At 67.2% G+C, this 93,761-nt stretch carries 87 protein-coding genes and 1 pseudogene (1 of these 88 only partly in view); 40 read left to right on the top strand and 48 right to left on the bottom strand.

Going from position 1 to position 93,761, the window contains the following annotated elements:
• Positions 1–1,554 precede the first annotated feature (1,554 nt).
• From ACFWPH_RS06585 to ACFWPH_RS06555, 7 genes are all read right to left on the bottom strand, one after another.
• Positions 1,555–2,391: an enoyl-CoA hydratase/isomerase family protein gene (locus ACFWPH_RS06585; protein WP_378748564.1), complete on the bottom strand. Its 837-nt coding sequence runs from the start codon at positions 2,389–2,391 to the stop codon at positions 1,555–1,557.
• Positions 2,392–2,417: 26 nt separating this feature from the next.
• Positions 2,418–3,188: an SDR family NAD(P)-dependent oxidoreductase gene (locus tag ACFWPH_RS06580; protein WP_378748563.1), complete on the bottom strand. Its 771-nt coding sequence runs from the start codon at positions 3,186–3,188 to the stop codon at positions 2,418–2,420.
• Positions 3,189–3,487: 299 nt separating this feature from the next.
• Positions 3,488–4,246: a hypothetical protein gene (locus ACFWPH_RS06575; protein ID WP_378748562.1), complete on the bottom strand. Its 759-nt coding sequence runs from the start codon at positions 4,244–4,246 to the stop codon at positions 3,488–3,490.
• A gap of 50 nt (positions 4,247–4,296) precedes the next feature.
• Positions 4,297–6,024 (bottom strand): asparagine synthetase B family protein, encoded by a 1,728-nt coding sequence (locus ACFWPH_RS06570; RefSeq protein WP_378748561.1) that lies wholly within the window; start codon positions 6,022–6,024, stop codon positions 4,297–4,299.
• A 9-nt stretch (positions 6,025–6,033) separates the two neighbouring features.
• The gene (locus tag ACFWPH_RS06565) at positions 6,034–6,516 is read right to left on the bottom strand and encodes a hypothetical protein (RefSeq protein ID WP_378748560.1); all 483 of its coding nucleotides are present in this window, start codon (positions 6,514–6,516) and stop codon (positions 6,034–6,036) included.
• 11 nt (positions 6,517–6,527) lie between these two features.
• Positions 6,528–7,295: a hypothetical protein gene (locus tag ACFWPH_RS06560; RefSeq protein WP_378748559.1), complete on the bottom strand. Its 768-nt coding sequence runs from the start codon at positions 7,293–7,295 to the stop codon at positions 6,528–6,530.
• Entirely contained in the window at positions 7,280–8,317 is a 1,038-nt protein-coding gene (locus tag ACFWPH_RS06555; RefSeq protein ID WP_378748558.1) for a hypothetical protein, read from the bottom strand. Before ACFWPH_RS06555 ends, ACFWPH_RS06560 begins: the two co-directional genes overlap by 16 nt.
• Positions 8,318–8,502: 185 nt before the next feature.
• Here ACFWPH_RS06555 and ACFWPH_RS06550 point away from each other — a divergent pair, with 185 nt between their 5' ends.
• The 4 genes from ACFWPH_RS06550 (at position 8,503) to ACFWPH_RS06535 (ending at position 13,045) form a co-directional block, all read left to right on the top strand.
• On the top strand, positions 8,503–9,384 hold the full coding sequence (locus ACFWPH_RS06550; protein WP_378749408.1) for an LLM class flavin-dependent oxidoreductase: 882 nt from the start codon (positions 8,503–8,505) through the stop codon (positions 9,382–9,384).
• A 236-nt stretch (positions 9,385–9,620) separates the two neighbouring features.
• Positions 9,621–10,568 carry a class A beta-lactamase gene (bla, locus tag ACFWPH_RS06545; protein WP_378749406.1) on the top strand — a complete coding sequence of 316 codons (948 nt, stop codon included), beginning with the start codon at positions 9,621–9,623 and terminating at the stop codon, positions 10,566–10,568.
• 216 nt (positions 10,569–10,784) lie between these two features.
• Complete coding sequence (locus tag ACFWPH_RS06540) at positions 10,785–11,702, top strand: phosphatidylinositol mannoside acyltransferase (RefSeq protein WP_378748557.1); 918 nt, start codon at positions 10,785–10,787, stop codon at positions 11,700–11,702.
• A gap of 266 nt (positions 11,703–11,968) precedes the next feature.
• Positions 11,969–13,045, top strand: coding sequence for a Gfo/Idh/MocA family protein (locus ACFWPH_RS06535; RefSeq protein ID WP_378748556.1), 1,077 nt, complete (start codon positions 11,969–11,971; stop codon positions 13,043–13,045).
• A 12-nt stretch (positions 13,046–13,057) separates the two neighbouring features.
• Here ACFWPH_RS06535 and ACFWPH_RS06530 read toward each other — a convergent pair whose 3' ends face one another.
• Positions 13,058–13,504 (bottom strand): Lrp/AsnC family transcriptional regulator, encoded by a 447-nt coding sequence (locus ACFWPH_RS06530; RefSeq protein ID WP_280418841.1) that lies wholly within the window; start codon positions 13,502–13,504, stop codon positions 13,058–13,060.
• A gap of 73 nt (positions 13,505–13,577) precedes the next feature.
• Between ACFWPH_RS06530 and ACFWPH_RS06525 the strand changes: the two genes are divergently transcribed.
• Both ACFWPH_RS06525 and ACFWPH_RS06520 read left to right on the top strand, forming a co-directional pair.
• Positions 13,578–14,315, top strand: coding sequence for an AzlC family ABC transporter permease (locus ACFWPH_RS06525; RefSeq protein ID WP_378748555.1), 738 nt, complete (start codon positions 13,578–13,580; stop codon positions 14,313–14,315).
• Complete coding sequence (locus tag ACFWPH_RS06520) at positions 14,308–14,631, top strand: branched-chain amino acid transporter permease (protein ID WP_378748554.1); 324 nt, start codon at positions 14,308–14,310, stop codon at positions 14,629–14,631. Before ACFWPH_RS06525 ends, ACFWPH_RS06520 begins: the two co-directional genes overlap by 8 nt.
• A gap of 132 nt (positions 14,632–14,763) precedes the next feature.
• Here ACFWPH_RS06520 and ACFWPH_RS06515 read toward each other — a convergent pair whose 3' ends face one another.
• The 3 genes from ACFWPH_RS06515 to ACFWPH_RS06505 all read right to left on the bottom strand — a co-directional run bounded on the left by ACFWPH_RS06515 (position 14,764) and on the right by ACFWPH_RS06505 (position 18,961).
• Positions 14,764–16,158 (bottom strand): DUF4153 domain-containing protein, encoded by a 1,395-nt coding sequence (locus tag ACFWPH_RS06515; protein ID WP_378748553.1) that lies wholly within the window; start codon positions 16,156–16,158, stop codon positions 14,764–14,766.
• A 1,016-nt stretch (positions 16,159–17,174) separates the two neighbouring features.
• A complete protein-coding gene (locus tag ACFWPH_RS06510) occupies positions 17,175–18,122 on the bottom strand; it encodes an ATP-binding protein (protein ID WP_378749404.1) in 948 nt (315 codons plus the stop codon).
• A 137-nt stretch (positions 18,123–18,259) separates the two neighbouring features.
• The gene (locus tag ACFWPH_RS06505; protein WP_378748552.1) at positions 18,260–18,961 is read right to left on the bottom strand and encodes a response regulator; all 702 of its coding nucleotides are present in this window, start codon (positions 18,959–18,961) and stop codon (positions 18,260–18,262) included.
• Between the two features lie 162 nt (positions 18,962–19,123).
• Here ACFWPH_RS06505 and ACFWPH_RS06500 point away from each other — a divergent pair, with 162 nt between their 5' ends.
• On the top strand, positions 19,124–20,062 hold the full coding sequence (locus ACFWPH_RS06500) for a hypothetical protein (RefSeq protein ID WP_378748551.1): 939 nt from the start codon (positions 19,124–19,126) through the stop codon (positions 20,060–20,062).
• A gap of 67 nt (positions 20,063–20,129) precedes the next feature.
• Here ACFWPH_RS06500 and ACFWPH_RS06495 read toward each other — a convergent pair whose 3' ends face one another.
• The 8 genes from ACFWPH_RS06495 to ACFWPH_RS06460 all read right to left on the bottom strand — a co-directional run bounded on the left by ACFWPH_RS06495 (position 20,130) and on the right by ACFWPH_RS06460 (position 28,594).
• A complete protein-coding gene (locus ACFWPH_RS06495) occupies positions 20,130–21,509 on the bottom strand; it encodes a tripartite tricarboxylate transporter permease (RefSeq protein ID WP_378748550.1) in 1,380 nt (459 codons plus the stop codon).
• Positions 21,506–22,000, bottom strand: a complete 495-nt coding sequence (locus ACFWPH_RS06490) for a hypothetical protein (protein ID WP_378748549.1) — start codon at positions 21,998–22,000, stop codon at positions 21,506–21,508. Before ACFWPH_RS06490 ends, ACFWPH_RS06495 begins: the two co-directional genes overlap by 4 nt.
• Before the next feature lie 34 nt (positions 22,001–22,034).
• Positions 22,035–22,997, bottom strand: a complete 963-nt coding sequence (locus tag ACFWPH_RS06485; RefSeq protein WP_378748548.1) for a hydroxymethylglutaryl-CoA lyase — start codon at positions 22,995–22,997, stop codon at positions 22,035–22,037.
• A gap of 1 nt (position 22,998) precedes the next feature.
• On the bottom strand, positions 22,999–24,273 hold the full coding sequence (locus ACFWPH_RS06480) for a hydroxymethylglutaryl-CoA reductase, degradative (RefSeq protein ID WP_378748547.1): 1,275 nt from the start codon (positions 24,271–24,273) through the stop codon (positions 22,999–23,001).
• 145 nt (positions 24,274–24,418) lie between these two features.
• Complete coding sequence (locus tag ACFWPH_RS06475; protein WP_378748546.1) at positions 24,419–26,335, bottom strand: helix-turn-helix domain-containing protein; 1,917 nt, start codon at positions 26,333–26,335, stop codon at positions 24,419–24,421.
• A 52-nt stretch (positions 26,336–26,387) separates the two neighbouring features.
• Positions 26,388–27,377: a calcium/sodium antiporter gene (locus ACFWPH_RS06470; protein WP_378748545.1), complete on the bottom strand. Its 990-nt coding sequence runs from the start codon at positions 27,375–27,377 to the stop codon at positions 26,388–26,390.
• A gap of 97 nt (positions 27,378–27,474) precedes the next feature.
• Entirely contained in the window at positions 27,475–27,933 is a 459-nt protein-coding gene (locus ACFWPH_RS06465; RefSeq protein WP_378748544.1) for a nitroreductase/quinone reductase family protein, read from the bottom strand.
• 193 nt (positions 27,934–28,126) lie between these two features.
• Positions 28,127–28,594 carry an SRPBCC domain-containing protein gene (locus ACFWPH_RS06460; RefSeq protein ID WP_378748543.1) on the bottom strand — a complete coding sequence of 156 codons (468 nt, stop codon included), beginning with the start codon at positions 28,592–28,594 and terminating at the stop codon, positions 28,127–28,129.
• Positions 28,595–28,610: 16 nt separating this feature from the next.
• Between ACFWPH_RS06460 and ACFWPH_RS06455 the strand changes: the two genes are divergently transcribed.
• Positions 28,611–28,934 carry an ArsR/SmtB family transcription factor gene (locus ACFWPH_RS06455; RefSeq protein WP_378748542.1) on the top strand — a complete coding sequence of 108 codons (324 nt, stop codon included), beginning with the start codon at positions 28,611–28,613 and terminating at the stop codon, positions 28,932–28,934.
• A 23-nt stretch (positions 28,935–28,957) separates the two neighbouring features.
• Here ACFWPH_RS06455 and ACFWPH_RS06450 read toward each other — a convergent pair whose 3' ends face one another.
• Positions 28,958–29,638 carry a TetR/AcrR family transcriptional regulator gene (locus tag ACFWPH_RS06450; RefSeq protein WP_378748541.1) on the bottom strand — a complete coding sequence of 227 codons (681 nt, stop codon included), beginning with the start codon at positions 29,636–29,638 and terminating at the stop codon, positions 28,958–28,960.
• Between the two features lie 112 nt (positions 29,639–29,750).
• On the opposite strand from ACFWPH_RS06450, the gene ACFWPH_RS06445 reads away from it, so the two are divergent.
• Positions 29,751–31,247 carry an MFS transporter gene (locus ACFWPH_RS06445; protein WP_378748540.1) on the top strand — a complete coding sequence of 499 codons (1,497 nt, stop codon included), beginning with the start codon at positions 29,751–29,753 and terminating at the stop codon, positions 31,245–31,247.
• 168 nt (positions 31,248–31,415) lie between these two features.
• Here the strand turns inward: ACFWPH_RS06445 and ACFWPH_RS06440 are convergent, their stop codons facing one another.
• The 4 genes from ACFWPH_RS06440 to ACFWPH_RS06425 all read right to left on the bottom strand — a co-directional run bounded on the left by ACFWPH_RS06440 (position 31,416) and on the right by ACFWPH_RS06425 (position 35,374).
• Positions 31,416–31,709, bottom strand: coding sequence for a hypothetical protein (locus tag ACFWPH_RS06440; protein ID WP_378748539.1), 294 nt, complete (start codon positions 31,707–31,709; stop codon positions 31,416–31,418).
• Between the two features lie 47 nt (positions 31,710–31,756).
• Positions 31,757–32,812 (bottom strand): glycerophosphodiester phosphodiesterase family protein, encoded by a 1,056-nt coding sequence (locus tag ACFWPH_RS06435; RefSeq protein ID WP_378748538.1) that lies wholly within the window; start codon positions 32,810–32,812, stop codon positions 31,757–31,759.
• A 286-nt stretch (positions 32,813–33,098) separates the two neighbouring features.
• Positions 33,099–33,551, bottom strand: coding sequence for an SRPBCC family protein (locus ACFWPH_RS06430; RefSeq protein WP_378748537.1), 453 nt, complete (start codon positions 33,549–33,551; stop codon positions 33,099–33,101).
• A gap of 215 nt (positions 33,552–33,766) precedes the next feature.
• Positions 33,767–35,374 carry a DEAD/DEAH box helicase gene (locus ACFWPH_RS06425; RefSeq protein WP_378748536.1) on the bottom strand — a complete coding sequence of 536 codons (1,608 nt, stop codon included), beginning with the start codon at positions 35,372–35,374 and terminating at the stop codon, positions 33,767–33,769.
• A 553-nt stretch (positions 35,375–35,927) separates the two neighbouring features.
• On the opposite strand from ACFWPH_RS06425, the gene ACFWPH_RS06420 reads away from it, so the two are divergent.
• The gene (locus ACFWPH_RS06420; protein ID WP_378749402.1) at positions 35,928–36,509 is read left to right on the top strand and encodes an NPCBM/NEW2 domain-containing protein; all 582 of its coding nucleotides are present in this window, start codon (positions 35,928–35,930) and stop codon (positions 36,507–36,509) included.
• 32 nt (positions 36,510–36,541) lie between these two features.
• On the opposite strand, the gene ligD is transcribed toward ACFWPH_RS06420, so the two are convergent.
• Complete coding sequence (gene ligD / locus ACFWPH_RS06415; protein ID WP_378748535.1) at positions 36,542–37,477, bottom strand: non-homologous end-joining DNA ligase; 936 nt, start codon at positions 37,475–37,477, stop codon at positions 36,542–36,544.
• A 357-nt stretch (positions 37,478–37,834) separates the two neighbouring features.
• Between ligD and ACFWPH_RS06410 the strand changes: the two genes are divergently transcribed.
• Positions 37,835–38,422, top strand: coding sequence for a hypothetical protein (locus ACFWPH_RS06410; protein ID WP_378748534.1), 588 nt, complete (start codon positions 37,835–37,837; stop codon positions 38,420–38,422).
• 211 nt (positions 38,423–38,633) lie between these two features.
• On the opposite strand, the gene ACFWPH_RS06405 is transcribed toward ACFWPH_RS06410, so the two are convergent.
• Positions 38,634–38,936, bottom strand: coding sequence for a DUF1540 domain-containing protein (locus ACFWPH_RS06405; protein WP_378748533.1), 303 nt, complete (start codon positions 38,934–38,936; stop codon positions 38,634–38,636).
• A gap of 141 nt (positions 38,937–39,077) precedes the next feature.
• Positions 39,078–39,587: a MarR family winged helix-turn-helix transcriptional regulator gene (locus ACFWPH_RS06400; RefSeq protein WP_378748532.1), complete on the bottom strand. Its 510-nt coding sequence runs from the start codon at positions 39,585–39,587 to the stop codon at positions 39,078–39,080.
• A gap of 47 nt (positions 39,588–39,634) precedes the next feature.
• On the opposite strand from ACFWPH_RS06400, the gene ACFWPH_RS06395 reads away from it, so the two are divergent.
• The 4 genes from ACFWPH_RS06395 (at position 39,635) to ACFWPH_RS06380 (ending at position 44,959) form a co-directional block, all read left to right on the top strand.
• Positions 39,635–40,783 carry a hypothetical protein gene (locus tag ACFWPH_RS06395; protein WP_378748531.1) on the top strand — a complete coding sequence of 383 codons (1,149 nt, stop codon included), beginning with the start codon at positions 39,635–39,637 and terminating at the stop codon, positions 40,781–40,783.
• 355 nt (positions 40,784–41,138) lie between these two features.
• The gene (locus ACFWPH_RS06390; RefSeq protein ID WP_378748530.1) at positions 41,139–42,365 is read left to right on the top strand and encodes a cytochrome P450; all 1,227 of its coding nucleotides are present in this window, start codon (positions 41,139–41,141) and stop codon (positions 42,363–42,365) included.
• A complete protein-coding gene (locus ACFWPH_RS06385; protein ID WP_378748528.1) occupies positions 42,362–43,096 on the top strand; it encodes a TetR/AcrR family transcriptional regulator in 735 nt (244 codons plus the stop codon). Before ACFWPH_RS06390 ends, ACFWPH_RS06385 begins: the two co-directional genes overlap by 4 nt.
• A 381-nt stretch (positions 43,097–43,477) precedes the next feature.
• Entirely contained in the window at positions 43,478–44,959 is a 1,482-nt protein-coding gene (locus ACFWPH_RS06380) for a catalase (RefSeq protein WP_378748527.1), read from the top strand.
• A gap of 127 nt (positions 44,960–45,086) precedes the next feature.
• On the opposite strand, the gene ACFWPH_RS06375 is transcribed toward ACFWPH_RS06380, so the two are convergent.
• A complete protein-coding gene (locus ACFWPH_RS06375) occupies positions 45,087–46,160 on the bottom strand; it encodes a hypothetical protein (RefSeq protein ID WP_378748526.1) in 1,074 nt (357 codons plus the stop codon).
• A 124-nt stretch (positions 46,161–46,284) separates the two neighbouring features.
• Between ACFWPH_RS06375 and ACFWPH_RS06370 the strand changes: the two genes are divergently transcribed.
• The 3 genes from ACFWPH_RS06370 (at position 46,285) to ACFWPH_RS06360 (ending at position 49,681) form a co-directional block, all read left to right on the top strand.
• Complete coding sequence (locus ACFWPH_RS06370) at positions 46,285–47,829, top strand: alanine/glycine:cation symporter family protein (RefSeq protein ID WP_378748525.1); 1,545 nt, start codon at positions 46,285–46,287, stop codon at positions 47,827–47,829.
• A gap of 512 nt (positions 47,830–48,341) precedes the next feature.
• Positions 48,342–48,767 (top strand): hypothetical protein, encoded by a 426-nt coding sequence (locus tag ACFWPH_RS06365; RefSeq protein WP_378748524.1) that lies wholly within the window; start codon positions 48,342–48,344, stop codon positions 48,765–48,767.
• A gap of 83 nt (positions 48,768–48,850) precedes the next feature.
• Positions 48,851–49,681, top strand: coding sequence for a hypothetical protein (locus ACFWPH_RS06360; protein ID WP_378748523.1), 831 nt, complete (start codon positions 48,851–48,853; stop codon positions 49,679–49,681).
• Between the two features lie 227 nt (positions 49,682–49,908).
• On the opposite strand, the gene ACFWPH_RS06355 is transcribed toward ACFWPH_RS06360, so the two are convergent.
• On the bottom strand, positions 49,909–50,382 hold the full coding sequence (locus ACFWPH_RS06355; RefSeq protein ID WP_378748522.1) for an NUDIX domain-containing protein: 474 nt from the start codon (positions 50,380–50,382) through the stop codon (positions 49,909–49,911).
• A 241-nt stretch (positions 50,383–50,623) separates the two neighbouring features.
• Here ACFWPH_RS06355 and ACFWPH_RS06350 point away from each other — a divergent pair, with 241 nt between their 5' ends.
• Entirely contained in the window at positions 50,624–50,971 is a 348-nt protein-coding gene (locus ACFWPH_RS06350) for a hypothetical protein (protein ID WP_378748521.1), read from the top strand.
• Positions 50,972–51,081: 110 nt separating this feature from the next.
• Entirely contained in the window at positions 51,082–52,017 is a 936-nt protein-coding gene (locus tag ACFWPH_RS06345; RefSeq protein ID WP_378748520.1) for an aminoglycoside phosphotransferase family protein, read from the top strand.
• A gap of 134 nt (positions 52,018–52,151) precedes the next feature.
• Here ACFWPH_RS06345 and ACFWPH_RS06340 read toward each other — a convergent pair whose 3' ends face one another.
• Positions 52,152–52,808: a TetR/AcrR family transcriptional regulator gene (locus ACFWPH_RS06340; RefSeq protein WP_378748519.1), complete on the bottom strand. Its 657-nt coding sequence runs from the start codon at positions 52,806–52,808 to the stop codon at positions 52,152–52,154.
• Between the two features lie 106 nt (positions 52,809–52,914).
• Here ACFWPH_RS06340 and ACFWPH_RS06335 point away from each other — a divergent pair, with 106 nt between their 5' ends.
• From ACFWPH_RS06335 to ACFWPH_RS06325, 3 genes are all read left to right on the top strand, one after another.
• A complete protein-coding gene (locus ACFWPH_RS06335) occupies positions 52,915–53,511 on the top strand; it encodes an NADPH-dependent F420 reductase (RefSeq protein ID WP_378748518.1) in 597 nt (198 codons plus the stop codon).
• 4 nt (positions 53,512–53,515) lie between these two features.
• Positions 53,516–54,517 carry a zinc-binding dehydrogenase gene (locus tag ACFWPH_RS06330; RefSeq protein ID WP_378748517.1) on the top strand — a complete coding sequence of 334 codons (1,002 nt, stop codon included), beginning with the start codon at positions 53,516–53,518 and terminating at the stop codon, positions 54,515–54,517.
• Between the two features lie 98 nt (positions 54,518–54,615).
• A complete protein-coding gene (locus ACFWPH_RS06325) occupies positions 54,616–55,077 on the top strand; it encodes a nitroreductase/quinone reductase family protein (RefSeq protein WP_378748516.1) in 462 nt (153 codons plus the stop codon).
• A 109-nt stretch (positions 55,078–55,186) separates the two neighbouring features.
• Here ACFWPH_RS06325 and ACFWPH_RS06320 read toward each other — a convergent pair whose 3' ends face one another.
• The 6 genes from ACFWPH_RS06320 to ACFWPH_RS06295 all read right to left on the bottom strand — a co-directional run bounded on the left by ACFWPH_RS06320 (position 55,187) and on the right by ACFWPH_RS06295 (position 58,960).
• Positions 55,187–55,735, bottom strand: a complete 549-nt coding sequence (locus ACFWPH_RS06320) for a hypothetical protein (protein WP_378748515.1) — start codon at positions 55,733–55,735, stop codon at positions 55,187–55,189.
• On the bottom strand, positions 55,735–56,187 hold the full coding sequence (locus ACFWPH_RS06315; RefSeq protein ID WP_378748514.1) for a helix-turn-helix transcriptional regulator: 453 nt from the start codon (positions 56,185–56,187) through the stop codon (positions 55,735–55,737). Before ACFWPH_RS06315 ends, ACFWPH_RS06320 begins: the two co-directional genes overlap by 1 nt.
• Before the next feature lie 49 nt (positions 56,188–56,236).
• Positions 56,237–56,719, bottom strand: coding sequence for a hypothetical protein (locus ACFWPH_RS06310; protein WP_378748513.1), 483 nt, complete (start codon positions 56,717–56,719; stop codon positions 56,237–56,239).
• Between the two features lie 465 nt (positions 56,720–57,184).
• Positions 57,185–58,027, bottom strand: coding sequence for a helix-turn-helix domain-containing protein (locus tag ACFWPH_RS06305; RefSeq protein WP_378748512.1), 843 nt, complete (start codon positions 58,025–58,027; stop codon positions 57,185–57,187).
• Positions 58,024–58,551 (bottom strand): DUF6879 family protein, encoded by a 528-nt coding sequence (locus ACFWPH_RS06300; RefSeq protein ID WP_378748511.1) that lies wholly within the window; start codon positions 58,549–58,551, stop codon positions 58,024–58,026. The genes ACFWPH_RS06305 and ACFWPH_RS06300 overlap by 4 nt, the downstream gene beginning before the upstream one ends.
• The gene (locus ACFWPH_RS06295) at positions 58,529–58,960 is read right to left on the bottom strand and encodes a hypothetical protein (RefSeq protein WP_378748510.1); all 432 of its coding nucleotides are present in this window, start codon (positions 58,958–58,960) and stop codon (positions 58,529–58,531) included. Before ACFWPH_RS06295 ends, ACFWPH_RS06300 begins: the two co-directional genes overlap by 23 nt.
• Before the next feature lie 116 nt (positions 58,961–59,076).
• Between ACFWPH_RS06295 and ACFWPH_RS06290 the strand changes: the two genes are divergently transcribed.
• The 4 genes from ACFWPH_RS06290 (at position 59,077) to ACFWPH_RS06275 (ending at position 62,214) form a co-directional block, all read left to right on the top strand.
• Positions 59,077–59,376 (top strand): hypothetical protein, encoded by a 300-nt coding sequence (locus ACFWPH_RS06290; protein ID WP_378748509.1) that lies wholly within the window; start codon positions 59,077–59,079, stop codon positions 59,374–59,376.
• A 572-nt stretch (positions 59,377–59,948) separates the two neighbouring features.
• Positions 59,949–60,356: an ArsR/SmtB family transcription factor gene (locus ACFWPH_RS06285; RefSeq protein WP_378748507.1), complete on the top strand. Its 408-nt coding sequence runs from the start codon at positions 59,949–59,951 to the stop codon at positions 60,354–60,356.
• Between the two features lies 1 nt (position 60,357).
• Positions 60,358–61,002, top strand: a complete 645-nt coding sequence (locus ACFWPH_RS06280; RefSeq protein ID WP_378748506.1) for an SRPBCC domain-containing protein — start codon at positions 60,358–60,360, stop codon at positions 61,000–61,002.
• Between the two features lie 279 nt (positions 61,003–61,281).
• Positions 61,282–62,214: a dihydrodipicolinate synthase family protein gene (locus ACFWPH_RS06275; protein ID WP_378748505.1), complete on the top strand. Its 933-nt coding sequence runs from the start codon at positions 61,282–61,284 to the stop codon at positions 62,212–62,214.
• A gap of 167 nt (positions 62,215–62,381) precedes the next feature.
• Here the strand turns inward: ACFWPH_RS06275 and ACFWPH_RS06270 are convergent, their stop codons facing one another.
• From ACFWPH_RS06270 to ACFWPH_RS06260, 3 genes are all read right to left on the bottom strand, one after another.
• Complete coding sequence (locus ACFWPH_RS06270; RefSeq protein ID WP_378748503.1) at positions 62,382–68,030, bottom strand: DUF4011 domain-containing protein; 5,649 nt, start codon at positions 68,028–68,030, stop codon at positions 62,382–62,384.
• A 532-nt stretch (positions 68,031–68,562) separates the two neighbouring features.
• The gene (locus ACFWPH_RS06265) at positions 68,563–69,804 is read right to left on the bottom strand and encodes an McrC family protein (protein ID WP_378748502.1); all 1,242 of its coding nucleotides are present in this window, start codon (positions 69,802–69,804) and stop codon (positions 68,563–68,565) included.
• On the bottom strand, positions 69,797–71,866 hold the full coding sequence (locus ACFWPH_RS06260; RefSeq protein ID WP_378748501.1) for an AAA family ATPase: 2,070 nt from the start codon (positions 71,864–71,866) through the stop codon (positions 69,797–69,799). Before ACFWPH_RS06260 ends, ACFWPH_RS06265 begins: the two co-directional genes overlap by 8 nt.
• Positions 71,867–72,076: 210 nt before the next feature.
• On the opposite strand from ACFWPH_RS06260, the gene ACFWPH_RS06255 reads away from it, so the two are divergent.
• From ACFWPH_RS06255 to ACFWPH_RS06230, 6 genes are all read left to right on the top strand, one after another.
• The gene (locus ACFWPH_RS06255; protein WP_378748500.1) at positions 72,077–72,325 is read left to right on the top strand and encodes a type II toxin-antitoxin system Phd/YefM family antitoxin; all 249 of its coding nucleotides are present in this window, start codon (positions 72,077–72,079) and stop codon (positions 72,323–72,325) included.
• Positions 72,309–72,692: a type II toxin-antitoxin system VapC family toxin gene (locus ACFWPH_RS06250; RefSeq protein ID WP_378748499.1), complete on the top strand. Its 384-nt coding sequence runs from the start codon at positions 72,309–72,311 to the stop codon at positions 72,690–72,692. The genes ACFWPH_RS06255 and ACFWPH_RS06250 overlap by 17 nt, the downstream gene beginning before the upstream one ends.
• 238 nt (positions 72,693–72,930) lie before the next feature.
• Positions 72,931–73,815, top strand: coding sequence for an alpha/beta hydrolase family protein (locus ACFWPH_RS06245; RefSeq protein ID WP_378748498.1), 885 nt, complete (start codon positions 72,931–72,933; stop codon positions 73,813–73,815).
• Positions 73,816–73,885: 70 nt separating this feature from the next.
• On the top strand, positions 73,886–74,527 hold the full coding sequence (locus ACFWPH_RS06240) for a dihydrofolate reductase family protein (RefSeq protein ID WP_378748497.1): 642 nt from the start codon (positions 73,886–73,888) through the stop codon (positions 74,525–74,527).
• Positions 74,528–74,727: 200 nt separating this feature from the next.
• Positions 74,728–75,531: an alpha/beta fold hydrolase gene (locus ACFWPH_RS06235; protein ID WP_378748495.1), complete on the top strand. Its 804-nt coding sequence runs from the start codon at positions 74,728–74,730 to the stop codon at positions 75,529–75,531.
• 125 nt (positions 75,532–75,656) lie between these two features.
• Positions 75,657–75,839 (top strand): DUF4265 domain-containing protein, encoded by a 183-nt coding sequence (locus ACFWPH_RS06230; RefSeq protein WP_378748494.1) that lies wholly within the window; start codon positions 75,657–75,659, stop codon positions 75,837–75,839.
• Positions 75,840–75,858: 19 nt separating this feature from the next.
• Here ACFWPH_RS06230 and ACFWPH_RS06225 read toward each other — a convergent pair whose 3' ends face one another.
• Positions 75,859–77,016 carry a TIGR03364 family FAD-dependent oxidoreductase gene (locus tag ACFWPH_RS06225; RefSeq protein ID WP_378748493.1) on the bottom strand — a complete coding sequence of 386 codons (1,158 nt, stop codon included), beginning with the start codon at positions 77,014–77,016 and terminating at the stop codon, positions 75,859–75,861.
• Positions 77,017–77,181: 165 nt separating this feature from the next.
• Between ACFWPH_RS06225 and ACFWPH_RS06220 the strand changes: the two genes are divergently transcribed.
• Both ACFWPH_RS06220 and ACFWPH_RS06215 read left to right on the top strand, forming a co-directional pair.
• Entirely contained in the window at positions 77,182–77,940 is a 759-nt protein-coding gene (locus ACFWPH_RS06220) for a GntR family transcriptional regulator (protein WP_378748491.1), read from the top strand.
• A 523-nt stretch (positions 77,941–78,463) separates the two neighbouring features.
• Positions 78,464–79,663 carry a cytochrome P450 gene (locus ACFWPH_RS06215; RefSeq protein WP_378748490.1) on the top strand — a complete coding sequence of 400 codons (1,200 nt, stop codon included), beginning with the start codon at positions 78,464–78,466 and terminating at the stop codon, positions 79,661–79,663.
• 12 nt (positions 79,664–79,675) lie between these two features.
• Here the strand turns inward: ACFWPH_RS06215 and ACFWPH_RS06210 are convergent, their stop codons facing one another.
• Positions 79,676–80,614, bottom strand: coding sequence for a helix-turn-helix domain-containing protein (locus ACFWPH_RS06210; protein WP_378748489.1), 939 nt, complete (start codon positions 80,612–80,614; stop codon positions 79,676–79,678).
• 112 nt (positions 80,615–80,726) lie between these two features.
• A complete protein-coding gene (locus ACFWPH_RS06205; protein WP_378748487.1) occupies positions 80,727–81,659 on the bottom strand; it encodes an aminoglycoside phosphotransferase family protein in 933 nt (310 codons plus the stop codon).
• A gap of 140 nt (positions 81,660–81,799) precedes the next feature.
• Between ACFWPH_RS06205 and ACFWPH_RS06200 the strand changes: the two genes are divergently transcribed.
• The gene (locus tag ACFWPH_RS06200; protein ID WP_378748486.1) at positions 81,800–82,723 is read left to right on the top strand and encodes an alpha/beta hydrolase; all 924 of its coding nucleotides are present in this window, start codon (positions 81,800–81,802) and stop codon (positions 82,721–82,723) included.
• A 44-nt stretch (positions 82,724–82,767) separates the two neighbouring features.
• Here ACFWPH_RS06200 and ACFWPH_RS06195 read toward each other — a convergent pair whose 3' ends face one another.
• The gene (locus tag ACFWPH_RS06195) at positions 82,768–83,589 is read right to left on the bottom strand and encodes an ABC transporter permease (RefSeq protein WP_378748484.1); all 822 of its coding nucleotides are present in this window, start codon (positions 83,587–83,589) and stop codon (positions 82,768–82,770) included.
• Complete coding sequence (locus tag ACFWPH_RS06190) at positions 83,586–84,545, bottom strand: ABC transporter ATP-binding protein (RefSeq protein WP_378748481.1); 960 nt, start codon at positions 84,543–84,545, stop codon at positions 83,586–83,588. Before ACFWPH_RS06190 ends, ACFWPH_RS06195 begins: the two co-directional genes overlap by 4 nt.
• A gap of 88 nt (positions 84,546–84,633) precedes the next feature.
• Here ACFWPH_RS06190 and ACFWPH_RS06185 point away from each other — a divergent pair, with 88 nt between their 5' ends.
• Together ACFWPH_RS06185 and ACFWPH_RS06180 are read left to right on the top strand one after the other, a co-directional pair.
• On the top strand, positions 84,634–85,323 hold the full coding sequence (locus tag ACFWPH_RS06185) for a TetR/AcrR family transcriptional regulator (RefSeq protein WP_378748479.1): 690 nt from the start codon (positions 84,634–84,636) through the stop codon (positions 85,321–85,323).
• Positions 85,324–85,568: 245 nt separating this feature from the next.
• Complete coding sequence (locus ACFWPH_RS06180) at positions 85,569–86,231, top strand: O-methyltransferase (RefSeq protein WP_378748477.1); 663 nt, start codon at positions 85,569–85,571, stop codon at positions 86,229–86,231.
• Positions 86,232–86,393: 162 nt separating this feature from the next.
• Here ACFWPH_RS06180 and ACFWPH_RS06175 read toward each other — a convergent pair whose 3' ends face one another.
• The gene (locus tag ACFWPH_RS06175; RefSeq protein ID WP_378748474.1) at positions 86,394–87,821 is read right to left on the bottom strand and encodes a DUF2252 domain-containing protein; all 1,428 of its coding nucleotides are present in this window, start codon (positions 87,819–87,821) and stop codon (positions 86,394–86,396) included.
• A 264-nt stretch (positions 87,822–88,085) separates the two neighbouring features.
• The gene (locus tag ACFWPH_RS06170) at positions 88,086–88,826 is read right to left on the bottom strand and encodes a dienelactone hydrolase family protein (protein ID WP_378748472.1); all 741 of its coding nucleotides are present in this window, start codon (positions 88,824–88,826) and stop codon (positions 88,086–88,088) included.
• 213 nt (positions 88,827–89,039) lie between these two features.
• Here ACFWPH_RS06170 and ACFWPH_RS06165 point away from each other — a divergent pair, with 213 nt between their 5' ends.
• Entirely contained in the window at positions 89,040–91,166 is a 2,127-nt protein-coding gene (locus tag ACFWPH_RS06165; RefSeq protein ID WP_378748471.1) for an MDR family MFS transporter, read from the top strand.
• Between the two features lie 108 nt (positions 91,167–91,274).
• On the opposite strand, the gene ACFWPH_RS06160 is transcribed toward ACFWPH_RS06165, so the two are convergent.
• Positions 91,275–91,673: a winged helix-turn-helix transcriptional regulator gene (locus ACFWPH_RS06160; RefSeq protein WP_378748470.1), complete on the bottom strand. Its 399-nt coding sequence runs from the start codon at positions 91,671–91,673 to the stop codon at positions 91,275–91,277.
• 91 nt (positions 91,674–91,764) lie between these two features.
• Here ACFWPH_RS06160 and ACFWPH_RS06155 point away from each other — a divergent pair.
• Positions 91,765–92,412 (top strand): annotated as a pseudogene (locus tag ACFWPH_RS06155) (NADPH-dependent F420 reductase); the annotation flags it as partial.
• A 397-nt stretch (positions 92,413–92,809) separates the two neighbouring features.
• Here the strand turns inward: ACFWPH_RS06155 and ACFWPH_RS06150 are convergent.
• Positions 92,810–93,761: the 3' portion of an alpha/beta fold hydrolase gene (locus ACFWPH_RS06150; protein ID WP_378748469.1), read on the bottom strand. The gene runs 806 nt beyond the window's last position; 952 of the gene's 1,758 nt are visible here — the last part of the coding sequence; its start codon lies off the right edge, out of view — the gene reads right to left on this strand; its stop codon occupies positions 92,810–92,812.

Genomic DNA, 93,761 nt, shown 5'->3' with positions numbered 1-93,761 from the left:
GTCCGCTGATCCCTCGGCTGATCCGTCCGCTGATCCGTCCGCTGATCCGTCCGCTGATCCGTCCGCTGATCCGTCCGCTGATCCCTCGGCTGATCCCTCGGCTGATCCGTCCGCTGATCCGTCCGCTGATCCCTCGGCTGATCCGTCCGCTGATCCCTCGGCTGATCCGTCCGCTGATCCCTCGGCTGATCCCTCGGCTGATCCGTCCGCTGATCCCTCGGCTGATCCGTCCACGAGGCCGTCCAGTAGTCGATTCGGCGGCAAGGCCGGCCTGCTCGGGGGTGCTGCCGCTGTTGGTGGTCTCTGGGTGGCCAGCGAGGTCATGTCCGAGGACGAGCCACCTGCGGATCCTTCAGGTCCAGCAAACCAGCCGCCCCCTGCTCAGCCTTCTGCTGAGGAAGAGAAGGAGAAGCCAGTCGAGGAGGATCCGAACGCCGGGAAGGACAACGACAACGGCGGTTACGACGATGATCCCTATTTCGGTGGACCGAACGATTCCGGCACAGGAGATCCCGGTACGGAACAACCCGGTACGGAGCAACCCGGATCCGGCGACCTCGGTTTGGGCGATCTCGGGTTGGGTGATCTCGGTCTGGGTGGTTCGGGTGATGGTTCAGGTGCGGATAGCGCCGAATCGGGTCCCTTCGGGCCCGATGGTCTCGGATCGGGTGAGCTCTCGGCGGAGGAACTCGGTTCCGGCAGTGGTGAATCGGACGACTCCGACAGCGAGCGTGATCCCAGCCAGAACCCGAGTCCTGGCCCGAGTCCGACGCCCACTCCCACACCGTCGCCCGGTGGTGGCGGCGGTATCGGGGACATGATGATGCCGCTCTTGATGGCGAGCATGCTGTCCGGCATGGGCGGCGAAGATGCTGAGGAGGACAGCGAAGACGACGAGTCCGATAAGGACGAGCCCAAGCCACCGGCTTCCGCGCCGGCCCCCGATCCGGGCCCGCCGCCGACCGGTGAACCGCCCGCCGAGGGCGAGCCTCCCGCTGAGGGTGCGCCTCCCGGGGAAGGTGAGCCTCCTGCCGAGGGTGCGCCTCCCGGGGAAGGCGAGCCTCCCGCTGAGGGTGCGCCTCCCGGGGAAGGCGAGCCTCCTGCCGAAGGTGAGTCACCCGGTGAGGGTGCGCCTCCTGGGGAAGGTGAGCCTTCCGCCGAGGGCGTGCCCCCTGGTGAAGGCGCCCCACCCGGCGAAGGGGAGCCTCCTGCCGAGGGGGGCCCGAGTGCCGAGGGCGAGCCGTCGGCTGAAGGCAACCCGGCTGCCGAGGGCGAACCGTCGACTGAAGGCGAACCGCCGGCCGAAAATGCGCCCCCCGGGGAAGGTGATCCCGCCGGGGCCGAATCCACCGAGGGCGGAGCTTCGGGCGAACCATCTGCTGAGAGTGCGCCTCCGGTAGCGGATTATCAGCCGGTACCCCCGCCGGAAGTCCGCACCCAACCGCGGGATGGTTCGGCCTGACGACCGTGGCAGCCGGGGATGGATCTGTCGGGGTGGTGTGAAGGGCGGCCCGTCGAAGCACTACCGACGGGCCGCTGAGCACTCGCGGGGACTTACAGCGGACCCCACCGGATATCGGTGCTTTCCCGGAAAGCAGCGAAGGAGGCGTCGAGTTCGCCGGTGGCGCTGCACATCACCTGGGTGCGGTTCTCGATATCGAGGGCGTGCCGGAGGCTGGGGGAGTCCACGGTCTGCCACATGGTTTCCTTCGTCATCCAGACCGCGAGTGGGGAGTGGCGGGCGATTTCCTCGGCTTTGGCGACGGCGCGGTCGAGGAGATCGTCGGTGCCGGTCACCTCGAGTACGAGGCCTATGCGTTCGGCTTCGTGGGCGCCGAATATGCGGCCGGTGAGCAGGAGTTCGACCGAACGGGACGCGCCGACCAGGCGTGGTAGGTGGTAGCTGGTGCCCATATCGCAGGCCGAGATGCCGTGCCGGATGAAAACGGCGCCGAAACTTGCCTCGGGGCTTGCGAAGCGGATATCGCAGGCCAGGGCGAGGGCGAAACCGCCGCCGACCGCGGCGCCGTTCACCGCGGCGATCACGGGCTGGCGGAGGCGGTGGATTTTCTCGAAGGCCGAGGCCATCAGTTCCTGGGAGGCGTAGATCCGGGCCACCGGGGAGTGGACCGAACCCAGCAGGGCGGCGGTAGGTGTGGCGTCCGTGGCGGTGAAGTCTTCGGGTTGCGCTTTGAGGTCGGCGCCGGCGGAGAAGCCGGCGCCGGAGCCGGTGATGACGACGGCGCGGACGTCCGGCTTTCCGTTCACTTCGTCGAGCACGGTGTGCAATTCGGCGACCGTCTGGTTGTCGAGGGCGTTACGCCGGTGCGGGCGGTCGATCGTCAGGACGACAACGCCGGAGGGCAGGTATTCGGTGGCGAGCTGGGACACGATTTCGGGCCTTTCCGGAAGCGGACTCAGCGGGCGACGGTGCCGCCGTCGACCAGGAAGGTCTGGCCGGTGATGAAACTGCCGGCGTCGGAACACAGCAGCAGCGCGGTCCCGACCATTTCGTCGGGTTCGGCGAGGCGGCCCAAGAGGGACCCGCCGGCCATCGCCTCGATGAACTCGGGCGGGTTCTTCCGGACCATATCGGTATCCACCGCGCCGGGTGCCAGGGCATTGACGCGGATACCGTCTGCCGCGAATTCGGCGGCCATGGAGCGGGTGAACGACAGCAGCGCGGCCTTGCCCGCCGCGTACATCGACAGTGCGGGTGCGAACTGCATCGCCGCGACCGAACCGAAGTTGAGCACGGCCGCGTGCTCACTGGCCCGCAGATACGGTAGCGCCGCCTGGATCAGGAACAACGGGCCCTGCACGTTGACGCCGAACGATTTGTCGACCGCCTCCGGCTGCATACTGCCCAAGGGTTGCGCGAGTGCGTTGGCGGCGTTGTTGACGACGATATCGAGACCACCGAAGGTCTGCACCGTGGTCTCCACCAGGTCGTGCAGTGCGCCCACCTCGCCGAGATGGGTCGGAACGCCGATGGCTTCGGCGCCGAGCTCCCGCAGCCGGGACGCTGCCTTGTCGCACGCCTCCGGTTTACGGCTGGCGACCACGATATTCGCGCCCGCGCAGGCGAAACCTTCGGCCAGTGCCAGCCCGATACCGCGCGTGCCGCCGGTGACGATCGCGGTCCGGCCGCTCAGGTCGAACAACTTCTGGTAGGAGTCCTTGTCCACTCCGGCCACCCTCTCGATCTCCGGGCGGAACCGCCCCGCCACTGACTACAGCCGCAGTCAGTTGTATCAGCACGGGAGGGCACACGTGCGCGACTTCGGCATCGGAGGGGCTCGCGATGAATTGCACCGACCGGAGATCGGCCGGTTGGCCGACTGCGCGGCCCGGCACGCACCGGTGCCCCGGCGCACATGCCGTCGGACGGCCTTCCTGGGTGGTGTTGTCGCCGAGCGGGGTGCGACGACAGCGTCGACTGATCGCGCGCGGGAAATCACCGGTGGTTTCCGGGCCGGACAGGGCTTCAGTGATCGGTGGCGACGGTGTCGATGCAGGTCGCGGCTGCGGGGAGTTCGTCGGCGAGGAATACGGTCTGAGCCATCATCCTGTAGCCCGACATCTGCTCCCGGAAGACCTCGATCGATTCTTCCGGGTGCACCGAATCGATCACCGCGTGCGGGCCGATCGCGTTGAACTGGTGGCTGACCCCGCGTGGGATCTGCATATCCACGAACGAGCACGGCGGCACGATCAGGTTGTATCGGGTGCGGTGCACGCCGGTGGGGGTGTCGGGGAGATCGTCTTCGAAGGTGGCCGGGCGGAACGGTGTCACGCCGGGAACGTCGGTGATGTCGAAGGGGGAGAGACTGCCGACCCGGATGCGGGTATCGGGGCCGGTCATCATCCGCACGAAACGCAGTCCGGTGTGCAGGTGCATCCGGGAGCAGATATCGCGTTCGGCGACATCGTAGAAGTCCATGATGTAGCGGTCGGCGAAGAATCCGTGGAACGGTTTTTCGATCATGTAGACATCGCCCTCTTCGAAGGTTTGGGAGCGGACGATGCCGTCGGAGTCGGGGGTTGTAGCCGCCGCGCTCTGTCCGGCGCGGGTGACGATATCGGCGAACGCGTTCACCACCGCCAGCGCGACCGGCTCCGGGAACTGCGCGACCGGGGTGACGGCATTACGCCCCGCGTCCCGGAACGTGGCGACATCGTGGATCTCGTTGTCCTCGTCGGCGTACTGTTTGAGCGGCGGTGTGAGGGCGTGCGGTGCGGACATCGTTGAGGGACTCCTGGTTTCGAACAGTGACGAGAAGCGGCGCGGAAGGTTCAGGGGCCCACCTCGAAAGAGCGCAACCACAGCTCGAGCGTGAGGACCAGCCACAGCTTGCCGCCCTGCCGCGGCAGGAGGGAGCCGTCACCGCGCAACCAAGCGCGCAGGGTGTCGGCGCGGAACAGATCGCGGGCCCGCGCGCTGGGGCCGAATAGCAGATCGTTGCCGAGGTCGGCGAGTGGGCCGGTGAGCCACTGCTGCACCGGAACCCGCATTCCGCTTTTCGGCCGGTCGACGATGGTCGCGGGCAGCAGATCGCGGACGGATTCCTTCAGAATCCATTTCTCTGTGGTCCCGGCGAGTTTCAGGTTCGCCGGTATCCGGAACGAATAGTCGATGACCGTACGGTCGAACAGCGGGGCGCGCCCCTCCACTCCGCTGGCGGCGGTGAGACGCTCCACTTTGGTGAGGATGTGGTGCGCGCCTTTGGTGCGCAGATTGGTGTGCAGGAGTTGATTGAGCAGGCCGGTCATGCGGCCCTGTCGCAGGTACGGGGTCAGCAGGTCGGTCAGCGGTGGTGCGTCCGATAGTTCGGCGAGTACTGCGCCGGTGAGCAGGACGGGCAGATCGCCGTGGCATTTGCGGTAGCTGTCGAGATACGCGCGGGCGCGGGCCTGCGGGGCGGGAGCGTCGCGGAACAGTTCGAAGATCAGCATCGGCAGGTTCTTCGGGCCGCCGAAGACCGGATCCCCGCCCTCACCGTTGAGGATGGTGGTGGCACCGTCGGCCGCGGCGGCCTCGGCAAGCAGCAGGTTCGGCACGGTCAGCGGATCACCGACCGGGCAGTCCAGCAGCGATACGGTATGCGCGAGCCGGTCGGCGACGGCGGTTCCGGGCACAGTGAGGACCCGGTGATCGGTGTGGCAGTGGGTGGCGACCAGGCCCGAATAGGCGAGCTCGTTCGGGGTGGTGCCGTCGAATCCGATCGAATACGAGCGCACCGGATGCTCGTGCAGTTTTGTGGCCAGCGCGGTGACCAGACTGCTGTCGATACCGCCGGACAGCAGCACGGCGACCGGTTCGCCGGCCGGCAATCTCCGGGCGGTCGCGCTTTCGAGGAGTGCACGCAACCGCTGCGCGTGTTCGCGGGCGGGCCGGTCCTCGGTGTGTTCCGCGGGCTCCCAGAAGATCTGCTCATCGACCGAACCGTCGAGCCGCAGCCGTAGGCATCGGCCGGGCAGCACCTCGTGGATTCCGCGCAGCAGGGTTTCCGATCCCGGCAGGTAGGCGAAGGTGAGGAACGAGCGCACCGCGGGCAGATGCAGTCCGGTGTCGAGTTCGGGCCAGCGCCGCAGCGCCCGCAACGAGGTCGCTGCCGCCCAATGGCCGCGCGCGCGGGCATGGAAAAGTGTGCGAGCGCCGACGTGGTCGCGGACCAGTACCAGTTCGGTGCCGCCGGAGATCGCGAGGGCGAACATTCCGTCGGCGGCGGCCAGACCCGCGGTGCCGAAACGCGCATAACAGGCCAGCAGCAGTAGCCCGTCGGCGCAATCGGGTGGCGGGGCGTCCCTGCCCAGTCGCCTGCGCAGTTCCGCGGCATTGAACAGGGTGACTTCACCTATTGCCGTCAGATCGAGCCAGGTGAAGGGTCCTTCGGCCTGGCCCGGTTCGTCGGGGAGCAGCCCGAAGGCGCTGCGGCCCGATACCGAAACCGGGTCGCCACCGGCCGCGCGTACCTGCGCGGCCGGGTCGTGCTCTGTCAGGAAGGCGCACCATCGGCTCACTGCTGCTCCTCAGCCGAAATCGCCGTCGGAATCGGCGTCGCCGCCCCATTCGCCGTATTCACCGGAGCCGTCGGTGGCCGCGGCCGGGTCCTCTTCGGCGGCAAGGCGTAGTTCTTCTTCCTGCTCGGGGGAAAGCGAGTCCGGTGGCGCGATGAGGCTGCCCACCAGCACCACCCCTGCCGCGGCGGCGAGGATCCCGCCGAGCCGGCCGCCGAACGACGATCGGTTGGCGGTCAGTGTGCCGTCGCCCCACAGGGTTCGGCCGTAACCCGCCTCACGCCCGTAGACGACGCGGCCGTCGCCGTAGGTGCGTTTGATCAGGTGCCGGCCCAGCGGCTCGTCGGTGCCGGTGGCGCCGCCGTCGTCGCGCCACGACACAGTCCCGTCCGGCCCGCGGGAGCGCCATTCCTGGCGGCCGTCGGAATACCTGCGGTGCACTGTCCGGTCGGCCAGCAACTCGTCGGTGTAGGTGATCTCGGTGCGTGCGCGCATATTCGGCTCCTTCATGCGGCGGGCCAGGTGAGAAAGCCCGTCCGCCGGGCGCGGCGGATATCGAGCGAGGTGCTGCCCGGCCGCGGCACATCGCGGACCAGCCGGTGCACACTGCGCAACAGGACCGCAGGATTCACCGATTCCACCTCGACGGCCCGGGCCGCGCCGGTGGTGCGGATATGTGTGAGGTGCAGAGGCGTGGTCTGGGACGGGCGCAAGCCGATCGGCACGATATCGACCCCCTCGGGAAGGTCGGTCAGGGTGGGTAACCGGTCCGGGAAGGCGAGCTCTGCCGGGCTCGCGTCGTGCAGGACATAGACGGTGCCGTGCGCGCGGGCGAGCATCGCCGTGATCCCCGGAGCGAGCGGTAGTTCCGGGGCGCTCACCACCGGGCACGCCGATTCCATCGGTATCCCGTTGGCGCGCAACATGGCCGCGACCGCCGTGGAACGGCAGACCAGCAGTCGCGGCAGGCCGTAATCGAAGAGATCCGGTTCCGGGGTGTGCGCACCTACGCCGGCCGGGCGGGCCGGTGGCGGGCCGAGTAGTCCGGGTACCTCGCCTATACGGTCCAGTGCCGCCCGGAAAGCCCGGTACGGCACCACCGGCGGGACCGTGAACGCGGGTCGGCGCGGTAGCCGGTGCGCCGGCAGCACCGTGCGGCACAGCTCGTAGTACAGCTGCCGTTCGGTGAACAACAGTCCGTTCGGCGCCGCGGCCCGTGCGGCGGCGACACGTAGGAGGCGGTCCCACGCGCCGGTTATCACGCCGCCGGCCATGTCAGGAATCCCGTCTGCCGCGCCGTACGCCGTTCGGCATCGGTGTCGTCCTCGAGTTTTTCGGCCGCCCGCGAGACGACCGCGATCAGCCGCGCCGGTGGGATCGCCGCGATCGGCGACCACCATCCGTCCGCGAGCCAGTCGATTTCGCGCTGGGTGAGCCCCACGGAGTGCAGATAAGAGATACGGTCGCCGTCCGGTGGCCGTTCGCGCAGTCGGATGGCGGATTCGTTGTCCAGCACCGCGCGTGGGGCGAGGCCGAGAATCCGTACCCGGTCCCCGAGGCTCAGCCGGGCGGCTTTCGCGGTGGCGAATCCTTGCAGGCTCGCATCGTGTAGCAGCAGCACCGGGACGCCGGCCGGAGCGTTCTCGATCCGGTCGGACAGCGCCATATCGTAGGCTTGCGGGATACCGTTGGCCGCCAGGCACGCCCGCACGCTGGGGTCGTGGCAGACCAGGGCGACCCGGGGTTGTTCGACCACCGGAATCGGAACCTGCTGCTCGTCGAGTACGCCCGGCGGGAATTCGCCGTAGACGCTGACCCAGCGGCCGATCACATCCGTCCGGAACCCGTATGCGGTCACCGGCATCGCGATCCGGGTGCGCCGCCGGAACAACGGCCGGCAGGCGTAGATCACCGCCAGTCCCACCGCTATGACGACAACACCGGACAAAAGTAATTTCCAGAACACGAAAGCACCGCTCCACCCCTGGATGCCACTGGTCAGGCACAGGAGGTAGGTAGCTATGACGATGAGGATCACCCAGGTCCCCGCCGCACCGCCGATGTAACGGTCCAGCTCGGGCAACCGTCGGCGCGCCGCCGCGTACCAGAGCTGCGTCACGGTGGCCGACAACTCCCGCCCTGCCGACAACCGTTCGGTGAGCGAACGTAACCGCAGATCGTGTAAGCCGAGCGGCTCTTGCTTGGGGTCGAGCGCGAACTCCCGCTCGCATTTGGCACACCGGTGATCGGTGCGGTCCCGGCGCAGCAAACTACAGCTGCAATGCGGACAGATCATGGTCCGTCCTCCCTCCGGCGCACGCCACCAGCAGGCCGTGCTCATCCTCGTGGCGGGTCTGAATGACCGCTATTCAACATTTAGCACGGAAATGCGAACAGTTCGTGGCCGATACAGTCCTGGTCGTCGTGCCGGGCTGGAACTCGTTCTTGCGAACGCCGGGGGCCGTGCTCGATGCTGGGGCGATGGATATCGGGATCGCACTGCCCACCATGTGCCGAGGCTATGACCGGGCTGCCACCGTCGAATGGTCGCGTCTCGCGGATGAGGGACCGGTCTCCAGTATCTCCTGCGGGGAACGGATGACCTACCACAATCCCGAAATGTGGACGACGATGGCGGCCGCGGCCGCGGTGACCGAACGAGTGCGTATATTCGCGAACCTCTCTGTGCTGCCTGCTCATCCGGTACCGCTGGTGGCCAAACAGGCCGCGACGATCGATGTGCTGTCCGAGGGCCGCTTCACCCTCGGTGTCGGCGTCGGTGGGCGGGGTGGCGACTACCGCAGCCTCGGGGCCGATTCCGAACGCCGCCACGAACGGCTCGACCGGGCGGTCGCCGAGCTACGGTCGCTGTGGGCGGGCGAGCCGCCGTTCGACGGTGCTGATCCCGTCGGCCCGCCGTGCGTTCAGGCCGGGGGCCCGCCCGTGCTGGCCGGGGCACTGGGTCCCAAATCGCTGGCCCGTGCGGCGCAGTGGGCCGACGGGGTGGTGTCCTTCAGTGTGGGCGGGGTGCCGGGGGAGATCGCGTGGTCCGCCGAGGCCGCCCGCCGCGCCTGGGCCGACGCGGACCGCGCAACGCCCCGGCTGGTGAGCGGTTGTTTCTACACCCTGGGAATTCCGGACGCCCAGCCGATCCTGCACAGCTTCACCGCGGAATACCTGGACTTTCTCGGCTCCGGCAATGCTACGGCGGCTGCGGCGGCCATGAAGACCTGTGACGCCGACGCATTGCACCGGACGCTGGACGCGGCGGAAGCGGCCGGGCTCGACGAGTTCATCCTGGTCCCCGGCTCGGCCGATCGCGCCGTCCTGGACGCGACCCTGGAACTCATCGCCGCCCGCTGAAACCGGCGGCCGGTCACCGCGCTACCCGCCGCTCGGAAAGCGCCGGGCTATCCGGGCCGAGCCGTACATGAATCCCGGGGCCGCCGCTATTGCTCCGACCCGCAGTGATCCAGTCGGCATCGAGTCGTGGACACGACCCTGGCCTGCGTCGATATCCAATGCGACTCGTACCCGGCGGATCGCCGTATTTGCGGTGACCGGCCGGCCGGTGATGTTCTGCGGCGGTGACCTACCCAATTCTCACCCAGCTCGGCCCGCGGAACCGGAGACGATTCCTGGCCGCCGCTCTGGCGGTATCCGCGCTGTCGTTCACGACCGCTTGCGATTCTTCACCCGGCACCACCGCGACGTCGGAACCTCCGAGTGTCAGTGCCCCGGCGGCCACCACTCAGGCTTTCGCGGACCTCGAGCAGACCCACGGCGCCCGGTTGGGTGTTTTCGCCGTCGATACCGCTACCGGCCGCAGCGTCGCGTACCGCCCGGACGAGCGGTTCCCGATGGCGTCCACGTTCAAGGGGCTCGCCTGCGGCGCCCTCCTGCACGAGCATCCACTGTCGTCGGGGTTCTTCGACCAGGTGATCCACTATCCGCCCCACGAACTCGTCGAATACTCCCCGGTGACCGAACAGCACGTCGACACCGGGATGACGGTCGCCGACCTCTGCCATGCGGCGATCACCGTCTCCGACAACACCGCCGGCAATCAGATCCTGAAACTCCTGGGCGGCCCCGCCGGTTTCACCGCGTTCCTGCGTTCGATCGGCGACGACACCTCGCGACTGGACCGCTGGGAAACCGAACTCAACACCGCCGTCCCCGGCGATGAACGCGATACCACCACACCGTCCGCGCTGGCCGCCGGCTACCGCACCCTCGTCGTCGGCGATACGCTTCCGGCGCCTGAACGCGAACAGCTGAAGTCCTGGCTGATCGCCACGAGTTCGGGGGCGGATCGTATCCGTGCCGGCCTGCCCGCCGACTGGACCGTCGGCCACAAAACCGGAACCCCGGCCTACGGTTCCGCGCTCGATATCGCCATTGCCTGGCCCCCGGGCCGTGCCCCCTTGGTCATCGCCGTGCTCAGCACCAAACCGGAGCAGGACGCCGAACCCGACAGTGCCCTGCTTGCCGCCGCCACCAGGGCGGCCGTGGCGGAATTGGGAGCCGGCGAAACCGGCCGATGACACGGGCGCCGATCCGGACATACCGCTCTGATCGGAATGCCTACGTGGGCAGGACCGGTGGGTAGGATCTAGATGTTCGCGCAGCTCAGGGCGTTATCCTGGGCAGCGTGACATTTTCGTTGCAGGGATCGGCCCACTGAAGAATCGAGTCGAGGGTATCGACATGACGAATCCGATCGAGCTCTGCGGCACCCGCCGGCCGGGGGCGGCGCCCGAATGAACGCGGCGGCCCGCGCGGCGGATCTCGGGTATGCGGCGGCATGGCGCCTGGTGCGGTTGCTGCCCGAACGGTGGGCGTATCGGTTGTTCGAGATCGCGGCGGATCGGGCCGCGCGCCGCGGCGGGCCGCCACAGTTGCGCCGCAACCTTTCCCGGGTACTGGACACCACGCCGGACGCGGTGCCCGGCGAACTCGTGCGCGACAGCCTGCGCTCCTACGCCCGGTACTGGTGCGAAGCATTCCGGCTGCCGTCGATGGATCCGGTGCGACTCGCCGAGACGATCGAATCCTCGGCCACCGGGATCGAACATATCCGGGACGCTTTCGCGCGTGGTGGGGGCGTGGTGCTGGCGCTGCCGCACAGCGGGAACTGGGATCTGGCCGGGGTGTGGGTGGTGCAGCGGCTGGGCATGCCGACCGTTGTGGCCGAGCGGCTGGCACCGGAATCGCTGTTCCAGCGTTTCGTCCGGTTCCGGGAGAGTCTGGGGTTCGAGATCGTTCCGCTCACCGGTGGCCAGACGCCGCCGTTCGACCAGCTGGCCGCCCGGCTCCGGGAGGGCCGGATCGTGGGCCTGCTGGGCGAACGCGACCTGTCGGGTGCGGGTGTCACGGTCGACTTCTTCGGCGAACCCGCCACCATGCCCGCGGGCCCGGCCAAGCTGGCGGTCGAGACCGGTGCGCCTCTGCTGCCGGTGCACTGCTGGTTCACCCCCGGCGGTTGGGGTTTCGGTATCGGCGCGCCCATCGACACCACCGGCGGCGTCGCCGCGACGACGCAGCGGCTGGCCGATAGGTTCGCCGCGGGTATCGCCGCCCATCCGGCCGACTGGCATATGTGGCAACCGCTGTGGACGGCCGATTTCAGCGCCGACCGGCTCGCCCGGATCGAGGCCCGCCGCACCGGGTCACCCTGATCATCGCCCGCCGGTGATCCCGGCTGTCACGCTCGCCGCAATCTGTGATGCCTCGTTGGGCGGGAGCTGACGTCCGGGGCGCCGGTTCGTGCCGCCACGTCCGGATCGGAGATGTCTTCGACGTCTCGATGTCTGACATCGAAGCCCAGTGCGGTGAGTTCCTCGGAAAGCACCCGGACCGCGGGGTGTATCGGCCGGGGCAGGTAGTCGCCGCGGGCTTCTGTTATTCGGTTGACCGGGACCTCCCGGGCACCGAGGATGCTGCCATGCGTGTGGGTGTCGTGGGTTTGGGGATGGGGTTGTATCTGGCCACCTGGTGCCGCAGGCTCGGGATCGAAGTGGTGGCCGCCTGCGACCGCGACCCCGGCCGGCGGGCCGAAGCACAGGGGCAGCTGCCGGGTACGAGGCTGGTCGACGAATGGCCCGCCCTATTGGACGAACGGCTCGATGCGGTGGTGCTCGCCAACGATTTCGACGAGCACGCGCCCCTGGCCGTCGCATTTCTCGACGCGGGCGTCCACGTGCTCTCCGAATCCGCGGCATGTGCGGACGAACAGCAGGCACAGGCGCTCCTCGCGGCCGAGCGGCGTTCCGCGGCCACCTACTCGTTCGCCGAGAACTATGTGTTCCATCCGCATATCCAGCTCGTACGCACCATCGTGGACGCGGGAGAAATCGGGCGGGTGAACCTGATCGAGGCGGACTACCTACACGGGATGGCGCCGGAAGCGGTCGCGTCGCTGATCGGCGATCCGGCGCACTGGCGTGGCCGGATCGAGCCGACAGCGTATTGCACCCACACACTCTCGCCCGTTCTCGCGCTCACCGGGGCGCTGCCCACCGAGGTGGCGGCCTTCCCGGTCGACAGCGCCGATCCGCGCCCCGCCGTGGTGATGCTGGTGCGACTCGACGACGGTGGGCTCGCGATCACCCGGCACGGTTTCCTGCAGGGCGAACCGGACAGTCACTGGAGCTGGTTCTCGGCGCGCGGGAGTGAGGGACTCGCCGAATCGGTGCGGGCGCCCGGCGAGCGCGCGTGGTCGGTGCGCGTGCGCAAGGAACCGTGGACCGATCCCGGCGGAACCGTGCGCGACGAGGAACGCGAACCCGCACCACTGATCCTTCCCGACGGGACGCGGGTGGAGCCGAAAGCGGAAGGTACGGTGCGGATCCTCGAAGGTTTCCGTGCGTGCGTCGAAGACGGCCGGCCACCGCTCGTTCCCGTGTTGCCCGCGGTTGCCGCATCGCTGGTCGGTGTCGCCGGTGCCCGCTCGCTGCGCGAGAATTCGCGACCGATACCGCTGCCGGATTTCGTGGCCCGCGGTGCCGACCCGGCCCCGTGACCGCGTCCGGGATCAGTCGTCGGTCTTGATCTTCTTCATGATGAGGTGGGAATCCACCCGGGCCACGGCCCGCAATCCCATGAGCTTGCCCGTCAGGAAGGTCTCGAAGACTTCCTGATCGGTGACCGCCACCCGGACGAAATAATCGGGCCGGCCGAACAGCCGGTGGAATTCCACCACCTCGTCGTAGGAGGCGATGGCAGTCTCGAATTCTTCCACCGTCTGCAGATCGTTGATGCTGATCTCCACCGCGACGATCACCTCGAACCCGCGAGCCAGCGCCGCCGGGTCGACCTGTGCGCGGTAACCGCTGATCACACCGGCTTCCTCGAGCCGTTTCACCCGCCGCAGGCACGGGGGTGGTGTCAGTCCCACTCTCTTGGCCAGCTCGACGTTTGTGAGACGGCCGTCCTTGCGGAGATGAAACAAAATATCTCTGTCCACCGAATCGAGATGCATATATGTCTCACAGTGCTTGTTTCCGGTCAGATGAGGAAACCATATTACGCCGAAAGAATCATAAAATGACCTGGTGAACAGCACTTCGGCACCGACAGCGGTACCCGCCACCCCGGCTCCGGTCACGCCGCGCTCGGACCTGCGGTCGGCACTGATGGACACCAGCTCGGTCGGTCTCGCGCTGTTCCCGCTCGGGCTCGCGCTCGGAGTCCTGGTGGTGCACAGCCAGCTGGCCTGGTGGTGGGCGCCGGTGTTCGCCGGGGTCGTCTACGCCGGATCGCTCGAATTCCTGCTGATCGGGCTGGTCACCGCCGCCACACCGTTGGCGCAGGTGGCGCTGGCCGCGTTCCTGGTCAATTTCCGCCACGTCTTCTACGCGCTGTCGTTCCCGCTGCACCGGATCCGTGGCCGGTGGAGCAAAGGGTATGCGACCTTCGCGCTCACCGATGAGGCCTACGCACTCACCACCGGCCCGGCCGCCCAACGGTGGAGTGGCCGCCGCATCCTGTGGCTACAAGTCCTGTGCCAGGGGTACTGGGTCGCCGGAGCCACCGCCGGTGCCGCGAGCGCGGCGCTGATACCGGTCCAGCTCGAGGGCCTCGATTTCGCCTTGACCGCGCTGTTCGTCGTCCTGGCCGTGGACGGCTACCGCGCCGACCGGGATATACCGGTCCCGGTGCTCGCCCTGCTCTGCGCCCTGATCGCCCGGGTTCTGCTGCCCGGGCAGATGTTGCCGGTCGCGCTGGGGCTGTTCCTGGCGGCCCTGCTCGTCCGCCGGGCATTCACCGAGAAGGAGACCGCCGATGCCTGATACCGGCTATCTGATCGCCGCCACGGCACTGTGCTCGGTGATCACCTGGTCGCTGCGCGCCCTGCCGTTCGCGGTGCTCGCCCCGTTGCGCGCCAGCCGTATCGTCGACTATCTGGGTCGCCATATGCCGGTCGGCGTCATGGTCATCCTCGCCGCGTACACCCTGCGCGATATCGCCCCGGCGCAACTGTTGATCACCGGCCCCGCCCTTGCCGTCACCCTCGCCCTGCACCTGTGGCGCCACAACGCCGTCCTCAGCATCCTGACGGGTACCGCCGTCCACGTCGCATTGACCACCGCCCTGGCCCACACCTGACGTGTTCGTCTCGGCCACCCTCGACGTTCGGGTTGCCGCAGCGGTGACCCCGGCACGGTCGAGTCCCGGCAGATCTGCCGAAGCGGGAGCCCGGGCGACTGTGGCCTCGGTGGCGATCGGACCGCAGCGGGCTCAGCGGGCTCGGGTGCGGGCGAGGTTCCAGCTGTTCCAGGTGTCGTCGTCGAGCTGGTCGTCGAGCTTATCGAGTAGATCGTTGCGCATCGGGGCGGGCAAGCGGTCGAGGGCGGGGACGATATCGACCGACAGGTCGGCCAGGTAGCCGATATCGAGATCCTCGCCGCGCTCCCAGCGGTCGATGTTCTCGGTGGCGACCAGGCCCTCGGGGTTCAGTGCGGCCAGGGCCAGGAGGGCGGCCGTCCCCGTCGCGATGGCACTGCGCGGCAGCCACGCGGTTTCCAGGCGCAGGACGGCAATGATCACCAGCACATAGACGATGCCCAGCCAGAGTTCGCAGGTGCCGACCAGCAGCCGCAGCACGGTGAATCCGTACGCCTGCTGGTAGGTCCACATCCGTCCGAGCGCGGAGGCGATCATCACCAGCGTGAGCCCGCTGATCGCGCACAACAGGCCGCGCAACCACAGCCGGTCCACGGCGGTCCGGCGGGCGGCCCGGTGCAGGACGGGCAGGATGACGGCGAGGGTGAGCACGGTGACCGCGGAGAGCTGCCAGAAACCGCTCCGGGCATATTCGGCGTAGGTGAGGCCCGCGGTGCGCTGCACATAGTCGTCGCCACCGAACAGGGCCACCAGTTGTGCACCGAGGAACAGTGCGAACACTGCCGTCAGGGCGCCGACCGGCAGGCCCCACTCCAGCCGTGCCAGCGTCCGTTTCGCGGCTTTCGGCTGACCGTCGGCCGGGAGCGGGGGTCCGGCGAGCAGGTACAGGGCGCCCAGAGTTCCGATACCTGCCCAGACGAACACCAGCACCCAGCGAGTCAGGGTATCGCCGTCCATACGCGGCACCAGACCGTCGACCAGCGCGGCGAACGTGGCGTCGGCGCCGGCCAGCAGCGGGACGAACACCGCCAGCAACGCCACCGTGACCGCGGCGGACACACCGAGCCGGCGATTACGGGCACCGGCACCGTTCGGACGTTGACCCAGCGCGGTGTACACCCAGGCGACGGCACCGATCGACGCCAGCGGAACAGCCAGCGCATCCCGGAATACCCCGCGCTCCGACCGCCGGCCCACCACCGCAAGCGACCCGGCCACGGCCGCGGCCGCCACACACAGAACGAAGAACCACCCCGCAGCCCGGAAAGTACCGACCGCCAGCAACGCCAGGGCCGCGATCGCCCACCACAGACGTTCTCGGTTCGGAGCCTGTGCGTGCGCCGCTCCCGCGGCCCGGCTCGCCCGGCGATGGACCACACCGACCGCGGCCGCCGCCGTTGAACCCGTGAGCAACCAGCCGATTCCGGGGCGATCGAGCGGAACGGTCGCCGCGGCGACCAAACCCGTGACCGCCGCCGCGGGCAGGACACCCGCCGGGTACGCGATCAAGTGCCGGCGTGCTGTGACTGCCGGTGGCCTCGTGTATTCCGGTGCACCCAGTGCGCTGGGCGGTTGCAGTGGTGCCCGGTTGCCGGGACCTCGGACTGTGGGATCCGCGGCAGATTCGTTCTCGGCGGGGTGTTTCGCAATATCGGCGACCGCAATCGGTGAACCGTATGCCGACGCGGCCGGATTTCCTGCTCCGGCGGCGTGACGTCGAGCACCGGTCGGGGCAGCGGTACCGGCCGGTTCGGCTGCGGCATCTGATGTTTCGGTTGCCCCCGCCGTCACGAGCGTGTCGGCCGAACTCGCCGGATCCGCAGACACGGTCGACCGGGCCGATCCCAACGGGTTGCATGTTGCCGCTGCCGGGATCGGTTTCGCGTTGTCGGTCGCTGCTGTCGAGTCGTCGGGCTGCACGGGGTCGGCCGTTGCTGGGAGTTCTGTCGGTGTCGCCGGACCGGTTGTTGCCGGGGTCCCGGCCGGTCTCGCGCGGTCGGTTGTTCCTGTCGAGTCGTCGGGTTTGGGCGGGGCGGTGGTTGCTGGGAGTTCTGTCGGTGTGGCCGGGCCGGTTGTTGCCGGGGTCTCGGTCGGTTTCCCGCGGTCGGTTGTTCCTGTCGAGTCGTCGGGTTTGGGCGGGGCGGTGGTTGCTGGGAGTTCTGTCGGTGTGGCCGGGCCGGTTGTTCCTGTCGCGTCGGCCGGCGTCAGCAGATCGGCCGTGGCCGCGGGATCGGTGGGTAGCGACGGGTCGGTTGTCCCCGCCGGCGCGGCTGATCTCGACGGGTCTGCCGGTTCGGCGGAAGCCGTCGAACCGACGTTCTCGGTCGTATCCGCGGTTCCGGGCATCGCTGAGTTCGCGGTTGCCGGCGAGTGTTCGGGCTCCGCCGGTTCCGGCGACGTCGCCGGGCTCGTCTGTTTCGGGTCGTCGTTGTTCGGTGCGGCTCTTCTGGGCATGGGGGTCCCTCCTGCGGGTGTGCGTTATCGCCCCGGGGCCGATCGGCGGCCGGGCTGGGCAGATGGATCGGTCAGTGGTCGGGAGGTTCGGTGGCCGGGAGGATCACGCGGATCCGGGAGCCGGGGTCGGTGACGGCGATGGAGCCGCGGTGCAGATCGATCACCCAGCGGGCGATGGCCAGTCCGAGACCGGTGCCACCGCCGTCGGTGCGGCCGCCGCGGGTGAAACGGTCGAAGATTCGCTCGCGCTGGGCGGGTGGTATGCCAGGGCCGTCGTCTTCGACGTCGATGACGAGGTCACCGCCCGCAGTGTGGGCGCGCAGCCGGACCTCACCGCCGGCCGGACCGTGCCGGGCGGCGTTGTCCAGGAGGTTCAGCAGAACCTGGTGCAGGCGGGCGCGGTCGGCGCAGACGGTCGCGGTCTCCGGTTCGACCTCGCTGCGAAAGCGGATTCCGCGGCCCGATGCCGCCGTCATGACCTCCACCTCGGCAACCACCTCCGCGAAAAGCGGTGCGATGGCGAATACGCCGCGGTCGAGCGGGACGGCGCCCGCTTCGATACTCGATATGTCGAGCAGTTCGGAGACCAGCCGCCCGAGTCGTTCGGTTTGGGCGAGAGCCGTTTCGAGTGTTTTCGGGTCGGGTTGCGATACCCCGTCCACGAGGTTCTCCAGGACGGCGCCCAGCGCGGTGATCGGGGTACGCAATTCGTGCGAGACATTCGCGATGAGGTCGCGGCGCTGCTGGTCGGCGTCGGCCAGATCGTCGGCCATCCGGTTGAACGCCGCGGCCAGCTGGCCCACTTCGTCGCGGGAGGAGGCGCGTACCCGGCTCGTGTAGTCGCCGCGCGCCATCCGTTGCGCGGCCGCGGTCATCTCCCGCAGCGGCATGGTGATGCCGTGGGCCAGAAACTGGGAGGACACCAGCGCGATCACCATCGCCGCCAGCGTGGTCATCGGTGGCAGCCAGCCGATCTGCAGGCGGAAGTAGCCGAACGCGAGTCCGCCCGCGAACAACATCAGGACGGCCAGTTTGAGTTTGATGGAGCGGATCCGGTCCAGCGGCCGCGGCAGCACCGCCGCTACCCGGTCCGATGCCCGCCGCGCTCCGCCCAGGACCCCGCCCCGGTCCGCGGAATCGGTGCGCGTGGGCCCGCTCATCTGCTCTCCAGGGCGTAGCCGACACCGTGGACGGTCCGGATCAGGTCGGCGCCGAGTTTGCGGCGCAACGCCTTGATATGACTGTCGACCGCGCGGGTGCCCGCGGCATCGGCCCAGTCCCAGACCTCCTCGAGGAGCCGTTCGCGGGCCAGCACCGCGCGGGGACGTTGCGCCAGCCGGGCCAGCAGATCGAATTCCAGCGGCGTCAGTTGCGCTTCGACTCCGCCACGCCAGACCCGCCGCTGATCGGCGTCGATCCGCAGATCCCCGACCACGGTGATCGCGGCGTTCTGTCCTGCGGCGCGTTCGACCCGCCGCAGCAGGGCGTGTACCCGGGCGGTGAGTACCCGCAGGGAGAACGGTTTGGTGAGGTAGTCGTCGGCGCCGACCCCGAGACCGATGAGCTGGTCGGTTTCGTCGGTGCGCGCGGTGAGCATCAGCACCGGCACCGGACGTTCGGCCTGGATCCGCCGGCAGACTTCCAGTCCGTCGAAACCGGGCAGCATGATGTCGAGTACGACGAGATCGGGTTCGAATATGCGCGCGGCGGCGACCGCGGCGGGCCCGTCGTGGGCCAACTCCACCGTGAACCCTTCGGCCCGCAACCGCGCCGCCACGGATTCCGCGATGGTGAGCTCGTCGTCCACCACCAGGATCCGACGCGCCGTCGCTCCCCCTACCGGTGCCTTCTGTTCCATGATCGGGGAGCCTAGCCACCCCGTGTGGAGAGAACAGGCCTCTATTGTGGAGATTCTGTGTGCCCGGCGGCCCGATCGCCGGGAACCGCCTGCGGTGTCGGTGGTGAAACTTATGATGGGGGTGGTTGATTCGCTGGGCAGCCGGGGGTTCTCATGTACGAAATGCCACCTGATCCGTTCAATCCCGACTCGACGGATCGGCTGGTCCGCCGCGAACGACGCTGGGGCCGGATTCGGCGTGTGCTCGGTTCACCGGAAGCGATCGGTATCGGGGTCGTGGTGGGATTACCGATCGCGATGCTGGTGATCACGTCGGTTGCCGTACCGCTGTTCCGTTCCGAACCTGCGGAAACGGTGGCACAGCCTTCGGCAACGCCCGTACTGATCGAGCACGCACCGGTCGATCTGTCCCGCCCCTTCGCCGCCACACCCGCCGCGAACTGGGCGGAGGGCGAGGCCGGGATCGTGGTACCGCCCGCGGTACCCATCGGACGGTATTCGGCCGATCAGGTCGCGCGGGCGATGGCGGCGGTCCGGCACCTGATCAGTACGGCGCGGTTGAACCGGCACGTTCTCCATACGCATGACCCGGAACCGGTGCTCGCACTACTCGCACCGCACCAGGCCGATGAGGCACGAAAGCTGCTGCGACCCGGCAACGAACCTGAGACCTGGTGGCTCACCACCAAGATCGCCCCGGATTTCCGGCTGCTACCGGTGGTGCCGCGGGTGACCGGGTCGATGACACCGATTCTGAATCCCGAGGGCGAATTGACGATCCGGACCAACTATCTCGTCGCCTACGCCTTTCATGTCGACTACCCGGAGATACTGAGCGGTCCGCTGGATATCGTCTCGGTCGTCCGGCGGGAAGCCGACTACGTCTGGGTGGACGACGCGCAATACGACGCGGGCTCGCAGGGCATCTACTACGGAGATGTCCAAGGGCATGCCTACTCGGTGAACTGCGCACTGCACGACAAGGGTTATCTCGCTCCCAACTACAGCAACCCGCCCGTCGGGTTCGCCGAACCGGACCAGCGCGAACCCGAGGAATACTTCGACCCGAACGCCCCGCTCCCGACCGAAAACGGCTGCTGACACAGCGAACGGCGTGTACCGCCCCGGGAAGGGCCGGTACACGCCGTGCTTCGGTACGGCCGGTGTCTCAGAGTGCGAGCACCGCGGGGATGGTCAGAACCGCCACGTAGTAACCCATGAACAACACTCCGGCGTGGATCTTGAAGAACCGGCACAGCAGCCCGCCGACCAGGCCGACCGTGAGGGTCACGGCGAGGCCGAGTACCCCGCCCTCCCAGACACTGATCACCACGACCAGTCCGGCGAACGCGGCGATGATGGCCTCGTGGCTCACGTAGCGTACGACGATACTGGCGGCCCGGTGGGCGAAGTTCATCGCGAACGGGTAGGCGATGAGCACCGCCACCGCGACGGCGGCAAGCCCGTAGAAGAGGAATTCGATATTGGTGAGCGCGGTCGACAGATTGTCGATATTGCCGTTGCCGTCATCGGTGGTGAAAACCGGTGGGGCGTTGAACAGCGGTGCGGCGGGCCCGGCGGCGACCGGGCTCAACGGCAGCCCGAACGCGATGAGCGGGATGAGCGCTTCGGCGATATAGGTCGATTCGGTGGTGCCGTTGCGCGCGGCGATCACCGAGGTGAGCCGGCGGTACCCGTGTTTGACCCTGGTGGCGACCACTTCGCCCATCAGCACCGTCATGGCGACCGGACTGAATACGAACGTCGCGCTGGACACCGTGGCGGTGGCCGCGACATAGCCGGTCTGCCCGCGGTCGAGGATCCGGAACGGATTGGGGAAGTAGCCCTTCCAGGTCTTGACATCGGGAGCGAGCCATACCGTCGCCGGCTCCTTGCGCGCCATCTCGGCACGTCCCTGCGGGCCCAGTGACAAGAAGAGGTCGGCGATCAGCGGTCCGACGGCGATACCGAGGAAATAGCTGATATTGAGTGCGACATCGTAGGACTCGGTCAGCTGTTTGAGACCCAGGACAAGGACGACGAACGGTACGAGCGCGAGCACGCCCGCCCATTTCCCGGGCGACGCATAGGCGATACCGATCGCGGCCAGCAGGAACAACCACGGCGCGGCGGACTGGACGTGGTCGGCGACCGGGGCCAGCAGCGTGGCGAACAGGACCGCGGCCGGGACGGCGATCACGGCGGCGATCACGGCCGCGGAGATCGCTTTGCGGAGTGCGATATGCGGTACGCCCAGCGCACGCAGCATCCGCGCTTCGCGCATGAGCGGGACCGCCATCGTGTCCCCGGGGATCCCGAGCAGCGTGGTCGGCGCCGCATGCGTCATATGTTTGGCCACGGCTCCCGCGAGGAAGAACGTGAACACCGCCGCGGGCGGCGCGCCCAACAGGATGACCAGCAGAGTCAGTGGGGCGATGGTCGCGGTTTCGTCGGTCCCCGACACCATTCCGATCAGCGAGAAGACGATCGCGCCGATCACGGCGAGTATGACGGCCAGCGCGATATCGCTGGTGAGGATCGCACTCATGACGTTGCCCCGGTGTTCTCGCGTTCGGCCGCGGCGAACCGCGGGCGCAGCCCGAGATCGTCGAGTTCACGCCGGGTGTGGTCGGGCAGGTCGTCCAGCGATCCCAGGCCCTGCCGTTCTTCGCGCAACGCGGCGATGACCTCGCCGACGGCCGCGTCTTCGGACGCGTCGGTGACCACGACCCGTTTCGGCCGGAACATCCGCCCGCAGATCACCCCGGCCACCACACAGCCGGCGATACCCACCAGCAGGGCGTAGGCGTCGGCCAGCGATTCGTTCGCCACGAACGAGGAGAATGCCCAGTCGGACAGCAGCAGCGCGGCCAGGCTCACCCCGATGCCGATGACCACGGAGAAGGCCAGATGGCGACCGACGACGGTGTCACCCCACACCTCCAGGTACTGCGGGTGTTCGCCGCCCGGGGCGGCCGGTGCGGTGGCGGGTGGGTCGGCCGGTGCCGCCGGCACTGGCGGCGCGGGTTCGGTGGGCATGGGTACTCCGTCGGCGTCGAGGGGTCGGGCGGGGTCAGGAAGTCGAGGCGGCGAGTGCGCGGACCACTCGCGAAGGGCCGGGGCGGCCGAGGACGGTGGACATCCACTGGGAGGTCGCGGCCAGCGCGTCCAGGTCGATGCCGGTGGCGATACCTAGTCCGTGCAGCATCCACACCAGATCCTCGGTCGCGAGGTTTCCGGTGGCCCCGGCGGCATAGGGGCAGCGGCCCAGGCCGCCGGCCGCACTGTCGAACTCGGTGACGCCGGCGGTCAGGGCGGCATAGACGTTCGCGAGTGCCTGGCCGTAGGTGTCGTGGAAATGCATCGCCAGGGTCTCGGGGTGGAGCCCGCGCGCGAACAGGGCCTCCAGGAGGTCGTGGACGTGTCCGGGTGTGGCGACACCGATGGTGTCGCCCAGCGAGATCGAGGCCACCCCCATATCGAAGAGGTATTCGGCGATATCGGCGACGGCACCCGTGTCGACGGCGCCCTCCCACGGATCTCCGAAGCACATCGAGATGTATGCGCGGGTGGCGAGCTGGTGCGCTCCGGCGCCGGCCACGACGGGGCGTGCGGATTCGAGCGCGCCGCGGACCGTGGTGTTGAGGTTTTTCTCCGCGAAGGTCTCGGTCGCGCTGACGAATACGGCGAGTTCGGTGGCGCCGGCGGCCAGTGCCCGTTCGAGCCCGCGGCGGTTCGGGGCCAGGACCACCTGGCGGATATCGCGGGGTAGATCGAGGCCGGCCAGCAAGTCTTCGGCATCGGACAGCTGCGGAATCCAGCGCGGTGACACGAAACTCGTGAGCTCGACGGCCGAAACACCCGCGGCGACGAGACGCCGGCAGAATTCGGCCTTGTCCGCCGTCGGTACCACGGTGGCCTCGGCTTGGAGGCCATCGCGGGGGCCGACTTCGTAGACCCGGACCGCGGCCGGCATACCCGGCCGGGGGTGCGCGTGTGGCATCGGCCGCCGGACTGTGGTGAGATCCGAGCTCATCTCAGCTCCGGCTCCGCAGCTCCGCGAGCACCTTCTCGGCGTGCTCGACCCGGATGTTCTTGTCCTGGATGAGTTGCGTGACGACGATGTCCAACTCCGCGGCATCCGCGCCGGCGGTCACCGCGACGGTCCGGGCGTGCAGACTCATATGCCCGCGCTGGATACCTTCGGCGGCCAGGGCGCGGCAGGCGGCGAGGTTCTGGGCCAGGCCCACCGCGACCACGACCTCGGCGAGTTCGCCGGCCGTCCCCACCCCGAGAATTTTGATCGCTGCCTGCGCCACCGGGTGCGCCTTGGTGGCGCCGCCGACCAGGCCGACCGCCATCGGCACTTCGAGGGTTCCGGACAGATGCCCGTCGGCGGTTTTCTCGAAATGCGACAGCGCGGTGTACCGGCCGTCGGCGCCGACGGCGTGGGAGTGACAGCCCGCCTCGACGGCGCGAGTGTCGTTGCCGGTGGCCAGCACCGCGGCGGTGATGCCGTTCATAATGCCTTTGTTGTGGGTGGCGGCGCGGTAAGGGTCGGCCTCGGCGAGTGCCGAGGCGTGCACGATATCGTCGACGACCTGCGGCCCGCCCAGCAGATCGCGGTCGAACACTGCGCGGGCCCGCACGATCCGCCGGTCGGCCATATTGGTGAGAATGCGGAGCAGCGGCCGCCCCCCGGCGATCTCGGCGAGCCGGGGTGCGATGGCTTCGGCCATGGTGTTGACCGCATTGGCCCCCATCGCATCGCGCACATCGACCACCAGATGCGCCACGACATGGGTGCCGGTCCGGGTCGGGACCAGACGTACGTGCAGATCCCGGGCGCCGCCGCCGAACCGGACCAGCGTCGGATCCTGTTCGTTGGCGAGGTCCACGACGGCCGAACGTTGTTCCAGGATGCGTAGCCGCGCGGCCTCGGGGTCGGGTAGGTCGAGCAACTGGATCTGCGCCTGCATCACCGGACCGGTATCCGAGGTGAAGAATCCGCCCAGGTCGCGGGCCATCCGCGCGGCATTGCTCGCCGCGGCGACGACCGACGGCTCCTCCGTCGCCATGGGGACCAGGTAGTCGCGGCCGTTGATCCGGAAGTTGGTGGCGATGCCGACCGGGATACCCAGCACGCCGATCACGTTCTCGATCATGTGATCGGCATGCCCGGTGTCCAGGCCGCGCGCGGGGTCGAGGACATCCAGGTCCGCGACAGCAACCCCGGTCCGTTCGGAAACCACCGAGCGGCGCTGCTCGACGGACGAGTCCTTGAAGCCGGGAATTCTGCTGTTGACGGTCACTGCGCCCTCCATATCGCGGGGACGCGGTATCCGCGGCCCCGGGGAAAATCTGCCGGATCCGACGCTACGACCACGCTGTAACCGGCGACATGTGGTAATAGCACATGAAATCGCTTGTTCAGTGTGTTGACAGCCCATTCGGTCGTCATAGCCGCGATACCGAACGCAACTCGTCCAGCCGGGTGGCGAGCGAAATACGGAACAGGTGTTCGTCGTGGCGCCAATCCGCACCGAGCAGGGCTTTGAGGCGGTCGAGACGCTGCAGGATGGTGTTGGTGTGATAGTTCAGCGCTCGTGCGGTTTTCGTCGGGCTCGCCTCGTGCCGCACGAAGGTACGCAGGGTGGTGAGCAGATCGGTGCCGTGCCGGGCGTCGTAGTCGACGACCGGGCCGATGGTGAGATCGAGAAACGAGTGCAGGGCCTCCGGGTTCGTCCCGAACAGGACCGTGTACGGGGCGTAGGCGTCGGTGGCGACGGCGCCGTTGTCGATCCCCAGCCCCGCCAGCAGGCGCACCGTCTGCTGTGCGGTACGGAACAGGCGCGGGAGATCGTCGGGTGTGGCGGCGCGCGGCGGGGTCACCAGGAGGACCGGGGCTCCGAGCGCGCCGATGAGATGGGTGCGGAGGTCGTTCGCGAAGGCCATCGGATCAGCGGCCGATCCGATCACGGCGACGGTGGCCGCATGCTCGCCCACCAACCCGCTGTCGCCGAGAAACCCTGCGGCGGCGCGTTCCGCGCGGACTCGCCTGTCCGGCGGCACCTCGACGATATGCAGCGTTTTCAGATCGGACGAGGTCAGGCGGTGGTTACGCATCCGCTGGTCCATATCGCGCCGCCTATCCGGCGACGAATCCAGCAGGTCGGCGACGAGTTCGCCGCGCTCGCGACGGTAGGCGTCGGTGACCGCCCGCTGTTGCAGGGCGAGCAGCGCCGCGACCTGGGCCGCCCGCTCGATCGTGCGCCGCTCTACCGGACCGAGTTCCACACTTCCGGGCGTGAGCAGCAGCGCGCCGAAATACAGTTCACCGGCGGTGACGGCGGCCACCGCCTCGACCGACCTGTTGTTCTCGACCGTCCGGCAGTGCCCGCTCGACCGGCTCACCGAGATCGCGGCGCGCACATCCGGCGACAGACTCACCACGACGTGCTCGTTGTCGGCGGCCGCGGAGGTGGCGATCGAAAAGGATTCGGCGTCGACAATGGTCACCCGCCGGTCCAGCGCCGCGGCCAAGGTGCGTGCGACCTGCGTGAAACCGCCTCCGGACAGCACGGCGTGGACGAGTTCCTGGTGCACCGCGCTCGACCGGTCCCGGGCTTCCAGATGCGCGGTCAGCTTCTCCAGGGCACCGCGGGTGCGGTCTTGCGATTCCCGGAGTTGCGCGAGGATATTCGCGGTCTGCAGCACCACCGAGGCATGGTCGGCCAGCGCCGAGAGCAGCGCGATCTCTTCGGGAGTGAACCGGTGTTCCTGCCGCGTCGCGGCGAAGAGGACGCCGAGCACGGTGCCGTCGGACAGCATCGGCACACCGAGGATCGAAACGATCCCTTCGGCGAAGACGGCATCGTCGATGGTGTGCTCATGGGGGCCCTCCACGTACTCGCTGTAGCGGGGCACCCACTGTGCCGACCGGGTATCGGCGATCCGGCTCGCCAGCCCCGTCCCGGCGGGGACGTGCAGATCCTGGAACTGCGGGGTCACCGCACCCATCGTCTTGCGGACGTGCAGGTCGCGGGTGGAGGGGTCGAATTCCGACAGGTAGGTCACATCGGTGCCCATCATCTCGTGGGCGCGCGCCACCAACCTGGCCAGCAGCGCATCGATATCGCGGACCTCGGCCAGATCGCGGGCACTGGAGAACAGTGCGGTGAGCTCCTGTTCGCGCCGGCGCAGACGCGCGACCTCGGCGCGGTCGCGGCGTACCCGGTCCACGATCTCGCCGCTCGCGCCGGTCTCCAGGCCCAGCTCGGTCAGCGAGCCCGCCAATGCGGTGATATCCGGTTCACCGTGGGTGACGGTGCGAAGCACCTCCTGGACGAGACGCGCGACGTCACTGCTGTTCATGGGCTACATGATTGCCCCCGCGTCGTCGAGTCGAATCGTGCCCCCGGCCGGTTCACAGCCTGGTCATCAACAACCAGGCCATATACGCGAGGTAGGTCGCGACGAACCCCGCGCCCTCCCACCGGTTCAGTCTCCGGCCGGTGAGGAAAACCGGGAGGCATACGAGCGCCGCGGCCACCATGAGGATCAGGTCCAGCGCCAGCACATCGTCGGGTACCGGCACCGAGCCGGGCGCCACCAGGACAGTGGGCCCGAGGATCAGCGCGATATTGAACACGCTGGAGCCGAGCAGGTTGCCCAGAGCGATATCCCGGTTGCCGCGCACGGTGGAGACCAGGGTGGTGACCAGCTCCGGTGCCGAGGTGCCGACGGCCACGATGGTCAGGCCGATTACGGCGTCGGTGACGCCGAGGTCGCGGGCTACCGTCACCGCCCCGTCGACGAGGAATTCGGATCCGGCCACCACCACGGCGAGCCCGACGACGAGCAGCAGTGCCTCGCGCACCACGGAACGCTCGCGGGCGGGCGGACCGGCAGAGGTTCCGGTACCGTCGGCAGCTCGGGAATTGCCGGTCGTGCTGTCCGTCCGCTGTGCATCGCTACGGGCGAGCGCCGTCATCAGCAGCAGATACGCGGCTCCGTAGAGGCACAACCACACCCCGTCGCGGGTGTTCAGGTCGCCGTCGCGGGCAAGGACGAACAGCAGTACCGCCGCCCCGATCATGGCGGGTAGGTCGATGCGCAGGGTCCGGTTCTCGAACGTGATCGGCCGGATGAGTGCGCTGAGACCGAGGATCAGCAGGATATTGACCACATTGGTCCCGACGATGTTCCCCACGGCCAGACCGGCATTCCCTTGCCGGGCGGCGTTGAGGCCCACCGCCAGCTCCGGAAGGCTGGTGCCCAGGGACACGATCGTCATGCCCACCACGAGGGGGCTGATACCGAACCGGGCCGCGATGGCCGACCCCTCGCGCACCACGAGCTCGGCGCCCACCACCAGAGCCGCCAGCCCGAGCAGCAATGCGAGCACCGGATTCACGGCGTTCCCCTCCCTGCACGAGGACGGGAAATACGCTACTCGAGCCGGTCACCGATGGTGGGACGACGCACCGAGCAGGTGTATGCCGGTGGGCGACCTATCCGGTCAGCCCGGATACCCGTTCCACCACCACGAGGGGGATTTCCCGCTCGGTCTGCTGCTGATGCGCGGCCATATGCGGGAATTGCTCCGAAAGCATGTCGAACAGTCGCTCGCGTTCGGGCCCGCCGGCGGTGTGCGTGGTACTGGTGAACAGGTCGATCCCCGCGGAGGTGGGGCGTTCGACGATGACCTGCGGGTGGGCGGCCAGATTCCGATACCACGCCGGATGCTCGGCCGCGGCCATATTGGACGCCCACAGCACTATTCGGTCGTCACCGTCGGTCAGATAGGCGAGCGGCACGATATGTTGCCGCCCGCTGCGCCTGCCGACCGTGGTCAGCAGGACGAGGTCGGCTCCTTTCAGCATTCCCTCCATCGTGATCTCCCCGCCGTTGGCGCGGAAATTGTCCACTACAGACCTGTTGAACGCGGGCATATCACTCGGCAACGACATCTGCTGGATGGTAGTCGCCGCCGGTGACGGGAAGCCGTAGCCGACGCTCGAACGGCATGGGTCAGAAGGTAATTGCTGATCACACCCGGTGAGTTCGCCGAGGAACGTGTCGCCGCCCGGCGACCCGCCCTGCTCGGCCGGTACGCCCGTGAACCTCCGTGGCGGCCGGGGGCGTAGCCGCCTTCGCGCCGGGTTATTTGTAGAAACCTTCGCGCAGGTTGATACCGTGCTCGACCCAGACCTTGAGCGCGGCCAGCATGCCGGTCCACCCCTCGCAGTTGCCGAAGGCGTTCTTCGCGCCGGCTTCGGTCGGGCGCCACGACGATTCGGTAATGGTGACCAGGGTCCGGGTGTCGTTGTCGATCGGCTCGAATTCGAAGGTTGTGGTGGTGGCACCGGCCTCGTCCGTGGTGGCCTCGCCGTCCCACTGGATGACGATCGTGCGCGGCGGGTCGGCCTTCAGTACCCGCACCGGAAATGCGCCCGGGAAATCGTGGAAATCCCAGGTCACCTCCGCTCCTGGGGCGAGCCGGCCGCGGGCTCCTCCGGTGGTGAAGTACTTCGACAGCTGTTCGGGATCGGCGACCGCCTCGTAGACCTCGGCGCAGGGCTTGGCCACGCGACCGGAAACGGTGAAGGAGAGTTCTTTCAGCTCAGACATGTGATAAATTTACAACATGTCTGCGGTTGATGACAAGGACCCTGATGATCTGGTGTTCAAAGCGCTGGGGTCGGCGACCAGGCGGGCCATGCTCGACGCACTCAAGGAAGCGCCGCGCACCACGGGTGGATTGTGCGAATTCTTTCCCGAATTGGACCGGACGACGGTGCTGCAGCATCTGCGAGTGCTGGAGCGGGCCGGGTTGGTGACCGGCCGCAAAGTGGGCCGGGAACGGCATCTCTCTCTCGCGCCGATGCCGATCAAACGCATTTACGACCGGTGGATCGGCGAATACGCGCGCGCTGCCGTCGAATTGCTCGGCGATCTCGATGCCGAGTAGTCGTCACCGGCGGAGTGGGTCGGTCAGCGGCGGCGGCCGGCGCACGGGGCCGTGCGCGCGGTTTTGGCCTGGTCGACCTCGTCGTCGGTGAGGGCGCGGACCGGTAGTTCCTGGCGTGCGATGCTGTCGGCGCGAATACCGTTGAGCGTGATGGCCATATAGCGGCGCCAGATTTCGGAATTGATCGGTTTGGCGAATTCGGCGAGCCCGTCGACCATATGGATCATCGCGAAGAGGTCCGACGGTTCGATATCGGGTTGCAGTGCGCCCGCGGCCCGTGCGCGTTCGACGATGGCGGCGACCGCCGGTTTGATCCGGTCGCGGATGCGGTGGAAGCGTTCGGTATCGAGGTCGAGTTCGAGGATCACCTCGCTGAACCCGCGGTTGATCGCGAGGTGGCGGCAGGCGTATTCGACGAACTGGACGAGGCCGAGCCACGGGTCGGGGTGGTGCACACTCGCCTCGGCGGCATCGGCGAATTCGCCGAGGTGGTGTTCGAAGACCTCGGAGATGAGTTCGGTTTTGTTGGCGAACCGGCGGTAGACCGTACCCACTCCCACGCCCGCGCGTTCGGCGACATCGTCGAGGGTGATCTCGAGTCCGCGATCGGCGAACAGTTCGCGGGCGGCCTCGACGATGCGTTGCTGATTGCGGACGGCATCGGCGCGCAGGCGCCGGGTGCGCAAGGTCGTGGCGGGTTTCACAGCCGCAGTCTATCAACGGCGGGATTAAGTGGAGGCGTGATCTCCGTTATTGTGTTAGCGTTCAGATAAGCGGAGACGCATCCTCCATTTAACCACTCTTTCTAGGGGCGAGATGACTACCACGTTCGATCGCGGGCCATCCGCGCAGGAAAAACCGTCCGGCAGGCGCGGGTCGCACGCGCTGCGATGGTGGGTTCTCGCCGTTCTCGGCGTCGCCCAGCTCATGGTCGTGCTCGACGCGACCGTGGTGAACATCGCGCTACCCGAAGCCCAGCGTGACCTCGGCTTCGACGATGCGAGCCGCCAATGGGTGATCACCGGCTACGCCCTGGCCTTCGGCAGCCTGCTACTGCTCGGCGGCCGGCTCAGCGACCTGTTCGGCCGGCGCAACACCTTCATTATCGGGCTGATCGGGTTCTCGGTCGCCTCCGCCGTCGGCGGTGCGGCCGCCAACTTCGAGATGCTGGTCGCGGCACGCGTCGGCCAGGGAGTTTTCGGTGCACTGCTGGCACCGGCGGCGCTGTCACTGCTCACCGTCACCTTCACCGAACCGTCCGAACGGGCGAAGGCCTTCGGTATCTTCGGCGCCGTCGCCGGAACCGGCGGAGCCATCGGCCTGCTGCTCGGCGGCGCGCTCACCGAATGGGCGTCGTGGCGGTGGGTGATGTTCGTGAACCTGATCTTCGCCGCGGTCGCGCTGGCCGGCGCGGTACTGCTGCTGGCCCGGCACGCCGCCGGCACCCGGCCCAAACTCGATATCCCCGGCACGGTTGTCGTCACCGCCGCCCTGTTCGCGATCGTCTACGGCTTCTCCCACGCCGAGAGCGAAGGCTGGACCGACTCGGTGACGCTCGCGTTCCTCGTCGGCGGCGCGGCCCTGCTCGCACTGTTCGTCTGGCTCGAAATGCGGGTGGCGCATCCACTGCTTCCGCTGCGTATCGTGCTCGACCGCACCCGCGGCGGCGCCTACCTCGCGGTATTCGTCATGGGTATCGGCATGTTCGCGATCTTCCTGTTCCTGACCTACTACATGCAGCTCACGCTGGGCTATTCACCGATCATGACCGGTGTGGCATTCCTGCCGATGGTCGCCGGAATGATCGTCTCGTCCACCACGACGCCGTCGCTGCTGCTGCCGAAGATCGGCCCGAAGGTGGCCGTCAGCGGTGGGTTCGCGATCGCCGCACTCGGAATGGCGTGGCTGACGCAGATCGGCCTCGATACCGGTTACACCACCCATATCCTGCCCAGCCTGGTCCTGCTCGGCCTCGGCCTCGGCGCCGCCATGTCGACGGCGTTCCAGAGCGCCACCGCCGGGGTGCAGCACGACGACGCCGGTGTCGCCTCGTCGATGATCAACACCAGTCAGCAGGTCGGTGGGTCGATCGGGACCGCGTTGCTGAGCACCATCGCGGCCTCGGCGGCCGGTGACTACCTCGCCGGGCGGACACCGAGCCAGATCACCGTCGCCCAGTCGGCCATCGAAAGCTACACCACCAGCTTCGCTTGGGCAGCAGGTGTTTTCGTGATCGGCGCGGTCGTGCTGGCAATGCTGCTACCGTCCACCTTGCCTGCTCCGGCCGAGGGGGAACCGGTGCTCGCGCACTGATCTGCGGTGCCTACGTGCCCGTCTTCGCGAGTTGCGGAGACGGGCACGGTCCGTTTCGACGACTGCCCGAGCCGGTGAATGCGTGACCGCGATGCCGGCCCGCGCATCCGGCCGACCCGTCCCGAATTCGAGAATGCGACGCCGGGCGGTGGAATACGTTCGGCCGGTTCAGGATTCCGGCGGGAGAATCGGTGAGCTGAACACATCCTCGAGCGGTGTGGGCCCGGTATAGCGGCGGCAATTGCATTTCACCCATTCACGCAGACCGTGGGTGCCGCGGCGGGAGGACTCGGCATGGCAGGTTCCATTGGCGCGGTCGTGCAGGGCCAGATCATGGCCGCAACCGCAGCGCGCGGTGAGTTTCCGGGCCGATCCCGCTCGGCGCCGTGGTACGAACCGGCCACAGGCCCAGCCGACCGCGAGAAGGCCTGCGCCTACGGCAAGGCTGAGGGGGTCGAGCATGCAGCCAGTATATGAATACGCTCAGCGGGTCGGGCCGGTTCAGCCGATCATTGCCGCAGTAGCGGTGGCGGCAGGGCGTATCCGTTGTCCTCGAGGACGTCGCGGAGTACATCGGGGCGGTTGGTGATGATTCCGTCGACGCCGAGACCCAGCAGGTGTGCCATGGTGGCGGGGTCGTCGACCGTCCACGGCACCACCCGGAGTCCGCGCCGGTGTGCGGTATCGACCAGTGCCGCGGTGGTGAACGGGGTGTAGCCGGGGTCCGCGATCGAGCCGTCCTGGGGATCACCGTGGACCGGCGAGAGGGTTTCGATGCCGAGAGCGGCCGCCGCGGCCACGTACTTCTCCGGCAGCGACCCCGCGAAGTCGTCGATATCCAGCCCGCCCAGCCACGGTGAAGCGCCGGGCATGCCCTCCTGGAGGAACTGCGCCCCGTTCGTCAGCGCCACCAGCGGGAGCTCGGGGGCAAGCTCGCTCACCATACGCAGGGTGGCCCAGTCGAAGCTCTGCACGCTGACCTGGTCCTGTATTCCGGCGCTTCGGATCTCGCGCACCACAATCCGGGCGAAATCGGCGCCGGGCATGGTCTCGTGCGGGGCCGCGGCCTCCACCTTGGTCTCGATGTTCAGCATCACCGATTCGGCGCGATACGCCCGCACGAGATCGAACACCTCCGACAGCAGCGGCATTCTCGCGCCGGGCGCTGTCCGCTGTGCGGGATATCCGGCAAGCGGCCGTGAACCACAATCGAGGGTCCGTACCTGGTCGATTGTGAGGTCGCGGATGAGAGCCGGGCCGGGAACATAGGGATATTCGGGGTCAGCGGGGAACGCCGGCGCGGTATCGGCGCATTTGGCCGGATTCGGATCTCGGTCATGGGTAACGACCGGGTGACCATCGGCCGTGATCTGGATATCGAGTTCGAGTGTGCTCACCCCGAGTTCCAGCGCGTGGGCGAAAGCGGGCAGGGTGTTCTCCGATATCAGGCCCAGTCCGCCTCGGTGCGCCTGCAGATCGAAGGCGGGTCGCTCCGGTGCCGGCGTCGCACCGGTCGAACATCCGGCGATCAAGGCCGCCAGGACCGGCGCATATACCCACCGCATGGCCTCATCCTGTCCTACCCGGGCTGGGGTCGTCGACCATTCGGGGCCGGATCGGCGTAGTGGTCGCCGAGGGTTCATCGGCGGATAACAGTCGTGGTGCCGGATGGGTACAGGAAGTTAACCCGCTGGTGGATAAACCATTCCGCCGGGCCCCGCCGGTGCGTGTCCGGGCGGGCCCGGCGGGACGACGAGCGGGCTGCCGGAGCCGGTGGGCGGAGCGTCGCGAGACGATCGTGGTGGGCCGGGGCCCGGTGAGTGCAAGGAGTGAGCGCGGCGAACGAGGCGTTCAGTCGGCGGTGGGGGAGCGGCCGGCGGCCAGGGCTGCGAGACGCTGGAGCGATTCGCGATTGCGGGGGATAAGCGCCAGATCCTGGACCGCACCGGGTAGCAGCCGCCCGGGCCCCTGCGAGACGCGTTCGGCCATCCGCACCTCGGTGCTGTCGCGTCCGAGCGCGATGAGGTCGAGCGAGATATGGGCCGCCCCGGCCGGCCACAGCCGGGCCTCCAGTTCGAGATGATGCGGCGGATCCACCGCGCTCACCGTGGTGGTGTCGCTGCGGGCCAGCGGCCACCCGCCGACGCTGTGGTGGATCCGGGTGCCGATCGCCGGCCATCCGGTATCGACCTTGCGGATATGCGTGGCGCCGACAACCCACAGCGCATAGAGCCAGCCGTCGGCGAGGACGGCGAATACGTCCTCGATCGGGATCGGGATACGCACACTCGGTTCGGCCGGCATCGCAGCTCCGATCGTAGGGAGAACCTGCTGTCGCGTGGGCACCTGCGCCGCACGGCAGTTACGTCGCCCGGCGAGGTACCCGGCCGCCGGTCCGCGAAACGCGCCGGGATCGAGGCGCTGGCTCGGCCGGAGTTCCCGATAAGCCGCACTCCCTCGAGCGTGCTGTTGTCGCTCGAGGGAGTGGCAGTCTGCCCGAGGAGTTCGGGGCAGGGGGATCAGCCGGCCGGGCGGGTGGCCCGGCGGGGACGGCGCGAGCCACGGGCCCGCGTCGGATCGGCGTTATTCGTGGTGCTTGTATGTGCGGCCCGGTTCGTACCGGCTGCTTGCTTGCGTGCGGGTGCTGCGGGAGCCTCGTGGCCGGACGCGACCCGCTTGCCGGCGCGTCCCGCGGAAGCTCCGCGCCGGCCGCTGGACCCGCGTGCTCCGGCGTGTTCGGCCGCACCGGAGCGGTCGCTGTGGCCGGAGCGTTTACCCGGTCCGTCCGGGCGGGTCCGCCGTCCGGTGCCGGCGGCCGCGCCGGTCGTATCCGCGCGGCCGTTCGCCGATGTGCGTGCACCGCGCGCGCCACGCCTGCCGTTGCGGGCAGGTTTGTTCTCGGGGCGCGAGCGGTCGGCCGGAGCCGGTTCCGTGGGGAGTTGCAGCGCGGCGGCCGCACCATCGGAGAGTTCGGCGAGGATCGGCGAATCGACGGTCACCGCGCGCGGTTTCACCGTGATCCCGGCCTTGCGCAGCAGCGCCGCGACATCCTTGCGTTGTTCGGGCAGTACCAGCGTGACCACGGTGCCCTCGGTGCCGGCCCGCGCGGTGCGCCCGGACCGGTGCAGGTAGGCCTTGTGCTCGGCGGGCGGGTCGACGTGGACCACCAGTTCGAGTTCGTCGACGTGGATACCGCGGGCGGCGATATCGGTCGCGACCATCACCCGGGCCGTCCCGGCAGCGAATGCGGCGAGGTTGCGGTCGCGGGCGGGCTGCGAAAGGTTTCCGTGCAGGTCGACGGCGGCGATACCGGCGCGCGTCAGTTCGCCGGCCAGTCGCCGGGCGTGGTGTTTGGTGCGCATGAACAGGATGCGGCGACCGCTACCGTTGGCCAGCATCCGGACGATCTGTTTTTTCGCCGCGGCGCCCTCGAGTTCGAAAACGTGATGCTCCATTTTCGGCGGCGGGTCACCGGCTTCGTCGACCGAATGGGTGACGGGTGCGCGCATGAACCGGTCGACCAGTTTCCCGACCCCGTTGTCCAGGGTGGCCGAGAACAACAGGCGCTGACCACCGGCGGGGGTGGCCGCGAGGATCCGCGTGACGCCGGGCAGGAAGCCGAGATCGGCCATATGGTCGGCCTCGTCCAGCACGGTGATCTGCACCGCGTCCAGCGCGACCGCCCGCTGTTTCATCAGATCCTCGAGCCGGCCCGGGCAGGCGACGACGATATCGACACCTTGTTTGAAGGCCTTGATCTGGCGATTCACCGGGACACCACCGAATACGGTGGTCACCCGCAGTCCGCGCAGCTGCGCCAGCGGGGTGAGGGTGGCGGCGATCTGAGTGGCGAGTTCCCGGGTGGGGGCCAGGATCAGCCCGGCCGGGCGGCCGGGTACCCGCTTGGTGCCGGCGAGCCGGTCGACCATCGGGATCGCGAAGGCCAGGGTTTTACCGCTACCGGTTTTACCGCGGCCCAGTACATCGCGGCCGGCGAGGCTGTCGGGCAGGGTGGCGGCCTGGATGGGGAACGCTGTGGTGATACCGGCGGCCGCGAGTTCGTCGACGATTCCGGTGGATACGCCGAGATCGGCGAAAGTCTGCGTGACAGCAGTGTGGACAGGCATGAATATAGTGCGCCTTTCGGCATCGGAGGTGATACCGCGACGTCCGATCGGACCGATGTCCGTGCCTTCACGAGGTGGCGGTGTCGCGGGTCCGACGCGAAAAGCAGGTATCCCGCGACGGCTGTACATGCATACTCATCGGCGCAGGTACAGCAGTCACCCTACAGCACAGGTGAGTGGTTTCCGGTATTCGTGAATCGGCGCACAGTCGGCCGGCTTCGCCGGTTCGCCGGCCGGTAACCCGAAATGGTCTGGTCCTGTATGTGTGAATTATCAAAGTACGCTGAATCTTTCGCGTTTACGGCCTACCGAACCAGGTGGGCGGTATTACGCTGAGTGCGTCGTCACCACCGACCCGAGCGCTCCGATTCCCTACGCCTGGCGAGCGTGGTATATCTCTGCTGCGGCGCCCATCCGGGTTCCGGCGAGTTGATCGAAGAAGAGTGTGCGCGTGTCCAATCCCACCGATCCCACCCGCGGGCAAACACAGAGTCCCCCCTCGCCGGCGCGTACGGCGCCGGGCGCCCGTGCCGGTGATCCTGTCCAACGAGTGATGCTTGTCTCAGGGCTCGGTGTGACGCTGGCGATCGTGGGTTTGGTCGTGACGCTCATTGTCGGTCCGGGCTCGGGGGACGCCGATTCCGATTCCGCGCTCCCCGCCACCACCACGACGGAAAGCTCGGCCGCTGTGCCGGCGCCGGCACCGCCCGCCACGACCACCGGTGCCGCCCAGCAGTTCCTCGCCGAACTGGCCCCGGTCGACAGCACCGCCTACACGGGGTCGATCACGGTCAACGGTGTTGCTTATCCGCACGCGATCTACCAGCAGTTCAGTGGCTGCAGCACCGAGGTGAGCCACACCTACGATCTCAACCGGGAATGGTCGCGGTTCTCCTCGGTGATCGGCGTGGCCGACGGAGGTAATACGGAATCGGCCCTGCAGTTCGCGGTGGTTGCCGACGGGAAATCGGTTTTCACATCCGGAAATATCGGTGTGGGCGTACCGCCGAAGGTGGAAATCCCGGTGGCCGGTGTAGAGAATCTGACGATCACCTTCACCCTTCTCGACGGTGCTTCGTCGAGTTGCACCCAGCTCGGCAACGGTGTGTGGGGCGATCCGACCCTCACGAAATAGGTTCGGCGAATAATTTATCCGGGACCGCTCGTTCACTCCGGGACGACTACCTCATCGGTCGATTTGTCGGTACGTAGACCACGCCAGCTGGGGTGACGCAGCCCTTCTCCGGTGTATTCGCGGTATTCGACATCGCCTACGAGAACGGGCTCCACCCAGTGCGGGGTTCCGGGCCGGCCCCGTGTCGAAGTCAGCGGGAACAGGGGTTCGGTGCGGGCGAGTTCGTCGAGCCGGGCACGCAGCGAACGGCGGTCGGCGAAGGTGAAACCGGTGCCGACGTTACCGATGTGGACCAGGTTGCCCGCCGGATCGTGGGCACCGAGGATCAGCGATCCGAACGACCCGGAGACCGACCCGCTGCCGGAGGTCCAGCCCGCGACGACGGCCTCGGTGGTCCGGCGGAACGGGGTCTTGATCCAATCCGGGGAGCGCCGGCCCGGCCGGTACACGGAATCGGTCCGTTTGGACACGATGCCCTCGAGATGGTTGTCCCGGGCGGCGGCCATCATCTGTTTCGCGTCGACATCCACCCAATACGGCGGAGTCAGAACCGGTGCGGTGGTGAACCCGAGCCGCTCGAGCCGTTCACGGCGCCGCAGATACGGCTCTCCCGTGACGGTTTCGCCGCCGTCGACGAGCACATCGAAGAGGAACAGCTGAACCGGCACTTCCCGCACGAGTGCACCGCCCGGTCGCGCGACATGCATGCGGCGTTGCAGCAGCGCGAACGACGGTGCGCCGGCCGGTGTCTGCGCGATGATCTCACCGTCGAGAACCAGGTCGCGGTTGCCGGCGCCGGCACTCAGGGCGGCCACTAATTCCGGGTACGAGTCGGTGATCTCGCGGCGGTTACGGCTGTAGAGCCGGCAGGTCCGGTCGCGGCAGATCACGATCGCGTGCACGCCGTCCCATTTCATCTCCACCGCCCATTCCGGGGTGTCCGGCGCCCGGCCCGCCACGGCCAGCATCGGCGCCGGGACGGTCGACCCGGTCAGGACCCGCCCCTCACCCCGCGTGCGCCGGTGATTACCGGCGCCCGGCGGTGGGCGTCGATCCTGCGGTGCGTCGCGCAGGTGGTTCCACAGACGGGTCCGGATGCCATGAGTCCTCGCTTCGTAAGGCGGGTACTGCCTGGTCAGCCGCAGAATACGGAGCTGTCCGAACCATCCGGAGCAGACACGCGGTAGACGGAACCTTCCGCAATGTGCGGATCGGAAATGCCCGCGGACCTCCCATGATCAACGTTCGCGCTGAGCGGAACCGGTTGTACCGATGACGGCGTAATCTTGTAATCAAGTAATCGTTCTAGCGAGAAGGTGATCCCCATGAGGCACGGACACCGGGGGCGTGGATTCGGCCGGCCGGGCGGATGGCAGCAGGCAGATCTGCCCGAAACCGGCGATATCGCGGATTGGTTCGCGGGCCGCTTGCCCGCCGAGTGGTTCACCGGCCCACCGGCGATCGAGATCGACCGCGACGAGATCGTGGTGATCGGCGAACTACCGCTACCGCAACCGGACGAGGCGGCGGGCGAGGAATCCGGCCGCCCGATTCCGGAGGCGACCAAGGAGGGCGCGGTTGCCCGGTTCCGCGAGTCCACCCGGTCGGCGCGGATGCAGATCGCGGACGAGGCGCAGCAGCGTTACCGGCGCAGTGTCGCGTGGGGCGTCTCGATCGACGGGCAGCGAATCCTGTTCACCCACTTGGCGGTACCGGTGATGACCCGGCTGCGGCAACCGGAGCGAAAAGTGCTCGACACGCTGGTCGACGCCGGGGTTGCGCGGTCCCGGGCCGATGCGCTGGCGTGGGCGGTGCGGCTGGTAGGCGAGCACACCGAGTCGTGGCTCGAGGAGTTGCGGACGGCGATGCGAAAGGTCGACGATCTGCGTTCGGAAGGTCCGCAAGGGCTCTGATGTGTTGCCGCTGCGGTCCGCCACGGTCTGGTTGGCTCGACGCACGGGACCGGGCCGGTGGGAGACCGATAGGGACCGCGGCTTCGCTACAACGGCTGCCGCCGAGGGGCCGGTCCGGTGACTACTTCGTAGGCAAGCGGCGCGGTCGTGGAACAGCCCGCGCGCAGCACGGTGCGGGATGGACAACGTCCCGCACCGTGCTGTGGAGAGTTCAGCCGGGGCTGTAGGTCATGCAGCGCGCCGCGTGATCTCCGGGGCCCGGGCCGACCCGGATCTCACCGGCAGTGCATTCCAGGTCGGTGTTGTGCGTGCAGTCCGCGCGCTGGCAGGCACCGACCATGCTGGTGACCGTATCCAGCCCACCTTTGACCGCCAGCGGAATGAACGTCGCGCAATCGGCGCTGCCGTTCTGGCCGGAGACATTGATGGCGTAGGCGTGGCAGCCGTCGTGATTGTTGTAGGAACAGTCGTTCACTGTGCATTCGCTGACGTGCGGCATTTCCATGGTTGTCATGCGCTTCGTCCTCCTGGGCTGTGGGAGTCATGCTCATGCGGATACCAGAATAGACCGCCGTCACAGCCCTGAATACCCGTCGGATCGTTCCGGAGAGTTCGTTGATCTCCGAGCCCGGGTTTCCATATTGCGATCGAATAGCTAGTGCGACGACGGCATGGGATCGGTGCGCCAGTTCCGGATCTCGTGCGCCCAGGCCTGCAGCCCCGCCTGGAACCCCGACCGCTGTTCGGCGGTGAGGGTGGACATGGCCGCCAACAGCGGCTCCGCGCGCCGGGCGACGAATTCTTCGACATGCGCGCGGCGGGGCGGCAGCAGCGATACCAGTGTGCGCCGCCGGTTGGCCGGGTCCGGTCGGCGTTGTACCCATTCGGCGCGGTCGAGATCGCCCACCAATTCGCTGACCGTGGACAATGCCAGCCCCATCCGCCCGGCCAGTTCGCCGACGCTGATCGCTTCCTCGGCCACCAGTTGGACGCATACCGCGCCGTGGCGGGGGGTGAGCCGGTGTGCGGTGAAGGATTCGAGGTATGCGGCCGGCATATCCGTGCGTGCCTTGTCGAAGAAGTTCGCGACCAGCGGCAGGAATCCGATCAGCTCGGTGATCTCCTGTGCGGTCGGCTGCCTCGGCGTGTGGGTCTTGTCCGGCATGGAGCCATCTTATATGTTCGTATTCACAAACAGTTCGGATATACGAAGTGAGTGAGGCTGCCATGTCGGCGTACAGCGATGCGGTCAACGATGCGCTCGAACGGCTCGACGATCTCGGATACGAGCGCAACCTGGGCGGCGGCGATCTGGCCAATCACGGCCCGATGGCCGCCGAAGCGCTCGCGGTACTCGGCCACACCGCCGCGATCCCGGACTGGGTCGCGGTATATCGGGCCGCCGCGCCGCACCACGATCCGCCCGTGCCTTGCCAGCGGCTCACCGACGAGGAGTCCGACTGGCGCGCCGCACTCGGCGATATCGGCCGGGCCGGCGATTTCGAGGAACTGTTCCTGCGCCAGATATCGGACGAGGGCTGGCGCGAGGTGCTGGTGCGCTGGTGGCCGCGTTTGCTACCCGGTCCGATGACCGGCCTCACGCACGGCCTGATCCGGACGGCGCATGCCGTGCGGGGGCTGTCGTCCACCGACCAACCGACTCGGCTGCAGTCGAACGAACTCGCCCGCGCGCTCGGCTACTGGGCCGCCCGGTTCATCGATGCGCCCGGCCCGGGTCGTCTCCGGGGAGTAACCGGCCTTGCCGCCTCGATCGCCGCGGTACCCAGGCTGCCGGAGCCGGAGACCCCGCAGCAGGCGATGGCGCGCCTGCACACACCGCGCACCATGCCCGGTTACGAAGAATCGCTGTCCGCGCTGGCTCCCGAGCGCGCCGACCGGCTGCTGTCCCGGATGACCGCCCATTTCGCCGGCGTTTGTGGCGCACACGCGGTGGCGCAGTTCCCGATTCCGCTCATCCACGGCGTGACCGCCCCCGCCGCGGCCCGGCTGGTGTTGCCGAATCTGCCCGGAGAACTGTATGAACCCACACTCGCCGCGGTATGGCAGGCGCAGGTGACGTTGCTGATGGCGGCGACCACCGACTGTTCCGGTGAGACCGAGGCGCCGGTCCATGCGCAGCAGGCCGATACCCCGCCGTGGGACGAGCTGATCGCCCGCGCGGTCGACCACGGGGACGAGCACGTCATCAAGTTCACCGAGGCATGTCTACGTGAAAACGCCCTGAGTCCGGATCCGCGCTACGCCTGGGCGGTGGACCGTGCCCAGCAGCTGGTCGAGCGCCCTGATGGGCCGAATGGTCCGGCGGTGGTCGTACGGTTCGGTGCTGCACCGCAAGGCTGATCGAATCGGTCGCCTGCAGTCCGCAGGCCGTAGCCGGATCGAGGCGCCGGCGTCACGGGCGGTCGGTCGAGCGGCCTGACGGTCCGAACGGCCCGGCGGGGACAGTCCGGTTCGGGGGACGGTGTGGCGCAGCAACGATGAGCGGCCGGAGTTCCGAGCACGGCCGTCGTCGACCGGCGGCGCCGACGTTGTGTCGTTCAGGCCCGCCGGGGTGGGCCGGCCGAGCTCGACCGCCCTCGGTCGAGCCGTGCTCGCGTGGTGGCAAAATTACGTGAACGCTATTTACTAAAGGGTGTTCACAAATGGGGGTGTGGTGTGGTTCACTTCAGGGGACAGTGTTCTGCAAGGAGGCATAGTGACCGCACCGTCCCTGTCCCACGACTTCGATTTCACCGATCCCGACCTGCTCGCCGCTCGGCTGCCGATCGAGGAATGGGCCGAGCTGCGCCGCGCCGCGCCCGTCTGGTGGGTCGACCAGCCCAACGGCGTCAGCGGTTTCGACGACGGCGGGTACTGGGTGGTCAGCAAGCTCGACCACATCAAGGAGATCTCCAAGAACTCCGAGGTCTACTCCACCAACGCCAATACCGCGGTGATCCGCTTCAACGGCGAGATCACCCGCGACGAGATCGATATCCAGCGCGCCATGCTGGTCAACACCGATCCGCCGGAACACGACAAACTGCGCCGCATCATCGCCCGCGGTTTCACCCCGCGTGCCGTGCAGAGCCTGCGTGACGCGCTCACCGAGCGCGCCGAGCGCATCGTGCACGAGGCCAAGAAAACCGGCGGCGGCGATTTCGTCGAGCAGGTCGCGTGCGAACTGCCGCTGCAGGCCATCGCCGAACTCCTCGGTGTGCCGCAGGACGATCGCGGCAAACTGTTCGAGTGGTCCAACCAGATGATGGGCTACGACGATCCCCAGTACGCCGACAGCTACAAGATGGCCAACGCGCAGGTCATGGGTTACGCCTGGAACCTCGCCGAGGAGCGTCGCGGCTGCCCCGCCGACGACATCATCACCCAGCTGCTCAGCGCCGATATCGACGGCGAGGCACTGAGCTCGGAAGAGTTCGCCTGGTTCGTCATCCTGCTGGCCGTCGCCGGTAACGAGACCACCCGCAATGCCACCACCCACGGCATGAAGGCCTTCGTCGACAACCCCGAACAGTGGGAGCTGTACCGCGCCGAGCGCCCGCGCACCGCCCCCGACGAGATCGTCCGCTGGGCCACCCCGGTCATCGCCTTCCAGCGGACCGCCCTGCAGGACACCGAAATCGGCGGCCAAGCCATCGCCAAGGGCCAGCGTGTGGGCCTGTTCTACTCCTCGGCCAACTTCGACGAGGACCACTTCACCAAGCCGTTCGAATTCGACGTCACCCGTAACCCGAACCCGCACGTCGGCTTCGGCGGTACGGGCACCCACTACTGCGTCGGCGCGAACCTCGCCCGCCTGCAGCTCGACCTCATCTTCAACGCCATCGCCGATGTGATGCCGAACCTGCGTCAGGTCTCCGAACCCGTTCGGCTACGGTCGGGTTGGTTGAACGGCATCAAGAATTGGCAGGTCGCCTACGAATGACACCACCCGCGCGGCGGGGCCGGATGCCCGCGGTCAGTGACGCGGATATCCGGCGCGTGGCCGCGGAGTTGCTGGTTTCGCATGGCGCGGAGGCATTGACCCTCCGCGCCATCGCGCGTGAACTCGGCATCACCGCCCCCGCCCTCTACCGCTACTACCCGTCTCGCGAGGAACTCCTCGCTGCCCTGCGCCGCGATATCTGCAAACGCCTCGCCGACGATCTCGCCGCGCACGTGGCCGAACTACCCGATGACGGGGTGGTCCGGCTGTTCGCCATCTGCCGCGCGTTCCGGCGCTGGGCCCTGGCCCATCGCAACGAGTTCACGCTGGTATTCGCCTCCCCGTCCGACGGCAACCCGGGCACGGTTCGCCGATTCGACGAATCGTTCGGCCTGGTTTTCCTTGAAGCAGCCGGCAAGGTTCTGGGGGCCTACGATCTGGCGCCGCCGCCGGTCGAATCGATTCCGGAAGCGCTGCGGACCGATCTCATCGCGTTCCAGACCGAACTCCTCGCGCTGCTGGCTGGGTCGGAACAGAAGTTCCCCGCCGAAAAATTCGACCTCGGCGTCGCGTACCTGATGATGATCGTCTGGGTTCGCCTGTACGGTCACGTGACGCTCGAGGTGTTCGGCAATTACCCGATGCCTGTGAGCGACCCGGACGTGCTGTTCGACGCGGTACTCACCGACCTCGCCGCCGGAATCGGACTCGCCGCGGGAGATAGCGCCTAGCTCCGGCCTCGTTCCGGCGATTCCGTCCGTGCTCCTACCGAGTGCGGACGAGAACCAGGGATTCCTCAGCGCGTCCGGGTCGTCCTATGTCATGGGAACTGCGGATTCCATCGAAGACGGCGACTGGGTCTTCCGGTTGAAGGGAGCATCCAGGGATACGTCGTTCGACGCGGTGACCTGCGGGTTCGGGTGTGTCGGTAGGGGGTTTCGGTGGCTGGTTCCCGGTAGATTGGGTAGTTCAGCTCTCTGTGTCGACTCAATAACTTGAATCATTCCAGATTGTGGGTACCGTGGAGGCGTGCCACCGACGAGATGTCGTGGCTCCGCCCGGAGCGGCCGTTTCATGGACACCATCGAACAGTTCACCCAGGAGGGCATTGCATGACCACCGACCCCGCCACCGACCACACCTCCTCGAAGCCGTCCACCACCGAATCCGGCGCACCGCGGGAAAGCGACGCCCACTCGCTCAGCGTGGGAGCGAACGGTCCGCTGCTGCTGCACGATGTCGCGCTCGTCGAGAAGCTCGCCCGGTTCGACCGCGAGCGGATCCCGGAACGCAGCCCGCACGCGAAGGGCTCCGGCGCGTTCGGCGAACTCGAGATCACCGAGGACGTATCGCGCTACACCAAGGCGAAGCTGTTCCAGCCGGGCACCAAGACGCCGATGCTGGCCCGCTTCTCCACCGTGGCCGGCGAGCTGGGTTCACCCGACACCTGGCGCGACGTCCGCGGTTTCGCGCTGAAGTTCTACACCCAGGACGGCAACTTCGACATCGTCGGCAACAACACCCCGACCTTCTTCGTCCGCGACCCGATGAAGTTCCCGGATTTCATCCATTCCCAGAAGCGCACCCCCGATTCGGGCCTGCGCGATAACAACATGCAATGGGACTTCTGGACCCTCTCCCCGGAGAGCGCCCACCAGGTCGCCTACCTCATGGGCGACCGAGGCCTCCTGCGCACATGGCGCCATATGAACGGCTACTCCTCACACACCTACATGTGGGTGAACGAGGCCGGAGAGAAGTTCTGGGTCAAGTACCACTTCCTGACCGATCAGGGAATGGAGTTCCTCACCAATGAGGAAGCCGGTGAACTCGCAGGCGAAGACGCCGATTTCCACCGGCGCGACCTGTTCGAGTCGCTCGAGAACGGCGACTACCCCTCGTGGCGGGTCGAGGTGCAGGTCATGCCCTACGACGACGCGAAAACCTACCGCTTCAACCCCTTCGACCTCACCAAGACCTGGTCGAAGAAGGACTACCCGCGTATCCCGGTCGGCCGCTTCACCCTGAACCACAACGCGGTCAACCACTTCGCGCAGATCGAGCAGGCGGCGTTCAGTCCCTCCAACACAGTCCCAGGTACCGGCATCTCCCCGGACAAGATGCTGCTGGGCCGCATCTTCTCCTATCCCGACGCGCAGCGGAACCGGCTGGGCACCAACTTCAACCAGCTCCCGGTGAACCGCCCGGTCACGCCCACCAACTCCTACGACAAGGAGGGCGCGATGCAGTTCCTCCACTCCGGTGACGCACCGGTGTACGCGCCGAACTCCTACGGCCGCGCCTACCAGGACGAACAGGGCCCCGTGGACAACGGCTGGGAGTCCGACGGCGAACTCGTCCGGTCGGCCTACTCGCTGCACGCGGAAGACGACGACTTCGGCCAGGCCCACACGCTGGTACGTGACGTGTTCTCGGAAGAGGAGCGGCAACGGCTCGTGCAGACCGTGACGGGGGCACTCCGCGGCGGGGTCGTCGAACCGGTGCTCTCCCGTGCTTTCCTGTACTGGAAGAACATCGACCAAGAGGTCGGAGAGAGCATCGAGAAGGAGTATTACAGCCAGGTCGGCAAGTGATGTAGCCACCTGAAACGGCAGCGGCCGGTCCTCCCCGAAGGGCCGGCCGCTTTTTCACCCGACCGAGGTAGCAGCGGTCGCTTGCCGGCAATCGAGAACGCCGGTGGAGGCCGGAACTCGCCGGACTTCACCGGGAACGGCGGAAGGTGAAGCGGGCGGTGGCGAGGTAGAACGGGGCGGGCACGATCGGGTGCCGGCGACGGAGCTGCTGGAAGATCGCGCGGTACCAGGAAATGGGGGAGTGGGTGCCGGTGGCGAAGATGTGCATGGTGTCGTCGCCGTCCAGGACACAGGCGGGACCGCAGATTCCGGCCGCGTACCAGGGTGCCGCGCCGGTGTCGGTGTCGAGGAGTCGTTCGAAGGGTTGCCAGGAGGCGCGGTCGCCGGGAATTCCGGTGGTGTCGGCCAGCCAGAGGCCCTGGCTCGGGAACGGGTCCGTGCCGTGGAGGTTTGTTCCGCGGGCCGCGATCATGCGGGAACCGGCGTCGCCGACAGCGACCGTATTGTTGAAGAAACCCTCGACCGTATTGGCGAACTTTTCCGGTGTCGCCCAGTTCTTCCCGTCCTCGCTTGTGGTGTACCGCATCTCGTAGTCCGGCAGTTCCCCGCGGCCGACCTCGCCGACGCATGCCAGATACCACATCCGCCACTGCCCGCCGGCCCACAGCACGTACGGCTCCATGGCGCTGGGTCGCGTCTCGTCCCCGTACAGAACCGGTTCCGGGTGCCGTACCCACTGTCCGCCGGCGCCTCGCTCCAGGTAGCCGATCGCGTATCGGCTGCGCTTTCCACTCATCGCGCGGCCGAGCTGTCCGGCGTAGTAGATCCGCTCCACGGTGCGGGCGTTCGCCGTGCCGCGCACATAGGTGGGGGAATGCATCCCCGGGCTGTCCCAGGCGTCGTGTTCCGGTGCGCCCAGCGCGACCGCACGATCGTGGGTGTCGGTCACGAATTGCCAGCGGTCATCGGTGATATCGGCGCCCTCGGGGAGCCGCGCTTCGTACAGCCTGACCCGGAACCGGCTGTTCATCGCGCCCACGAACATGCACCATCTGCCGTCGAGATGATGGATATCCGGGTCGCTCACCCCCAGCAGTCCGTGCCCGGGTCGCGGGCTGTCGAGCATATCGAACAGCTTGCGGGTTTCGACCAGTGACCAACCGGCCGATTCCACTGCCTCGTCCCCGTTCGGTGGTTGCACACTACTTATCCTGCCAGCTGCCCCTTACACCTGTGTCATCGAACGGACACATGGGCGGTGGCCACCTGTGCGAGCATGCGAATCAACACAGATTCTTTACGCAGATTCGCAAGGAGTATCCGTTTTGGGTGATTTCCTCGATACCGTCAACGGCTACATATGGAGCGACGCACTCGTCTACTTGTGCCTGGCTACCGGCATCTATTTCTCGGTGCGGTCCCGCTTCCTGCAGTTACGCCAGGTACCCGAGATGATCCGGTTGATGATGAAGGGGGAGAGATCATCGGCGGGGGTTTCGTCGTTCCAAGCGTTGGCGATATCACTGTCCGGACGGATCGGCACCGGCAACATCGCCGGCGTCGCGACCGCGATCGCGTTCGGCGGGCCCGGCGCGATGTTCTGGATGTGGGCGATGGCCTTCCTCGGCGCATCGACCTCGTTCGTCGAATGCACCCTCGGCCAGATCTACAAGACCCGCGACCCGCTTACCGGCGAATACCGCGGTGGGCCCGCGTACTACCTGAGTAAAGCCATGGCACATACCAAGGCCGCCCCCGCCTTCCGGGTCTACGGGTTCGTCTTCGCCGCGGTCACCGTGCTTTCCACCGGTGTCCTGCTGCCCAGCGTGCAGTCCAACTCCATGGCGTCGGCGATGCAGCAGGCCTGGGGGTTGTCGGAGTGGGTCGTGGCGTTCGGTACGGCGGCGGTGCTGGCGGTGATCATCATCGGCGGCGTCAAGCGGATCGCGGCCTTCGCATCCGTGGTGGTGCCGTTCATGGCCCTCTGCTACATGTTCGTCGCCCTGATCATCGTCGTGGTCAACGCCTCCGAGATCCCCTCCGTGATCTCCACGATCTTCGCGAGCGCATTCGGTGCGGACGCGGCCTTCGGCGCGATCGTGGGCGCGGCGGTCATGTGGGGTGTCAAACGCGGTATCTACTCCAACGAAGCGGGGCAAGGCAACGGACCGCACGCCGCGGCCGCAGCCGAGGTCTCCCACCCCGCCAAACAAGGATTCGTCCAAGCGTTCGCCGTCTATTTCGACACGCTGTTCGTCTGTAGCGCAACGGGTTTCCTGATCCTGTCCACCGGCGCCTACCGTGTGTTCGAAGGCGAGACCGCCGACGGTGCCGTTATCGCCGACGGTGGCGTCCTGCCCTCCGATGTGGTCGTCGGCCCCAGCTTCGTCCAGCACGGCTTCGATACGTTCTGGAGCGGCGCCGGCTCCACCTTCGTCGCGCTTTCCCTGGCATTCTTCTGCCTGACGACGATCATCGCCTACTACTACATCGCCGAAACCAATCTGCGATTCCTGCTGAACAAGTACGGCACCGCGACGGTTCCGGTCCTGCGATGGACGGTGGGTTCGATCGCGACGGTCGTATTGCAGGCGCTGATCCTTGCGTCGGTGGTGGTCGGCTCGGTATCGACCGCGGCGGAAGCCTGGGCGCTGGGCGATATCGGGGTCGGTTTGATGGCCTGGCTCAATATCATCGGCATTCTCATCCTGCAGCAGCCGGCGTACAAGGCGTTGCGGGACTACGAGAAACAGCAGCGGGCCGGGGTGGATCCGGTATTCGATCCGAGGGCGCTGGGGATCGCCGGCGCTACGTTCTGGGAGACCTACGAGCCGTCGGGCGACAAGGAGAAGGCACCGGCCAGGACATGAGTTGCCCAGCATCAATCGACCGGGGCCGCTCGGCAAGTGGACGGAAAGGGGGCGGGGCAATGAGTGGGGTATCGGGTTCCGGGCAGGATCATGACCTCAACGACTACGGCCGAACCTGGCTTTATTCGGAACATTCGATGCGCAACCCCGGCGAGGCCGCGCGGGAAGGGCACCATGAAACAACGGATGCGGCCATCTCGCTTCGCCGCCGGCCGAGCTCCCGGAGCGACGCTGGACCACTGCTTCGGATGTCACGACGACGACTTACCCGAAACGCGGTGCCACTCGACCTGGAGTTTGCGCAACCGCTCCCGAGTGTCTGTACCGCACATGGCGGGCCCGCTGTGGCGTGGGTGCCCATAAGGTCTGTCTTCTACGAAACCGCGGTCCACCCGCGCGACCCGAACCTCTCGTTTCATGCACCGCATCGGTATCCACCGTCCTCGACTGTGGTCGACGGTGATTGGCCCATATGCGACTTGTGCCGCCGCAATCGGCGCCGCTACCGCCGGATGGCCGGTGTTCTCGCGATAGTCATGGCCATCAACCTGGTTGCGGTTGTCGTCGTCGCACGGGCACTGCACTACGACCCGCTGATACCGCCACTGGCACTCGGCGTATTTCCGGGTTCGATTCCGATCGGATTGCTCGTTATGTCATGGCTCTACAACAAGGGTAATCCCCGGATGACGCTGCGGCCCATCGACGACGAACGGTTCCTGCGGGTCGCGGCGCACCCGAACTTCGGGGCCGCCGTACAGCGTGTGAACACGGAACCACAGGGCGAGCCGCCCGTTGTTCAGCACTATCGCCTCGAACACGGTCGAGTGGTGCCGGACCATTCGGTGCAGAGCGGGCAAACAGTCCCGGTTCCTTACCGGATGGAGAACGGCAGAATCGTGCCGAACTATGCCGCGAGGCCCGGGAATGATCTCTGACGCGCCAAGGGCCCCGGGCGGTTCGGTCCTCGATGCGCTACAAAGCAAATGCGGCGACGGGGACGCTGGACCATGCTGGGGACGTGAGCACCGTTTTCACCGTCCCCATCGAACGCCCTTTCCCGGCAGGCATCCTCATTCCACCACATGCCGATATCCGTTGGCAGGGCGATGCCCCTGGTGATCCCGTGATCGCTCCCGGGGCCTGGTATCCCTACCGGGAAGGAATCTCTACCCGAGTACTGACCGTCGGCTGGTCCGACAGCGCCCTCGAGGTAACCCTGCCCGCGGCGTCCGCACCGGAGGATCTCGACCTGGCGCTTCGGATACTGCGTGCCGCGGCGCACCATGCCGGTGGCGACGTCGACACCGAATACGGCACGCTCCCGCCCGGTGACCTGACCGATGTGTACAACGAAGAGTGGGCGCTGCATCAGCTCGGCCGGTCGGTGTCCATGGTCGCGCACCTGTCCGAGCGCAGCGGCGGGGTTATTTCGCTGCCCGGCCCTACCCGCGATGTCAAGCTGGGTCCACGCTCTCTGCCCGAACTCGACCATGGCGATGAGCGCACGCGCGGTCGCCGCCTGCTCGAACTGATGCGCCGGGTGCTGTGGCCGGACCCACGGTACGACCCAGCCGGTGTTTTCGAAGCGAGCAAGGACGACGAGAAGTTCACCTTCGCAGTGCTACTTTCCGAACGCGCCTGTTTGATGCCGGCCGTGGACCGAATCCTGGTCCGCGACAGCGCCGACAGTGTGCTGCAACTACCGCGTGCGGCCTTGGACCGACTGCCGATCGAGCACACCCGGCTGGATGACGGGCACGACCTGGTGGAGTCGACCCCCGCGGCAACCTGGCCCGAGGTGGTTGCAGCTGCCCGTGAACTGGTGGTTCCCCAGCCCAGCACCGGATGAACGAACCAGCGGATCACGAATACCGAAACCTGCCTGTTCTGCTCGACGAAGACCAACAGAACTGTATAACCCACCCCACCGACCGATCCGTGCCCGGACGCATTTCGGGCTCGGGAACTCTGTCGATCGGTCCTTCAGGCTCCCCGCCGAGAAGCATCCGTCGCCACTGTGCGGCGCGATCGACGGCCGTGAACGGCTCCGGCATGACCATGCCACTGGGCATGATGTCAGCCGAGATACGGCTTCGGCCTTTGTTCGGCGTGATGCCGTAGCCGCAGCCGTACCGTCTCGTGCACCGGAAGCGTTTCCAGCTGAGCCGGCGTCAAGAACTCGACTTCGGTCGATTCCGCACTGACCGCGATGGCGCCGCCGGTCACGCGGCCGTAGAACGTGATGTTGAATTCTTGCCTGACCTCGCCGTCTGCGTAGGCGATCACGTGTTCGGGATCGGTGTATATCCCCAGGATGCCGGTTATTTCGATGTCGAGGCCGGTCTCTTCCTTTGTTTCCCGGATCACGCACTGCTCAAGGGTTTCGCCGATCTCCATGGTTCCACCGGGAAATGACCAATTCCCGGAGTCGCTGCGGCGTTGCATCAGAACCGCGCCGCTCTCGTCGACTACGAGGGTCGATCCTCCGGGAACCAGACTGTTCGGCTCGGGCGCGTCGGGGTCGCGGTAGTAGTCACGCCGTGAGGCCATCGGAAACCATCTCTTGCAGGTACGGGGTCACGGCTCCCCAGGGGCCCGAAGCATTGCCGATTCGAGGCGCTGGCTCATGCCTGAACCATACCGGGACATTCAGATGGTTTGAAGTGTCCTTGGAAACGTCCCGGACGTAGTTCAGATGTCCAGCCCGTGTCCATACGTTGGTTCGCGACCCCCGTGGCGTGTGTCGGCACCACGTCACGGGGAGTCTGCCAACGACGCGAGGGGAAGAACGATGGGGTTCCTGGATTCCGCAATATCCGTTGATGCCGCTCGTCTCCGGGCGGCAATCGCCTACGTCCGGCGCGACCTTCCCGGATCCGACGCCGATCTGCATGCACTCGCCGAAAGGCACGGCTACCGACTCGTGTTCACAGTGGTCGCCGATGCCGGCCCAATTGTGTCGGGACTCATCGTTGCTCAGCATATTTGCGAACACGACGCCTCGGCTGTCGTCGTACCGGGCTTCCAGCATTCCGAAGCTATCCGGACCCTGGTCACCGACCTGGCCGCGCTCGTCACCCCGATGCAGCTCTATCCACGCGGTTTCCGTTGGCCGGCTGTCGAATCCGGAGGCAGCTGATGTCAGTCTGGGATCTCCTGCTGCTCATCCTGGCGCTCGCGCTGGTGTGCTTCACGGCGGCGCTGTCCTGGACCGGCGATGATCGCTGACCGTACCGAGGCCCTCCCGCGATGACCGTGCCTCCCGTTCCCGAACGGCTCGAAAAGGCGATCATCTTTCTGCGCGGCGAAGAAGACGGGCGCGTGTGGCTCGATGCGCTGCCAGGTCGAATTGCCGGCTACGCCGACTGCTGGGATCTGCGGTTGGGGAGTATCGCCGATAGCGGTGCCATGTCGTGTTGTGTGTATGCGACTACCGGAGTCGGAACCGCGGCGGTGCTGAAGATTCCCGTCGACCAGGAATCCGGGACCACCGAGATGGCCATGCTCGAGCGCTGGTCGGCGGCGGGCGCGACGCCGGAAATTCTGCAGACCGACGAGGAGTCGGGTGTTTTTCTGATGTCCCGGATCGTGCCGGGTGATATCGCCTGGCCCGTGCACGGTGCCGGCGATTCGGAGCAGTTCGGCGAGCTGTTGAGCAAGCTCAACGCTGCGGGGCTGCCCGAACCACCGGACCTGAAGGATCTCGCCGATATCGCGTGGATGCGCATCGGCTGGGCCCGTGAGCGCTTCGCCGACGAACGGTACGCCGAGGCCGTGAACAGGGTTGGGGCCGTGGCGCACCTCGTCAGAGCAGAGGAGTTGCTCGAGCTGCTGTTCCGGACCAGCAGCGGGCAGCATGTTCTGCATGCCGACCTGCAGGCGAAGAATATTCTCCAAGGGCCGGGGAGTTGGTACACGATCGATCCGCTCGGCGCCGTGGGGGATATCAATGCCGAGGCGGGGTTGTGGGTGGCGATTCAAGACGGGCCGGAATCGATTCCGGATCGGCTGGTCGAGCTCCGCGCGCACCCGCTTCTCGACGAAAACCGTCTCTACGCCTGGACATACGTGTTCGCTGTGGCCGAGTATCGCCCCTATCTCCCCGCGTCTGGCGATCGGATCGAGTCATTCGTGGAGGCGGTGGATCCCGCTGAGATCATGAATGGTGTTCAGTCGGCTGGGTGAAGACTGCGGAATCAGTGTCGGCGAGTATGCCCGCCGCCAGGACCGTCTAGGGTCGGGAACGCCGAACCTGGTGCAGTAGACAGAGACTGCTCGACGCCGGACTCGCTCCGTCGGGGTGGCCGGAACGACGGCGGTCACAGCTTCTTGAGCCGCCGTCGATTGACCGTCAGCACCTCGTCCGACAGGTCCGGGGCAGCGTCCGCGGTCGCCCGGGAGAGGACCAGCGCGCCGACCATCTGGCTGAACAGCGCCACCGCGCGCTCGCGGGCTTCGGCGGGAGCGAGTTCGGTGCCGGACTGGCGTGCGCGGTCGAGCAGCATGTCGGTGATGGTGGCGAAATAGCCGTCGAGCCCGCGCTGGTATTCGGCCTGGGCGGCGGCGCCGTGGCGGCCGGCGTCGGATACGAGGGCGGCCGAGGCGCAGCCGATTTCGGGGTGGTCGCGGTGCTCGGCGTTGACGTACCCGTCGACCATGTCGTTGAGGGCCGCGCGCGCCGAGCGGGGATGCGCTTCGCGGATGGCGTCGAGCGCCGCGAGCGAGTCGGTGAAGCCCTGGTGGAGGACTTCGAGAGCGAGGTCGTCCTTCGAGGCGAAGTGGTTGTAAAACCCGCCGTGCGTCATGCCGGCCGACTTCATCAGCTCATCGATGCCGATGCCGTCGATGCCGCGCAGCCGGAATCCCGCACCGGCCGCGTTGACGATCTTCTCGTGGTTGAGCCGCTTCTGCTCTTGCGTGATGCGGGGCACGTCGACCACCTTCCGGGCGAGATCGTCTCTCTCGATGATACTCATCATCAAAATGAGAGTGCACGGAGGAGTCCAGGCTTGACAGTTAATGATGACGTCTACAATCATAAATTAATGATGGCGGACGTCATCGAAGACTGAAGGGACGGTCATGAACTTCGGAACCATCGGCGCCGGGACGGTCGCGCAGGCCATCGCCGGCCACCTCGTGACGGCCGGCCACAAGGTGACGCTCAGCAACAGCCGCGGCCCGGACACGCTGCTCGACGTCGTGACCCGGCTGGGGCCGCTCGCGAGCGCGGGTACAGCCGACGAAGCGGCCGCCGCCGACATGGTCTTCCTCACCGTGATGTGGCCGCAGGTCGGTGACGCACTGGCCGGGCTGCCCGAATGGGACGGCCGCATCCTGGTCGACACCACCAACACCCTGGCGTCGATGCTGCCGACCGTCGCCGGCCTCGGGGTGGAGACGGCGAGCGAGTTCGTAGCCGATCGTGCGCCGGGCGCGCGGGTGGTCAAGGCCTTCAACACCCTCTACGCCCAGTACATCGCCGCCGATCCCCGGCACGCGGAAGGGCGGCAGCTGCTGTTCTACGCCGGTGACGACGAGGCCGCCAAGGCGGATTTCCACACCGTCGCCGACGCCCTGGGATTCGCGCCGGTCGACGCCGGGACGCTGCGCGATGGCGGCCGCCTGATGCAGATCGGCGGACCGCTCTCGGCGCTGCATGCCCTGAGGCAGGACTGAAGCCATGAAGGCGCTCGCGTACGAGAAAGCGCACGCGCTCGACGCGTTCGCCATCACTCTGGCCGAGGTCGCCGAACCTCGGCTACGCGACGGTGACCTGCTGGTCGAAGTCCGTGCGATCGGCATCAACCCGGGTGAAGCGGCGATCCGGCAGACGCGCAGCGCCGAGCCCGGCGGGCGGGTCATCCTCGGCTGGGAGTTCGCCGGGGTCATCGCCGCGGCCGGGCCCGCGGCCACCGGGTTCACGATCGGGGACCGGGTGATGGGCACCGGCGACTTCACCCGCGACGGCAGCTGGGCCGAGCGCGTCGCGGTCGACCACCGGGTGGTCGCCAAGATCCCGGACCGGCTCGCGTTCACCGACGCCGCGTCGCTGCCCATCGGTGTCCTCACGGCCTGGGAATCGCTGTTTCGCGACCAGGACGCGCTGCTGCCCGGTGTCGGCCGCGTGCTCGTCATCGGCGGAGCCGGCGGCGTCGGGTCGATGGCCACGCAACTACTCAAGGTTATGACGGCGGCATTCGTGATCAGCACAGCCTCGCGGCACGAATCGCGGAAGTGGGCGACGGCGATGGGCGCCGACCTGGTCGTCGATCACCGCGGTGACCTGGCCGGGCAGCTCCACGCGGCGGGGATCGACCACGTCGACCTGGTGTTCTCGACCTCGGGCACCAGCGGCCATCTGGGGGCGATCGTCGAGGTGCTGCGCCCCTTCGGTCACCTGGCCTCCACCGACCTCACCGGCCCCTTCGACCCGGGGGCCCTCACCGGAAAGTCACTGTCGCTGCACAGCGAGATGGTGTTCAGCAAGATCGTGGCCGGCAGTGACGTCGGCAGCCAGGGCCGGATCCTCGCCCAGGCAGCGAACGACGTCGCGGCGGGCCGGCTGCGCCCGATCGTCACCACCACGCTCGAGGGCCTGACCGCCGAGACCATGAAGACGGCGCACGCCCTCGCCGAGAGCGGCCGGACCATCGGGAAGACCGTGATCCAGGTACCCGGCTGAAGCCGGTGAACGTGTTCGGCTCCACCGTCCCGCCGGTTCTGGCTGCGACATCCACGGCGAGACGTGAAAACCGCCCTCAATGAAAGGAATTCCCTGACATGACAACGGATCTGCTCGATGGTGAGTACGTCCCCGGTGCCGACGCGAGGACCCGCGATCAGGTCGAGCTCTACGAGCGCACGGACGGCCGCGAAGGCGCGACGATGGAGGGTGGCCCCGTGGTCGTAGTGACCATGCGTGGCGCCCGTTCGGGCAAGCTGCGCAAGGTCGCCCTGATGCGTATCGAGCGTGACGGCGTCTACGCAGTCGGCGCGTCGGCCGGCGGCCAAGCTCGCAATCCGAGCTGGTTCCACAACCTCGTGGCGCACCCGACGGTGCAGCTGCAGGACGGTCCCGATCGCCGGTTGATGACCGCCCGGGTAGCCGAAGGCGCGGAGCGGGAGAACTGGCTGGCCTACGCCGACGGGCTCTACCCGTTTTTCGCCGACTTTCGCACCCGGGCCGTCGAGTCCGGCAACCGCGAGGTACCGCTGATCCTGCTCGAACCCACCGAGAGCTGACCGAACTCGCCACGGGCGCCCGAGCTCGCACCCGGGCGCCCGCCATCCGGCCGACGCCGACCGAACCGTCCTGTGGATCGACGTCGCTCCCGACCAAGGGGCCGTTTTCCTACGTATCGTCCTCATCCTGCCCGGATGTGGCAGTCGGCTGTCGAGGCCGGAGGGCGCTTTCGGGTAGGTCGCCGACGCCGCCCGGCAGTAGCACGGGGTACTCGGGAAGTACCCGGGCCGAAGTGCTGTGTACTGCCTCGCGTAGATAGGGTGCGATGTCTCGCAGGGCTCGGTTGACGATCTTCGTGCCGGAACCGTTCGGGAGGTTGCTCACGAACGCGCTCGTATCTTCGACGTTGCCTTCGGCGGGGACAGGAGCCCCCGCCGGAAAGACCGCGAGCTCGTAGAAGGCCACGATCTCCACGCGCACGGCACGTGGATGCTCGTCTCGTACGAGAAGGTCTACCGAAACCGCGATCTGGCTGTTCGGTTGTCCACCCAGGGCGATTGTCAGCTCGTTTTCCGTTCCTGTTGCCCAATCGGGGACCTCATCCGGGTCCTCCCATCGTTGTGCCAGGGCGGACCATGTCTCCACCCTGTCCAGGCGGGCGGCAAATGATGTGGGGGAGGTTTGGGCACCTGTGCCGGCGAGGCGCTTATCGCTCATCAGTGCCCATCGTTGTCGGCCGCGGCTTCGAAGCAGAGCGTCGTCGGTTCGTCGTCGAGCGTTTCAGCCGGGACGAAACCGGGCTTGCGTAGCGTCCGGGCGGGGATGCTCCAGGCGCGTTCGCCGGTACTGGCCCGGGTGGCACGCCGTGCCTGTCGGTCCTCGACAGGTTCCACGTGGATATCGATCGCGGCACCGACTGCGTGCGCATAGCGCAGGATGATGTCGATCGTGGGGTTGCTGCCCTCGATATCGGACTCGAACCTGCTGATCCCGGACCGGTTGATGCCGATCGCTTCAGCGACTCGTGCCTGACTGATTCCGCGCCGGGTGCGGATACCGATCAGGTCGTTGAACAGGCGGCGCCGAGCCTGGGTCAGGTCCATCGCGTTCCTGACATGACTTTCACTGGTCAGGTCGAGGGGCTGCACGCGTTCTCGACGAATCCTCATATGTTGCACTATAGCGCAACAGTGTGCGGGCCGGCGCTGTGCCTCGGATCTATCGCTGCGGAAACCGAGCCCACACGTACCCGCATTCTGTGAAGAACTTCTTCAGGTACCGCATGGCTTGTTTGATATCGCGCCGCTGTCGGTCGCGATTCTGCAGGGGCGCGAGGCGGCCCAGCTTGCTGTCTCGCAATGTCACACCCACGACGTGATCTTGACGATTGATCGGCTCGCCGAAGTAGAGCCGCCATTCCGACTTCCCGCCCACACCGGACGATTTCAGCTCGCCCAACCAGGGTGGATCCGGTTCGTCCTTCGGTGCGAAATCGAGCGGACACCGGTAATCCTGCGGCTCCCGATAGCGGCTGCGCCCGAGACCGCCCTGCTCGGATTCTTCGATCTGGCCCTTGAGATTGCCGTACGCGAACGGGTCCCGTCCGAGCAGCTTGTTCAGTCCTTCCTCGGCGTCCGGTGTGTGCTCCCAGTGGCACCGGCCTCGGGTTACGCGCCCGCCATGAGGGAAGTTATGGGGCACCGGCGTTCCCAGACGGATTGCGCGGGTTACCAGTCACATTCGGCAAACTACCTACAGCGCCCCGACACGCCCATTGCTGAAACTGTCGACACGCCGCGAGGGCGCAACTGCGACGACCATCAGCTCGCAGCAGCGTCAGCAGGCGGGACGTCTGTCGTCATTTGGACACGGAACTACAGCTTCCGCCCAGCGTCGCTACGTGCCCCGGCGGAGTCGGCGTCTGCCGCAGCCGACGCCGCGAGGGTCCGAGCCTTGCCGGTTACGCGCGTGGCTCATGGCATTAATCAGCATCCCCGAGTGGGTGCCCGTCCACTCGATGCAGACCGGTCATCGGCCAGCGAGGTCGTGGAACTCGCCGGCCTTGCCCCCTCGATCCAGGCCCCGAATTCCTTCCAGGTGAACTGCACTGTCATTGACCTGGATACCCGGTAGCTACTGTGCGCGGATACGTTGGTGATCTGTCGATCACGTGCTGCTGTCGCGCGAGTCCAACGCCGAGTTGATCAGTGCGCGGGCGGCGTCGCCGTAGACGGCGTGGCTGTGCAGCCCGTTCCATAGCCGTTCGTACAATTCCAGCTCACTCGGCGCCGTGATCGTGAGTTCGGCGCTTGCGGTTTCGATGAGGGCTTGTCGGCGATCGAACAGATAGAAGCTGCCGGAGAGGTAGACGAACCCAGCGCGCAGCGGGACGACACCGAAACATAGGCGGGGATTCCCGAACGCTACCTCGAGCAGGTGCCGCAGTTGCCCGGCGGTCACCTCGTCGTTGTCGAGTGTGGTGTGCAGTGCCGCCTCGTGGATCAGAACCACCACCCTTGTGCCGCCACTGCGCAGTATGTTCTGGCGAGCCATCCGCGCCTCGACGGCGGTGTCCAGATCATCGAGGGTGCCGAGGAAGCCTATGCACTGTGCGAGTACCGCGCGGGCGTATGGCTCGGTCTGGAGTAGGCCGGGCACAATGGTGGGGTTGTAGATGCGAAGCTGCCGGGTCTCGGCTTCGAGTTCTTGTCCGCGTTGCTGGCGGCGGGTGTGGCCGGTCGCGGTGATCCGCCGCCACTCCGCCCATTGCGCCCGGACGTTGCGCAGCGTCGCGACCAGATCGGGGAGCGCCAGCGTCGCGTCACAGACCCGGCACCACACCGCCAGATCCGATTCGCTCGGCATCTGCTTGCCGTGCTCGATGCGGGATGTCTTGGACCAGTGCCAGCCGGCGGCTGTGGATAGCTGCCGTCCGTCCAGCCCGGCATCTCTGCGCAGCTCCCGGAGCCGTGCACCGAGAGCCGCCTTCGCCCGTGCTGCCCCGTTCACTGCCCGCGGTACTCCTCGAACGGAGTCGCAGCGGCCCACACTCGATTACGAACCGCGACCGCGTGCGAGACGATGACGGGTTCGTCGGTCAGCGCAGCGCCGACCCAGCAACCACGCGCATCCAGGAGCGAAAATGCCACCGCCCGCTCATCGAACAGCCAGAAGTCTTCGGTGGCCGAGTCTGACGGATCGGCATTGTGCCGTGCCAGATAGCGGATGTCCTCACCGGCTGCGACGTTGTGGCGGCTCAACGCGAGCAGGTAGCGCGTGTAGAGCGTGTGTGGTTCGGTGACAATCCGCGCGCGCCGCACCGCAACTCCGCGCGCTACCGTGGCGGCGACATGGTTCGTCCAGCCTGAGAACCATTCCCCGCCTGGGTCGATGGTCTCGTCGGCGCGGAACGCGTTGAGTGACTCGGATTCCGACTCGCTTGCGTAGTCGTCGCGCGTTTCGAGGTGAAAAGCGGAGCATTCGGCGGCGGCGAACACCGGCCGTAGCTCGTCAGCGCCGTGCAGCAGGCGCATCCGGGCGAACCTCCTGACCGATAGGCACCAGCACCGCCGTCTCATGAGCCGGAATTTGCATTATCGCCAGTGCTTCCGGGTCGGTGACCGATTCTCCCGAGAGCAGGAACGTTCCGTGCCCGGTGTCGCGGACACCCGATATGCAGGTGCCCGGCTCGGTGAACCACAGCAGTTTGTGCGGAATTTCGATCGTGTCGGGATTGTCGGTCCGCCAGCCCTGCGCTGCATAGCGTGGCGGCTCGGTTTCGGTGACGTAGAGCCGGGGCGATCCGTCGCCGCCGGATTCACCGCCGATGAATCGAACCTTCATGGTGAGGTCCTCTCGTGGTTCGAGTGTGGACTGAAGTGTGCGGCCTTCGCTTAATTCTCGCCCCTGTCCGAGGTATTTGGCAATGGATCGCGCACTCATACGCACTTTTCTGGGACCTGCGAACTACCCACGCTTAGCGTGCCTTTCATGCCCTGGTGCGGGGTGGTCGAGTCCTCCGCATCGGGTGCACGCCAGCCGGAACCGAAGGGGAGACAATGCGGCCGATCGCATTCGGATGGGTAGATGACGACGTGAGCGCCGCGCCCGAGTGGGACAGGGCGCAGGTCCGGCGATTGGCCGACCGTCTCGGCTACCGAATCATCTGGCCCGATGTACGTTCGGTGCTCTCGGTCGCCGACCAAGCGCGGAACTCAGGGGTCGATGTGGTCATTCTGCCCGCGCCGGATCATCTCGGCGCGCTGGAACTGAACCGGGTGATGGATGTGGCCGACGTGGAGACGGTGATACCCCGGCTGTCGTTCGCGCGGTGGTATGCGGCCGGGGTTGGGCGATGACAGTACTCGGCTTGGCGGTGGCAGTCGGGTTGCCGGTCGCGGTGATCGTGTGGGCCGTGTTCTGGCCGGCGAATCCCCGGTAACGCAGCCACAGGATATCAATGCCGCGGCGGGGTTGTGAGTCGCGATTCAAGACGGGCCGGTATCGATTCCGGATCGGCTGGGCGAGCTCCGCGCGCACCCGCCGCTCGACGAAAACCGTTCCTACGCTTGGGCATACGTGTTCGCTGTCGCCGAGTATCGCCCCTATCTCCCGGCGTCCGGGGGTCGGATCGAGTCGTTCGTCAAGGCGGTGGGTCCCGCCGAGATCATGAATCGTGTGCAGCCGATTCGGTGAACACCGCGAGAATCCGCCCGGTGCGTATCCCTCGTGAAGTCAGGCCGTGGCGCGTTCGATGGTGCAGCGAAGCGGGCCCCGAACGCCACGGACGTAAGGCAGTCGTCCTCTTCGCCGGCATCATCCGCACTCATCTGCCACCGAAGAATCCGCGAACGAAGACGAACTCTGAGCAACTCCACCTCAGTATGCCAGCACTGACTTATATAAGTAGGGACTGGTATGATCCTGGTTTGTGCACGCGTTCGACATCCTCGGCGACCCGGTGCGCCGGCGCATTCTGGAGCTGCTCGCCGACGGTGAGCAGACCTCTGGCGCGATCACGGACGTGATCCGATCCGAGTGCGGACTCTCCCAGCCAGCTGTCTCACAGCATCTGCGCGTGCTGCGTGACAGCGGGTTCACATCGGTGCGGCCCGAGGGCGCTCGCCGGTTCTACGCCGTCGAGCCCGGGCCGCTGAGCGAGGTCGACGCATGGCTGGACCGGTTTCGCCGGTTCTGGGAACAACGCCTCGACGCCCTGGAAACCGAGCTGGCCCGGGGCCGGCGTGCAGCTCGGGCTCCGGCTGGTGGGGAATCCACCCGACCGGCCGAGCCCGGCGCCGATGCGGACAAGACCGATCCGTCAGCGAAGGGAACCTGACATGAAAGACGTATTGGACGAACTCGCCGCCGCGCGCCGGACAATGGGCAAAGGCAGCGTGCCCGCCGGCGACGCGTACACCATCGAGGTGCGGCGTCGATACGCCGCGCCGATCGAGGACGTCTGGGATGCCATTACCAGCCCCGAGCGGCTGCGTCGCTGGTTGCAACCGGTCACCGGCGATCTGCGGCTCGGCGGGAAGTTCGAGTTGGACAGTGGCGAGCACGGTGAGATCCTCGGCTGCGAGCCGCCGCGTCTGCTGAAGGTGTCCTGGCTCTACGGGCCGGATGCCGACGCCTGGCCCGGCACGAGCGAGGTGGAAGTGCGCCTGACCCCGGGCCCGACAGGCGACACCGAATTCGAGCTGATCCACGCAGCGGTCGTCGAGGAGCCCCTCTTCCCGGTCTACGGCCCCGGTGCCGGCGGTGTCGGCTGGGACCTGTATCTCCTCGCCCTGGCCCGGCTGTTGACCGGCGGCGAGAACGTCGGCCACGAGGAGCTCCAGAAGTCGTCCGAAGGGCGCGAGTTCATCCGGCGCAGCGCCGCGGCCTGGGGCGAGGCTCACCTGGCCGCCGGTGGTGAACCGGAGCACGTCGCGGTCGCAGTCGAGGCGACCACCAAGTTCTACGCACCCGACCCGACCTGACAATTCCCACCCGCCGGGATCCGGCCGACACCGAAGCCGATCCGGAGACGACGCTCTGGGAGCAAGAGAGCGAATACCGTTTCAGCAGCAAGCTGATGCGACTGGTGGCTCTTCTGATGCCCGGCACCTTCCACAAGCAGTCGCAGCAGCACATGCAGGATTTCAAGGCGTTCGCCGAACAGGGGAGGATGTCCGCGAAGGGACGAGCTGATCTGTCGCAATCACGGCCTAGTCCGGCACGAGCCGGCCGGCCGCAGGTCGATGTGGAGGAGGTCGTTGATGGCCGATGGAGTGGATGGTCCACGGTGGGCCGGAGTTGTCGGGCTGAATCCGGTTCTCGCCACCGTTACGCCCTTCACCCGTAATCACCGGGTGGATACGGGCGCGCTCGGCGACTATCTGGCCTTCCTGAACGAGTCCGGGGTGAAGGCGGTCTTGGTCAACGGCACCACGGGAGAATTTCCGGCGCTCACTGTCGCCGAGCGCAAGACTGTCCTCGAACTCACCCGTGCACGCTGGCCGGGCCAGGTGATCACGCATATCGGCACCACTGCTGTCGGGGATGCTATCGAGCTGCTGGACCATGCGCAGAATCATGCGGACGCTGTCGCGGCCATTGCTCCCTACTACTTCGCCGACCCACCCGAAGCCGGGGTTCGTGAATACTTCGGCGCCCTGCTCGGCCGGGCGAAGGTGCCGCTGCTCGTGTACAACTTCCCGCGCCACACCCAGGCCGTCATCACGCCGGAACTCCTCGGTGGCCTCGCCGCGAAATATCCGATGCTCGCCGGAGTGAAGGACTCGGGGACCGACCGCGGGACCACCCGCGCCTATGCCGTTCCCGGGCTCTCCGTGTTCGTGGGCTCCGACGGCGCCGCAGCCCATATCGGCGAACTCGGCGCGCAGGGGATCGTGTCAGGGGGCGGCAACCCGGTGCCCGAACTGCCGGTCCGGATCGCGGAAGCACTCCGTGGCGGCGACAACGCCGCGGCGCTCCGGTGGCAGTCGGTATTCGACGACTGTCGTGAGCTGCGGCGGCGTTCCGGGCTCACGGATATAGCGTTCGTGAAAGCGGCTCTTGCCGAGCGACTCCCGAGCTTTCCGGGGACCGTTCGTCCACCTCTTGTGGCGGCAGATGCTGAGCAGGCCCGGGACATCCGCACTTACCTGAGGGAAAAGGTTCTGCCTCGAATTCACAAGAACAGGCCTTGATACGAATCGGCATCAGCGGCTGCCTCAGATGTTCGGGGCCTACAGTGACCGTGTGCGGAGCGCCCGAACGTTATCGATCAGCGTGCGGGCGGCTCGACGATTCCTCGGGGTGATGGTCCGCGATGAAGGCCTTGAGTCGCGCGGAGGCCGCGGCTCGGACCTCTGCGTCAGGACCCGGCTCGAATCTTCGGGCCGATCCGGATGAGCCGCGTGCCTTCCAGCCCCAGGTCCATGCACGCTTCCAGGCGATCTCTACTCGGACCGGCGAGCCGTCGCTGATTGAAGAGGGCCATGGTTTCGCGCATCAGGGATTCAGGATCGAGCTCACGACCGGTACAGGCCGCGTGCATCGCGTTCACGATCTCCTCCGGGGCGATATCGTTCAGCGGTCGCACCAGCCCTTCTGGAGTTGTGCGGTACCCCTTCCATGTTTCGGGATTGACCTGGTGTGGCCACACGAACACGCCCATGGGGCCACGGCGGAGCAGCTCGGCAGGAACACACTCGGCAACGAAATCCTTGCGCGCGGCGGCGACTCGATCGAAGCCGAATCGCCTGCCCACGTCGCGGGCCAGTCTGTCCAGTGCAATCGGCCCTTCGATTTCGACTGTTTCCCGCACCGCGGCGGTGATGATCCGTCGCACTGTCGGTGACTGTGTCCGGTCGAGATCCGACCGGCTTCCCAGTTCCGTTGCCGGAGCGCACGAATAAGCAATGCCGCGCCCGTGCCAGTCACGTTCTGCAGGCTCGGCCTTGACCATAGGAAGTGCGTCTATGTCGATCGAGTCCGAGGGGACTGCACTCGATATCACTGCACCCGCCAACTGTTCGGTGCCAGTCGGGAGCTTCGGCATTTCCGGTGCTTTGAATTCCGGTTCCTGATCCTCCCGATCGACCTCGAAATCGGTGACGATCTCTTCGAACGCCTTCTCGTCAGGGATGCCCTGCTCGATTTCGTCAATCTGCGCGGCGCGCGCCTCGGCCGCGGCCGCGAGTTGCTCCTCGAATTCGCGTCGGCGCGCGCGGGCCGCTTCGACGGCCAGGTCGATCCGGTCGAGGACGGTGGCCCGGTTGTCGATCCAGTCGGGAAGCCATACCCGCAGCGACGAACCCCAGTGCATCATCGATTCGAGCAAACGTGGTGTCAGGTCCCGGTCGGCGACGGTGGACCGACTCGCCCACTGCGGGCCGTCCAGCACAACCGCGACCTGCCAATGTCGGCAATCCGGCTCGCGGACGACGATATCCAGGACGAACTCGGAAAGGCCGTAGTTGACTTTTGTTTCGTACCCGCGCTCCTGAAGTGCCGCGCACAGATCCCGCTGTATCGGATTCACCACGACACCGGCTCGTGAGCGTTCTCCGATGCTCGATCCGTGCGACGCCATCTCCAAGTACCCGCGCAAATGCGCCATACCCGCTGATGTGGTCCGCGCCAGATCGATATCGGATGGGTCGAACGAGGTGAAGACGACTACCTTGCGGCGTGCCCTGGTAACCGCGACGTTGAAGCGCTTCTCCCCGCCTGCCCGGCTGAGCGGACCGAAGTTGAGCGGTAGCTGAGATTCCCCGGGCTTGGCGGAGAACGCTGTGGTGAACAGGATGACGTCCCGCTCATCACCCTGCACGTTCTCCAGGTTCTTGACGAAAATGCCCTCTTCGGCATCGGTACGAAGCTGCTCGCGGACCAGCGGGTCGGAGCATTCCTCGAGCAGGTCCTGGACGAGGTCGCGCTGCGGCGCGTTGAATGTCACGACGCCGATGCTCTGCCCGGCCAGGTGCGGTGTAGTGAGCCGAGTCCGGATCTCTTCGACCACGGCCTCGGCTTCGACCCGATTCGTGCGGAGATCGACTCGGTTTTCGCGGTTGAAGTGGCCGTCGACACGGCGCCATTCGACACCGGCCGTCAGATCACCGCCCGGTGAAGGCAGGCTGGCCAGCCGACCCTCGTAGTATTTCTGATTCGAGAAATTGATGAGCGTCTCGTCCTGGCTGCGGTAGTGCCAGGAAAGCCACAACCGTGGGACCCCGGATTCCACTGATTCGGTGAGGATACTGTCGAGGTCTTCCGGTGCCAGTTCGCCGTCCTCATCGGCCTCGTCGTCGTTTGCTGCGGTGACCTGGCCGAACGAGGTCGGGGGCATCTGCTGTGAATCACCGACGATGACCGCCGACCGGCCACGCCCGAGGGCGCCGATCGCCTGCGCCACAGTGACCTGGGAGGCTTCGTCGAATACGACGATATCGAAGGTTGCCGAGCCGGGCGGAATGAACTGCGCGAGCGATGCGGGGCTGACGAAAACACAGGGGGTGGCAGCCAGAATGTGCTCGGCGTACTTGTTCATCAGCTGCCGAATGCTGGCACCACCACGTTTCCGGTCGAGCGATCGCCGTAGTTCTCCGACAGCACCGGTAAGTGAACCGGCGCGGAATGGACGTCGAGCGAGAAGAGCGGCAGGTAGTGCGGAGACCTGCTCGTTTCGGAGAGCATCGGCCGCGCGCACGAAATCCTCGATCTCACCGTCACGTAGATGCGGATCGAAATGTGTCGAACCTGTCGAGCGACGGCGTTCGGCGAGCGAAGTAGCGGCAGTGCCTCGTATGAACGCTCCTGTCGCGTCGGCGGCGTGGAGCCGACCGGCGAGGAGCATCTCGACGAACTCGTCGAGCCCGGCGCGCCGCAGCGGAGCCAAGAAGCCCGACATGCGGGACCAGCCGAGAATGCGCTGCGCTCGGAAATTTTCCGCATCCTCGAAGAGCGCGGAGCGAGTGCGTTCCCATGCGGCGAGCCAGTGGTCCCCGGCGCACCACCGCTCCATATCGTCGACAGAGGTCCCCAAGATCGTGCGAATCGACTCCCACCCCTCACCCAGTTCCGCGAGCAGGCGTACCTCGTTCTCCAGCGGAGTACCGAACGATTCGAGCATCCGCCACTCGGCGGGGTGTTCGTCGGCGAACCGGAGCGTTGCCGCTATATAGCCAAAAGTGGGCTTCAGGTGGTCGGCGGCATCGCGGTGCAGCGGGTTCCAGTGGGGCGGCGCGAACGGGCCGAGAAGGTTGCGGGTGAGCGCCTGCACCCGAGAGATCAGGCCACGTACACCAGGGATCGCGCGCAGCAGCGGAAGGGCGGCGGCCGGGTCGAGATCTGCGCCGGGCCGGGCGAACGGGGAAATGTTTCGTTGGAACCGGTCTGCTTTCTTCTTTCTGTTGAGCAGACCCTTCCCGCACTCCTCGGCTTCCGTGACGAACGCGGGTATGTCACCGGATTCGATGAACGCGGGCACGAATCTCCCGAGCAGCGGAGCACAATCCTGATGCAATCGCGCAATTTCGACGAACAGCGCCTCTCGGCGTGCCGCGAACTCGGGGCCACGCATCCATGCCTGGGTCATCGCATCGGGAACAGGCCGGCCCAGTTGCCGAGCGGCTGCCGGCACCAAGGTGCTGAGGCGCAGTGGGTCGTCGAGATGCGCCAGTAGACTCCATACCCGTTCACTCGAACGTGCAGCGTGGAGGGCCTGGTCGAATCGGCGTAGCGCCGTCGAGATCTGGTCGGCGCCGACCTCGTCGCGGATCGATCCGGCAATCGACCACGGAATCCCGGGACGGATATCCAGTGAGCGGGCAGCTCTGGAGAACTGATCGAGTGAGTCTCTGATCTCGGTCCAGCTTTCCGAGGGACGGGCTATATACGAGGTCGGGATGGGGGCGGTCGATCCGTGGCCGCTCTCCAAAATCTCCTCGTATGCGCTCCATAGACTGCGCTCGGCGCCGTTGCGTTCATGGATTGTGGCCGGATAGTCAGCCAGAGGAATCAGCCGTTTGCGGTATTCCGCGAGACGAACATCCCACGCGCGGTCGTTGTAGTAGATGGAACAGTCGATCGCAGCTTTGAGTTGCCCACGGATAGCGTTCGGTCGCTGTCCTTTTCCGTGCAGGTCCAGAGTGAAATTCTGCAGGCCGATGGTGTCGAGCCGTTTCTTCACGACGTCGAGCGCTGCCTGCTTCTCCGCAACGAAGAGAACGGTCTTGCCGAGGTGTAGTGCGTGCGCGATCAGGTTCGTGATCGTCTGGGATTTGCCGGTGCCGGGCGGGCCTTCGAGGACGAAGGTGCGGCCTTCCGCGGCAAGAGCGATTGCCCGCAATTGTGAGCCGTCGGCCGGAATGGGCACGGCAACGGCTCCTTCATCGACTTCGATGTGATCGAGCCCGGAATCGGCGTCGCTGTGCGGGTCGCGGAACGATTCCCCCGGGTTGTGCGTCAGATGCCGGACGATAGGGCTTAGTTCCAGGGTTTCCCAGCTGTCGTTGAGGTCCCGCCACATTCCGAACGTGCCGAACTGGCAGATCGCCAGCGTCGCGACCTCGTCGATCCGCAGATCGATATTGTTTTCGACGAGTGCTCCGCGAATCTCCCGGAAGGTATGGACGATATCGAGCCCGCTGTCGTCGAGCTTCGGTGTTTCGAGTGCCTCGATCGAAACATTGTGTTTCAGCCGCAGCCACTCGACGAGACAGTGGTTCGGTGTCGCTACCTCGGTGGTGTCCACCGTGATCTGGAACGGCGCGCGGCCGGTACCGCCGGTGAGCCGCACCGGCAACAGGAACAGGGGAGCCCTCGCCTCGGCGCCGGTCGAGGTGTGGTGAACGAGTACGCCCAATGTCAGGTAGAGGTTGGAACTGCCGGTTTCTTCGAGCAGTGTCCGCGCGGTGCGGGAAAGATCCTTGAATCGGCGTGTGTACGTGTCATGAGAGACGGCGGCATACAACCTGTGGTCATTCGACAGGAGGTTCCTGAGCTCCTCCGGGTCTATTTCGGCCGCGCGGCGTGCTCCCCGGAGCTGGTGGATGGAGGAGAGATCGTCGTGTGGGGTCACCGATATCGAAGTGCCGGCATGGATGAGGTCGTCGAGGACCGACAGCCCTCCCCTCGGCACATTGAGGTCGATTACCTGACGTGACGGCTTAAGGTTGAGCAGCCGATTGCGGGTGCTCAGGTCGAGTAGCGCACACTTCCATTTTCGAACCCGAGCCGGAGCGTCATCTGCCACTTCCAGTACATCGTCGTTGCTGCGTTGATTCTGCAGTTCTTCCGGCAGATCGAGAACGATGTTGCGGAGGTTCGCATGCTCGGACTGAAAAACAGGGGTGATATCGTCGGTGCTCGGAATCGGACGAACACCGCTCTTCCGTGCCGCAGCGATACCGACGACGCCCGCGAGGGTCTCCGGACTGCTGAAATACCGCTTGGCGCTCGCGATCGCGCCCTTGAAATCGCTGTGCGGCGACTGATCGTAGAACACCGCTTCGACGGGCACGGCAATGCCGGATTCGATGAGGTTGACGAGGCCATTCTGCTCGGTCAGGGAAGGATGGGCCAGATTCACCTCGTTGCGGAGAAAACCACCGAACGCGTGACCCTCGACCAACCACACCAGTGGTCGAAGGCCAGCGGCTTCCAAACACGCCGCATAGGTCACGGAAAGGTCGATACAGGTGCCGAACCCCTGCTCCAGCACCTGGGCGGTTGTGCGAATCTTCTGGCCGGTGTCCTCGAACGAGGCCGGCGGATTGATATATCGGATCTGTCGTGTACGTAGAACTTCATAGATGGCAGCAGCGATGAGCGCGGCACGCTCGGGCCCTTCTTGGTATCCGCTGATCGATGAGTTACCTGTCTGCGTTCGAAGGAGCTCGGCCGCATCGCTCAGTACAGAAAGGACCGCATTGGTGTTCGGCTGCACGAACGCTGCCAGCGAATCGAAAAAAATGGGAGCATTGAACCACTCGTTGTGCGCGAGGACCTTGATCGGCACTGTGAGGTGAACGTCCGGATTCCACAGGCGAGAGACCGTGACACTCAAAGTTGCGGGGTGGGATTCATTCAGACCGCTCAGGTATGGCGTCGGTGGGGCGAAGTCGGAAAAATCGTCCCAGAACACCTCCCCCGCGGCTCCAAGGGAGCCGTCGTGAGTTCGAGTCCAAGGCTGGGCAAGTTCTGTGCCATTGCCATGAAGCTGGACCGTCACTGTGACGTCGACTTGGGATGAGTCCGATGTGTTCGTGACGCGCAGCCCGGCGATCAGGGGCACGCCATTGTGCACGAGTGCGAGGTTGATCGCGGGTTGGGTCAGCACCTCCACAGTGAGCCCATGCTCTACTGCCGTGGTGTCCTCCCATAGCGGCACCTGCGTCACGTCTGCCTCCACCCTCTTGCAGGTTGCTCGTTGTACCCCCGCCGCGCGCGGACTCGTACTCGAGCTCTGCTCTGACATCGGTGGAAATCAGCAGACGTTACTGGCTGCCCCGCCCTGCCGCTTCGATGACACCCGACGAGATGTAACCGCGTTACGTGAACAGTGCCCCGCCCAGGGCGGCAGCGGCCTGTTCTGGGGTTGCGGCGGTGTCGACGCCGTGTATACGGATGGTGCCCAGGTGGCGGCCGTTGCCGCTGATCTGGAGTTTTCGGTGCGGGGAGTCGTTCGGGTGCGGGTAGATGATGGCGGCAAGCGGAGCTGGGTGCGGTGCGTATCCGGAGATGTAGGTCAATAGCTGGTGGACGTCGGCGGCGCTTATCGTTCGGTTGGCATAGGTCTTGTATTTGGCGTCGATCGGGAAGAGAGTCGGCGGGCCGGTCCCGGTTGCACACCGGACGAGCACATCCGGGCGGAACGGTGGCCGGGATGAGAGGTCGCCGCGGACTGTAATGGCGGTCGGGCCGCTGGAGGCGATGATTTCGGTACCGGGTGGGGCGGCATCGTGCACCAACCGGCGCACCACCGACTCCCACAGGGCAGGCATATCCAGCAGCAGATTTTCCGCGGACGCTCCGGTATCGACGAGGAGATCGGTGACGCCGCCGCCACGCAGGATTAGGCCCGCCCAGATGTGGGCGGGACGGTAGTGGCGGTTGAGACGGGTGTAGGTGATGCGGTCGAGGGCACGCAGGATGCCGGCGCGGGAAGCTGCCGCGGGGAATTCGGTAGCGGTCCGGGCGAGATCGCGAGCCAGGTGCGGGTCGGCAACCATAGTGCGGGCAGCGCGGAGGGCGAGACCGCAGAGTTGGTTCTCCCAGATGGTGATATCCCGGTCGAAGGTTCGGTTGTGCAGGCGGTCGAGCAGGCCGTATTGCTTTGTTGCCTGGGCCACTGTGTCCAGGCGGCCGCGGAGTACGGGTTCGACTGTGTCGTGACGGATATAGTCGCGGCGCAGGCCGTCGCGTAGCAGGGCTCGGCATTCGTGCAGCAATGCCGCCGCGACGATATCGGGGACGCCGTGCCGGTCGACCTGCCAGTTGCGGAGCGTGGCCGGGTGCGGGGCCGGTGCGGCAGTGGCATAACAGAACCACTGCAGCAGCGAATCGCCGGTGAAGGCCAGCTTCGGGGCGATGACCAAGCGGATTCTGTCCAAGGCCAGGATCCCGACCGTCGCCCGGGCGGTCAGCGTCCACCCGGTGCGGTGGGGAGTGAGCGTGCAGCGGCGCCGGTCCTGGAGTGCGTGCAGGCGTGTCAGATCGGCTTGGCTGAGGTGATCGAGATCCAGCGATACCGATTCGTATTCGGCCAGGCGGATCTCGACACGGTCAGGCATCCATATCTCGGTCGAGGCCGGCGGTGAATTCGGCTGCCAGTGCGGCCGCGAGGTCGGCGACGGCGATCTGCGCGGGCCGGCCGGTGTCCTGGTCGATCAGGTCGCCCAAGAGCTCGCGGAGCAGCTCTACTCTGCCGACGCAGTAATCCTCCAGGAGCGGAACGATGTCGTGGTAGAAGGCCGCGGCCAACTCTTCGTCCGTGGCCAAGGGTTCGCTGTTCGAGAGCAGGTACGCGTGGCCGATCTGGTGATCCGGGTCGAGGTGATCGGCGATGCGGGTGTTGAGGAAGGTGAGGAAGGAGGCGAGGTCGAGTGGGCCCACGGACCCCGACACCGCGTCGGGGTCGGGACCGATTTCGACGAAGGCGAAACGTCGGCGGATCGCGGCGTCGAGATGGCTGACGCTGCGGTCGGCAGTGTTCATCGTCCCGATAATGCGGACATTCGGCGGGACAGTAAAAGTGCGTTTGCTGATCGGCAACCGCAGTGTGATGCCGCGTTTGTCGGTTTCGAGCAGGGTGACGAGTTCACCGAAGATTCGCGGAAGGTCGCCACGGTTGATTTCGTCGATGATGAGCAGGAAGGTGTCGTCCGAATCGGCCGCGGCGGTGCAGAGATTGTGGAACAGGCCGTCGGTGAGCTGGAGTCGTAACCCGTGCCCGTTCGGGGTGTCGACCGGTTTGTAGCCTTCGACGAAATCCTCGTAACCGTAGGAAGGGTGGAACGTCACCAGCTGTACCTTGTCGGAACCCAGCATGTGTGAGATCGCCTGCGACTCTGCGCGGTTGCCGAGGGTCGCGGATTTTCCGGTAGCGGCCAACGCTGTCTGCAACGCCAACCGGGTCTTTCCGGTGCCGGGCGGGCCGTACAGGATCACTTGCCCCTTCCGGGCGAGCGCATCCTGTACGCGGGTTATCGCCGCCGGTATCTCGACGGCGGGATCGAACTCCGACGTGGCGCCGGAAACCGTGCGGGGGCGGGCGAGCTGCGCGAACAACTGCTCCGGGACCTTCGCGAAAGTCGGCACCCAGCCGTTCTGCGGCTCCGCCAGATCCTGGGCCAGGGAGGTGTCCCAATCGACCGGCACCACATGGCGATACTCGGTCAGGTCCTCGTCGAAGTAGTAGCCGCCGGAAACCGTGCCGACCGCCAGCACATGGGATTTGCCCTGGTTGGCGACAATCCGGTCCCCCGGCTCGAGATCGCGGAACGCCACCAGGTTCCGGGCTTTGGTCAGATTTCCACCGGGGCGGTCCGGTAGCTCGGTATCGAGAGCATGCTTGAGCTCGGTGTCACTGGTGTACTGAGTGAGATCGCCGACCTCGTCCCAGCCGACTCGGATGTACTTGTGTGTCCGGCACTCCTCCCAGAGCCGCGCCCCTGGTCCAGGGGCAATCTTCCACACCACGCGCTTCTGCTCCCGCGGATCGAAGCTCGCGTACAGGAACCGCATCACCTCCGAGGAAGACATCCCTTCCAGTGCGGGCTCTTTTCGAACCAGCTCACGGAGTTGCCGATTGGATCGCCAGGCGGGGGCGTTCCGCTCGGGCGTGCCACCCAGCAGCGCGATGAACTTGCGCAGGTGTGTCGACGAGTAGATCGGCAGGAAGTGCTGTGGGTAGTAGGCGGTCAACGATTTGGTCGCGAGAGCCTGGCCGGAGGTGAGGATCTCGAGGTCATCGAGTTCGGCGAAAGCCTGCCGCTCCACGGCTTTGAATGCGGTGACGAACTCACCGCGCAACCGCTGCCACGCTTCGTCCACACCGAGTCCCATGAGGGGAGGCGCGAGTCGCCACTCGCCGGACTTGTGCCGGTAGAGCATATGTTTGCCGGCGCTGCCGCCGCTGATGCTGCCGAACTCGGTGGCGACGAACTCGAGCAGCCGGCAGTAGGTCATTTCGCTGCCCTGCCCGACGCCCAACGCATAGCGCTCGAGCGGCATCGAAGGCCATTCGTCCAGCGGAAAATGTTCGACGATCTGCTGACGCTGGCCCTCTCCGGTAGCCAGTCTCTCCGAGTACGCGGATCGGTCGAACTCGGCGACCGCGGCCTGAATATCCATGGTGTTCCTCATCGGTTATCGCTGGGGTCGCGCGCCGGTGAACCGTTGCGAGGGAGCCGGATCAGAATAGCGGCGGATCAAAGCGGCGTCACTCCGATGAGCTCGTTGCTATGCCTGTTTGCTCGATGACGACGTCAGGCATCTGACCCGTGGGGTTGAACGAACTATTTTGAACTAGACTAGACTAAGTCAACTAGCTATCCTTGTTGTATGACCGCCGTGAACATCCATGAGGCCAAGACGCACCTATCCAGGTTGCTGGAGCGGGTGTCGCGTGGTGAACGCATTGTGATTTCGAAGGCCGGCCAGCCGGTCGCCGACCTCGTTCCACACCGTGCGGCCCCGGTAACTTTCGGCGGCTTGCGGGGACAGATCGAGTACGACGACAGCGCCTTCGAGGTAGATCCTGATATCCAGCAGATGTTCTACGGGGAAGACTCGGATGCTGCTGCTGGATAGTCAGACCACACTGTGGCTACTCGACGACAATCCCCGTCCCGGACCCGGCGCCCGGCGCATGATCACATCGGCGCCGGAAGTCTATGTGTCGGCGGCGACAGTCTGGGAGTTGACGATCAAATGCATGCTGGGCAAGTTGAAGATCCCGGCGAACTTCACCGAGATCATCGGTGATCAGGGGCTGAGCATTCTGGACGTGACCGGACAGCATGCCGAGCAGTTGCGGGCTTTCCCGGAGTTGACCCGGCACGACCCGTTCGATCGGCTGATCACTGCTCAGGCTTGGTGCGAGAATTTGCGGCTGCTCACCGCGGATCGGGTGCTGTTGGGGCTCGGGCGGGAGTTCATCATCGACTCCACCGAATGAGCCAGTGGCGGAGCGTCAATCTTCTGGTCCTCTGGCCATTCGTCGGGCGGGAAGCCGTCCTGGTGGTCCGTCCGTGGTCAGTGGGTCGGTGGCGCGGCTACGGACACATGTTGCTTGGTTTCGGCTGGAACGTAGGGACGGCGCGTAGGGTGTCGCCCTGTCGATCGTGTGCTGAGCAGGCCCGTTGCGATGGGTAACGGCGAACCGCAGGAGGCGAAGCTTGCGTGGACTGTCGAGGGTGGCGGCAGGTGTTGCCGTCGTCGTGTCGGTAGCGGTATCCGGGATGGCGTGCGGGCGGGAAAGTGCAGAGCAGTCCCTGGTACACGCTGCGGCAGACACGATAAAGGTCTCCTATGGGGATCACCCCGACAATTACGGGATCCTGCATCTGCCGGAGGGAGACGGGCCGCATCCGGTGGTGGTGATGGTGCACGGGGGTGGGTGGCTCGAGGATCATGATCTCGGATACTTCGAACCGTTGGCGGCGTCGCTGGCCGAGTCCGGGGTCGCGGTGTGGAATATCGAGTATCGGCGGGTGGCCGGGGAAGGTGGCTGGCCGGCGACCCTGGCCGATGCCGATGATGCCACCGAATCCGTGGCGACCGTCGTACAGCAGGCGGCAGGTGGGCGGCTGGACCTCGGGCGGGTGCATCTGGCGGGGCATTCGGCCGGTGGGCATTTGGCGGCGTGGATCGTGGGGCGGCATACCCTCGGGCCCGGGGCGCCCGGCGCGCAGCCGCAGGTTCGTCCGCGGAGTGCGACCATCATGGCCGGGGTATTCGACCTTGCACTGGCGGTGCGTAAGGGGCATGACGAATTCGTCGGCGGGTTGCTCGGTGGGGCGCCTTCGGAACAGCCCGCCCGGTATGCGGTGGGGTCGCCGATCAAGCATCTGCCGGTGGGAATTCCGGTGGTCGCCGTGCACGGGACGGCCGATACGGTGGTGGATCCGGTGCAGTCCCGGTCTTATGTGCGGGCCGCGCAGGGGGCTGGTGATCCGGCGCGGTTGGCGATGCTGGAGGGGGCTGGGCATGCGGATTTCGGAGATATCGATTCGGCTGCCTGGGCTACCGCCCGCGCGATCATTCTCGAGCACGTGACAGGGGCGCACGCGCACCGGTAAGCGACAGATGATTTTCGCTGCGCGGGCCGGTCATAACCATCGACCGGTCGACACGAAAGGACGCAGTGAAATGAAACTCACGGTGCACGAATTCCTCACCTTGGATGGGGTGATGCAGGGGCCGGGGGCACCCGATGAGGACACCAGCGGTGGGTTCGAGCGTGGTGGGTGGCAGGTGCCGTTCACCGGGGACGAGGATTTCGGGCGGATCGTCGGTGGGTGGTTCGAGCAGGTGGAGGAGTTTCTGCTCGGGCGCAGCACCTACGAGATGATGTACGAGTACTGGTCGCAGGTGACCGATCCCGGCGATATCGTGGCGGCCAAGTTGAACGGGTTGCCGAAACATATCGTTTCGACCACCCTGGCCGAGCCGGAGTGGCAGAACTCGACTGCGATCGCTGGGGACGTGGTCGGGCGGGTGCAGGCGTTGAAGGAACGGCCGGGTGGGGAGCTGCAGGTGCACGGGAGCTGGCAATTGGTGCGGACACTGCACGAGGCGGGGTTGATCGACGAGTATCGGCTGATGGTGTTCCCGGTGGTGGTCGGGCCGGGGAAGCGGCTGTTCGACGCGCATTCGCCGGCGTCGGGGTTCACGCTGGTCGACAGTGCGGTGACGGGGTCGGGGGCGGTGTATCAGGTGCTGCGGCCTGCCGGGCTCCGGGCGGGGCGGTATCTGGTCGAGGGGGGTCGTGAGGTGTCCGAGGTCGGGTGAGCCCTCGACTGCCGTTCCACGGGTAGGCCGGATAACGCCGATTGCTCCTCGACCGTAAGGCGGCCGGTCGGCGGATTTCCCGGTACCTGTGTCGGGCCGGGGTTTAGAATCAGTGGCCGTATCACCTGTGCGGCGCCGGAGATCTCGGCGCCCAGCTGCTCGAATTCGTGCGAAATCGATCGAGACCGGACAGGGAAACCATGACCACATTCCGCACTGTGCGTGTTGCGTTGTTCGCTGTGATCGTTGCCTTGACCGCGGCGTTGGGGGGCGCGATTCCCGCGGCTGCCCAGCCGATGCCGACCGTGGTGCTGGTGCACGGCGCCTTCGCCGATCCCACCGGCTGGGACGGTGTCGCCGAGCGTCTGCGCGGGCAGGGGTACCGGGTGCTGACCCCGGACAACCCGCTGCGCGGGCCGGCGCACGATGCTGCTGCCATCCAGTCGGTCCTCGACACCGTCGAGGGACCGGTGGTGCTGGCCGGCCATTCCTACGGAGGCTTCGTAATCAGCAATGTGCACGACCCTGATGTCGTGTCGATGGTTTATGTGGCGGCGTTCGCGCCGGTACAGGGTGAGATCGCTCAGTTGGCACTGGACCCGATCCGGTTCCCGGGCAGTCAGCTGCTTCCGCCGACGTTGCAGGTGGAACTCGTCGACGACCCGCAAGGTCCGATGGGCCGCAACCTCGACGGTTATATCGCTCCGGATCGTTTCCATGAGGTGTTCGCCCAGGATGTCGACGACGCGACCGCTGCCCAGATGATCGCCCACCAGCAGTCGATTGCTGTTGCCGCGAACCTGGAACCCTCCGGACGGCCGTCGTGGGCGCAGGTGCCGACCTGGTATCTGGTGTCGGCTCAGGACCGGGTGATTCCGCCGTCGTCCCAGCGGTTCATGGCGGACCGGATGGGCGCGCACACCGGCGAACTCGATGCTTCGCATGCTTCGCTGGTGTCCCGCCCCGATGAGGTCGCGGCCACAATCACGACCGCCGCCGAATAGCGGACCGTACGTCGTCGCGCGACTCGGGCAGGAGGGGCACCATTCGGACGGGTCCGTTCGTCCGGTAACTGCACCATCCGCGTCGTGCCGATTCCCTCGGGCCCGCTGGGCCGTGACCCCGTGCCGTGCATCAACGGTTTGCTGCCTTCGACCTGGGCGGGGGCAGCGACGAGTTCCCGATGGTCGCGTTGACGGTGCCGGTGGGTGCGGATTTCGCCGGGATCAAGGCTGCTCTCGAGCACGGGCAGGACAACGGATGGTGGCGCTACGAGGTCGCCTGTGGCGCGGACGAATGGTGGAACGCCTGACCTCACTCGGCGAGCGGGATCACCCCAGCAGATCGTCGAGGACCGTGGGGGCGAGGCCGAGGGCGGTGGTCATGCCGATACCGGAGGTCACCGAGACGACCCGGACGCCGGGGGCGGGGGTGGCGACGAGGAAATCGGTTTTGGGGGAGTCGGCGTAGATTCCCCGCCAGCGGCGGCGGACGGTGAGCCGGTCGACGCCGAACAGGCGGGCACCTTCGCGGAGTAGCAGGTCGGTGACCGACTCCTCGTCGAAGGGGAGGTGGGTGCGGCTGTAGTGGTGGGTGTCGCCGAGGACGATGGCGCCGTCGGGACGCTGGGTGAACATCAGGTTCATCACCGCATCCAGGGTTTCCGGCGCGCGAGCGGTGATTTCGCGGCGGACCTCGGTGGACGAAGCAGTGGCGGCGAGGCCGCCGTAGCGGAGCATCGAGTAGCCGGTGAGGACGGCGGGGTCGATGCGGACGTCGGCGGGTGGGTCGACTTCCAGCATGTGCAGTTTGCAGCGGCGGACTTCGTATTCTTCGGCGAGGGAGGGGAACAGGCGGTCGACGTCGTGGCCCGAAGCGTGCACGATCGCTGTCGCGGAGAGGTCGCCGCGGGCGGTGTGGACGATGCCGGGCGAGAGGGCGCCGGCGTGGGTGTTCCAGTAGAAATCGACACCACAGGCTGCGAGCCACTTCGCGAGCGCCGGGATCGCTGCCCGGGGGTCGACCCGCAGGTCCAGCGGTAGGTGCGCGCCGCCGACGATATCGCTGCCGGTGTGGGCCGCGGGGAAGGATTTCTCGACGCCGGCACGGTCGAGCAGGCATACCTGTTCGCGGCCGCGTTCGGCAGCGAATTCCTCGAGGACACCCATCTCGGCGGCGCTGCGGGCGACGACCAGCGTGCCCGCACGGACGATATCGAAACCCGCCTTCTCCGACAGCCGCAGCCATTTCTCGCGGGCCGCCATGGCGTAGTCGAGGACGGTGCCGGTCTGTGGGGTGGCGCAGAGGTGGCCGAAGTTGCGGATCGACGCGCCCACCGCGCGGGCGTCACGTTCGACGACCGCGACCCGCAGCCCGCGCTCGACCGCATCGACGGCGTGCGCGAGGCCGACGATGCCGCCGCCGACGACGGCGAGGTCGACCGACTGAGTCGGCAGGGCGGGGGGTACGGGTGGTGGAGCAGCTGTCATGCCAGGAATGTTCGCAAGCCGGCTGTCCCGACTCAAGCCTTGCGGGCAACTTGTCTATATAAGTTCACCGGAAGTTTCACCAGGCCAGTGCGGTAAATGCGCAAGATCTGCGCCGGTGATCGTATGCTTGTGTGGTCAAGTTCATCCGCCTTCCGAGAGGACGACGTGGCCATACCGTTGCACGCCCGGGTATCCGCCGAACTCCGGGAGCGGATCCACCGCGGTGCGTTGCCGCCCGGCGCCTCGCTGCCGTCGGAGGCGCGGTTGTGCGCAGAGTTCGGCGCGTCCCGGGGCACCGTGCGCACCGCCCTGGCGACCCTCCGGCACGAAGGGCTGATCACCGGTGGCCAGGGCCGCCCGCCCGTGGTGCGGGATACCGCGCTCGGGCAGCCGTTCGAAAGCCTGCTCTCGTTCACCGCCTGGGCTGAGCGGATAGGCAGAACACCAGGACAGCGCACGGTGGAGGTCGCGCGCCGCGGGGCGGGTGCGGTAGCGGCGGCCGAGCTCGGGATCGGCGAAGGAACGCCGGTAGTCGAAGTCCTGCGGGTCCGTTCGCTCGACGGCGAACCGGTCATGCTGGAACGCGCCACCTTCGTGGAACCCGTGGGCCGGTTGCTGTTCGATTTCGACCCCGACGCCTCGTCGATCTACGCCCACCTCGCGCGGCAGGGCGTCGACCTGCATTCGGCCCGGCACACCATCGACGCGCTGGCCGCCGACCCCCACGATGCGACGCTGCTGGATATCGCCCCGGGAGCCCCACTACTGCGGGAACGGCGCCGCACCTCGACGACGGCCGGGGAACCGGTCGAATACGGCGACGATCGCTACCGCCCGGACAAGGTCACCTTCACCATCGACAACGCCCGTCCCGGAGCTTCGGGTATCGCCCCCGATCTGCGGGTTCTCAAACAGGCGGAATGAGTCGAATCTTCGCGGTTGTCACGTGTGTGCCGACCTGCCGAGTGCCGCGCAGACGCCCTCCGCAACTCCGCGACGTTCCGGACCGGGAGAATCACGGTGACAGCCGTATCCACCGCGCGGCCAGGCAGATGTAGGCCGAAGTGGTTCGGGCGCACGGTCCGTGCCGAGCCTTCGGGCCGGGGCCGGGGCCGGGGCCGGGTGTTCGGAACTCGGGAGACACCGGCACCAGCTGCGCCTGCCGCGTTGCGCCCGAGCAGACGAGGCAGCGATCCGGCGCCCCGGGGACCGGGACCGGCCGTCCGGGCCAACTCCGCACGCGGATAGGCGGAGATGGTTCGGAGCAGATGCCGGACGGGGCTGCGGGTAGCTGTCCGAGGTATCGGCTCGGTCGTGATCCGCCGTGGTTCTTACGGTTCGGTGCGCGGGAATATCGGTAGGCGGCAGAAAGTCCGGCAGCGTTTGCCGGGTCCGGGCCGTCGACGCACACTTGCCCCCGGTAGACCGAAACGCCCAGGGAGGCAACATGTCCGAGCAACTCATCCAGCTCCCGACACCCGGTGAGTCCATCCTCGACACCCATGAGCGCATCCTGCGCGCGGGGGAGATCGTGCCGATCGAACTGCCCGGCGGCGTGCCCGCGTGGATCGCGGTGAGCCATCGCGCGGTGAGTGAAGTGCTCGACGACAAGGTGTTCGGTAAACACCCCGCGCACTGCCCGGCGCTGCGCGACGGCACCATTCCCGCCGACTGGCCGCTGCGGGCGCTCACCGACGCCGAACATATGCTCAACCAGGACGGCACCGAGCACCGCCGGCTGCGGCAGACGATCAACAAGGCGTTCACTCCGGCGCGGATCGCGGCCCTGGAACCGCGGATCCAGCGGATCGCCGACGAACTGGTCGACGGTTTCCCGGCCGGCGACGAGGTCGACCTGATCGCGAACTACACCACCCCGCTGCCGGTCCGGGTGATCTGCGAACTGTTCGGGGTGCCGGCCGATGAGCAACCGCAGCTGAAGAACTGGACCCTGACCATCGTTTCGGCCACCAGCAGCGGTGCGGAAGCGCAGGCGGCCATGGCGGCGATGGGCGGGTATTTCGCCGAGCTGCTGCAGCGTAAACGTGCCGAACCAGGCGACGACCTCACCTCGGCGCTGCTCGCCGCCAACGAGGAGAACGAGCTCACCGACGAAGAGCTCATCAGCATGCTGTGGCTGGTGATCGTCGCCGGGCACGAGACCACGGTGCATCTGCTCGGTAACACGGTCGTGGCCCTGCGGGAGTTCCCGGAGCAGCTCGCCCGCGCGCAGGCGGAGAACCGCTGGGCCGATGTGGTGGAGGAGGCGCTGCGCTACCGGTCCTCGGTAGTCGGTGCGCTCATGCGGTATCCGCGCACCGACGTGACCGTCGCCGGGGTGCCGATCGCGGCGGGCACCCCGACGCTGTGGCACGGCGGCGTCGGCCGCGACCCGCTGCGCTACTCCGCCGCCGACGTATTCGATATCGACCACGAGCACAAGGATCAGCTCGCCTTCGGTCGCGGTCCGCATTTCTGCCTGGGCGCGCCGCTGGCCCGCCTGGAGAGCCGGATCGCGCTGGCCACGCTGTTCACCCGGTACCCCGAACTCACCTTGGCGGTGGACACGAAGGATATCGAGTACACGGTGCAGATCAGCACCGTCGGCCCGGTCGCACTGCCGGTGCGGCTGGGGCCCGCGGCGTAAGTCGGGGTCGGTTCACGCCCGCTGCGCGGCGATTTCGGCGCGGCGGCGCTGCCGGAACTCCCGCGGCGGCTGACCGAAGCGTTCCTTGAACGCGGCGGAGAACCAGGCGGGCGTGAAACCGCATCGGGTAGCGAGGTCGGCGATGGACACGGTGGCGCGCGGATCTTCCAGGGTCTCCCGGGCGATCCGCAGCGCTTCCTCCCGGCGCAGATCGCGGAAGGTGGTGCCGGATTCGTGCAGCACTTCCCGCACCTGGCGTTCCGACCAGCCGAGCGCGTGCGCGACAGCCGGTAGACGCACATCACCGCGACCGATATTCGCGCGCAGGTAACCCCGGATGCTCTCGGCGATCGCCGCACGGTGGGCGCGCTGCGGTTCGGTATCCCCGGCCGCCAGCATGCACAGCAGTTCGGTGATCCGATCGCAGACCGCGGTGAATTCGCGCGCCGACAGCCGGGACTGCTCGGCGTGGGTGCTGCGGATCATGGCGTCGGCGACCCGGCCCAGTCCGCGAGTCAGATCGAGGACGAGATTCATATGGGCGCGGGGGCGCAGGCGATGGTCGAACTCGGTGCGCGGAACCTGTAATGCGTAGGCAGCGGAATCGGGAATGTCTAGGTGGCAGGGTAGTTCGAGTCCGGTCACGGTCGCGCGGCCCGGGGTGACATGGGTGATGTCGTCACGGAACCGGATCCCGAACGGGCCACGGTCGGGGATCACCACCCAGTAGAAATCGTCGCCGGGTTCGCTGCGGATATGGCAGGCGCTCCGGTGGCAGTGGCGCCGGCCGCGCTGATCCCAGCGCAGCAACGTATAGGTCGCCGATTCCTGGGTGGTGAGCCCGGCCCGCCATTCGGGTTCGTCACCGAATTCGTGTGCCATCGGGACGAAACCGTCGGCCAGACCGGCGAACGATTCGGGACCGCACGCGGTCACGCTGCTCCAGCGCATGAATGGCCCTCCCATCGATCAGGATCGGCCGCCGTCCATTACCCGCCGATACGATCAGCGCAATCACCCTACTGGCCGCGATGGCTCCCGGCTCGCCGTGCCCGCTGCCGGTTCAGGAGAGTGCCGTGACGACCTCGAGGTACCGGGCGGCATCGTCCGGGCGTTCGTCCTCGAGCGACCAAGCGATCTCTTCCACGGCGCGGAGATACGCCCAGGCGCGGGCCCGTTCGCGATCCACGTCGAGACCGTCGGCAGTTGCCGCGAGTACCCGGCGCGCGAGGGCGGGACCGGGTTCTGTTTCGACCTGCTTCAGGATGAGGAATCCCGCATCGAAAGCCGCCTCGCCCAGGAAGGCCTTCGGATCGATCAGCAGCCACGGCTCCCGTTCGGCGGCAACGATATTGCCGAGGTGGGTATCCCGGTTGACGATCAGCAGCGGCCCGTCCGGGACGGTCAGCCATGCGCGGATGTCGCGGGCGCGAGCCGTTACCGCATCCGGGAGAAAGCGGGTCATTCCGGGCGTGAAAAGCTCCCGCTCCCAATGAGAAACGATATCGGCGACCAGTGGCAGCGCGGGATATCCGGCCGGAATATCGGTGGGCGGGCGGCGCAGCCGGCGGTACAGGGCGCAGGCGGTCTGGATCTTGCCCGCGTTCTCCGCTTTACCCTCCAAGGGAATTCGCGGCTGCGTGACCAGCGGTGTTCCGGGACGTGCCCATTCGAGCAGCAGGGCGCCGCTGTCCGGGTCGAAATCGTAGAGGCGTGCGGCGCCGTCACCGCGGTAGCAGTACATTCCGGTGGCCTCACCGGCGTTCTCCTCATCCGGTACCGCGATCTTGAGCACCGCCACCGAACCGTCGCCGCGCCGCACCGGCGCCACGAAGGAATGCGTACCGCCGGCGAACGGCCGCCCGATCACCTCGAGGTCCCATACCCGGCACTGCCGGTCCACCACGGCGGGCAGTGCCGCGAGCCAGCGGTCGCCTCGTTCCTCGAAGATGGTGCGAATAGTGTCCACCACATCGGGCGGGAGGCCGAGCGTCATCGATTCAGCTTGCGCCCCGGCGGCTGTTTCGACAACCGGATTTACGGGTCCGGAACCGCCCCGAGCGGTGCCGCGACTCCCGTAAACTGCCATGGCCGGGGCTCCCGACCCCGGCTCGACAGCGAGAGGACGGCTCGTCGATGCCTTCGCCCCTCTTTCATCCCGACCTGCGCCTGGCTCGGCTGCTGCCCCGTTCGATCGTGCATCCGCGCACGATCGGGACCATCCGGCGTCTCACCGATCGTGCGGGCCGGGCCCGGCCGGCGGGCGGGACGATCGAACGGGTCGATGAGACGGTGACGGTCCGGGTGTTCCGGCCCGGCACCGCCGCGCAACCCAGGCCGGCCCTGTTGTTCATCCACGGCGGCGGCTATGTGATCGGCAATGCCGCGATGGGGGACCGGTTCTGCCGCGCGGCGGCCCGCCGCCTCGGGATCGTGGCGGCGTCGGTGGAATACCGGCTGGCACCGGAGCATCCCTTTCCGGCACCGCTCGACGACTGTTACGCCGCTCTGCGCTGGCTGGCCGCGCAACCCGACGTCGACGCGGACCGTATCGCGATCGTCGGCGAAAGCGCGGGCGGTGGGCTCGCCGCTGCGCTGGCACTGCTGGCCCGGGACCGCGGGGAGGTGCGGCCGGTGCTCCAGCTGCTGTCCTATCCGATGCTGGACGACCGGACCTGCGAAGGCTCCCCGCTCGACGCGAGCCGGATGCGGGTGTGGAGCCCGGGAAGCAACCGGTTCGGATGGTCTTCCTACCTGGGCTCCGCCGCGGGTGGTGTGGTGCCGCCGCTGGCCGCCCCGGGACGTTGCGACGACCTCGCGGGCCTGCCACCGGCCTGGATCGGCGTCGGAACCAACGATCTCTTCCACACCGAAGACGTGGCCTACGCCGAGCGGTTGCGCGCCGCTGGGGTGCCCTGCGAGTTGTACGAGGTCGACGGCGCGTACCACGGTTTCGACCTGGTCGAGGCCGGGACCGGTGTCGGGCGGTCCTACCTGGCGGCGCGGTTCACCGCACTGTCGGCGGCACTCGGCGACGACGAGCGGATGCCGTCGTCGTAACCCATCCCGCGCCGAACCGCCCCGCGTTGTCGTCCCGGCTGTGATCAGATTCGACGTGCCCGGGCGGACCCGTACTGCCGCAGGACCACCGGGACTGTCACGGCCAGCGCCACCGTCAGCCAGATTGCGGACGCCGCCACCGGTTCGCGCAGCGGCCAGGCAGCGTCCGCCGCGACCGAGCCGGGTGCGCCGAACAGTTCTCGCAGCGCGGCGACGACGGCGCTGACGGGATTCCACTCCGCGAACGCGCGCAGCGGTCCGGGCATGGTCTCGGTCGGTACGAAGACATTGGAGAACATGATCGCGCCGAAGATCAGTGGTGCGGTCTGCTGGAGCATCTGTTCGTCCCTGATCACCGCGCCCAGGCAGATGCCGGCCCAGCTGAGCGCGAACCGGAACAGCAGTAGAAGCGCTACGGCGGCGAGGATTTCGGCCGGTGCGGCGTCGATACGCCAGCCGGTGGCCAGGCCGATTCCGGACATGACGATCAACGCGATCCCGCCGGTCAGGGTTTCCGCGAGCGCGAGTCCGGCGGGGACCGAGAGGGCCGGTAGCGGTAGCGCCCGGAAGCGGTCGGTGAGACCACTGTTGAGGTCGGCGTTGGCGGTCGAGGCGGTGGCGGTGAGCCCCATGGCCGCGACCAGGACGAGAACGCCCGGGGTGAGATAGGAACGGTAGGCCGCGGCATCGGCGGTGCCGGCGAGTGCGCCGCCGAAGACGAAACCGAACAGCAGCATCATGCCCGCCGGTGCGGCCAGGGTGATCGCGAGCAACCCGGGCGAATGCCGGTAGGTGGTGAGCACTCGGCCGAATGTGGTCGCGGTGGCAGCGAGCGCGGTAGGCGGGTGTGGGGCGCGGGTGATCATCGCTGCGTCCTTTCGGTGGGGCCGGTGAGGGCCAGAAAAGCGTCGTCGAGGGTGGCGCGGCGGCGGCCGATATCGTGCACGTCGATCCCCGCTTCCTCGAGGGCACGCAGGATCGGCAGCAGCGGTATCTCGGCTCCGGGGAACGAATACGACAGGGGCTCCGGTGTTTCCGATTCGTCCGCCGCATCGCCGGGTGGAGCGGCGATACCCCCGAAATCCGTCAGCACGGTGTCGATTTCGCTACGGCGGCGTGGGTCGGCGATCAGGTCCAGTCCACCGCCGATACTTGCCGTGAGCTCGTGCGGGGTCCCCGTGGCGATCACCCGGCCGCTGTCGAGGATGGTGACGTGATCCGCGAGCCGATCGGCCTCGTCCAGGTATTGGGTGGTGAGCAGGACGGTGGTGCCCTCGTTCACGAACTCCTTGACGTAACCGTAGATCTGGTTGCGGCTGCGCGGGTCGAGCGCGGTGGTCGGCTCGTCCAGGAAGAGAACGGCCGGGCGCACCACCATCGCCGCGACGATATCCAGCCGGCGGCGCATCCCGCCCGAGTAGTCCCGGGCGAGACGGTCGGCGGCAGCGCCGAGATCGAACCGCTCGAGCAGTTCACCGGCATGCGTGCGGGCTCGTCGGGCCGGGATTCCGTTCATCCGGCCGAACATCGTGAGGTTTTCCAGCCCGGTCAGCCGGGGATCGACCGCGTGGAACTGACCGACCAATCCGATCCGCTTCTTCACCTCGGTGGTTTCGCGCGCGATGTCGTACCCGGCGATCCGGGCGGACCCCGCGTCGGGTCGTAGCAGGGTGGCCAGCATGCGCACCGTCGTCGTCTTCCCGGAGCCGTTGGGGCCCAGCAGCGCATGCACCCGGCCGGGTTCCACGCACAGGTCGACGGCGTCGACCACGGTCTGTTCGCCGTACCTCTTCGTCAGCCCGCAGGCCTCGATCGCCGTCATGTCCACTCCTTGATTGGGAACGCTGTTCGCAGATGACGGTAGCTGAATGCGAACGGTGTTCGCAACTGGCTCGAGGCATGCTTACCGGATGCCCTCCGCTGAACCGACCAACGCGCTGTGGCTACGGGCCGGCGACACCAAACCCGGACCGCGGCCCGGCCTGAGCCTCGACGACATCGCGGCGGCCTGCGTCCGGCTGGCCGACGGGGAAGGTATGCGGTCGCTATCGATGCGGCGGGTCGCCGAGGAACTGGGCACCGGCGCCGCCTCCCTGTACCGCTATGTGTCGGGCAAGGACGATCTCGTCGACCTGATGTACGACCGCGTCGCCGGCGAATACGAATTAGCGCCCCCCACCGGGGATCTGCGGGCCGATGTGCTGGATATCGCGGAACAAGCGCGGGCCATGCACCGCCGGCACGGCTGGCTGATCGAAACGAACCCGCGCAGCCTCGGGCCGCACGGTCTGCGCTACCTGGACCATATGGTCGCGGTGCTGGCGCCCGTGGGGCTGCGGCCGGCCGAAACCATGACCGGTATCGCGATGCTCTCCGGGTGGGTCACCGTTTTCGCCGGTCAAGAGGCCACCGGACAACCGTTGCCCACCCAGGGTGAGGGCGCCGGACATATCGCCGCCATGCTCGGCCAGGGTGAGTACCCGCACCTCGCCGCGCTCTTCACCGAACCCGACGCCCCCGGCGAGCCCGGTGTCGACAACGATGCCGTATTCCGGGCCGGGATCGACGCGCTGCTGTTCGGCATCGCGGGCCCGCGCTGACTCCCATCACTACGACCCCTTGTTGGGCAAAGTTGCGAGGCCGGGCCGGATGGCGCAGCTGAGTCCGGCAGTCAACGGCTGGGAGCCGGCCGCCGCTTCGGACACGTACCGGCTCACCTCCGCCGGAACCGGGGTATCGACCGGCCGACGCGCGCGAATACAGGCACAGTACAAATCGGCCGACTGCGCGTAACTCCCGTTCGCGGCGTCCGGCATCGCGGGGCGCCCGGTGGCAGACTGCGGGTATGAGTACACCCGAGTGGGCGGATGTGGACCGGTACGTGGTGGACCACCTCGTACGCGACGACGCGGGAAGCGCGACGCTGCGGGCAAATGCGGCCGCGGGACTGCCCTCGATCGACGTTTCCGAGGCCCAGGGAAAATTCCTTCACCTACTGGCCCGGTCGACCGGCGCCCGGCGGGTACTGGAAATCGGCACGCTGGGCGGATTCAGCACCCTGTGGCTGGCCCGCGCGGTCGGCGCGGACGGGCGCGTGGTCACGCTCGAATTCGAGCCACGCCATGCGCAGGTGGCGCGGGAGAACCTGGACCGGGCAGGGGTCGGGGACGTGGTCGATATCCGGATCGGCGCGGCAATGGAATCGCTGCCGGTCCTGGCCGCGGAACAACCGGAACCGTTCGATCTGGTATTCATCGACGCCGACAAGGTGAACAACTCGAACTACGTGCGGTGGGCACTGCGATTGAGCCGGCCCGGTGCGGTTGTCGTCGTCGACAATGTGGTCCGCGGCGGGCGTCTCGCCGACGAGGCCTCCGACGACCCCGCCGTCCGCGCGAGTCGCGAACTGGTCGAACTGCTGGCGGCGGAACCGCGGCTGGATGCCACTGTCGTGCAGACCGTGGGGGCGAAGGGCTGGGACGGTTTCGCCTTCGCCGTGGTGAACTAGCGGAGACGGCGGTGGACGGCAGGGCCCGGTGGTTCGGTTCGGAGACTACCGGCCGAGCGGTTCGGCGGGGTCGCGGTCGCCGGATCTTCGCCGGAACCGCCGGACAGCGCATCCGGCGAGCCGAAGGACACGGTACGTTTCAGCCGATACCGAGGTTTCCGACTACCGGGTGACCGGCGCGGCCGTGATGTGGCCGTCGGCTATCGCCGCGAGCAGGCTCGCGTGGTCGCGGGCGCTGCGATCGGCATAATCTTCGGCGAAAGCAGCCATGGCCGTGTCGAATTCGTCGCCCGAGCCCAGATAGCCCGCGATCGCGAAGCGGTCCCCGCCGCGCGCATGCGCCTGGGCGAGGACCCGCGCGCACAACCTCCCGTACAACGCCATGAGTTCGGGCGACATCGTCTCGATCTCCGCCGAACCTTTTCCGTCGCGGAGCTGGCGGATATAGAAATCCCGCGGCACCCCGTCGGAGTCCGGCCCGCGATGCCAGCCGAGGAAGATATCGCTGGTCGCCTGCATCAGTCGCTGCCCCGTCACCACCCGTTCCGCCTGGTTCTCGTACTCGGGACCGTCGAGGTACCCGGCGAGCACCGAGGGCTGCGCCTGCTTGGCCTGCAGGAACAGCGGATCACCGCCGGGGCCGCGTAACAGGACGATCCAGCAGCGGGTTCCCACACTGCCCACCCCCACGACCTTGCGGGCCGCGTGCACATAGTCGAACCGATCCAGCAGGTAGTGACGGTCGGGTTGCAGGGTGGCGCGGTAGTCGATCAGCCGCCGCATCATGGTGCGATGCACCTGCTCGGCGTCGGCGCCGGTGAACAGTTCCTCCACCGGCACGATCAGGGGCGGTGTACTGACGATCCGCGGCTGCCCGTCGGCTCCGGTGGTCGTGAGCTTCGACAGGGCATGCGCACTGTCGCGACCCCACGCCTTGTCGATCGTCTTCTCGACCCGCTTCCGCGTCGAGGCATCGAGCACCTCGCGTATTTCCGCCATTTCCGACTTCGCTTCGAGATGGGAGTACCACACGGCGAGCTCGCCGCGTTCCGCCTGATAGTTCATGGTTTCGCGGTACTCGGCGGCGCAGGCCCGGGTGATGCGATGGCGCTGTTTGGTTTTGAAACCGTTGCCGCGGCCGGCGATGGCCAGGCTCGCTACCAGCCGCCGGACATCCCATTCGAAAGGGCCCGGATAGGTTTCGTCGAAATCGTTGACATCGAAGACGAGGCGGCGCTCCGGTGTCGCGAACAGGCCGAAATTGCTCAGATGCGCGTCCCCGCAGAGCTGCGTGCACAAACCCGTGCTCGGGATACGGGCCAGATCGTCGGCCATCACCAGCGCGGCGCCACGGAAGAAGGCGAACGGTGAGGTCGCCATCCGGCCGTACCGCACGGGTACCAGTTCGGGGATGCGGGTGGCGGCCTGGGATTCGAGGAGGGCGAGCGGGTCGCGGTCGTCCTCGGTACCCACATCGGCGAGCGCGTCGAAAGGGATCCGCTCACGCTGCCCGGCTCCGCACTCGATCCGTTGTGCGCAGTCCGACCGCGGGTTCATCGCGGGCTCGGCACCTGCATGAGGTCGGGCCATGGACGCACGGTAGATGCCGTGCGACCTGCACGTCGTCACCCGCCGCGGGTGAGACCACGGCATGCTACCGTCAACGGTCCGCGGCTACCCGAGCAGACCTCGCCGGACTGTGCTCGGCGCGGTAGCGATCACGGGTCCGTCGTGGCCGACTCCAGCCCGGGCATCGCCGGCCACCTCGCACACCGGACCTGAGGTGCGTGAGGCAGCACATGGGCGCTTCGGGGCTCGTGAAATCTGCCGTGATCGATGGTCCGGCGACCGCCCCTACTTCTTCAGGGCGCGGTCGAACAGTTCGCGCAGCTCCCGGAAATGCCGCTCGGCCGCTTCCTCCTGGTAGGCGGCGGTATCGGACATGGTGTAGCCGTGCAGGGCGTCCGGGTAGACGGCGGTGCGGTGGTCGATACCGGCGGCCTCCAGTGCGGCGTCGAAGGCCGCGATCTGTTCGGGAGTATTGGAACCGTCGTTATCGGCGTGCCCGGCCAAGACCGCGGCCCGGATCCGGGGAACCTCGGTATGCGGACTGTCGGCGTCCTCGGTGACGATTCCGCCGGTGTGGAACATCCCGATCGCCGCGACCTCATCCGGCCGGTGCGCGGCCAGCCGCAACGCGATCCGGCCGCCGAAGCAGTATCCGGTCGCGCCGACCGCGGTCCCGGTGACACCGGGCAGCCCGTGCAGCGTCTCCAGCCACACTTCGCCGTCTGCCCGCAGAACGTCCGGCGTGAGCCGGGCGATCCGCTCACCCACCCCGGAGGCGAAGAACGCGCCACGGCTCGCCGGATCGCGCAGGTCGACCGTGGGCGCGAGGTCCGCGGCGCGCCCGTCCCGCCAGAAAACATGCGGCGCCAGTACGACATAACCCCACGACGCGATCCGATCCGCAATCCGCTCGATCTCCGGACGCAACCCGATCGCATCCTGGATGAGTAGGACCCCGGGCCCGGACTCGCCGGATACATATCCTTCAGCACTGCCACCGGGAAGCGATATCTCGATCATCGTCATCCCCGCGACCCTACTGCCGGCCGATCATGCCGGGGAGGACCTACCGGTTTCGCCCGGCGAGGTCCGAGACCGCGGGAAGGCCTCATCGGCGCCCTCCCGTGATCTACCGGTGTGTTCCTGCTGCTGCTCGGCGTATTCGAGCAGCCGCGCCACGGCGGCCGGTGCTCGCGTGTCCCGCCGCGGTTGTGCCGGGCTGTCACCGATACTCGGCGGATGACCGGCACCCGCGAGGTTCCCGAAACGGCGCCCACGCTCGATCGCCGCCGCCGCAACATCGTGTTCGTCACCATCGTGCTCGGCATGCTGATGGCCGCGCTCGACCAGACGATCGTCGCGACCACCCTGCCGACGATCGTCGCCGATCTCGGCAGCGCCGGGCATATGGCGTGGCTGGTCACCGCGTATATGCTCGCCGAGGCCATCTCGACGGTGCTGGCCGGTAAATTCGGTGACCTCTTCGGCCGCAAACTCGTCTTCCAGATCAGTGCGGTGGTCTTCATCCTGGGCTCGATACTGGCCGGTGTCGCCCAGGACATGCTGACCTTGATCATCGCGCGGGGTATCCAGGGTGTCGGTGCCGGCGGGCTGATGGTGACCGCGATGGCGCTGATCGCCGATGTCATTCCGTTGCGGCAGCGCGGTAAGTATCAGGGCGCGATGGGTGCGGTGTTCGGGGTGACCACCGTACTCGGGCCGACGCTGGGTGGCCTGTTCACCGATCACGCCAGCTGGCGGTGGTGTTTCTATATCAATGTTCCGGTGGCGGTGGTGATGATCGTGCTGGCCGCCCGCACGATTCCCACCGTGCGCCCGGCCGTGCGCCCGGTGATCGACTACCTCGGAATCGCGCTGGTCGCGCTCGGCGTGGCCGGACTGATCCTCGGTCTCGAATGGGGTGGTTCCGAATACCCCTGGGGTTCGCCGATGATCATCGGCCTGTTCGCCGCGTCGGTGGTGCTGCTGGCGGCGTTCGTCATGGTGGAGACCAGGGTGCCCGAACCGATGCTGCCGATGGACCTCTTCCGCAACCGGGTCTTCACGGTGTGCTCGATCCTCAGTTTCATCGTCGGTTTCGCAATGCTCGGTGCCATGACGTATCTGCCCACCTACCTGCAGTACGTGGACGGTGTCTCGGCAACCGAGTCCGGGCTGCGCACACTGCCGATGGTGGTCGGTCTGCTGATCACCTCCGTCATCTCCGGGAATATCGTGTCGACCACCGGCCGGTACAAACCTTTCCCGATCGCGGGTACGGCCGTGATGGCGCTCGGCCTCTACCTGATGTCGACGATGGGACGGAATACCGGTATCTGGCTGGAATCGCTGTACATGCTGACCCTCGGGCTGGGTATCGGCCTGTCCATGCAGGTGCTCACCATCGTCGTGCAGAACACCGTGCCCTACGCGCAGTTGGGTACCGCGACCTCCGGTGTGACGTTCTTCCGCACGGTGGGAAGTGCGTTCGGTACCGCGGTGTTCGGCACCCTCTACACCGGGAAACTCGATCCGGCCCTGTCTGCGGCGCTGGCCGAATCGGGTGTCGCCCCGGAGCTCGCGCAGAGCCCGGCGGCCCTGCGGGAGTTGCCCGACGACGTGGCGGCACCGATCATCGAGGCCTATACGAGCGCCATCGACACCGTGTTCCGGTGGGTGGTGCCGGTGGCTCTGGTCGGTTTCGTGGTGGCCTGGTTCCTGCGGGAGGTACCGCTACGGGACAGCACCCGGGCGCGCGCCGCGGAACTGGGGGAGGGTTTCTCGATGCCGGATTCGGCCGATCGGGCGGCCCAGCTGGAACATGCTGTCGCGCAGGTGCTGCGCCGGGATCAGCGTCGATTGCCCGGCTCGCCGGGGGGTCGATTGCCCGGCCCGCCGGGGCGTCGATTGCCCGGCCCGCCGGGGCGGCAACTGCCGGGTTCGCCGGAGGAGCGACAGCCGGTCCTGCCCGGACCCTCGCTGCACGATCTCACCGGCGGCGAACTCCCCGAGCCCATTACCTGGGCGATCGGCGCGGTGCATCTCCGTGCCCGGGTGCGGGGTGGGGCGACACTCACCGGTATCGCGGACGACCATATGGTCCCGGTCGGTGTCCTCGAACCGGTCTACCGCGATACCGCGCGAGCCGGATACGTGACGGTCGACGGGGATGCGCTACACCTGACCGACAGCGGCGCCCGGCAGGCCGAGCGTTTCCGCCGGGTCTGGCGCGGCTGGCTGGACGGCCGTCTGGAGGACTGGACCTTCGACGATCCTGCCGACAAGGATCTTCTCGACCGCGCGCTGGACAAGATCGCCGGCGAACTACTCGACGAACAGAGCAGTCGCCCGACATTCGCCGGCTGAACGAGCGACCCGCCCCATGTGCCGCGTCCGGCCGCGCGCTCCTGGTGGTCTACGGCACCGCGGGTATCAGGACCGGCGGAATTCCGCTGTGGGCGAACCCGGTTCGGTTCACCCGGGCAGCCGGTCCTCGACGGTGACGGCGCGAAGCGGCATCGATGTTTCCTCCGGAAGGCCGAGCTGATCCCCGTAGGTGCGAACCCAGTCGGCCAGGGCTTCGAGTGGCCCCGCCACCAGACCGGCGCCCAGCGGTGTGAGCTCGTATTCCACCGCCGGTGGCGCTGCCCGACGCGGCCGCCGGACGACCAGGCCGCGGGCCAGTAGCCGCCGCAAGGCTTCGGTGAGGGCCTTGTCGCTGATACTCCCGATCGCCGCCCGGAGCGCGGCGCGGCGGCGCGGACCGTCGCGGAGGGCGGCCAGGACCACCGCGTCCCAGGTATGCGCGAACAGATCCAGGGCGCTGCGCAGCCGGCAGTCGGCGATCGGCTCGTGGTGGTTGTCGGCGCTCATCGCTCACCAGGGTCGTCGGTCGTTTCGCACCGATCGGTGCGTTTCGGATTACCTACGGTAGCCGCCGAACAGACAACACGGATATTTCAGGAGTGCGACGGTGCGGATCGGAATTCTGGGAACGGGCCATCTGGCTCAGGCGCTCGGCGCATGCTGGGTGCGGGCCGGGCATACGGTGACAGTGGCGGGACGGTCGGCGGACAAGGCATCCGCTCTGGCGCGGCGGCTCGGCAGTGGCGTGCGGGCAGCCGCGCTGGGCGAGGCAGTGCGTGGTGCCGACGCGGTACTGCTTGCCCTGCCGTGGAACGCTGTCGACGAGGTACTGCGCGAAGCAGGCGCGGACCAGGGGGCGCTGGCCGGGACGATGGTGATCGACCCGATCAACGCGGTGCAACACGGTGTGGGTGTGCTGCTCACCGAGCCCGGACGGTCCACCGCGACCCATATCGCGGAGGCGGCGCCGGGCAGCCGGGTGGTGAAGGGCTTCCATATGGTTCCGTCGACGCAGTGGGGTACGCGCGGCGCGGCGTCGATCACGGTGCCACTGTGCGGTGACGATCCGGCGGCCCTGGCCTGGGCCGAGACGCTGGTGCGCGATACCGGCGCGGTCCCCGTCGTGGTGGGCGGCCTGTCCCGGGCCCGTCAACTGGAGGAGGCCGCCGGGTTGTTCATCACCCTGGCGTTCGCGGGTGTGGAACCCGCGACGGTGGCGCCCGCGCTGCCGCCGGTGGGTCCGTGAAGCGGTCCGGGGCCGGGTTCGCCCGGCCGGCAGTCCGGTGAGTTCCACGCGGTAGCAGCGGGTGGTTGTGACCGCCACGCTGCCGGGTATCGACGGCAGATCCCCGGCACCCGCCGGCCGCGCGATCGGCGCAGCTGCTCGGGCTTCTCATGAGTGCCGTTTACCGTGCCTGCGAACCGCGGGGCAGTCGCCGCGTGCGTCTCCCGGGGGGACGGCCGACGGTGCCCGGGCTTCGGCGAGTTTGTGCGGCCGCCCAGGGCGGCGAAATCGAAGCTGCGTAACCACACCGTGGTTCCGGGCGGCGAGCCCGGTGCCGTGGGCGGATCTCGATCGGCCCCGCTGCGGCAGGTCGGGCGTATCCCGCAGGGCCCGCGCAGTGTGATGGGCACCCGAGAATTCACTTCGACGCCGGGACCGCGCGCCCGGTTGCGCCCGGATTCTGCAGGAAGAGCGTGCGGACGGTATCCAGGACCTCGGCCACCTGGTCCGGGTGAGTGAGGTGGGGGTAGTGGCCCGCGCCGTCGATCACCGTGGTCGGTACGGATACCGGGGTCTCGAGCGGATCGCGGGATCCGGTGACGATTTGCACCGGGACCGTGACCGCGGCGAGCAGGCGGCGAGAGGCCACCCGCTCGTCGGGACGACTCGCCGCGCGTAGTGCCGCGACGGTCCGCCGGGCTACGCCCGGGCGGCTCAGGTTCGCGCTCGCACTCTCGATCGCCGGACCGGACGGCACGCCCAGGGTGGCGGCGAGCCGCTCCGGGCCGAGGCGGCGCAGTACGGGGGCGATGATCGGCAGCCGGGTGACCCAGGATGCGCGGCTCTGCAGGAAAGCGGGTGCCACCAGGACGATTCCGGAGATTCGGTCGGGGTGGGCGGCCGCGTAGCGCAGGACGGGGAGGCAGCCGAGGGAATGGCCGACCAGGAGGGGACGGGTGGTCACCGAGGTCATGAGCCGGTCCGGCCGGAAGTGGACGGGGGAGTCGCCGGGGGCCGAGCGGCCGAGGCCGGGGAGGTCGGCGGTGTAGGTGGATGCGGTGGTCGCCGCGGTGACCGCGCGCCAGGCCTCGCTGTCGGTGGGGAGTCCGTGCAGCAGTACGAGATCCGGTGTCCGACGGTCGCCGCTCACCCAGAGGCCGTCGGCGAACCCGGCGGACGGATCCGGCTCGGTATCGCCGAATCGACTGCTCACCAGGTGGTCTGCCCATTTCTGCAGGACGTCGCCGGCGGGCGGCATGGTGAGCCCGGCGGCGGCAGCCACCGTCTCGGCGGCGGAGGTGTCGTAGCGGTCCTCGGCGAGGAATGCGAGCCGCTCCCGGTCGACCCCGGTGAGTCGCTGCGGCAGCCGG

This window comes from Nocardia sp. NPDC058499, from assembly GCF_042719915.1.
GTDB lineage: Bacteria > Actinomycetota > Actinomycetes > Mycobacteriales > Mycobacteriaceae > Nocardia.
The sequence above is the reverse complement of the archived record's forward strand: the minus strand, read 5'-3'. Positions and strand labels throughout refer to the sequence as shown.

Excerpts from the sequence above, each read along its gene's own strand:
- ACFWPH_RS06575 (WP_378748562.1), bottom strand. The coding sequence starts at position 4,246 with ATGTCCGCACCGCACGCCCTCACACCGCCGCTCAAACAGTACGCCGAC.
- ACFWPH_RS06565 (WP_378748560.1), bottom strand. The coding sequence starts at position 6,516 with ATGCGCGCACGCACCGAGATCACCTACACCGACGAGTTGCTGGCCGAC.
- ACFWPH_RS06560 (WP_378748559.1), bottom strand. The coding sequence starts at position 7,295 with ATGGCCGGCGGCGTGATAACCGGCGCGTGGGACCGCCTCCTACGTGTC.
- ACFWPH_RS06555 (WP_378748558.1), bottom strand. The coding sequence starts at position 8,317 with ATGATCTGTCCGCATTGCAGCTGTAGTTTGCTGCGCCGGGACCGCACC.
- ACFWPH_RS06550 (WP_378749408.1), top strand. The coding sequence starts at position 8,503 with ATGGATATCGGGATCGCACTGCCCACCATGTGCCGAGGCTATGACCGG.
- ACFWPH_RS06540 (WP_378748557.1), top strand. The coding sequence starts at position 10,785 with ATGAACGCGGCGGCCCGCGCGGCGGATCTCGGGTATGCGGCGGCATGG.
- ACFWPH_RS06535 (WP_378748556.1), top strand. The coding sequence starts at position 11,969 with ATGCGTGTGGGTGTCGTGGGTTTGGGGATGGGGTTGTATCTGGCCACC.
- ACFWPH_RS06530 (WP_280418841.1), bottom strand. The coding sequence starts at position 13,504 with ATGCATCTCGATTCGGTGGACAGAGATATTTTGTTTCATCTCCGCAAG.
- ACFWPH_RS06520 (WP_378748554.1), top strand. The coding sequence starts at position 14,308 with ATGCCTGATACCGGCTATCTGATCGCCGCCACGGCACTGTGCTCGGTG.
- ACFWPH_RS06510 (WP_378749404.1), bottom strand. The coding sequence starts at position 18,122 with ATGTTGTTCGCGGGCGGACTCGCGTTCGGCTACTTCCGCCTGCAGATC.
- ACFWPH_RS06505 (WP_378748552.1), bottom strand. The coding sequence starts at position 18,961 with ATGGAACAGAAGGCACCGGTAGGGGGAGCGACGGCGCGTCGGATCCTG.
- ACFWPH_RS06500 (WP_378748551.1), top strand. The coding sequence starts at position 19,124 with ATGCCACCTGATCCGTTCAATCCCGACTCGACGGATCGGCTGGTCCGC.
- ACFWPH_RS06495 (WP_378748550.1), bottom strand. The coding sequence starts at position 21,509 with ATGAGTGCGATCCTCACCAGCGATATCGCGCTGGCCGTCATACTCGCC.
- ACFWPH_RS06490 (WP_378748549.1), bottom strand. The coding sequence starts at position 22,000 with ATGCCCACCGAACCCGCGCCGCCAGTGCCGGCGGCACCGGCCGACCCA.
- ACFWPH_RS06485 (WP_378748548.1), bottom strand. The coding sequence starts at position 22,997 with ATGAGCTCGGATCTCACCACAGTCCGGCGGCCGATGCCACACGCGCAC.
- ACFWPH_RS06475 (WP_378748546.1), bottom strand. The coding sequence starts at position 26,335 with ATGAACAGCAGTGACGTCGCGCGTCTCGTCCAGGAGGTGCTTCGCACC.
- ACFWPH_RS06465 (WP_378748544.1), bottom strand. The coding sequence starts at position 27,933 with ATGTCGTTGCCGAGTGATATGCCCGCGTTCAACAGGTCTGTAGTGGAC.
- ACFWPH_RS06460 (WP_378748543.1), bottom strand. The coding sequence starts at position 28,594 with ATGTCTGAGCTGAAAGAACTCTCCTTCACCGTTTCCGGTCGCGTGGCC.
- ACFWPH_RS06455 (WP_378748542.1), top strand. The coding sequence starts at position 28,611 with ATGTCTGCGGTTGATGACAAGGACCCTGATGATCTGGTGTTCAAAGCG.
- ACFWPH_RS06445 (WP_378748540.1), top strand. The coding sequence starts at position 29,751 with ATGACTACCACGTTCGATCGCGGGCCATCCGCGCAGGAAAAACCGTCC.
- ACFWPH_RS06440 (WP_378748539.1), bottom strand. The coding sequence starts at position 31,709 with ATGCTCGACCCCCTCAGCCTTGCCGTAGGCGCAGGCCTTCTCGCGGTC.
- ACFWPH_RS06435 (WP_378748538.1), bottom strand. The coding sequence starts at position 32,812 with ATGCGGTGGGTATATGCGCCGGTCCTGGCGGCCTTGATCGCCGGATGT.
- ACFWPH_RS06430 (WP_378748537.1), bottom strand. The coding sequence starts at position 33,551 with ATGCCGGCCGAACCGAGTGTGCGTATCCCGATCCCGATCGAGGACGTA.
- ACFWPH_RS06425 (WP_378748536.1), bottom strand. The coding sequence starts at position 35,374 with ATGCCTGTCCACACTGCTGTCACGCAGACTTTCGCCGATCTCGGCGTA.
- ACFWPH_RS06420 (WP_378749402.1), top strand. The coding sequence starts at position 35,928 with ATGCTTGTCTCAGGGCTCGGTGTGACGCTGGCGATCGTGGGTTTGGTC.
- ligD (WP_378748535.1), bottom strand. The coding sequence starts at position 37,477 with ATGCTGGCCGTGGCGGGCCGGGCGCCGGACACCCCGGAATGGGCGGTG.
- ACFWPH_RS06410 (WP_378748534.1), top strand. The coding sequence starts at position 37,835 with ATGAGGCACGGACACCGGGGGCGTGGATTCGGCCGGCCGGGCGGATGG.
- ACFWPH_RS06405 (WP_378748533.1), bottom strand. The coding sequence starts at position 38,936 with ATGACAACCATGGAAATGCCGCACGTCAGCGAATGCACAGTGAACGAC.
- ACFWPH_RS06400 (WP_378748532.1), bottom strand. The coding sequence starts at position 39,587 with ATGCCGGACAAGACCCACACGCCGAGGCAGCCGACCGCACAGGAGATC.
- ACFWPH_RS06385 (WP_378748528.1), top strand. The coding sequence starts at position 42,362 with ATGACACCACCCGCGCGGCGGGGCCGGATGCCCGCGGTCAGTGACGCG.
- ACFWPH_RS06380 (WP_378748527.1), top strand. The coding sequence starts at position 43,478 with ATGACCACCGACCCCGCCACCGACCACACCTCCTCGAAGCCGTCCACC.
- ACFWPH_RS06365 (WP_378748524.1), top strand. The coding sequence starts at position 48,342 with ATGGCCGGTGTTCTCGCGATAGTCATGGCCATCAACCTGGTTGCGGTT.
- ACFWPH_RS06355 (WP_378748522.1), bottom strand. The coding sequence starts at position 50,382 with ATGGCCTCACGGCGTGACTACTACCGCGACCCCGACGCGCCCGAGCCG.
- ACFWPH_RS06350 (WP_378748521.1), top strand. The coding sequence starts at position 50,624 with ATGGGGTTCCTGGATTCCGCAATATCCGTTGATGCCGCTCGTCTCCGG.
- ACFWPH_RS06345 (WP_378748520.1), top strand. The coding sequence starts at position 51,082 with ATGACCGTGCCTCCCGTTCCCGAACGGCTCGAAAAGGCGATCATCTTT.
- ACFWPH_RS06340 (WP_378748519.1), bottom strand. The coding sequence starts at position 52,808 with ATGAGTATCATCGAGAGAGACGATCTCGCCCGGAAGGTGGTCGACGTG.
- ACFWPH_RS06335 (WP_378748518.1), top strand. The coding sequence starts at position 52,915 with ATGAACTTCGGAACCATCGGCGCCGGGACGGTCGCGCAGGCCATCGCC.
- ACFWPH_RS06330 (WP_378748517.1), top strand. The coding sequence starts at position 53,516 with ATGAAGGCGCTCGCGTACGAGAAAGCGCACGCGCTCGACGCGTTCGCC.
- ACFWPH_RS06325 (WP_378748516.1), top strand. The coding sequence starts at position 54,616 with ATGACAACGGATCTGCTCGATGGTGAGTACGTCCCCGGTGCCGACGCG.
- ACFWPH_RS06320 (WP_378748515.1), bottom strand. The coding sequence starts at position 55,735 with ATGAGCGATAAGCGCCTCGCCGGCACAGGTGCCCAAACCTCCCCCACA.
- ACFWPH_RS06315 (WP_378748514.1), bottom strand. The coding sequence starts at position 56,187 with ATGAGGATTCGTCGAGAACGCGTGCAGCCCCTCGACCTGACCAGTGAA.
- ACFWPH_RS06300 (WP_378748511.1), bottom strand. The coding sequence starts at position 58,551 with ATGCGCCTGCTGCACGGCGCTGACGAGCTACGGCCGGTGTTCGCCGCC.
- ACFWPH_RS06295 (WP_378748510.1), bottom strand. The coding sequence starts at position 58,960 with ATGAGTGCGCGATCCATTGCCAAATACCTCGGACAGGGGCGAGAATTA.
- ACFWPH_RS06290 (WP_378748509.1), top strand. The coding sequence starts at position 59,077 with ATGCGGCCGATCGCATTCGGATGGGTAGATGACGACGTGAGCGCCGCG.
- ACFWPH_RS06280 (WP_378748506.1), top strand. The coding sequence starts at position 60,358 with ATGAAAGACGTATTGGACGAACTCGCCGCCGCGCGCCGGACAATGGGC.
- ACFWPH_RS06275 (WP_378748505.1), top strand. The coding sequence starts at position 61,282 with ATGGCCGATGGAGTGGATGGTCCACGGTGGGCCGGAGTTGTCGGGCTG.
- ACFWPH_RS06265 (WP_378748502.1), bottom strand. The coding sequence starts at position 69,804 with ATGCCTGACCGTGTCGAGATCCGCCTGGCCGAATACGAATCGGTATCG.
- ACFWPH_RS06260 (WP_378748501.1), bottom strand. The coding sequence starts at position 71,866 with ATGGATATTCAGGCCGCGGTCGCCGAGTTCGACCGATCCGCGTACTCG.
- ACFWPH_RS06255 (WP_378748500.1), top strand. The coding sequence starts at position 72,077 with ATGACCGCCGTGAACATCCATGAGGCCAAGACGCACCTATCCAGGTTG.
- ACFWPH_RS06250 (WP_378748499.1), top strand. The coding sequence starts at position 72,309 with ATGCTGCTGCTGGATAGTCAGACCACACTGTGGCTACTCGACGACAAT.
- ACFWPH_RS06240 (WP_378748497.1), top strand. The coding sequence starts at position 73,886 with ATGAAACTCACGGTGCACGAATTCCTCACCTTGGATGGGGTGATGCAG.
- ACFWPH_RS06235 (WP_378748495.1), top strand. The coding sequence starts at position 74,728 with ATGACCACATTCCGCACTGTGCGTGTTGCGTTGTTCGCTGTGATCGTT.
- ACFWPH_RS06225 (WP_378748493.1), bottom strand. The coding sequence starts at position 77,016 with ATGACAGCTGCTCCACCACCCGTACCCCCCGCCCTGCCGACTCAGTCG.
- ACFWPH_RS06215 (WP_378748490.1), top strand. The coding sequence starts at position 78,464 with ATGTCCGAGCAACTCATCCAGCTCCCGACACCCGGTGAGTCCATCCTC.
- ACFWPH_RS06210 (WP_378748489.1), bottom strand. The coding sequence starts at position 80,614 with ATGCGCTGGAGCAGCGTGACCGCGTGCGGTCCCGAATCGTTCGCCGGT.
- ACFWPH_RS06205 (WP_378748487.1), bottom strand. The coding sequence starts at position 81,659 with ATGACGCTCGGCCTCCCGCCCGATGTGGTGGACACTATTCGCACCATC.
- ACFWPH_RS06200 (WP_378748486.1), top strand. The coding sequence starts at position 81,800 with ATGCCTTCGCCCCTCTTTCATCCCGACCTGCGCCTGGCTCGGCTGCTG.
- ACFWPH_RS06195 (WP_378748484.1), bottom strand. The coding sequence starts at position 83,589 with ATGATCACCCGCGCCCCACACCCGCCTACCGCGCTCGCTGCCACCGCG.
- ACFWPH_RS06190 (WP_378748481.1), bottom strand. The coding sequence starts at position 84,545 with ATGACGGCGATCGAGGCCTGCGGGCTGACGAAGAGGTACGGCGAACAG.
- ACFWPH_RS06185 (WP_378748479.1), top strand. The coding sequence starts at position 84,634 with ATGCCCTCCGCTGAACCGACCAACGCGCTGTGGCTACGGGCCGGCGAC.
- ACFWPH_RS06180 (WP_378748477.1), top strand. The coding sequence starts at position 85,569 with ATGAGTACACCCGAGTGGGCGGATGTGGACCGGTACGTGGTGGACCAC.
- ACFWPH_RS06175 (WP_378748474.1), bottom strand. The coding sequence starts at position 87,821 with ATGGCCCGACCTCATGCAGGTGCCGAGCCCGCGATGAACCCGCGGTCG.
- ACFWPH_RS06170 (WP_378748472.1), bottom strand. The coding sequence starts at position 88,826 with ATGACGATGATCGAGATATCGCTTCCCGGTGGCAGTGCTGAAGGATAT.
- ACFWPH_RS06165 (WP_378748471.1), top strand. The coding sequence starts at position 89,040 with ATGACCGGCACCCGCGAGGTTCCCGAAACGGCGCCCACGCTCGATCGC.
- ACFWPH_RS06160 (WP_378748470.1), bottom strand. The coding sequence starts at position 91,673 with ATGAGCGCCGACAACCACCACGAGCCGATCGCCGACTGCCGGCTGCGC.